Source organism: Arthrobacter sp. Ms25, from assembly GCF_059090365.1.
Window position 1 is genome coordinate 283,031 of the sequence record NZ_JBNHFP010000004.1, and the last position, 112,262, is coordinate 395,292.

Annotated in this window: 105 protein-coding genes, 1 tRNA gene and 2 pseudogenes (2 of these 108 running past the window's edge); 66 read left to right on the plus strand and 42 right to left on the minus strand. The window is 67.3% G+C overall.

The genetic code is table 11. The features are described from left to right. Together AC5RT8_RS12870 and AC5RT8_RS12875 are read left to right on the plus strand one after the other, a co-directional pair. Positions 1-278, plus strand: partial view of an AAA family ATPase gene (locus AC5RT8_RS12870; RefSeq protein ID WP_494096094.1) — the 3' end only. The gene continues 3,565 nt to the left of window position 1, outside the view; the window shows 278 of its 3,843 coding nt (coding positions 3,566-3,843); its start codon lies beyond the left edge, outside the window; the stop codon is at positions 276-278. Positions 279-281: 3 nt separating this feature from the next. Next, entirely contained in the window at positions 282-572 is a 291-nt protein-coding gene (locus tag AC5RT8_RS12875) for a hypothetical protein (RefSeq protein ID WP_494096095.1), read from the plus strand. Positions 573-670: 98 nt separating this feature from the next. Here AC5RT8_RS12875 and AC5RT8_RS12880 read toward each other — a convergent pair whose 3' ends face one another. From AC5RT8_RS12880 to AC5RT8_RS12890, 3 genes are all read right to left on the minus strand, one after another. Next, complete coding sequence (locus tag AC5RT8_RS12880) at positions 671-1,399, minus strand: SAF domain-containing protein (RefSeq protein ID WP_494096096.1); 729 nt, start codon at positions 1,397-1,399, stop codon at positions 671-673. 151 nt (positions 1,400-1,550) lie between these two features. Beyond that, entirely contained in the window at positions 1,551-1,850 is a 300-nt protein-coding gene (locus tag AC5RT8_RS12885; protein WP_494096097.1) for an FmdB family zinc ribbon protein, read from the minus strand. Between the two features lie 53 nt (positions 1,851-1,903). Continuing rightward, positions 1,904-2,521, minus strand: a complete 618-nt coding sequence (locus tag AC5RT8_RS12890; protein ID WP_494096098.1) for a 5-formyltetrahydrofolate cyclo-ligase — start codon at positions 2,519-2,521, stop codon at positions 1,904-1,906. A gap of 67 nt (positions 2,522-2,588) precedes the next feature. Between AC5RT8_RS12890 and galU the strand changes: the two genes are divergently transcribed. The 4 genes from galU to AC5RT8_RS12910 all read left to right on the plus strand — a co-directional run bounded on the left by galU (position 2,589) and on the right by AC5RT8_RS12910 (position 6,467). Further along, the gene (galU, locus tag AC5RT8_RS12895; protein ID WP_494096099.1) at positions 2,589-3,494 is read left to right on the plus strand and encodes a UTP--glucose-1-phosphate uridylyltransferase GalU; all 906 of its coding nucleotides are present in this window, start codon (positions 2,589-2,591) and stop codon (positions 3,492-3,494) included. A 6-nt stretch (positions 3,495-3,500) separates the two neighbouring features. Further along, entirely contained in the window at positions 3,501-4,121 is a 621-nt protein-coding gene (locus tag AC5RT8_RS12900) for a GNAT family N-acetyltransferase (RefSeq protein ID WP_494096100.1), read from the plus strand. 309 nt (positions 4,122-4,430) lie between these two features. Further along, positions 4,431-5,204: a hypothetical protein gene (locus tag AC5RT8_RS12905; protein ID WP_494096101.1), complete on the plus strand. Its 774-nt coding sequence runs from the start codon at positions 4,431-4,433 to the stop codon at positions 5,202-5,204. Between the two features lie 21 nt (positions 5,205-5,225). Continuing rightward, complete coding sequence (locus tag AC5RT8_RS12910) at positions 5,226-6,467, plus strand: phosphotransferase (protein ID WP_494096102.1); 1,242 nt, start codon at positions 5,226-5,228, stop codon at positions 6,465-6,467. Positions 6,468-6,493: 26 nt separating this feature from the next. Here AC5RT8_RS12910 and AC5RT8_RS12915 read toward each other — a convergent pair whose 3' ends face one another. Beyond that, entirely contained in the window at positions 6,494-6,970 is a 477-nt protein-coding gene (locus AC5RT8_RS12915; protein WP_494096103.1) for an Lrp/AsnC family transcriptional regulator, read from the minus strand. Between the two features lie 133 nt (positions 6,971-7,103). Here AC5RT8_RS12915 and AC5RT8_RS12920 point away from each other — a divergent pair, with 133 nt between their 5' ends. From AC5RT8_RS12920 to AC5RT8_RS12955, 8 genes are all read left to right on the plus strand, one after another. Further along, positions 7,104-8,351 (plus strand): MFS transporter, encoded by a 1,248-nt coding sequence (locus tag AC5RT8_RS12920; RefSeq protein WP_494096104.1) that lies wholly within the window; start codon positions 7,104-7,106, stop codon positions 8,349-8,351. Between the two features lie 36 nt (positions 8,352-8,387). Continuing rightward, positions 8,388-9,344, plus strand: a complete 957-nt coding sequence (locus tag AC5RT8_RS12925; RefSeq protein WP_494096105.1) for an N-acetylglucosamine kinase — start codon at positions 8,388-8,390, stop codon at positions 9,342-9,344. Then, positions 9,334-9,852 (plus strand): NUDIX hydrolase, encoded by a 519-nt coding sequence (locus AC5RT8_RS12930; RefSeq protein WP_494096106.1) that lies wholly within the window; start codon positions 9,334-9,336, stop codon positions 9,850-9,852. Before AC5RT8_RS12925 ends, AC5RT8_RS12930 begins: the two co-directional genes overlap by 11 nt. A gap of 206 nt (positions 9,853-10,058) precedes the next feature. Continuing rightward, positions 10,059-11,159: an ABC transporter ATP-binding protein gene (locus AC5RT8_RS12935; RefSeq protein WP_494096413.1), complete on the plus strand. Its 1,101-nt coding sequence runs from the start codon at positions 10,059-10,061 to the stop codon at positions 11,157-11,159. A gap of 1 nt (position 11,160) precedes the next feature. Beyond that, the gene (locus AC5RT8_RS12940) at positions 11,161-11,919 is read left to right on the plus strand and encodes an ABC transporter permease (protein WP_494096107.1); all 759 of its coding nucleotides are present in this window, start codon (positions 11,161-11,163) and stop codon (positions 11,917-11,919) included. Positions 11,920-11,921: 2 nt separating this feature from the next. Next, positions 11,922-12,683, plus strand: coding sequence for an ABC transporter permease (locus tag AC5RT8_RS12945; protein WP_494096108.1), 762 nt, complete (start codon positions 11,922-11,924; stop codon positions 12,681-12,683). Further along, positions 12,683-13,633: an ABC transporter substrate-binding protein gene (locus AC5RT8_RS12950; protein ID WP_494096414.1), complete on the plus strand. Its 951-nt coding sequence runs from the start codon at positions 12,683-12,685 to the stop codon at positions 13,631-13,633. Before AC5RT8_RS12945 ends, AC5RT8_RS12950 begins: the two co-directional genes overlap by 1 nt. A gap of 80 nt (positions 13,634-13,713) precedes the next feature. Continuing rightward, entirely contained in the window at positions 13,714-14,931 is a 1,218-nt protein-coding gene (locus tag AC5RT8_RS12955) for a pyridoxal phosphate-dependent aminotransferase (RefSeq protein WP_494096109.1), read from the plus strand. Positions 14,932-14,937: 6 nt separating this feature from the next. Here the strand turns inward: AC5RT8_RS12955 and AC5RT8_RS12960 are convergent, their stop codons facing one another. Both AC5RT8_RS12960 and xseA read right to left on the minus strand, forming a co-directional pair. Further along, positions 14,938-15,174, minus strand: coding sequence for an exodeoxyribonuclease VII small subunit (locus AC5RT8_RS12960; RefSeq protein ID WP_494096110.1), 237 nt, complete (start codon positions 15,172-15,174; stop codon positions 14,938-14,940). Positions 15,175-15,227: 53 nt separating this feature from the next. After that, the gene (gene xseA / locus AC5RT8_RS12965) at positions 15,228-16,496 is read right to left on the minus strand and encodes an exodeoxyribonuclease VII large subunit (protein ID WP_494096111.1); all 1,269 of its coding nucleotides are present in this window, start codon (positions 16,494-16,496) and stop codon (positions 15,228-15,230) included. A 145-nt stretch (positions 16,497-16,641) separates the two neighbouring features. Here xseA and AC5RT8_RS12970 point away from each other — a divergent pair, with 145 nt between their 5' ends. From AC5RT8_RS12970 to AC5RT8_RS12990, 5 genes are all read left to right on the plus strand, one after another. Then, positions 16,642-17,469 (plus strand): hypothetical protein, encoded by an 828-nt coding sequence (locus AC5RT8_RS12970; RefSeq protein WP_494096112.1) that lies wholly within the window; start codon positions 16,642-16,644, stop codon positions 17,467-17,469. 67 nt (positions 17,470-17,536) lie between these two features. After that, on the plus strand, positions 17,537-18,622 hold the full coding sequence (locus AC5RT8_RS12975) for a 4-hydroxy-3-methylbut-2-enyl diphosphate reductase (RefSeq protein WP_494096113.1): 1,086 nt from the start codon (positions 17,537-17,539) through the stop codon (positions 18,620-18,622). Between the two features lie 21 nt (positions 18,623-18,643). Further along, on the plus strand, positions 18,644-19,729 hold the full coding sequence (gene ychF, locus AC5RT8_RS12980; RefSeq protein ID WP_494096114.1) for a redox-regulated ATPase YchF: 1,086 nt from the start codon (positions 18,644-18,646) through the stop codon (positions 19,727-19,729). Positions 19,730-20,055: 326 nt separating this feature from the next. Further along, positions 20,056-20,583: a hypothetical protein gene (locus AC5RT8_RS12985; RefSeq protein WP_494096115.1), complete on the plus strand. Its 528-nt coding sequence runs from the start codon at positions 20,056-20,058 to the stop codon at positions 20,581-20,583. Between the two features lie 137 nt (positions 20,584-20,720). Continuing rightward, positions 20,721-21,278, plus strand: a complete 558-nt coding sequence (locus tag AC5RT8_RS12990; protein WP_494096116.1) for a dihydrofolate reductase family protein — start codon at positions 20,721-20,723, stop codon at positions 21,276-21,278. Between the two features lie 83 nt (positions 21,279-21,361). Here the strand turns inward: AC5RT8_RS12990 and AC5RT8_RS12995 are convergent, their stop codons facing one another. Continuing rightward, positions 21,362-23,293, minus strand: a complete 1,932-nt coding sequence (locus AC5RT8_RS12995) for an MFS transporter (RefSeq protein WP_494096117.1) — start codon at positions 23,291-23,293, stop codon at positions 21,362-21,364. 577 nt (positions 23,294-23,870) lie between these two features. Between AC5RT8_RS12995 and AC5RT8_RS13000 the strand changes: the two genes are divergently transcribed. The 6 genes from AC5RT8_RS13000 (at position 23,871) to AC5RT8_RS13025 (ending at position 31,913) form a co-directional block, all read left to right on the plus strand. Beyond that, entirely contained in the window at positions 23,871-25,520 is a 1,650-nt protein-coding gene (locus AC5RT8_RS13000) for a peptide ABC transporter substrate-binding protein (protein WP_494096118.1), read from the plus strand. Between the two features lie 132 nt (positions 25,521-25,652). Then, positions 25,653-26,579, plus strand: a complete 927-nt coding sequence (locus AC5RT8_RS13005; RefSeq protein ID WP_494096119.1) for an ABC transporter permease — start codon at positions 25,653-25,655, stop codon at positions 26,577-26,579. Further along, positions 26,572-27,525 carry an ABC transporter permease gene (locus AC5RT8_RS13010; protein ID WP_494096120.1) on the plus strand — a complete coding sequence of 318 codons (954 nt, stop codon included), beginning with the start codon at positions 26,572-26,574 and terminating at the stop codon, positions 27,523-27,525. Before AC5RT8_RS13005 ends, AC5RT8_RS13010 begins: the two co-directional genes overlap by 8 nt. Beyond that, on the plus strand, positions 27,522-29,216 hold the full coding sequence (locus AC5RT8_RS13015) for an ABC transporter ATP-binding protein (protein ID WP_494096121.1): 1,695 nt from the start codon (positions 27,522-27,524) through the stop codon (positions 29,214-29,216). The genes AC5RT8_RS13010 and AC5RT8_RS13015 overlap by 4 nt, the downstream gene beginning before the upstream one ends. 326 nt (positions 29,217-29,542) lie before the next feature. Continuing rightward, on the plus strand, positions 29,543-31,465 hold the full coding sequence (gene typA / locus AC5RT8_RS13020) for a translational GTPase TypA (protein ID WP_494096122.1): 1,923 nt from the start codon (positions 29,543-29,545) through the stop codon (positions 31,463-31,465). Beyond that, positions 31,452-31,913 carry an AzlD domain-containing protein gene (locus AC5RT8_RS13025; RefSeq protein ID WP_494096123.1) on the plus strand — a complete coding sequence of 154 codons (462 nt, stop codon included), beginning with the start codon at positions 31,452-31,454 and terminating at the stop codon, positions 31,911-31,913. The genes typA and AC5RT8_RS13025 overlap by 14 nt, the downstream gene beginning before the upstream one ends. Before the next feature lie 81 nt (positions 31,914-31,994). Here the strand turns inward: AC5RT8_RS13025 and AC5RT8_RS13030 are convergent, their stop codons facing one another. Further along, positions 31,995-32,234, minus strand: a complete 240-nt coding sequence (locus AC5RT8_RS13030; RefSeq protein WP_494096124.1) for a putative acetyltransferase — start codon at positions 32,232-32,234, stop codon at positions 31,995-31,997. Between the two features lie 139 nt (positions 32,235-32,373). Between AC5RT8_RS13030 and fdxA the strand changes: the two genes are divergently transcribed. The 3 genes from fdxA (at position 32,374) to AC5RT8_RS13045 (ending at position 35,363) form a co-directional block, all read left to right on the plus strand. Beyond that, on the plus strand, positions 32,374-32,697 hold the full coding sequence (fdxA, locus tag AC5RT8_RS13035; protein WP_494096125.1) for a ferredoxin: 324 nt from the start codon (positions 32,374-32,376) through the stop codon (positions 32,695-32,697). Then, positions 32,694-33,869, plus strand: coding sequence for a succinyldiaminopimelate transaminase (gene dapC, locus AC5RT8_RS13040; protein ID WP_494096126.1), 1,176 nt, complete (start codon positions 32,694-32,696; stop codon positions 33,867-33,869). Before fdxA ends, dapC begins: the two co-directional genes overlap by 4 nt. Before the next feature lie 201 nt (positions 33,870-34,070). Next, on the plus strand, positions 34,071-35,363 hold the full coding sequence (locus AC5RT8_RS13045; protein ID WP_494096127.1) for a citrate synthase: 1,293 nt from the start codon (positions 34,071-34,073) through the stop codon (positions 35,361-35,363). Positions 35,364-35,436: 73 nt separating this feature from the next. On the opposite strand, the gene galE is transcribed toward AC5RT8_RS13045, so the two are convergent. From galE to dapD, 3 genes are all read right to left on the minus strand, one after another. Then, entirely contained in the window at positions 35,437-36,453 is a 1,017-nt protein-coding gene (gene galE, locus AC5RT8_RS13050; protein ID WP_494096128.1) for a UDP-glucose 4-epimerase GalE, read from the minus strand. Positions 36,454-36,516: 63 nt separating this feature from the next. Further along, entirely contained in the window at positions 36,517-37,386 is an 870-nt protein-coding gene (locus AC5RT8_RS13055; protein WP_494096129.1) for a transglycosylase SLT domain-containing protein, read from the minus strand. Positions 37,387-37,399: 13 nt separating this feature from the next. Further along, positions 37,400-38,371 (minus strand): 2,3,4,5-tetrahydropyridine-2,6-dicarboxylate N-succinyltransferase, encoded by a 972-nt coding sequence (dapD, locus tag AC5RT8_RS13060; protein ID WP_494096130.1) that lies wholly within the window; start codon positions 38,369-38,371, stop codon positions 37,400-37,402. Positions 38,372-38,404: 33 nt separating this feature from the next. Between dapD and dapE the strand changes: the two genes are divergently transcribed. Then, positions 38,405-39,496 (plus strand): succinyl-diaminopimelate desuccinylase, encoded by a 1,092-nt coding sequence (dapE, locus tag AC5RT8_RS13065; protein WP_494096131.1) that lies wholly within the window; start codon positions 38,405-38,407, stop codon positions 39,494-39,496. A gap of 107 nt (positions 39,497-39,603) precedes the next feature. Here dapE and AC5RT8_RS13070 read toward each other — a convergent pair whose 3' ends face one another. From AC5RT8_RS13070 to AC5RT8_RS13085, 4 genes are all read right to left on the minus strand, one after another. Continuing rightward, positions 39,604-40,509 carry an amino acid ABC transporter permease gene (locus AC5RT8_RS13070; protein ID WP_494096132.1) on the minus strand — a complete coding sequence of 302 codons (906 nt, stop codon included), beginning with the start codon at positions 40,507-40,509 and terminating at the stop codon, positions 39,604-39,606. Further along, positions 40,506-41,183, minus strand: a complete 678-nt coding sequence (locus tag AC5RT8_RS13075; RefSeq protein WP_494096133.1) for an amino acid ABC transporter permease — start codon at positions 41,181-41,183, stop codon at positions 40,506-40,508. The genes AC5RT8_RS13070 and AC5RT8_RS13075 overlap by 4 nt, the downstream gene beginning before the upstream one ends. A 100-nt stretch (positions 41,184-41,283) precedes the next feature. Beyond that, on the minus strand, positions 41,284-42,135 hold the full coding sequence (locus AC5RT8_RS13080) for a glutamate ABC transporter substrate-binding protein (RefSeq protein ID WP_494096134.1): 852 nt from the start codon (positions 42,133-42,135) through the stop codon (positions 41,284-41,286). A gap of 106 nt (positions 42,136-42,241) precedes the next feature. Next, the gene (locus AC5RT8_RS13085; RefSeq protein ID WP_494096135.1) at positions 42,242-43,021 is read right to left on the minus strand and encodes an amino acid ABC transporter ATP-binding protein; all 780 of its coding nucleotides are present in this window, start codon (positions 43,019-43,021) and stop codon (positions 42,242-42,244) included. Positions 43,022-43,169: 148 nt separating this feature from the next. Between AC5RT8_RS13085 and AC5RT8_RS13090 the strand changes: the two genes are divergently transcribed. From AC5RT8_RS13090 to AC5RT8_RS13115, 6 genes are all read left to right on the plus strand, one after another. After that, positions 43,170-43,940, plus strand: a complete 771-nt coding sequence (locus AC5RT8_RS13090; protein WP_494096136.1) for an LOG family protein — start codon at positions 43,170-43,172, stop codon at positions 43,938-43,940. Positions 43,941-43,986: 46 nt separating this feature from the next. After that, positions 43,987-44,328: a DivIVA domain-containing protein gene (locus tag AC5RT8_RS13095; protein ID WP_494096137.1), complete on the plus strand. Its 342-nt coding sequence runs from the start codon at positions 43,987-43,989 to the stop codon at positions 44,326-44,328. Continuing rightward, a complete protein-coding gene (locus AC5RT8_RS13100) occupies positions 44,325-44,903 on the plus strand; it encodes a DNA-3-methyladenine glycosylase I (RefSeq protein WP_494096138.1) in 579 nt (192 codons plus the stop codon). The genes AC5RT8_RS13095 and AC5RT8_RS13100 overlap by 4 nt, the downstream gene beginning before the upstream one ends. After that, entirely contained in the window at positions 44,893-46,125 is a 1,233-nt protein-coding gene (locus AC5RT8_RS13105) for a hypothetical protein (protein WP_494096139.1), read from the plus strand. The genes AC5RT8_RS13100 and AC5RT8_RS13105 overlap by 11 nt, the downstream gene beginning before the upstream one ends. 145 nt (positions 46,126-46,270) lie before the next feature. Continuing rightward, positions 46,271-46,438, plus strand: coding sequence for a DUF3117 domain-containing protein (locus AC5RT8_RS13110; protein WP_146361313.1), 168 nt, complete (start codon positions 46,271-46,273; stop codon positions 46,436-46,438). A gap of 9 nt (positions 46,439-46,447) precedes the next feature. Next, on the plus strand, positions 46,448-48,091 hold the full coding sequence (locus AC5RT8_RS13115) for a leucyl aminopeptidase family protein (RefSeq protein WP_494096140.1): 1,644 nt from the start codon (positions 46,448-46,450) through the stop codon (positions 48,089-48,091). A 9-nt stretch (positions 48,092-48,100) separates the two neighbouring features. Here the strand turns inward: AC5RT8_RS13115 and map are convergent, their stop codons facing one another. Then, positions 48,101-48,889 carry a type I methionyl aminopeptidase gene (gene map, locus AC5RT8_RS13120; RefSeq protein ID WP_494096141.1) on the minus strand — a complete coding sequence of 263 codons (789 nt, stop codon included), beginning with the start codon at positions 48,887-48,889 and terminating at the stop codon, positions 48,101-48,103. Positions 48,890-48,939: 50 nt separating this feature from the next. Further along, the gene (locus tag AC5RT8_RS13125; protein ID WP_494096142.1) at positions 48,940-49,575 is read right to left on the minus strand and encodes an O-methyltransferase; all 636 of its coding nucleotides are present in this window, start codon (positions 49,573-49,575) and stop codon (positions 48,940-48,942) included. A gap of 291 nt (positions 49,576-49,866) precedes the next feature. Here AC5RT8_RS13125 and sigE point away from each other — a divergent pair, with 291 nt between their 5' ends. From sigE to AC5RT8_RS13145, 4 genes and pseudogenes are all read left to right on the plus strand, one after another. Next, positions 49,867-50,472, plus strand: coding sequence for an RNA polymerase sigma factor SigE (sigE, locus tag AC5RT8_RS13130; protein WP_494096143.1), 606 nt, complete (start codon positions 49,867-49,869; stop codon positions 50,470-50,472). 3 nt (positions 50,473-50,475) lie between these two features. Then, positions 50,476-50,568, plus strand: a pseudogene (locus tag AC5RT8_RS13135) (zf-HC2 domain-containing protein); the annotation flags it as partial. Between the two features lie 18 nt (positions 50,569-50,586). Further along, the gene (locus AC5RT8_RS13140) at positions 50,587-51,414 is read left to right on the plus strand and encodes a hypothetical protein (protein WP_494096426.1); all 828 of its coding nucleotides are present in this window, start codon (positions 50,587-50,589) and stop codon (positions 51,412-51,414) included. A 48-nt stretch (positions 51,415-51,462) separates the two neighbouring features. Beyond that, positions 51,463-51,909, plus strand: coding sequence for a twin-arginine translocase TatA/TatE family subunit (locus AC5RT8_RS13145; protein ID WP_494096144.1), 447 nt, complete (start codon positions 51,463-51,465; stop codon positions 51,907-51,909). Between the two features lie 27 nt (positions 51,910-51,936). Here AC5RT8_RS13145 and AC5RT8_RS13150 read toward each other — a convergent pair whose 3' ends face one another. The 3 genes from AC5RT8_RS13150 to AC5RT8_RS13160 are packed head-to-tail and all read right to left on the minus strand — an operon-like array spanning position 51,937 to position 54,992. Next, positions 51,937-53,124 carry an Mrp/NBP35 family ATP-binding protein gene (locus AC5RT8_RS13150; protein ID WP_494096145.1) on the minus strand — a complete coding sequence of 396 codons (1,188 nt, stop codon included), beginning with the start codon at positions 53,122-53,124 and terminating at the stop codon, positions 51,937-51,939. 4 nt (positions 53,125-53,128) lie between these two features. Continuing rightward, the gene (locus tag AC5RT8_RS13155; RefSeq protein ID WP_494096146.1) at positions 53,129-53,713 is read right to left on the minus strand and encodes a DUF1003 domain-containing protein; all 585 of its coding nucleotides are present in this window, start codon (positions 53,711-53,713) and stop codon (positions 53,129-53,131) included. Then, positions 53,706-54,992, minus strand: coding sequence for a magnesium transporter (locus tag AC5RT8_RS13160; protein WP_494096147.1), 1,287 nt, complete (start codon positions 54,990-54,992; stop codon positions 53,706-53,708). Before AC5RT8_RS13160 ends, AC5RT8_RS13155 begins: the two co-directional genes overlap by 8 nt. 119 nt (positions 54,993-55,111) lie before the next feature. Here AC5RT8_RS13160 and AC5RT8_RS13165 point away from each other — a divergent pair, with 119 nt between their 5' ends. Next, positions 55,112-55,981, plus strand: a complete 870-nt coding sequence (locus AC5RT8_RS13165; RefSeq protein ID WP_494096148.1) for a YflT domain-containing protein — start codon at positions 55,112-55,114, stop codon at positions 55,979-55,981. Positions 55,982-56,266: 285 nt separating this feature from the next. Here AC5RT8_RS13165 and AC5RT8_RS13170 read toward each other — a convergent pair whose 3' ends face one another. Beyond that, the gene (locus AC5RT8_RS13170) at positions 56,267-57,850 is read right to left on the minus strand and encodes an aminopeptidase P family protein (protein ID WP_494096149.1); all 1,584 of its coding nucleotides are present in this window, start codon (positions 57,848-57,850) and stop codon (positions 56,267-56,269) included. A gap of 112 nt (positions 57,851-57,962) precedes the next feature. Between AC5RT8_RS13170 and AC5RT8_RS13175 the strand changes: the two genes are divergently transcribed. Then, positions 57,963-58,817: a PHP domain-containing protein gene (locus AC5RT8_RS13175; RefSeq protein WP_494096150.1), complete on the plus strand. Its 855-nt coding sequence runs from the start codon at positions 57,963-57,965 to the stop codon at positions 58,815-58,817. On the opposite strand, the gene AC5RT8_RS13180 is transcribed toward AC5RT8_RS13175, so the two are convergent. Next, positions 58,814-59,710, minus strand: a complete 897-nt coding sequence (locus AC5RT8_RS13180) for a DNA-methyltransferase (protein ID WP_494096151.1) — start codon at positions 59,708-59,710, stop codon at positions 58,814-58,816. The two genes, AC5RT8_RS13175 and AC5RT8_RS13180, sit on opposite strands and share 4 nt — an antisense overlap. Before the next feature lie 17 nt (positions 59,711-59,727). After that, positions 59,728-61,365: a DEAD/DEAH box helicase gene (locus AC5RT8_RS13185; RefSeq protein ID WP_494096415.1), complete on the minus strand. Its 1,638-nt coding sequence runs from the start codon at positions 61,363-61,365 to the stop codon at positions 59,728-59,730. Between the two features lie 420 nt (positions 61,366-61,785). Between AC5RT8_RS13185 and AC5RT8_RS13190 the strand changes: the two genes are divergently transcribed. Together AC5RT8_RS13190 and AC5RT8_RS13195 are read left to right on the plus strand one after the other, a co-directional pair. Next, entirely contained in the window at positions 61,786-62,499 is a 714-nt protein-coding gene (locus AC5RT8_RS13190) for a ferritin-like fold-containing protein (RefSeq protein WP_494096152.1), read from the plus strand. A 67-nt stretch (positions 62,500-62,566) separates the two neighbouring features. After that, positions 62,567-63,418: an SGNH/GDSL hydrolase family protein gene (locus AC5RT8_RS13195; protein WP_494096153.1), complete on the plus strand. Its 852-nt coding sequence runs from the start codon at positions 62,567-62,569 to the stop codon at positions 63,416-63,418. A gap of 134 nt (positions 63,419-63,552) precedes the next feature. On the opposite strand, the gene AC5RT8_RS13200 is transcribed toward AC5RT8_RS13195, so the two are convergent. The 3 genes from AC5RT8_RS13200 to AC5RT8_RS13210 are packed head-to-tail and all read right to left on the minus strand — an operon-like array spanning position 63,553 to position 64,747. Next, positions 63,553-63,852, minus strand: coding sequence for a hypothetical protein (locus AC5RT8_RS13200; protein WP_494096154.1), 300 nt, complete (start codon positions 63,850-63,852; stop codon positions 63,553-63,555). 8 nt (positions 63,853-63,860) lie between these two features. Next, positions 63,861-64,085 carry a DUF3107 domain-containing protein gene (locus AC5RT8_RS13205; protein ID WP_229950337.1) on the minus strand — a complete coding sequence of 75 codons (225 nt, stop codon included), beginning with the start codon at positions 64,083-64,085 and terminating at the stop codon, positions 63,861-63,863. 47 nt (positions 64,086-64,132) lie between these two features. After that, a complete protein-coding gene (locus AC5RT8_RS13210) occupies positions 64,133-64,747 on the minus strand; it encodes a TetR/AcrR family transcriptional regulator (protein WP_494096155.1) in 615 nt (204 codons plus the stop codon). 118 nt (positions 64,748-64,865) lie between these two features. Here AC5RT8_RS13210 and moeB point away from each other — a divergent pair, with 118 nt between their 5' ends. Then, a complete protein-coding gene (gene moeB / locus AC5RT8_RS13215; protein WP_494096156.1) occupies positions 64,866-66,056 on the plus strand; it encodes a molybdopterin-synthase adenylyltransferase MoeB in 1,191 nt (396 codons plus the stop codon). 6 nt (positions 66,057-66,062) lie between these two features. Here the strand turns inward: moeB and AC5RT8_RS13220 are convergent, their stop codons facing one another. Next, the gene (locus AC5RT8_RS13220) at positions 66,063-67,409 is read right to left on the minus strand and encodes a glutamyl-tRNA reductase (RefSeq protein ID WP_494096157.1); all 1,347 of its coding nucleotides are present in this window, start codon (positions 67,407-67,409) and stop codon (positions 66,063-66,065) included. 143 nt (positions 67,410-67,552) lie between these two features. Here AC5RT8_RS13220 and hemE point away from each other — a divergent pair, with 143 nt between their 5' ends. From hemE to hemL, 8 genes are all read left to right on the plus strand, one after another. Beyond that, a complete protein-coding gene (gene hemE, locus AC5RT8_RS13225) occupies positions 67,553-68,614 on the plus strand; it encodes a uroporphyrinogen decarboxylase (RefSeq protein WP_494096158.1) in 1,062 nt (353 codons plus the stop codon). Between the two features lie 2 nt (positions 68,615-68,616). Next, positions 68,617-70,128, plus strand: coding sequence for a protoporphyrinogen oxidase (gene hemG, locus AC5RT8_RS13230; RefSeq protein WP_494096159.1), 1,512 nt, complete (start codon positions 68,617-68,619; stop codon positions 70,126-70,128). A gap of 74 nt (positions 70,129-70,202) precedes the next feature. Continuing rightward, entirely contained in the window at positions 70,203-70,910 is a 708-nt protein-coding gene (hemQ, locus tag AC5RT8_RS13235) for a hydrogen peroxide-dependent heme synthase (protein WP_494096160.1), read from the plus strand. Then, a complete protein-coding gene (locus tag AC5RT8_RS13240) occupies positions 70,907-72,100 on the plus strand; it encodes a ferrochelatase (RefSeq protein ID WP_494096161.1) in 1,194 nt (397 codons plus the stop codon). Before hemQ ends, AC5RT8_RS13240 begins: the two co-directional genes overlap by 4 nt. Then, entirely contained in the window at positions 72,100-73,059 is a 960-nt protein-coding gene (hemC, locus tag AC5RT8_RS13245) for a hydroxymethylbilane synthase (RefSeq protein ID WP_494096162.1), read from the plus strand. Before AC5RT8_RS13240 ends, hemC begins: the two co-directional genes overlap by 1 nt. Before the next feature lie 24 nt (positions 73,060-73,083). After that, entirely contained in the window at positions 73,084-73,947 is an 864-nt protein-coding gene (locus AC5RT8_RS13250; protein WP_494096163.1) for a uroporphyrinogen-III synthase, read from the plus strand. Between the two features lie 34 nt (positions 73,948-73,981). After that, the gene (gene hemB / locus AC5RT8_RS13255; RefSeq protein ID WP_494096164.1) at positions 73,982-74,965 is read left to right on the plus strand and encodes a porphobilinogen synthase; all 984 of its coding nucleotides are present in this window, start codon (positions 73,982-73,984) and stop codon (positions 74,963-74,965) included. Beyond that, positions 74,965-76,290, plus strand: a complete 1,326-nt coding sequence (hemL, locus tag AC5RT8_RS13260; protein ID WP_494096165.1) for a glutamate-1-semialdehyde 2,1-aminomutase — start codon at positions 74,965-74,967, stop codon at positions 76,288-76,290. Before hemB ends, hemL begins: the two co-directional genes overlap by 1 nt. A 74-nt stretch (positions 76,291-76,364) precedes the next feature. Here the strand turns inward: hemL and AC5RT8_RS13265 are convergent, their stop codons facing one another. The 7 genes and pseudogenes from AC5RT8_RS13265 to AC5RT8_RS13295 form a co-directional block, all read right to left on the minus strand. Further along, positions 76,365-77,174, minus strand: coding sequence for an ABC transporter permease subunit (locus AC5RT8_RS13265; protein ID WP_494096166.1), 810 nt, complete (start codon positions 77,172-77,174; stop codon positions 76,365-76,367). Further along, positions 77,171-77,632 (minus strand): hypothetical protein, encoded by a 462-nt coding sequence (locus AC5RT8_RS13270; protein WP_494096167.1) that lies wholly within the window; start codon positions 77,630-77,632, stop codon positions 77,171-77,173. Before AC5RT8_RS13270 ends, AC5RT8_RS13265 begins: the two co-directional genes overlap by 4 nt. Further along, positions 77,575-78,144, minus strand: a complete 570-nt coding sequence (locus AC5RT8_RS13275) for an ABC transporter ATP-binding protein (protein WP_494096168.1) — start codon at positions 78,142-78,144, stop codon at positions 77,575-77,577. The genes AC5RT8_RS13270 and AC5RT8_RS13275 overlap by 58 nt, the downstream gene beginning before the upstream one ends. Positions 78,145-78,278: 134 nt before the next feature. After that, positions 78,279-79,118: a MetQ/NlpA family ABC transporter substrate-binding protein gene (locus AC5RT8_RS13280; protein ID WP_494096169.1), complete on the minus strand. Its 840-nt coding sequence runs from the start codon at positions 79,116-79,118 to the stop codon at positions 78,279-78,281. A gap of 240 nt (positions 79,119-79,358) precedes the next feature. Continuing rightward, a pseudogene (locus AC5RT8_RS13285) lies at positions 79,359-80,036 on the minus strand (methionine ABC transporter permease); the annotation flags it as partial. Continuing rightward, positions 80,033-81,013, minus strand: coding sequence for a methionine ABC transporter ATP-binding protein (locus AC5RT8_RS13290; RefSeq protein WP_494096170.1), 981 nt, complete (start codon positions 81,011-81,013; stop codon positions 80,033-80,035). The gene AC5RT8_RS13290 and the pseudogene AC5RT8_RS13285, both read right to left, overlap by 4 nt. 259 nt (positions 81,014-81,272) lie before the next feature. Then, positions 81,273-81,995 carry a 3'-5' exonuclease gene (locus AC5RT8_RS13295; RefSeq protein WP_494096171.1) on the minus strand — a complete coding sequence of 241 codons (723 nt, stop codon included), beginning with the start codon at positions 81,993-81,995 and terminating at the stop codon, positions 81,273-81,275. 75 nt (positions 81,996-82,070) lie between these two features. Here AC5RT8_RS13295 and AC5RT8_RS13300 point away from each other — a divergent pair, with 75 nt between their 5' ends. Genes AC5RT8_RS13300 through AC5RT8_RS13310 form a run of 3 tightly spaced genes read left to right on the plus strand, consistent with a single transcriptional unit; the run spans position 82,071 to position 89,319 of the window. Continuing rightward, entirely contained in the window at positions 82,071-82,532 is a 462-nt protein-coding gene (locus AC5RT8_RS13300; protein WP_494096172.1) for an MGMT family protein, read from the plus strand. Beyond that, on the plus strand, positions 82,529-85,810 hold the full coding sequence (locus AC5RT8_RS13305) for an ATP-dependent helicase (protein WP_494096173.1): 3,282 nt from the start codon (positions 82,529-82,531) through the stop codon (positions 85,808-85,810). The genes AC5RT8_RS13300 and AC5RT8_RS13305 overlap by 4 nt, the downstream gene beginning before the upstream one ends. Then, entirely contained in the window at positions 85,807-89,319 is a 3,513-nt protein-coding gene (locus tag AC5RT8_RS13310) for an ATP-dependent helicase (RefSeq protein WP_494096174.1), read from the plus strand. The genes AC5RT8_RS13305 and AC5RT8_RS13310 overlap by 4 nt, the downstream gene beginning before the upstream one ends. Before the next feature lie 42 nt (positions 89,320-89,361). Here AC5RT8_RS13310 and AC5RT8_RS13315 read toward each other — a convergent pair whose 3' ends face one another. The 4 genes from AC5RT8_RS13315 to AC5RT8_RS13330 form a co-directional block, all read right to left on the minus strand. Beyond that, positions 89,362-90,051 (minus strand): hypothetical protein, encoded by a 690-nt coding sequence (locus tag AC5RT8_RS13315; protein ID WP_494096175.1) that lies wholly within the window; start codon positions 90,049-90,051, stop codon positions 89,362-89,364. Beyond that, on the minus strand, positions 90,048-90,986 hold the full coding sequence (locus tag AC5RT8_RS13320) for an ABC transporter ATP-binding protein (protein WP_494096176.1): 939 nt from the start codon (positions 90,984-90,986) through the stop codon (positions 90,048-90,050). Before AC5RT8_RS13320 ends, AC5RT8_RS13315 begins: the two co-directional genes overlap by 4 nt. Further along, positions 90,983-91,363 (minus strand): GntR family transcriptional regulator, encoded by a 381-nt coding sequence (locus AC5RT8_RS13325; protein ID WP_494096177.1) that lies wholly within the window; start codon positions 91,361-91,363, stop codon positions 90,983-90,985. Before AC5RT8_RS13325 ends, AC5RT8_RS13320 begins: the two co-directional genes overlap by 4 nt. A gap of 169 nt (positions 91,364-91,532) precedes the next feature. Continuing rightward, positions 91,533-92,885, minus strand: a complete 1,353-nt coding sequence (locus AC5RT8_RS13330; protein ID WP_494096178.1) for a phosphotransferase — start codon at positions 92,883-92,885, stop codon at positions 91,533-91,535. A gap of 157 nt (positions 92,886-93,042) precedes the next feature. Here AC5RT8_RS13330 and nudC point away from each other — a divergent pair, with 157 nt between their 5' ends. Next, positions 93,043-94,005, plus strand: a complete 963-nt coding sequence (gene nudC, locus AC5RT8_RS13335; RefSeq protein ID WP_494096179.1) for an NAD(+) diphosphatase — start codon at positions 93,043-93,045, stop codon at positions 94,003-94,005. Then, entirely contained in the window at positions 94,002-96,128 is a 2,127-nt protein-coding gene (locus AC5RT8_RS13340; RefSeq protein ID WP_494096180.1) for an ATP-dependent DNA helicase UvrD2, read from the plus strand. Before nudC ends, AC5RT8_RS13340 begins: the two co-directional genes overlap by 4 nt. Positions 96,129-96,147: 19 nt before the next feature. Here the strand turns inward: AC5RT8_RS13340 and AC5RT8_RS13345 are convergent, their stop codons facing one another. Continuing rightward, positions 96,148-97,230 carry a ThiF family adenylyltransferase gene (locus AC5RT8_RS13345; protein WP_494096181.1) on the minus strand — a complete coding sequence of 361 codons (1,083 nt, stop codon included), beginning with the start codon at positions 97,228-97,230 and terminating at the stop codon, positions 96,148-96,150. 157 nt (positions 97,231-97,387) lie between these two features. Here AC5RT8_RS13345 and AC5RT8_RS13350 point away from each other — a divergent pair, with 157 nt between their 5' ends. After that, positions 97,388-97,972, plus strand: a complete 585-nt coding sequence (locus tag AC5RT8_RS13350) for a M48 metallopeptidase family protein (protein WP_494096182.1) — start codon at positions 97,388-97,390, stop codon at positions 97,970-97,972. A 72-nt stretch (positions 97,973-98,044) separates the two neighbouring features. Here AC5RT8_RS13350 and AC5RT8_RS13355 read toward each other — a convergent pair whose 3' ends face one another. Continuing rightward, the gene (locus AC5RT8_RS13355) at positions 98,045-99,499 is read right to left on the minus strand and encodes a zinc-dependent metalloprotease (protein WP_494096183.1); all 1,455 of its coding nucleotides are present in this window, start codon (positions 99,497-99,499) and stop codon (positions 98,045-98,047) included. Positions 99,500-99,806: 307 nt separating this feature from the next. Between AC5RT8_RS13355 and AC5RT8_RS13360 the strand changes: the two genes are divergently transcribed. From AC5RT8_RS13360 to AC5RT8_RS13375, 4 genes are all read left to right on the plus strand, one after another. Continuing rightward, positions 99,807-101,015, plus strand: coding sequence for a YlbL family protein (locus AC5RT8_RS13360; protein ID WP_494096184.1), 1,209 nt, complete (start codon positions 99,807-99,809; stop codon positions 101,013-101,015). A gap of 212 nt (positions 101,016-101,227) precedes the next feature. Further along, entirely contained in the window at positions 101,228-104,224 is a 2,997-nt protein-coding gene (locus tag AC5RT8_RS13365) for a UPF0182 family membrane protein (protein ID WP_494096185.1), read from the plus strand. Positions 104,225-104,336: 112 nt separating this feature from the next. Continuing rightward, positions 104,337-104,413 (plus strand) — tRNA-Met (locus AC5RT8_RS13370). Between the two features lie 79 nt (positions 104,414-104,492). Continuing rightward, positions 104,493-105,041 (plus strand): DUF6328 family protein, encoded by a 549-nt coding sequence (locus AC5RT8_RS13375; protein WP_494096186.1) that lies wholly within the window; start codon positions 104,493-104,495, stop codon positions 105,039-105,041. Between the two features lie 56 nt (positions 105,042-105,097). On the opposite strand, the gene AC5RT8_RS13380 is transcribed toward AC5RT8_RS13375, so the two are convergent. Beyond that, positions 105,098-105,835 (minus strand): PspA/IM30 family protein, encoded by a 738-nt coding sequence (locus tag AC5RT8_RS13380; protein WP_494096187.1) that lies wholly within the window; start codon positions 105,833-105,835, stop codon positions 105,098-105,100. Positions 105,836-105,937: 102 nt separating this feature from the next. Continuing rightward, positions 105,938-108,034, minus strand: a complete 2,097-nt coding sequence (locus tag AC5RT8_RS13385; RefSeq protein WP_494096188.1) for a TPM domain-containing protein — start codon at positions 108,032-108,034, stop codon at positions 105,938-105,940. Between the two features lie 325 nt (positions 108,035-108,359). On the opposite strand from AC5RT8_RS13385, the gene AC5RT8_RS13390 reads away from it, so the two are divergent. The 4 genes from AC5RT8_RS13390 to AC5RT8_RS13405 form a co-directional block, all read left to right on the plus strand. Then, positions 108,360-109,829, plus strand: coding sequence for a S1C family serine protease (locus tag AC5RT8_RS13390; protein WP_494096189.1), 1,470 nt, complete (start codon positions 108,360-108,362; stop codon positions 109,827-109,829). A 224-nt stretch (positions 109,830-110,053) separates the two neighbouring features. Then, the gene (locus AC5RT8_RS13395) at positions 110,054-110,893 is read left to right on the plus strand and encodes an electron transfer flavoprotein subunit beta/FixA family protein (protein WP_494096190.1); all 840 of its coding nucleotides are present in this window, start codon (positions 110,054-110,056) and stop codon (positions 110,891-110,893) included. Positions 110,894-110,958: 65 nt separating this feature from the next. Continuing rightward, positions 110,959-111,906, plus strand: coding sequence for an electron transfer flavoprotein subunit alpha/FixB family protein (locus tag AC5RT8_RS13400; protein ID WP_494096191.1), 948 nt, complete (start codon positions 110,959-110,961; stop codon positions 111,904-111,906). Between the two features lies 1 nt (position 111,907). Continuing rightward, on the plus strand, positions 111,908-112,262 hold the beginning of the coding sequence (locus tag AC5RT8_RS13405; RefSeq protein WP_494096192.1) for a PIG-L deacetylase family protein. It continues 389 nt past the right edge of the window; the window shows 355 of its 744 coding nt (coding positions 1-355); the start codon lies at positions 111,908-111,910; its stop codon lies beyond the right edge, outside the window.

Sequence of the window (112,262 nt, forward strand, 5' to 3'; positions counted from 1 at the left end):
GGCCGCAGCTGCTGGAACGCCGCGGCTGGCGGTACATGCCGCTGTGGACCATCGAGGTCTTCAGCGACCCGTCCGCCTGTGCGGATCTCGTCAGCCGATACCTCGAGCTGCCGGATCCGCCCGTGGGGCAGAAGCCGGTGCCGCGCAGTGCGGACGCGGCCGAAAGCGGTGCAGCAGCAGCCGGGGAATCCGAGCGCGTGGTGGTGACCCCGCATGGAAGCAGCAGGGTACGTGAACGCCGATCGGCACCTCACCCGGAGGACACTGCAGGAGAGTGACCGATGACTGAAGAACCGGTGGCCGGGAAGGCTGCGGCGGAAAAACCCGCCGCAGCCGGGGAATCCGCCGGCACGGCGGCGGGGGAGCACGGGTCCGCGGACAGTAATTCCGCCGTCGACACCCGGCGAAGCCCCCGGCGGCGGGGCAATCGCAGGGCTGTTTCCGCCGGTCGGGGCGGTGCGGCCGGGCTCCTGCCGGTGACCGCCAAGGAGGACGATCCCCGGGCCTGGGGTGACAGCCCCGACGATACCGAGGCCTGGCTGCGGGAACAGCGGCCCCCGCACTGGGGCTAGGCCGCCCGGACTCCACACAGGCCGGACTCCACGAACACTGGACTCCACGCACAGGCCGGGACCTGCGAACAGACCGGGACCTATGCACAGGCCGGGACCTAGCCGTCCGTCAGGACCAGATAGACCCCGGCGGCCCCGGACGCCGCAGTGAGGCGTGCGGCGTCGTCCTCGCCGGCAGCCACCACCACCAAGCCTTCGCCGCCCCCGTTGGCGGGCCAGCCGCTGCCCGGGTCGCCGCCGGATACCCACAGCACCGGCACCGAGGCGGCCAGGACACCCGCACCGCTTCCGTCCACTTCCGAAGGTCCTGCAGGGGTGCCGCCCCACGTGCTGTCTGCACCCGCGACAACGGTAACCAGCTGCCCCGGTCCGAGCAGGTCGAGGACGGAAGCATCCGCCGGACGCAGGGGCACGGCGACGGTACCCGGAGGAGAACCCGCCAGGAGTCCGGTGCCGGCCAGCGAGACCTCCGTGACCGGGCTGCCCCTCAGCAGCGGGGTAGCAAGACGCCGGCCCGTAAGGGCTTCCGGCTGTTCGTGCGCACCCGGTGGAATGGCCTCGGCGGGCAGGCGGACCGTCTCCAGGGAGGCGGCATCAAGTACCGCGCCGGCGGGCAGGTCGCGGGCGGCGCGGACCATGACGGACCGTTCGGCGGTCTCCGGGACCAACGCCTCGACGGCGGATCCGGCGGCGGCGCAGCACGCCAGGGCTGCCAGCAGGCGGCGATGGCGCACTGCAAAGCGGCGGAGCCTTGAGGCGGTGTCCGCAAAAACGGAGCGCCTGCCCTGATGGGCGAATTGCCGGGCGGCGAAGCGGGGGAAAGGCATGCCGTCACGCTAGCCGCGGATGCCTCCGCGGCAGTGGCTGCGGTTCAGGAATCCGTTCAGGCGTCAGCCGCGCGCAGCGGGAAACGCCGGTGTGGAGGCAAGGTGGCCAGAGCAGTGAGCGGGCTCCGGGAGGAACTGCCGGTGCCTGGACTCAGGACTGTGCGGTGCCGGAACCGGCGGCAGGAGCAGGGGAAGGCGTAGAAGCAGACGATCCGGCCGGCGCAGCGGCGGAGCCGTCCGTTTTGGCAGGAGCAGCCGGGACGGTGGAGGAGGAGTCGCGGGAGTCGGTGCGGTAGAAACCGGAGCCCTTGAAGACCACTCCGACGCTGTTGAACTTCTTCCGCAGGCGGCCGCCGCACTCCGGGCAGACCGTCAGGGAATCTTCACTGAAGGACTGCTGGATATCGAACGAATGGGAGCAGTCCTTGCAGGCATAGGCATACGTGGGCACTCTGGTGATCCTCCTTGGCACTCTCTCAGGCTGGCACTCTCAAGCCTCGAGTGCTAAGTATACATGGGGTCCAGGGGCACCTGCCGCCAGGCCGAGGGTGTGAGGACGGCGTCCACTGCCGCATCGAGGGGAGTGGTTTCAAAGGTGCCGGCCGGTACGAATTCGTGGTCAAAGACCACTGCGGCAGCGGGCGCGGGATTGCCGTCCGCACGCAGCTGCGCCAGGAACCGGTCGTAGTAGCCGCCGCCCTTGCCCATCCGGCCTCCGCCGGAATCCGCTGCCAGCGCCGGAACCAATATGAGGCCGAGTGCGGGCAGCTCGGCGGCGGCGTAGCGGGGTCCTGCCGGTTCCCGGAGGGAGCCGTACATTCCCGGCACCAGCGCGGTTTCGGGTGTCCAGTCAGCCCATGACAGCCTGTAATCCGGTTCGCAGACCGGAACCACAACGCGGTAGCCGGCGCTGCACAGGCCCGCCAGCAATGCTTCGGTTCCCGGTTCGGTCCCCACGGACAGGTACCCGGCAACGGTGCCGCCCGGTGCCGCCAGTTCCGGAACCCTGGCCAGTCCGGTGCGGGCAAGTGCGCTGGATGCTTCCGCTCTTTCGGCCGCCGTCATTTCCCGGCGCAGGCGCAGGAAATCCTTTCTGGCCTGATCCTTGTTTAGTGCACGCATACGCCCATTGTCCCTATAAGAATGCTTATTTGGTGCAATCTGAGACCTCTTAGGTACGCTTACGACTATGACGACCTCACGCCCCTCCATAACCAAAGCCGTAATTCCCGCCGCCGGCCTGGGTACGCGCTTCCTCCCCGCCACCAAGGCCATGCCGAAGGAAATGCTGCCGGTGGTGGACAAGCCCGCCATCCAGTACGTGGTGGAAGAGGCCGTTAACGCGGGCATGCCGGACATTCTTATGATCACCGGGCGGAACAAGCGTTCCCTCGAGGACCACTTCGACCGGGTTCCCTTCATCGAAAAGACCCTGGAGGACAAGGGAGACCTGGAAAAGCTCGCGATGGTGCGGGCTGCCTCGGAGCTGGGCGAAATCCACTACCTCCGCCAGGGCGACCCCAAGGGCCTGGGCCATGCCGTGCTCCGGGCGAAGCTGCACGTCGGCGACGAACCCTTTGCGGTCCTGCTCGGCGACGACCTGATCGATGCCCGTGACGATCTGCTGGAGGAAATGGTCGCGGTCCAGGCAAAGACCGGCGGTTCGGTCGTTGCCCTGATCGAGGTTGATCCGGAACAGATCAGTGCCTACGGCTGTGCGGATATCTCCGTGGTTGAGGGCGAGGACTACGTCCGCGTCAACAAGCTGGTGGAAAAGCCCGACGTCGCCGACGCGCCTTCCAACCTGGCCGTGATCGGACGCTACGTCCTCCACCCGTCGGTCTTCGGCGTCCTCGAGGAAACCGGTCCGGGCAGGGGCGGGGAAATCCAGCTCACGGATGCGCTGCAGACGCTGGCTGCCGGCGAGGGTGAAGGCTCCGGCGTCTACGGCGTGGTCTTCCGCGGCCGCCGCTACGACACCGGCGACAAGCTGAGCTACCTGAAGGCAGTGGTTTCGCTGGCATCCGAGCGCGAAGATCTTGGTCCGGCCCTGCGCGACTGGCTCAAGGACTTCACCGGGACGCTCGAAGACTGACTCCTGATGCGCGAATCGGTGGGGTGGCCGGTGGTCCTGGAGAGTGACGACGTCATCCTCCGGCCGATCCGGCACCGGGACCGGCGGGAATGGACGGAAGTCCGTTCCCGCAACGCCGCCTGGGTGGGGCCGTGGGAAGCCAGTAATCCTGTGTCCGGCGCTGAACCGCCGACGTACGGCGAGATGGTCCGCAGCCTCAACCGCCAGGCACGGCAGGATTCCGCTCTCCCGTTCCTCATCACGGAGCGGCAGGATCCGTCCAGGCCGCCGGCGATTGTGGGACAGCTGACCGTCTCCACGATTGTCTGGGGATCGGCCCGGATGGCGACGCTGGGCTACTGGGTGGACCAGGGCAGGGCGGGCCGCGGAATCGTGCCCACGGCGGTGGCATTGGCCACCGACCACTGCTTCTCCGCCCTGGCCCTGCACCGGATGGAAATCAACATCCGGCCGGAGAACGCACCCAGTCTGCGGGTGGTGGAAAAGCTTGGATTCCGGGATGAAGGCGTACGGGAGCGGTACCTGCATATCAACGGCCAATGGGCCGACCACCGCAGCTTTGCGCTCACCGCGGAGGAGGTCCCGGAGGGCCTGTTGAACCGGTGGAAATCCCGCCGCGAAGCCTAGCCGACGATTTTCCCGCCGGACACGCCGACACACCGGACCCAATGCCGGTACCGGCGGCCCGGAGCTTCTACCGTCGTAGGTGTGGACTTCCCTATTTTCAGCTCGCTCAACAGCTCGCTTGTGCTGGCGCTTGCCGTTGCGCTGTGGCTGGTCTGGGTAGGTCCGTTTTTCCTCCGACGGCCAACACCTTCCGCAGCACGGAAAGCATCACGGACGCCGCCCGCAGCCGCACCGCCCGCGGCAGATCAGCTGTCCGCCACTACCATCCGCCCGCCCGCCTCACCGGACAAGGGGTCCCAGAGGATCATCATGAACAACATCAGCAACACACCCAGCGGGGGCGGGTCTATGCACGTCTACGGTCAGCACCCTGCACCCCCGGCACAGCCGGCACCGGCCTTCCGCATCCGGACCGGGCGTACCGTCCTGGCAGCTGCCGGTCTGGCCGCCGTCCTGGCGGTTGTCATTGGTACGTTCCTGGCAGCCTTCACGTCGGTGTCCTGGTTCGTCCCCGCCGTCGGCCTGCTGGCAGCGGCCGCGGTTGTCGCGGCGCTCCGTTCCCTGGCCCTCCGTGACCGCCGGCGCCGAGTGGACAACGCGTTCCGCGCCGCCATGGGCCCGGACCCCCGCGAGGAGGAGGACGGCGCCACCGCCGAAGTACCGGCTGAGATGCCCGTTGACAACGCGCCGGTTACCAGACAGCAGCCCGAAACGGTTCTTTTCGACCGTGAGTCCGCGCCTGTACCGGAGGAAACCGTTGCTGCGGCGGGCGCGGTTCCGGCCCGCATCCCGGCGGCGGAACCGGAGGAGAAAAACGTGAACGCCACGGCACCCGCCGTCCGCCTTCCCGCCCGGCCCAGCACCACCCCGTGGCAGCCGGTGGAGCTGCCCAAGCCGGTGTACGTCGATGCGCCCAAGGCCGAACGGCCTGCACCGGAGCCGATTATTCTGCCCGAAGCCCCGCGGCCCCTGGCGAAGACTCCGCTGCGTCCATCTGCTGCACCGGCTGCGCCGGTGCAGCAGGAACGTCCCGAGACCGGCAAGATTAACCTCGACGACGTCCTGCAGCGCCGGCGGGCGTAGGCGATACCAAAGGCAGGGTCCGTGCCAACCCGGTTTCCGGGCCGCCCCCGGCCTGCAGCCGACGCGGTGTCCGTCCTCGGCAGCGCCGGGATGCGGGGACCCCTGCAGGATGTGCTCCGTTCCCGCGGGCTGAAGCTTGAGCACTGGGAACACCTGCGCAGCCACCACCGGCCCGGAGGGGCAGTCTCCGCCCTGTACCGCGTCCGGTGCCGCCGGCCCGGGAGGAGCAGCGGAGGCCGGAGCGATGCGGACCTCACCCTGCATCTGGGTGCCACTACTGCGGACGGCACTGTTCCCGCCGGTTCCGGAACCTCCGCCGCACGGATAGCCGGGCTGCAGCTGCACCTATGGGTCCACCCCCATGACCCGGTGCTTGAATCCCTGCCCTGGGCAACGGACGGCACCGCCGTGGCCAGGGACGTCTTTGGTGCAGACGACCCGGTACGGCTTTCCCTCGTTGCCTACCGGCCCCTGCGCCGGGCCGTGCTCCGCGCCGAACATCCCGGCCGCACGGTGTATCTGAAGCTTCTCCCCCCGGCGCTGCTGCCCGCCCTGCGGCGGCGCCACCGGCTGCTGGAGGACAGCAGGGTTCCGGCCCCGCAGCTGCTGCCGGGTTCCGCAGCCCGCGGGGCTGCCATCCTCAGCGCACTGCCCGGCACCTCACTGTTCCGGCTACTGGCCGGCGACGGACCCGCACCGGTCCGGCCGGAAGCCCTGCTGGACCTGCTCGATGCCTTGCCGCAGGGCGCCTTGGACCTGCCGCTGCGCCGGTCCTGGGCGGACCGCGCCGAGGACTATGCCGCGGCCGCCGCAGCGGTCCTCCCCGGGCAGGCGGCAGCCGTTTTCGACCTTGGCCGCAGCATCCGGGAAGCAGTGGAATCCGCTCCGGCGGGACCGCTGGTACCGGTCCACGGCGACTTCCACGAGGGCAACGTGCTGCTAAGCGACGGAACGGTCAGCGGGATGCTGGACGTTGACGGCCTGGGACCGGGACGGCGGGTGGATGATCTGGCCTGCCTGGTGGGGCATCTGGCCGTCCTTGCCGCAGCCAATCCGGGCAAGGCCCAGTTCGCCCGTGCCCTGGCGGACTACCGCCGGGTCTTTGAGGACGCCGTGGACCCGGCGGCCCTGAACGCGCGGGCGGCCGGCGTCGTACTCACCCTGGTGGCCGGTGCACGCGCCGGGAACGGTGGAAGCCGGACCCGGAACGCCGCGCTCCGGCTGAAGACGGCGCAGCGGCTGCTGCGCGACGCCGGAGGGTAACCGGCGGCAGGCCGTCCCCGGCAGGATCAGGCCGTGGGCGGGACCAGTTTCCCCAGCAGGGGTTCGGTACGGTACGGGATGTGTTCATGCAGGGCCAGGACCGTTTCCGTCCGGATCACTCCTTTGATCCTCAGGACCGAGCGCAGGGTCTGCTGCAGCTGCTGGGTATCCGTGGCAGTGAGCCGGCACCAGACATCGCCGCGTCCGGAAATCTCGTGCACTTCAAGCACCTGGGGGAGGGTCCGCAGCCCGGAAATCACGCCGTCGAGTTCCCGGTGGTTCACTTCGATGGTGACGAACGCCTGGACGTCGTAGCCGAGCTGGGCCAGGTCAACGTCCCGGCCGTTGTTCCGGATCACCCCGCTGCGCATCAGATGACGTACGTGGCTCTGGGCAGTGTTGCGGGCAACACCGAGTTTCTCGCTCAGGTCGCTGATCTGGGCGCGGGGGTCCCGAACCAGTTCCAGCAGCAACCGGCGGTCCAGCGAATCCAGATTGGCCATCTAGCGCAGCTCCTGTCAGCAACTGAGGACTTTATTGAGCGAATCAGTCAAAAGAACACCTAAAGTGTGCGGCACTGCTCGCCGATACTTCATCCTATAGGGGCATTAGCTACAAATAGGATGGATGTGCCCCGTGACAGTGCTCAGTGAGCTGCGTATGCAGCCCGCCGCCCGCACAAGGCGGAAGGAGTGGGACGCCGCTATCCGGCCCCGGCTGGTCCTCACGATTGCCGTCATGGGCACGCTGCTGATCGGTGCCAACCTCGCGACCCCGCTGTATCCGCTGCTGGGCCAATCGCTGGGCCTGTCGTACTTCGGCGTCACCCTGGCATTCACCTCCTATGTGCTGGTGCTGGTTGCCGGCCTGCTGCTGGTGGGGCACTGGTCCGACTACATCGGCCGCCGCGCGGCGCTGGTAGTGGCCGGCGTCGTTTCCCTCGCCGGAGGGCTGATCTTCGGCACCGCCACCGGAGTGGGTGCCCTGATGCTCGGCCGCGCCCTCCAGGGAGCCTCGGTGGCCCTGGCCACCGGTGCCAGTTCGGCTGCCCTGCGCGAACTGCTGCCGCATAAACCCGAATGGGCCACCCGGTTCACGCTGCTCGTCTCGGCCGGCGGCGTGGCGGCCGGTCCCGTGATCGGCGGGCTCTTGTCGCTGCTGCCCGCGCCGACCTTGACGCCGTTCCTCATCCACTCGGCCGTTCTGGCGGCACTGCTGATTCCGCTGTGCCTGCTGAAGGCCCGCCCGGCGATTTCCCTGCCGGAAGGCCGGCCGCTGGCCATGCTGCGTCCGCGCAAACCCGCTGTCTCGCATCGTGCCCGTTCCCAGTTCTGGATCGCTTCCACCACCGGGTTCCTCAGCTTCGCGGCTTTCGGGTTCTGCCTGTCCCTGGCGCCCACCTACTTTTCCTCCATCGCCGGCACCACGTGGCGGCCCGCCATCGGGCTGCTGGCAGCCCTGGCGCTGGGTGCCTCGGCCGTCAGCCAACTGACCGGCATCCGCGGCCGCTACACGGCACCTGTAGGACTTGCCGCAATGGGCACGGGCATCGCCCTGATTCCGGTGGCAGGTGCCACCGGAAGCCTCGTGCTCCTGGCCGTTGCCTGCCTGATGGCCGGCTTCGGGCAAGGCATGGCGTTCCGGGTGGTGTTCAACGAAGTTGCCGCCGCCGTGGAGGCGGCCGAGCACGCCCGGATCATCAGCACGGTCTACGTCATCACCTACCTCGGCAGCGCCATCCCGGTACTGGGCCTCGGTGCAGCCGGCGGCATCTGGGGGCTGGATGTTGCGGTGGCCTGGTTCTCAGGGCTGATCACGGCAGCGTGCCTGGCCCTGGCCGTGCTGAGCCTGCGGCGGAACCGGCGCCGGACCTTCGCGGGTTAGGTTCGTCCTGCGCCTGCCGGAACGTAGGGTGGACACATGCATGCATCGCCTCCCGGTACCGCCGGTCCGGACACCATCGGCCTCGACATCGGCGGAACCAAGACCCACGGCATCCGGCTGCACCGCGGCACCGCCGCGGCCGAGTTCATTGCCGGGAGCGCCAACGTACAGAACGTCCCGGTTGCGGCGGCACGCGAATCGCTCGCGGCAGTTTTCGCGGCGCTGGGAACCGACGGCGTCGGCCGGGTGATCGCCGGCTCCGGGGGAGTGGACACAGCGCAGGACGAGGACGCACTGCGCGGCCTGATCGCCGAACAGGTACCCGGCGCCGTCGTCGACGTCGTCCACGACACCCGCCTCATCCTCGCGGCCGGCCAGGCCTCGGAAGGCATCGCCGTCATTGCCGGCACGGGGTCCGTGGCCTGGGGCATCGACGGTTCCGGCCGGCAGGCCCGCTCGGGCGGCTGGGGCTACCTGCTCGGTGACGAAGGCAGCGCGTACTGGATCGGGCGCGAAGCCGTCCGCCACACGCTCCGCCGCAGCAACCTGGAACTGGAACCGGATGCGCTTGGCCAGGCCCTCCTGCACGAGTGCGGCGCGGCTGCCCCCGAGTCGCTGATCGGCCTGTTCCACGGCCGCCCCGACCGCCGGTACTGGGCGGCCAAGGCCGGGCTGGTCTTTGCCGCGGCGGAGCACGGGAACCAGTCCGCCGCAGCTATCGTGGCCGAGGCAGCCGGTCACCTGGCCGGACTCATCCTGGACGTGGCGGGACTGCTCCGGGTCACGGGACCCGTGGTGATAGGCGGGGGACTGGGCATGCACCAGCCCCAGCTGCAGGACCTGCTGCGGGAGAGCCTCTCCGCGGCAGGGCTGAGGGATATCCGTTTCCTGACCGCCGATCCCGTGTACGGGGTTGCCTATCTGCTCGGCGCCGGGGCACCGGTTTCCGCCTCACCGGGCAGCGAACCGATCGGCGGCGGCAATGGCCGCTGACTTCGACGTCCGGGTCGGGGCGTATGCAGTAATTGTCCGCGAGGGGAAGCTGGTCCTGGCGCACTGGAACCAACATGGCAACTCCCGCTGGACGCTGCCCGGCGGCGGATTGGAACGGGGCGAGGACGCTCCTGCCGCCGCCCTGCGCGAAGTGCTGGAGGAGACCGGCTACGACGCCCGGCTCGAGGAGCTGCTGGGAGTGGACAGCATTTTCATTCCCCCGCAGAAGCGCATGCGGGGCGAACCCCGGATGCTGCATGCCCTGCGCATCATTTACCGGGCCACGCTTACCGGCGGCGCCCTGCGCAACGAGCAGGGCGGCAGCACCGATGAGGCCGCCTGGGTACCCCTGGACGAGGTTCCGGCACTGGACCGGACCGAGCTGGTGGATACGGGGCTGCGCCTGCTCGCATCCGGTGCCGGCAGCCTTCCCGGAGCGGGGAACGGATCCGACGCCGGCCAATCCCCGGATCTCCCGGCTGCGCAGCACGGACACCGGGTACCCTGAGACACCACCGCGTCCTGTTCCTATCCATTCCGGACCTCCGGGACGCTGGACTAGCGTTGCACGTGTGAAATACCGTGAGGCTTCACGGCACGTCACGAGCTGCCCGGCACCCCGGCACCCCCCCCCACGGAAGGCATGCACCAATGACTCCGCCGCCAGAAACCGCTTCGCCCGACGCCCTCTCCGGTGCCCCTGCAGGACAACCGATGATCCGGTTCCGGGCAGTGACCAAGACCTACGGTGATGCAGCGCCCGCGGTCCGGAACCTGGACCTGGACATCGCGCGCGGCTCCATCACCGTCTTCGTTGGTCCCTCCGGGTGCGGAAAAACCACCTCACTGCGGATGATCAACCGGATGGTGGAACCGACGCTGGGCAGCATCGAAGTCGACGGCCGGGACATCTCCACCGTCAAGGCCGCGGAGCTGCGGCGTTCCATGGGCTACGTCATGCAGTCCTCCGGCCTGCTGCCGCACCGCACCGTCCTGGACAACGTGGCAACGGTCCCGCGCCTGAACGGCACCCCGCGGCGTGAGGCACGGCGCCGGGCCGCGGAGCTGCTCGACGTCGTCGGGCTGGCATCCGCCCTGGGGGACAGATATCCGGCCCAGCTTTCCGGCGGCCAGCAGCAGCGCGTGGGTGTTGCGCGTGCCCTGGCCGCGGACCCGCCGGTGCTGCTGATGGACGAACCCTTCAGCGCCGTGGATCCCGTGGTGCGGGCCGAGCTGCAGGAAGAGCTGCTGCGCCTGCAGCAGGAACTGTCCAAGACCATCGTGTTCGTCACCCACGACATAGACGAAGCAACCATTCTCGGGGACAAGGTGGCCGTCTTCGCCACCGGCGGACGGCTCGCCCAGTACGCGGCTCCCGAGGAGATCCTCCGGGCACCGGTTGATGACTTCGTGGCCGGATTTGTGGGGCGTGACCGCGGCTTCCGGCACCTGTCCTTCCAGGACGGCACCGCGGTGCCCCTGCATCCGGTGCAGCTCATCGCGGCCGACCGGCTGCCGGACCCCTCCGCAACCGTCGACGGCGGCTGGGCCCTGTGCGTGGATTCCGACGGCGCACCGCTGGGCTGGGTGCCGGCGGAGCGCAGGGACTCCATCACCGGCACCGCGGACCTGGTCCCCGGCGGGTCCCTCTATCCCGAAGGGACGAGCCTGCGCCGGGCCCTTGACGCGGCACTCTCCTCTCCGGCGGGGCTGGGAGTGGCCGTGGACGACGCCGGCCGGGTGACCGGCGTCGTCAAGCCGGGGGAGATCCTGGCGCTGATCGAAGCCGCACGCCTGCAGCGGGCCGGGAGCTGACATGGAATGGTTCCTTGCGCACACCGATGATGTCCTCCGCCTCAGCGGGCTGCACCTCTACCAGTCGGTGCTGCCCCTGGTCATCGGTGTCCTGATCGCCCTTCCGCTGGCGCAGCTGGTGCGCGGCCGCCGGAAAATCCGCGGCTTCGTGCTGTCCGCCGGCTCCCTGCTGTACACCATTCCCTCGCTGGCCCTGTTCGTCACCCTGCCCGCCATTCTCGGGACCCGCATCCTGGACCTCGCGAACATCATTGTGGCCCTGACCATCTATGCCGTGGCCCTGATGCTCCGGGTGGGCATCGACGCCTTCGATTCCGTGGACGACGGCGTCCGGCAGGCCGCCGTGGCCATGGGCTACCGGCCGCTGCGCCGGTTCCTCACGGTGGACCTGCCGCTGTCCGTTCCGGTCCTCATCGCCGGGCTGCGGGTGGTCTCGGTCAGCAACATCTCCATGGTCAGCGTCGGCGCCCTGATCGGGGTGGAGAACCTGGGGTTCTTCTTCAGCGACGGGCTGCGCCGCTATTTCCTGACCGAGATCGTGGTCGGAATCATCGCCACCCTGGTCCTGGCCTTCCTCATGGACCTGCTGCTGGTCCTGGTCCAGCGGCTGCTCACGCCCTGGACCCGCGCGGGCGAGTCCGGCCGGGCTGCGCGGGGCAGCGCCAAGCGCAGCGGCGGCACGGACGGCGGAGGCCCGGCACCGGCCGTCCGGCCTGCTCCGGTGGCAGCCGCCCCCGACGTCGCACTGAAGGGGGCGTAGGCATGGTGGGTATTCCGCGCACCGACTACACCAGCACCAACGCCCTCGGCCAGGGACGCGAATGGTTGATGGACCCCGCCAACTGGAGCGGACCGGCGGGCATCCCGGTCCGGACCCTGGAGCACCTGCAGTACACCGGGCTCGCCCTGCTGATCGCTGCCGTCATTGCCGTGCCGCTGGGCCTGTTCATCGGGCACACCGGCCGCGGCCAGGTGGCGGTGGTGGCGGTCTCCGGGCTGCTGCGGGCACTGCCCACCCTGGGCATGCTCACCCTGTTTGTCCTCCTGGCCGGGCTGGGGCTGATGCCGCCCATCTGGTCGCTGGTCCTGTTGGCCGTTCCGCCGCTGCTGGCCGGCACGTACGCGGGAGTGGCGTCGGTGGACCGCAGCGTGGTGGACGCGGCCCGCAGCCTGGGCATGAACGAGCCGCAGATACTGTTCCGGGTGGAGGTGCCCAACGGCATGCGGGTCCTCCTGGGCGGGCTGCGCGGCGCCGCCCTGCAGGTGGTGGCGACGGCGGCCGTCGTGGCCACGATCAACCTCGGCGGGCTGGGCCGCTACCTGATCGACGGGCTGGCGGTGGGGGACTACGGGCGGGTCTTTGGCGGAGCAGTGATCATTGCGCTGCTGGCGCTCGCCGTGGATGCCGTGATTGCGTTGGGATCACGCTTTCTGATTCCGTCAGGACTTGGCCGCCTCGGCGCGGCCGGTAAATCGACCGGCGGCGGAGTACCCGCTGCCGGCGCACAAGGAGGAAAACAATGATGCAGCACCCGCGCCCCAATGCACGGCGGAGGGCCCTGGCGGCCCTGGCCGGTGGAATGGCCCTAGCCCTGGCCGGCTGCAGCGGAGGTGGGGATCCGCTGGAGAATGAAGCCACCCCTGAAGCTTCCGGCAGCAGCACCTCACAGGCGCTGGTTGTGGGATCGGCCGATTTCCCGGAGAGCAGCACCATTGCCGAGATCTATGCCGGTGCCCTCAATGCGGCCGGCATCGAGGCGGAGACCCGGCTGGGCATCGGCTCCCGCGAGGTCTACGTTCCCGCACTCGAAGACGGCTCCATCGACGTGATTCCCGAGTACACCGGAGCGCTCCTGGTCTACGTGGATCCGGAAACCGACCTGGTGGACGCCGGCGAGATCGTGGATTCCCTCAGCGAAAACCTGCCCGAAAACCTGGTGGTCCTCGAGCCCTCCGAGGCCGAGGACAAGGACGCCATGGTGGTCACGGCCGCCACTGCGGAAAAGTACCAGCTCGAAAGCATCGAGGACCTGGCGGAGGTCTGCGGGGAACTGACCCTCGGAGCACCGGCGGAATTCGCCGAGCGGACCCAGGGCGTGCCGGGCCTGCAGGAGAAGTACGGCTGCACGTTCCAGGAATTCACGGCGATCGGTGACAGCGGCGGCCCGCTGACCGTTGACGCCCTGCTGAACGACGACGTCCAGGTGGCCGACATTTACACCACCAGCCCCGCCATCGAGGAAAACGGGCTTGTGGTCCTGGAGGACCCGAAGCAGAACTGGCCGGCCCAGCAGGTCATCCCGCTGATCGCCGAAGACCGCGTGGACACTGAGGCCCGGGACGTGCTGGACGAGGTGTCCGCCCAGCTGACCACTGAGGACCTCATTGCCCTGAACCAGGCCGTCAGCGGCGACCAGAAGCTCGACCCGGCTGAAGCGGCGCAGGACTGGCTGGAGGAAAAGGGCCTGGCCTGACCTTGCCGCAGTGCTGCAGGCGGTGTCCGGGGGAGCGAAACATGCGCTGTTCCGGACGCCGCCTGTGGCATCCTAAGAAAATGGCAGAATTCAAGCAGTCGCACAAACTCCACAACGTCCTGTATGACATTCGTGGACCGTTGCTCGAACACGCGCAGCGGATGGAAGCAGCAGGCCACCGGATCCTGAAGCTGAATATCGGCAATCCCGCCCCGTTCGGCTTTGAAGCGCCCGAAGCCATCCTGGTCGACATGATGCGGCACCTGCCCAAGGCCCAGGGCTACAGCGATTCCCGCGGTATCTTCTCCGCCCGCACCGCGGTGGTGCAGTACTACCAGGGCCGGGGCATCAACAACATCGACGTCGACGACGTGTACCTGGGCAACGGGGTCAGCGAACTGATTACCCTGTCCATGCAGGCGCTGCTGAACAACGGGGACGAAATCCTCGTCCCCGCCCCCGACTACCCGCTGTGGACCGCTTCGGTGTCCCTGGCCGGCGGCACTGCAGTGCACTACCTCTGCGACGAATCCGAGCACTGGTGGCCGGACGTGGAGGACCTTGCCTCGAAGATCACCGACCGCACCAAGGGCATTGTCCTGATCAACCCGAACAACCCGACCGGCGCGGTGTACCCCGAGCACGTGGTGAAGTCGATCGTGGACCTGGCGCGCAAACACGGCCTGATCATCTTTTCGGACGAAATCTACGAGAAGATCCTCTATGACGACGCCGTGCACGTGAACTCCGCCGCGGTGACCGGCGACGACGTGCTCTGCCTGACCTTCAGCGGCCTGTCCAAGGCCTACCGGATAGCTGGCTACCGCAGCGGCTGGATGGCCATCTCCGGCCCCAAGCGCGAGGCAGCGGACTACATCGAGGGCATCAACCTGCTGGCCAACATGCGCTTGTGCGCGAACGTTCCCGCGCAGCACGCCATCCAGACCGCGCTCGGCGGCTACCAGAGCATCAATGACCTGATCCTGCCCGGCGGGCGGCTGCGGGCGCAGCGCGACAAGGCGCACCAGATGCTCAACGACATTCCCGGAGTCACGTGTGAACTGGCACAGGGCGCCCTCTACCTGTTCCCGCGCCTGGACCCGGACGTGTATCCGATCAAGGACGACGAACAGTTCGCCATGGACCTGCTCAAGCAGCAAAAGATCCTGGTGTCGGTGGGGACGGCGTTCAACTGGGTGCGCCCGGACCACTTCCGGATGGTGACCCTGCCCAATGTGGAGGACATCGAGGACGCCATGACCCGGCTTGGCGAGTTCCTGGCCAGCTACAAGCCGTAGGGGGCACTACTCGCCCGCGGCCTGCCCGCGGGCAGCGTCCAGGCGCCGGCGGGCACCTTCGAGCCAGGATTCACAGCGGTTGCTCAGGTGCTCGCCGCGCTCCCAGAGGGCCAGGGATTCCTCCAGGCTGGCGCCCCCGGTTTCGAGCCGGCCGACCACGGCCAGGAGCTCGTCGCGGGCCTGCTCGTAGCTCATGGCTTCGATGTCGGCGGGTACTGCCGGTACTGCGGGTGTTTCACTCATGTTCTTGTCCTTACGGTCTGGGGTAATCGTCGGGGTAGGGGAAGCGGGCCGGGCTACCGGGTGCCTTCGACGGCGGTGAGTTCGCCGACGGCGACGCGGATCCGCAGCTGTGCAGCAGCGGGCACGGTGCCGGCGTCGCGCACCACGGAGCCGTCCTCGAGCTGGACGACGGCGTAGCCTCGGTCCAGGGTGTTCTGCGGCGAGAGCGCACGGACCTGGGCGCGCAGGTGCCCGATCCGGTCGGCGTCGCGGCGGAGCTCGGCCCGCACAGCGGACATGGCGCGTGAGCGGAGCCGGGAGATCTCTTCCTCGCGCCGTTCCACCATGGACAGCGGGGCGGCCAGGGCCGGCCGTGACCGGACATGGTTCAGCCGGTCCGTTTCCCGGCCCAGCACCGTGGCGAGGATGCGCCGCAGCTGGGCACGTGACTGCCGGATCCGCGCCAGTTCCTCACCGACATCGGGCACCACGCGCTTCGCGGCATCCGTGGGGGTGGAGGCACGCAGGTCGGCCACGTCGTCGAGCAGGGGGCGGTCCGCTTCGTGGCCGATGGCGCTGACCACCGGTGTTGCGGCGGCCGAGACCGCACGGACCAGGTCCTCGTGGCTGAAGGCCAGCAGGTCTTCCAGCGATCCGCCGCCGCGGGCAATGATGATCACGTCCACTTCGGGCATGGCGTCCAGTTCCGCTAGGGCCCGGGTCACTTCGGCAACCGCGTTGACGCCCTGGACCGCCACTTCGCGGACTTCGAACTCAACGGCGGGCCAGCGGAGCGCGGCGTTGCGCATCACGTCCTTCATGGCGTCGGAGTTCCGGCCGGTAATCAGTCCGATCCTGCCCGGCAGCAGCGGGAGCGGGAGCTTGCGGTCCTCGCGGAAGAGGCCTTCAGCGGCCAGGGCATGCCGGAGCCGTTCAATCCGGGCAAGCAGGTCACCCAGCCCCACCGGCCGGATGTCGCGGGTCTGCATGGACAGGCGCCCCGTCTTGACCCAGAAATCCGGTTTCACCAGCGCCACCACCCGGGCGCCGCGTTCCAGCGGAAGTTCCAGCCGGTTCATGACCGTGCTCCACGCCGTCAGGGAGAGCGAGACTTCGGCATCGACGTCGCGCAGGGTGATGTAGGAGGCGTTGGCGCGGCGGTTCAGCTCGATCACCTGGCCCTCCACCCAGGTGGCCGGGGCACGGTCAATGTAGCTCTTGAGGTTCTTCGAAAGCAGGGCAAGGGGCCACGGGTTCTCCGGCGACGTCTGCGCGGCAGTGGCGGGCAGGGTGGTCTGCTCCGGGGTATTCTCGGGACTCAACGGTCCGCTGTCGTCTTGCATCTGAATGCTCCCGCGGTGGATTGGCACTGGCTTCCGGTCCGGTGGAGGAACCGGCCTTGAGCTTAATGTCTATCAGGTGCTTCCCCCGGTCCGGCTCTCCGGCCCTCCAGCGGCAGGCAGAACCCGACGAAACTAGGAACTTTCCATGCGCACAATCACCTCAGCCGTCTTTGGCCTGCTGGCCGTCCTGCTTACCGCTGCAGCATTCTGCGGGGCGTGGCTGAACGCGAACGTGGTGTCGGAAAGCGGCTTTGCCGCCCTGGGCGAACCGCTGGCCCGGGACGAAGCCTTCCAGCGCGACGTGGCCGTGTCCCTGTCCGCGCAGGTTGCTGAGTCGGTCGAGGTACCGGCACCGCTGGACGGATTTGTGGAGCCCGTGATCGCCTCGGCCGTGGAACGCGTCCAGGCCCTGCCGGAGTATCCGCAGGCCTGGAACGAGACACTGCACCGCTCGCACGCGCTCACCTTCGGCAACGCCGAAGGGGAGGCCGGCTCGGCGGTGACGCTGGACGTCGCGCCGCTGGTGGCGCTGGTCACCGACACAGTGGGGAACGAACTGGGAGTATCCGTGCCGGCGCCCGGGCAGGTTGCCGTGGGAATCGGCGGGACGGGACATGCGGAGCTGATCCGGAACGTGGAACGGGCCGGAGAGTCGTGGCCGGTGGCTGCGCTCGCAGCCGCGGCGGCCGGCATCCTTGCCCTGTTCACCGCTCGACGCCGGTCCGCCACCCTGGCGCTGATGGGCCTTGGTGCGGCGCTGGTGGGAGCAGTGCTGTGGCTGACGGCCGGAATGCTCCCGAACCTGGTATCCGCCCGTCTGACGGATACCCCGGTGGCTTTCGGCTTCGCCGACGCCTTCACGTCACGGGCCGCTGATTGCCTGCAGGCGTGGACCATCGGCCTGATGCTCGTCGGGGCCGCGGTGCTGGTGGCCGGACTGGTGGCACGCAGTGCGAGGGGCAACCGGCGGTAGCTCTGCTGTGAGCGTACCCATAGCCCGCGGGGACGGGATCGCAGGACCCACCCGATAGCATAGGGACATGACCAGCACAGTTATCTCCGTGCCTATGCCCACCGTGCCCCGGCGGCGCCGCACTCCTGAGGACGTGGCGGCTGCCGCTCCCGTTTTCGGTCCGCGGCGCGTACTGCTCGCGGCACCGCGCGGCTACTGCGCCGGAGTGGACCGGGCGGTCATCGCCGTCGAAAAGGCGCTGGAAGCCTACGGTCCGCCGGTCTACGTCCGCAAGCAGATTGTCCATAACCTCCACGTGGTCTCCACGCTGGAGGAAAAGGGTGCCATCTTCGTGGACGAGACCGATGAGGTGCCCGAGGGCGCCCGACTGATCTTCTCCGCGCACGGCGTTTCCCCCGCCGTCGTCCAGTCCGCGAAGGACCGGAACCTGCAGACCATTGACGCCACCTGCCCGCTGGTCACCAAGGTGCACCGCGAGGCCGTCCGGTTTGCCCGCGACGATTTCGACATCCTGCTGATCGGGCACGAGGGCCACGAAGAGGTCGAGGGCACCTACGGCGAGGCGCCGGAGCACATGCAGATTGTCAACGGCCCCGAAGACGTGGACAAGGTCACCGTAAGGGATCCGGACAAGGTCATCTGGCTGTCCCAGACCACGCTCAGCGTGGATGAAGCCATGCACACCGTGAACCTGCTGCGCGAACGTTTCCCCACCCTGCAGGATCCGCCCAGCGACGACATTTGCTATGCCACGTCCAACCGCCAGGCCGCCATCAAGAAGATCGCCCCCGAAGCGGACCTGGTGCTCGTGGTCGGTTCGGCGAACTCCTCGAACTCCGTCCGGCTGGTGGAGGTGGCGCTGGAATACGGTGCCAAGGCGTCCTACCGCGTGGACTTCGCCAACGAGGTGGACGAGAGCTGGTTCGAGGGCGTGGCCACCGTTGGAGTGACCTCCGGCGCCTCCGTCCCGGAAAACCTGGTCCAGGACGTGCTGAACCTGCTGTCCCAGTACGGCTACGGCGACGTCGAAGAGGTAGTGACCGCCGAAGAAGACATCATCTTCTCGCTGCCCAAGGAGATCCGCGCGACGCTGAAGGCCATGGGGGACTCTTCCCGCGGCCTGGGCGGCCGCCGCCGTGCCGACGAGTCCTAGCGCCCGGTATCATTTACTAACGTGGCTCTTACTATTGGCATCGTCGGACTGCCCAACGTCGGCAAATCAACCCTTTTCAATGCGCTGACCCGCAACAACGTGCTGGCGGCGAACTATCCGTTCGCCACCATCGAACCGAATGTCGGCGTCGTGTCCCTTCCGGACCCGCGGCTGGCCAAGCTGGCTGAAATCCACGGTTCGGCGCGCATCCTTCCGGCCACGGTGTCCTTCGTGGACATCGCCGGGATCGTCAAGGGCGCCTCCGAGGGTGAAGGCCTGGGCAACCAGTTCCTGGCCAACATCCGTGAGGCCGAGGCCATTGCCCAGGTTATCCGCGTGTTCGATGACCCCGACGTCATCCACGTGGACGGCAAGGTCGATCCGCGTTCGGACATGGAGACCATCAACACCGAGCTGATCCTGGCCGACCTGCAGACGCTGGAAAAGGCGATTCCGCGGGTGGAGAAGGAAGTCAAGATCAAGAAGCGCGACGCCGCGCAGCTGGCTGCCATGCAGGCCGCGCAGGCTGTGCTGGAGCGCGGCGATACGATCTTCTCCTCGGTGGAGAAGGACAAGCTGGACATGGAGCACCTGCGCGAGCTGAGCCTGCTCACCGCCAAGCCGTTCATCTACGTGTTCAACGTGGACGACGCCGTCCTGGGCAACCCGGAGCGCCAGGCCGAGCTGCGCGAACTCGTGGCTCCTGCCGACTGCATCTTCCTGGACGCCAAGCTCGAAGCCGACCTGGTGGAGCTGGACGAAGAAGAAGCCCGCGAGATGCTGGAAATGAACGGCCAGGAAGAATCCGGCCTGGACCAGCTGGCCCGTGTCGGCTTCCACACCCTGGGCCTGCAGACCTACTTGACGGCCGGCCCGAAGGAAACCCGCGCCTGGACCATCAAGCAGGGCGACACCGCGCCGCAGGCTGCCGGCGTCATCCACTCCGATTTCCAGCGTGGCTTCATCAAGGCCGAAGTGGTCTCCTTCGACGACCTCGTGGAGGCCGGGTCCATGGCTGAGGCCAAGTCCCGCGGCAAGGTCCGGATCGAAGGCAAGGACTACGTCATGGCCGACGGCGACGTGGTTGAGTTTAGGTTTAATGTCTAGGTTTATCGCCTGAAACAATCAGAATGCCGCCCTCGCCGGAAACGCTGAGGGCGGCATTTCTTGTAACCGGGGTCGATAGGTTTACGCTGACCTATCCGGGCAGAACTCCTTGGTCCAGAAGTGCGTTGGGCAGGCCGGATACTTGGACAAGAGAACAGAATCCCTCAAAGACACAGCCTGGGCGATCATGGGACTACCGGAGAAGAGCACCGAGTATGCCCCGTTGGGGCCAGCTGAGCTGCAGAAGGCCTTACTGGAAGGAATGAACAGTGCCCGCCTTTAGGACACATATGAGGATGTTCACGGCCGCGGCTGCTGTGCTCCTAGTGGGAACGACACTAACCGCGTGCGCCGAGAAGGATCCCACTACGACAATCAGTGCCAGGGAAGGGCGGGACCGGGTGGTGGAACTCGTGTTCACTACCGCCGAACAGCTCGACGTCACCGGGTGGTGGCCCCGCAACGGGTCAGCGTGGGCGCAGGAGTGCACCCCCGAAAGCGGCCATGGACGGGGGGACGCCACCGCCAGTTACAGCTACGACCGCTGGGCCCCTCAAGGAACGGACCATGTTGAGGACGCCCAGCGCGTCGCCGAGTATTGGGAGTCCCTTGGCATGACCGTACGCACCATAAACCCGACAAAAGACCCGGTCGTGTTTGGCGAGGGTGGTCCCGTCCTCCGGGCTGAATTCGATACTGATGCACCTGAACAGTCGTACAGTATCGGGGCTACTGCCCCCTGCTCGCCGGGCGACGCGTTTACGTTGAATGAGGAGGACAGTGCCGAGCGCGATCAGGGCAAAGTCCTCCCGGGAGACGAAGGCCTCGTCCTTCAGGAAGAGCCCCCGCACTAACTCCACGAAGCAATCCCAGCCTGCCCCGGCACATCGCGGCGCCGTCGGTCCTTCATTCATGCCGACATCGCGATGCTCCAGGCTCCAGACGGTCAAACCCATTGCAGACAGGCCCCGCCGAATCGGAGAATCGCCGTATGGGCCTTCTGACTTTCAGCATCAACGTCACCCTGGACGGCTGCATCGACCACCAGGAGGGTATTGCCGACGACGAGACGCACGCCTACTTCACCGCCCTTCTGGACGAGGCCGGCGCCATGCTCTGGGGGCGGACCACGTACGAGATGATGGAGAGCGCCTGGCCGGCGGTTGCCCGAGGCGAGGTCGAAGCGCCTGAGGCGCTGCGGGGGTGGGCGCTCACGCTGGAGGCAAAACCCAAGTACGTCGTGTCAGCGACACGCAGCGACTTCCCGTGGAACAACAGCCACCGCATCGAAGGGGACCTGCGCACCGCGGTGCAGGAGCTCAAGGACCGGACCCCGGACGGGGTGCTCGTCGGCAGCGGGAAACTGGCGGCAGGGCTGGACCGGCTGGACCTGATCGACGAGTACAGGTTCCTCGTCCACCCTAGGATCACCGGCCACGGCCCGACTCTGTACCAGGGTCTTCTCGACAGCACGCGCCGCCTCGAACTCGTCTCGGCGGAACCGATGCGCAACGGTGCAATCTCCGTACAATACCGGCGGGCTGACTGAGGTCCACCGGGGGAAATAAAAGCAGGCCGTACCCAACGGGCCCGGCCTGCTTCTACTAACAACTTTCGTGCCTATTCGGCGGATTACACCGTGCTGCCTTCAGACTGCAGGGCTTCACCGCGGGAGCGCAGGTAGGTCGCGATCGCCAGGCGGTTGATTGCGGACCGGCTGACGATGCCGACGGGACGGGAATCGTTGCCAGCGACCACCGGTACCTTCTTCAGGCGTGCGTCCGACAACGCCGCCACTGCGTCACTGATCGATGCGCCGGCGTCGAGAGTGACGACGTCGTGCGTTGCGAGCCGCATGACGTTTAGGTTCGCGAGATCGGACATGGCCTGGTCCAGGTCGTCCCCAGCCCCGATGGCATAGGAATAGATCGACGTCGAGGACGGATGGGTGGCAGACAGATAGCGCAGGACGTCGCCGTCGGACAGGAAGCCCGCCAGCGTGCCGTCGGCGTTGAGGACCGGTGCGCCCGAGATGCCGCGCTCAGCGAAGGTCCGGAGGGCGTCCAGCACCGTGGAGTCCGAGGACAGGGCATACACGTCGGACTTCATGATTGCTTGGACACTGTCCGCCGGAAGCTGGACGCTTTCAGCGGGGCGGCGCGAGCGTACCGAACGGTAGGCCAGGAAAGCGAGCAGAATGCCGATAATCGAGGTGACAACCACCAGGGCAACGGAACCGTGGAAGCCCGCAAGCAGCGAATCGGTTTCGCCGCGCCCGGCACCGGCGTTCGCCGCAATGACGGCGCCGTAGATACCGGTGGCGAGCGAAGTGCCCACGCAGCCGGCGATCTGGAAGCTGGTGGAGACCACCGTAACGCCGTGCGGGCTGGTCTCACGGTCGAGGTTGGACAGCGCGAACGTCTGTGCAGGCCCGACGACGAAGGCCGTAGCGAGCACTGCCGGAACGTAGAGCAGCCCGAAGATCCAGACCGAGGAATGTCCGGCGGCAACGCCGACGAGCGTGACGAAGACGGCCATAACGAGGAACCCGAGCGGGATGGACCAGCGTCCGCCGTGCCGGTCGAACAGGCGGCCGGCGATCGGCCCCATCCCCACGGTCAGCAGGATGCCGGGCGCGAGGGTGAGCGAAGCACCCAGCGGCGGCATGTCGAGCGCGCCCTGGAGGAACAGCGGGATGGTGACGTTCATGGCGAACACGAAGACCAGGCCCAGCATCGTCATCAGCACACCGAACACGAAAGGTGCGTTGGAGAACGGCCGCAGATCGAGCAGGGGGTGCTCGATACGGCGCTGGCGGACGACGAACAGCCACATTGCCAACAGTCCGACGACGCCGGCGATACCTGCGTAAAGGGCCGATCCCTCGAACGCGCTAGAGACGCCATAGAGGATACCGACCAGCCCGACAGCTACGAGAATGAACGACAGGATGTCGAGAACCGGACGGCCCAGTTCAGCAACGTTCCGCAGGATGACCGCGCCGGCAAGCAGCACGGCGAGGGTGAGGGCACCGAAGACCCACATCAGGGTGGTCCAGGGAGCAACGGTCAGAATGACGCCGGACAGGACGATCGCCAGTGACGGGCCCAGCGTGGTCATTGCCGCCATGATGCCCATATTGAGCCCCAGCTTTTCCCGCGGAGAGACGGCAAGGGTGATGTTCATGCCGATGGGGGTGAGCAGGCCGGTTCCGATGGCCTGCAGCAAACGGGCGATAAGCAGTACTTCGAAGCTAGGGGCGAGGGCTCCCACCACTGAACCCAGCGTCATGAGCGCGACGACGGCGACGAACAGCGGCCGGGTGGGGAACCGGTGGTACAGCACGTTCGCGACAGGCACGAAGACTGCTGCGACGAGCAGGTAACCGGTGGTGAGCCACTGCACGGTACCCACATTGACGCCGAAGTCCTGCATGATCGGCGTGAAGGCTACGTTGAGAAACGTTTCGTTGAACGTGGCAAGGAACGCGGCGGCTGCCGCGACCGCGATCATTCCACCTGCACGTCCCTTGACATCGGGACGGGAATTTTGAGGGGGCGCCATGGAATCTCCTGACAGTCGGCGGTGTGGAGGCTATCGACCGTGCCGTGTCAGAAGGTTCTTGTATGGACCTCGCGTGTCGTGTCATCGATGCCGGGGTGGCCAAAGGCCGTCAACGATTCTAGCAGAATAGGGGCCCGGGCCCCGGGTACCAGCAGCGCAGGCCGCCCGCACCGCGTCGAGGGGCCGGCCTTTTGCTTCGGCACGGGAACGGCAACACCGGCCAGTCTCCTGCCCTTCTTCGGGCGGCTTCTCGGCGTCGCGCTCACGGAGCCCTGGCGCGCGGGGGAGGAGCATCCATCCCATACAACCCCTCAATGTGACATGCGATCGCATGTATTACGCGGCCGGGTTACCAAATTGTTACCCGGTGGCTTCATGGGCTGTAAACGCACGTGAGAAGCGGCTTTTGAGCCTGCCCGGCAGCATGCCGGAACCGCCGAAGCTGCGTGCTTCCGGTGATTGTTACCTGGGGGCAACAAAGTGGGCTTATGCTGTTGGCTTTGTGAGTCGGTTCACCATTTGGCAGAGCCGCAGCGCCGGGGTGAGCACCGGCATCGAAACAGAACTAGGAGGCGGAATGCGCGTCACACGCACTTCCAAAATGCTGAGCGTAGCGGCCGTAGCCGTTCTTGCGCTGAGCGCCTGCGGCGGAGGATCCGACGAGTCGGCCGAAGGTTCAGGTGAGAACGCGGACAACAGCACCGCGATCATCACCGCCAACGGCACCGAACCGCAGAACCCGCTGATGCCGGTCAACACCAACGAAGTTGGCGGCGGACGCATCATGGACCTGATCTTCGAGGGCCTCGTCAGCTATGACGTCGACGGCGGCACGGTCAACGAACTCGCCGAGTCCATCGAGACCGAAGATTCCCAGACCTACACCATCAAGGTGAAGGCTGACCAGAAGTTCACCAACGGCGAGGCCGTCACGGCCAAGTCCTTCGTTGATGCCTGGAACTTTGGCGCAGCCGCCAAGAACGCCCAGCTCAACTCGTACTTCTTCGAGAGCATCGAAGGCTACGACGAGGTTAGTGCCGAAGGCGCAACCGTCGAGACCATGAGCGGCCTGGCCGTTGTGGATGACAACACGTTCACCGTCAAGCTCAGCCAGCCGGAATCCGACTTCCCGCAGCGTCTCGGCTACACGGCCTTCTTCCCGCTTCCCGCCGAGGCCCTTGAGGACCCGGCAGCGTTCGGCGAGAACCCGATCGGTAACGGCCCGTACATGCTCGACGGCGAGGATGCCTGGGAGCATGAGGTCAAGATCGATCTGGTCGCGAACCCGGATTACACCGGCACGCGCGTACCGCAGAACGGTGGAGTGACCTTCACGTTCTACAACTCCTTCGACGCTGCCTACTCGGACCTGCAGGCAGACAACCTGGACATCCTGGACACCATGCCGCCCAGCGCGCTGAAGACGTTCAAGACGGACCTGGGCGAAGGCCGCTACTCCGAAAAGGCGTACGCGGGCAACCAGACCATCACCATCCCGGGCTACCTGCCCGAGTTCTCCGGTGAGGCTGGCGAGCTCCGCCGCCAGGCGATCTCCATGAGCATCGACCGGGAAGAAATCACCTCGGTGATCTTCTCCGGCTCCCGTGAACCGGCCACCGAATTCACCGCGCCGGTCATCGAGGGCTACAGCGACAGCATCGAAGGCAACGAGGTGCTCGAGTTCAACCCCGAGAAGGCCAAGGAACTGTGGGAAGAAGCCGAAAAGCTCTCCCCGTGGCCCGCCGACAAGGCCTTCGAGATTGGCTACAACGCCGACGGCGGCCACCAGGAATGGGTGGACGCAGTTGCCAACGGCCTGAAGAACAACCTCGGCATCGAAGCGCAGGGACGTTCCTACGCAACGTTCAAGGAACTGCGTGCAGACGCAACCGCCAAGACCCTGACCGGTGCCATCCGCTCCGGCTGGCAGGCTGACTACCCGTCGCTGGCCAACTTCCTCGGCCCGAACTACGGCACCGGCGGCGGCTCCAACGACGGCGGATACTCCAACGAAGAGTTCGACACCCTCCTGAGCGAAGGCCTTGGTGCCTCCTCGCCCGAGGAAGGTATCGATAAGTTCAACCAGGCACAGGAAATCCTGCTCCAGGATCTTCCCGTTGTCCCGCTGTGGTACCAGGTGGCGCAGTCCGGCTGGAGCACCCAGGTGGACAATGTCGAAACCGGCTGGAACGGCGTTCCCGTGTACTACAACGTAACGGCCAAGTAAGCAGTATCTAGACCGACCAATCCAGGGCCCGGCCACAAGGCCGGGCCCCGGCTTGTTTCGGGTTCTACCAAGAACAGGCATATCAAAAATGCGAGCCCTAAATCCCCCACAGCTGCCGGGAGGCCACTCCTAATGGCCGGCTACGTCCTTCGACGCTTCCTTCAAATGATCCCCGTGTTCTTCGGGGCCACTTTCCTTGTCTACTTCCTGGTGTTCTCCCTTCCCGGAGACCCCATTGCAGCGCTCTTCGGTGACAAGCCCGTCAATGAGGCAGTCGCCGCGCAGCTGCGTGCCCAGTACAACCTGGACCAGCCTTTCCTGGTGCAGTACCTGCTGTACCTGAAGAACCTCGTCACCTTCGACCTCGGCGTCGACTTCTCCGGGCGGGAAGTTTCGGCCGTCCTGGCGCAGGCCTTCCCGGTGACCATCCGGCTTGCGATCCTCGCCTTGCTCTTCGAGGCCGTGTTCGGCATCGTGTTCGGCCTCATCGCCGGTCTGAAGAAGGGCAAAGCCTTCGACAGCACCGTCCTGGTTGTATCCCTGGTGGTCATTGCCATCCCCGTCTTCGTCCTGGGCTTCCTGCTCCAGTTCATCGTGGGCGTGAAGCTCCAATGGACAGCCCCCACCGTGGGCGGCGATGCCGGCTGGACGGACCTGATCCTGCCGGCAATCGTCCTCGGCCTGGCCTCTTTCGCGTACGTGCTGCGGCTGACGCGCACCTCGGTGATCGAGAACATGAACGCCGACTATGTCCGTACCGCCACGGCCAAGGGCCTGTCCCGTCCCCGGGTGGTCACCGTGCACATCCTGCGCAACTCGCTGATTCCCGTGGTGACGTTCCTCGGAGCCGACCTCGGCGCCCTGATGGGCGGCGCGATTGTCACCGAAGGCATCTTCAACGTCCCCGGCGTGGGGCAGCGGCTTTACCAGTCAATCGTCAGGGGAGAGGGAGCCACGATCGTATCGATCGTGAGTGTCCTTGTCCTTGTCTACGTAGTGGCCAACCTGCTCGTAGACCTCTTGTACGCCTGGCTTGATCCGAGGATCCGTTATGAATAAAGACATCAGAAACATCGAGCACTACGTCGCTCCGCTGGAGGAAACCCCTCTGGCCGCGACCGACAGCGTCAAGGAAGACGTCCAGCCGCTGAGCCTCTGGGGCGAGGCCTGGCGCAACCTGCGCAGGCAGCCGCTGTTCATTATCTCGGCACTGCTCATCGTGCTGATCCTCACCGTGGCAGCGTTCCCCGGCCTGTTCACCAACGTGTCTCCGGATGAAGGCTGCACGTTGTCGGATTCCAACGGCGGACCGACGTCGGGCCATCCGCTCGGCTTTACCTTTCAGGGCTGCGACGTCTACGCCCGGCTAATCTACGGAACCCGCGCCTCGGTCCTGGTCGGACTGCTGACCACCCTGGCCGTCGTCGTCATCGGCGGCGTCCTGGGTGCCCTGGCCGGCTACTACGGCGGCTGGCTGGACGCGGTCCTCGCGCGCCTGGGCGATATCTTCTTCGCCCTTCCGCTCATCCTCGGCGCCATCATCATCATGCAGCTGCCGGCCTTCCGTGAGAACCGCACAGTCCTGACAGTGGTGTTTACGCTCCTGGTCTTTGGCTGGCCGCAGGTGGCCCGCATTACCCGCGGTGCGGTGATCTCCGTACGGAATTCGGACTTCGTGGTTGCCTCGCGTTCGCTGGGCCTGTCCAAGTCCAAGGCCCTCATCAAGCACGTGCTGCCCAACGCCATGGCTCCGGTCATCGTCATCGCCACCATTTCGCTGGGAACGTTCATTGTTGCGGAAGCCACGCTGTCCTTCCTGGGCATCGGGCTGCCGCCGAGCGTCATGTCCTGGGGTAACGACATCTCCGACGCGCAGACATCCCTGCGGACCAACCCGTCAACACTGCTCTGGCCCGCAGGCGCCCTGTCCATTACCGTGCTGAGCTTCATCATGCTCGGCGACGCGGTCCGTGATGCTCTTGATCCGAAGGCGCGCAAACGATGACCATTCACACTGAAACAGCGGCTGCCCAGCCGCTGCTCGAAATCCGCGACCTCGCCATCAGCTTCGCCACGGCGAACGGCGAGGTGGAAGCGGTCAAGGACGCACACCTCACGATCATGCCCGGCGAAACCGTGGCCATTGTGGGCGAATCGGGATCCGGCAAGTCGACCACTGCGCTGGCAGCGATCGGCCTGCTGGCCGGCAACGGGCGCGTGAGCGGCGGACAGATCCTCTTCGACGGGGAGGACATTTCCCACGCCAGCGCCAAGCGGATCCAGGAACTGCGCGGTAATTCCATCGGCATGGTTCCCCAGGACCCGATGTCCAACCTGAACCCGGTGTGGAAAATCGGATTCCAGGTCAAGGAAACGCTGCGCGCCAACGGGCTGCCGCATTCCCCGGCGGACATCACCAAGGTGCTGGAACAGGCGGGCCTGCCGGACGCGGAACGCCGTGCCAAGCAGTTCCCGCACGAGTTCTCCGGCGGTATGCGCCAGCGTGCGCTGATCGCCATCGGCCTGTCCTGCCGGCCGCGCCTGCTGATCGCGGATGAGCCGACGTCGGCCCTGGACGTCACTGTCCAGCGGCAGATCCTGGACCACCTGGGCACCCTGACCGACGAGCTAGGCACCGCGGTGCTGCTGATCACGCACGACCTCGGGCTCGCCGCTGAACGCGCCCAGAAGGTCGTGGTGATGTACAAGGGACGCGTGGTGGAATCCGGGCCGGCCCTGGAAATCCTCACCAACCCGCGCCACCCCTACACCCGCAAGCTCGTGGAATCGGCGCCGTCGCTGGCCTCCAAGCGCATCGACTCCGCCAAGAGCCTGGGACTCGAAAGCACGGACCTGCTCACCTCCGAAGACGGCGCCAAGCTGAAGGCCGCGGACAACGTCATCGAGGTAAAGGACCTGAGCAAGGTCTTCAAGCTCCGCAACGGGCTCGGCAAGTCCACCGACTTCACCGCGGTGGACAACGTTTCCTTCAACATCAAGCGCGGCACCACCACCGCCGTCGTCGGGGAGTCCGGTTCGGGCAAGTCCACGGTGGCACGCATGGTACTGAACCTGGAGACGCCCACCAGCGGATCCATCCTGTTCAACGGGGTCGATATGACCACGCTGAACAGCAAGCGCCTGTTTGAGTTCCGGCGCCGGGTACAGCCGATCTTCCAGGATCCGTACGGTTCCCTGGACCCGATGTACAACATCTTCCGCACCATCGAAGAACCCCTTCGGGTGCATAAGATCGGCACGCCCAAGAGCCGGGAAGCCAAGGTGCGCGAGCTCCTTGACCAGGTGGCACTGCCGTCCTCGGTGATGCGCCGCTACCCCAATGAGCTCTCCGGCGGCCAGCGCCAGCGCGTGGCTATTGCACGGGCACTGGCACTGGATCCCGAAGTCGTCATCTGTGACGAAGCAGTATCCGCGCTGGACGTGCTGGTGCAGGCACAGATCCTGAACCTGCTGGCGGACCTGCAGTCGGAACTGGGCCTGAGCTACCTGTTCATTACCCATGACCTGGCGGTGGTCCGGCAGATCGCGGACTTCGTCTGCGTGATGGAGAAGGGCAAGCTGGTGGAGACCGGCACCACCGACGAGGTGTTCGATGCTCCGCAGCAGGCCTACACCCAGGCCCTGCTGGCAGCCATTCCCGGTTCCCGGCTGGAGTTGCCGCCGGAAGTCGCCTAACGGCTTCCGCATCCGCGTACCGCATCCGCCGACGGCGGGGGACCTGACCGGGTTCCCCGCCGTCGGCGTTTGCGCTTCCACGGCGGCCGCATTGTGTGCCGGAACCCGGCGGCGCTGCCGGCGCGGCGGGCCGGCATTAGGGATCGTATGGTATTGCGACTAGAATGTTAGCGTGCCCGCTGACGGCGGGGCCTTCGGTGGATTCTGACTGGTGATTGAGCAAGCGATTGAATCAGCATTCGTACAGAACAGCCGGAAACGCCGGAACCAATCCGGCCGATAAGATACACCCCCGAACTGATCTCCTATGAATTGAGTCCTCACGCATGTCAGAAACCAACACGGCCGTAAATACCGCAGTACGGAGCGATCTCCGCAACGTTGCGATTGTGGCCCACGTTGACCACGGTAAGACGACCCTCGTCGACGCCATGCTGAAGCAGACGAACTCGTTTGCCGCCCACGGAGACGTGGAAGAACGCGTGATGGACTCCGGTGACCTGGAGCGCGAAAAGGGCATCACCATCCTGGCCAAGAACACCACCGTGTTCTACAACGGCCCGGCTGCCAAGGGTGAAACCATCACCATCAACGTCATCGACACCCCCGGCCACGCCGACTTCGGCGGCGAGGTCGAGCGCGGCCTGTCCATGGTCGACGGTGTCGTCCTGCTGGTCGACGCTTCCGAAGGCCCGCTGCCCCAGACCCGTTTCGTGCTGCGCAAGGCGCTGGCCGCGAAGCTTCCGGTGGTCCTTCTCGTCAACAAGACCGACCGTCCCGATGCCCGGATCGACGAGGTAGTCAGCGAGTCCATGGACCTGCTGCTGGGCCTGGCCTCCGACCTCGCGGACGAAGTTCCCGACCTTGACCTTGACCTGGTCCTGAACGTTCCAGTGGTCTACGCCGCCGCCCGCGTCGGTGCAGCGTCCCTGGAGCAGCCCGCTGACGGCGAGGCCCCCGCGAATGACAACCTGGAACCGCTGTTCCAGACGATCATCGACCACATCCCGGCCCCCACGTACGATCCCGAGGGTGTCCTCCAGGCGCACGTCACCAACCTGGACGCCTCCCCGTTCCTGGGCCGCCTCGCCCTGCTGCGCATCTTCAACGGCACCCTGCGCAAGGGCCAGCAGGTCGCCTGGGCCCGTGCCGACGGCACCATGAAGACCGTGAAGATCACCGAGCTGCTCGCCACCAAGGCACTCGAGCGTGTTCCCGCCGAATCGGCAGGCCCCGGCGAGATCGTCGCCGTCGCCGGCATCGAGGACATCACCATCGGCGAAACCCTGACCGACGTCGACAACCCCAAGCCGCTGCCGCTGATCACCGTGGACGATCCCGCGATCTCCATGACCATCGGTATCAACACCTCGCCGCTGGCCGGCAAGGTCAAGGGCGCCAAGGTCACCGCCCGCCAGGTCAAGGACCGCCTCGACAAGGAACTTATCGGCAACGTTTCGCTCAAGGTCCTTCCGACCGAGCGTCCGGATGCCTGGGAAGTCCAGGGCCGCGGCGAGCTCGCCCTGGCCATCCTCGTGGAGCAGATGCGCCGCGAAGGCTTCGAACTGACCGTGGGCAAGCCGCAGGTTGTCACCAAGCTGGTCGACGGCAAGGTGCACGAGCCGATGGAACACATGACCATCGACGTGCCCGAGGAATACCTCGGCGCCGTGACCCAGCTGATGGCTGCTCGCAAGGGCCGCATGACGAACATGGCCAACCACGGCACCGGCTGGGTCCGGATGGAATTCATTGTTCCCGCCCGCGGCCTGATCGGTTTCCGTACCCGGTTCCTCACGGAAACCCGCGGCGCCGGCATCTCCGCATCCATCGCTGAAGGCTACGAGCCGTGGGCCGGCCCCATCGAATACCGCACCAACGGTTCGATGATCGCCGACCGCGCCGGTGTGGTCACCCCGTTCGCCATGATCAACCTGCAGGAACGCGGCTCCTTCTTCGTGGAGCCCACCTCCGAGGTCTACGAAGGCATGATCGTGGGCGAGAACTCCCGCGCCGATGACATGGACGTGAACATCACGAAGGAAAAGAAGCTCACCAACATGCGTGCCGCTTCCTCCGATACCTTCGAAAACCTCACCCCGCCGCGGAAGCTCACCCTGGAAGAGTCCCTCGAATTCGCCCGCGAGGACGAGTGCGTCGAGGTCACGCCGGAATCCATCCGTATCCGCAAGCTGATCCTGGACGCCAACGAGCGCGCCAAGGCCAACCGCGCCCGTGCCAAGGCCTAGTCCGATTTCCGCTTCGGCAGATAACCGCAAGAGGTCCCCGCGCTGGCGGGGGCCTCTTGCGGCCGTGGCCGGCGGCATCCTGGCGGCCGTGCTGGGCACCTCCCTGCACGGCCACATCGTGTATGCCGGTGACAACGGACTGCCCGTCGGCGCCTTGCTGGCCGTCGTGTTCAGCGGCGCCGTCGCGCTCCTGATCGGCCTCTGGCAGCGCAGCGCGCTGCTGAGCACCGTCACCGGCGTCGTCACGTACCTGGTGCTGGGACTCTTCTCACTGGACCTCGTCAGCGAGGTCCCGCTGATCGTGACCGGCTCCTCGGCACCGGAGCAGCCGCCCGTAGTCACCGCAGGACTGGTGTGGCTCTTCGGGCAGGCGGTTGCCACTGTGGCAGCCGTACTGCTCTGCGCGCGCATACTGGGACGGGACCGGGCAGAAGGCGCCGTCGCCTAGGCATCTGCCGAACTTTTCGGGCACGTAAAAGGGCCGCCGGAACACCGTTCCGGCGGCCCTTCTGCATTAAATTCCAGTGGTCTACTGCGGGCGCATCCGCGCAGGGCGGCGCGGGGGAGCGGGCGGAACGGTTTTGGCCGCCGTCACCAGAGGATACGGAATGACGACGTCGCCGCGCCGGGTAGCGACCGTGCACCCGTCGGCACCGACGTCGCTGAGCGTGCCGAGGGCATCGGTGAAGCCGCCGTCGATCCGGTAGCGGACCACCACCCGCACGCCGGGCGGCAGTGCGCGCAGCAGTGCGGCGGCGTCGGAGGTCATGCCTCCATCCTACGGCGGGGTCGTAGTCACCGGGACGCTCCGGCTGGGAGATAATGGACAAGGCTACTAACGTGGAACCAACACCCAGCGATCCGCCGTCCTATCGGCCGACGGCCCGCAGATCAGGAAGGCAAGGGACGTGACGTACGTAATTGCGCAGCCATGCGTGGATGTCAAAGACAAGGCATGTATTGAAGAGTGCCCCGTGGACTGCATCTATGAAGGCGAACGCTCCCTCTATATCCACCCGGACGAATGCGTCGACTGCGGCGCCTGTGAGCCGGTCTGCCCGGTGGAAGCCATTTACTACGAGGACGACACTCCCGAGGAATGGGCGGACTACTACAAGGCCAACGTCGAGTTCTTCGACGATCTCGGTTCGCCCGGCGGCGCCGCGAAGGTAGGCAACACGCACAAGGACCACCCGATCATCGCGGCCCTGCCCCCGCAGAACCAGTCATGAGCACTGCAGGACCCCGGGCCTTCGGCCTGGACCTGCCCGAATACCCCTGGGACGCCATGGCGCCCTACCAGCGCCGGGCAGCGGAACACCCGGACGGGGCCGTGAACCTGTCGATCGGTACCCCTGTGGACCCGACGCCCGCCGTCGTCCGTGACGCGCTGGCAGCAGCCTCCGATGCCCCCGGCTATCCCACCACCCACGGCACCGCCGACCTTCGTACTGCCGTCACGGAGTGGTTTGCCCGGCGCCGGAACGTTCCCGGACTGGATCCGGCCGCTGTGCTGCCGACCGTCGGTTCCAAGGAACTCGTCGCCTGGCTGCCGCTGCTGCTCGGACTGGGGGAGGGCGACGTCGTCGTCCGCCCGGTGGTGGCCTACCCCACCTACGACATGGGAGCGGTTTTCGCCGGCGCGACGGCGGTCGCTGCGGATTCCCTGTCGGACCTGGATGAGCAGACACGTTCGCGCGTGCGGCTCGTCTGGGTGAATTCCCCGGGGAACCCCACCGGCATCGTCCGTTCGGCGCAATCACTGCGCAGGCTCGTGGAGGAGGCCCGCGCCGTAGGTGCCGTGGTCGCTTCCGACGAATGCTACGCCGAGCTTGGCTGGGGGCAGTGGGATCCTGCCCGCGGCGGCGAACCCGTCCCCAGCATCCTGGATCCGCGCATCAGCGGCGGAAACACCGAGTCGCTGCTGGCGGTGTACTCGTTGAGCAAACAGTCGAACATGGCCGGCTACCGTGCCGCGTTCACCGCCGGGGACCCTGCTGTGATTGCGAATCTGGTCAACAGCCGCAAGCACGCCGGAATGATTGTTCCCGCGCCGGTGCAGGCCGCAATGGCCGCCGCACTGCGCGATGACGCGCATGTGGCGGCGCAGAAGGACCTCTACCGCTCCCGTCGGGACCTGCTGGTTCCGGCGCTGGAGGGATTCGGCCTGAAAATCGAGCACTCCGAGGCCGGGCTGTACCTGTGGGCGAGTGCAGGGGAGGACACCTGGGCAACCGTGGCACGCTTCGCGGAGCTCGGCATAGTAGTGGGGCCCGGGGTGTTTTACGGCGACGCCGGTGCCGGCTTTGTGCGGATTGCGCTTACGGGCACCGACGAGGGCATCGCAGCCGCTGCCGGGCGGCTGCAGGCAGCATCGACGTCCGACAGCGCCCGCCTGAGGTAGCACCGGGAGGGACGAGGAACGTGCACCGCGCCGCAGTACCTCACCCCGCCATGTTGCGCTTGTACAACAGTGCCCGCCCCGATTAGTGGTAAGGGCACTGAAACCGGTAGCGTTTTAGCGAAATAGTTTAGTGGAATGCACTATGTCCGCCGGAAGCGGATGTACATAGCGGCGGTTTCGAAAACTCCTAAAGGAGAATTAATGACTGAGCAACCAAGTGCCAAGCTCCAGTACGGGCCAAATCCCGAAGATGAGCTTGTACTGCCCCGCGTTGCCGCAGCGGAGGGAAACAACGGATTCGACGTTTCCAAGCTGCTGAAGCAGACCGGCACCGTCACTTTTGACCCCGGCTTCATGAACACGGCGGCCACCACGTCCGCGATTACCTACATCGACGGCGACCAGGGCATCCTGCGTTACCGCGGCTATCCGATCGAGCAGCTGGCGAAGCACTCGAGCTTCCTCGAGACCTCCTACCTGCTGATTTACGGGGAACTGCCCACCCCCACCGAGCTGGAGAATTTCGACCAGCGGATCCGCCGCCACACCCTGCTCCACGAAGACCTCAAGGGCTTCTTCGGCGGATTCCCCCGCGATGCGCACCCCATGCCCGTGCTCTCCTCGGCGGTCAGCGCGCTCTCCACCTTCTACCAGGACTCCCTGGACCCGTTCGACGAAGAACAGGTGGAGCTCTCTACGGTCCGCCTGATGGCCAAGCTGCCCGTCATCGCCGCCTACGCCCACAAGAAGAGCATCGGCCAGCCGATGCTCTACCCGGACAACTCCATGAACCTGGTGGAGAACTTCATGCGGCTGTCCTTCGGCCTGCCGGCCGAGCCGTACGAAATCGACCCGGACCTGGTCAAGGCCCTGGACCTGCTGCTGATCCTGCACGCAGACCACGAGCAGAACTGCTCCACCTCCACGGTGCGCCTGGTCGGCAGCTCCAACGCCAACATGTTCGCCTCCGTCTCGGCGGGCATCAGCGCCCTCTTCGGCCCGCTGCACGGCGGCGCCAACGAAGCGGTCCTGAACATGCTGCGCGACATCAAGGCCACCGGCATGGCCCCGGAAACCTTCATGGAAAAGGTCAAGAACAAGGAAGACGGCGTGAAGCTCATGGGCTTCGGGCACCGCGTCTACAAGAACTACGATCCGCGTGCCAAGATCGTCAAGGCGACCGCCCATGACATCCTGGCCAAGCTCGGCGGCAACGACGAGCTGCTGGATATCGCCATGCGCCTCGAAGAGAAGGCACTCGCCGACGATTACTTCATCGAGCGCAAGCTGTACCCGAACGTGGACTTCTACACCGGCCTGATCTACAAGGCCATGGGCTTCCCGGAAAAGATGTTCACCGTCCTGTTCGCCATCGGCCGCCTGCCGGGCTGGATTGCCCAGTGGCGCGAAATGATGCAGGACCCGCAGACGAAGATCGGCCGCCCGCGCCAGCTCTACACGGGCGCACCGGAGCGGGACTACCCGCAGCGCTGATCTGCTTTGTATGGAAAAGGGAAGGTCCCCGGAGAAATCCGGGGACCTTCCCTTTTAACGTCTGCCCTGGGAGTTACGGGGCGGCGTAACCCTCGGGGTTGTTCTTCTGCCAGCGCCAGTGATCCTCACACATGCTTGCCAGGCTGCGTTCTGCGCGCCAGCCCAGGTCGGCGTGCGCAGCGGCGGGGTCGGCGTAGCTGACGGCGGCATCCCCGGGACGCCGGTCAGTGAACTCGTAGGGGATTTCCCGGCCGGCGGCAGCGGAGAAAGCCGACAGGACCTCCAGGACGGAGGAGCCGTTGCCCGTGCCCAGGTTCCAGCGGTGGACGCCGGGGGTTTCGCCCAGGTAGTTGAGGGCAGCCAGGTGGCCGGCGGCCAGGTCCACGACATGGATGTAGTCGCGGACACCGGTGCCGTCCGGCGTGGGGTAGTCATTGCCGAAGACCATCACCTTGTCCCGGCGGCCCACGGCAACCTGCGCCACGAAGGGCAGCAGATTGTTGGGGATCCCCGTGGGGTCCTCGCCGATGCGGCCGGACTCGTGTGCCCCGGCGGGGTTGAAGTAGCGCAGCAGGGCAATCTTCCAGCGGCTGTCCGCTGCCCCCAGGTCACTGAGGATGTCTTCGATCTGCTCCTTGGTGCGCCCGTACGGGTTTACCGCGTCCATGGGGGAGTCCTCGGTGAGGGGAACCTCCTCGGACGCCCCGTAGACGGTGGCTGAGGAGCTGAAGACGATGGTCCGCACGTCGTGGCGGTCCATGGCGTGCAGCAGGTTGATGGTGCCGACGACGTTGTTGGTGTAGTAGTACAGCGGCTTGGCCACGGATTCACCCACGGCCTTCAGCCCGGCGAAGTGGATGACGGCGTCAATAGACCTGCCCTCGAAGGCCGCGTCGAGCGCTGCCTGGTCCAGCAGGTCCGCCTCAATGAACTCAGCCTCACGGCCCGTCAGTTCCTGGACCCGCCGGAGCGATTCCTTGCTTGAGTTCAGGAGGTTGTCCACGACCACCACGTCATGGCCCGCTTCGAGGAGGGCAAGTGTGGTGTGGGATCCGATATAGCCGGTGCCACCGGTGACAAGAATGCGCATGGTCCTAAGCCTAAACGTTCCTGCTGCGGGATCCGCAGCGGAAACCGCCGGGGGACGGGCAGCCTATTCGGCGGGCAGGCTGAAGAACGTGACCGCGACCTGGCCTGCAGCGGCGTCTGATTCTTCCCAGACAGCGGAGCCGCGGTGCCAGGTCCTGCCCTCATAGGCCACCGATTCGATGCCCAGGGCTTTGGCGTTTGCCACGAACCACTGGGACGCGGACCAGCCGAAGGCGCCCTCAACCGTGGCGACGTACAGGGGGCCCATGACGGAGCCGTTGAGCGGCCCGTAGATTGCCTCCGCGGCCGCAGCGCCCTGCGCGGGGTCAGCGGTTGCCGTCGGGGCGTGAAGGGTGCAGGAAAGCGCTGCAGGGGTCTGACCGGTGAGGGCGGAGGCGAAGGCGCGGGCAGGGCCTTCATGCTTGGCATAGGCGTCGGGGAAGGCGCTGCGCTGGACGGTCTGCGCCGCCTCCGTGATCGGAAGGTCCGCGTAGCCAGGGACCTGCTCCAGCCCGTTGTAGAAGGCGTTCGCGGCGTACACGGGGTCCATGACCTGTTCGGTGCTGCCCCAGCCCTGGGACGGACGCTGCTGGAAGAGGCCCCGGGAGTCCGGGCCGGCGTCGTCACCGTAGTCCAGGTTGCGCAGGCCGGACTCCTGCAGGGCCGTGGCCAGTGCAATGGAGACGGCGCGTGGCGGCAGCCCGCGGGCCACCGCCACGCCGGAGATAGTGGACGCGTTTGCCGCCTGTTCCGGCGTGAGCCGGTATTCGGCACCGCCCGCGACGGCGACGCAGCGTTCAGCGATCACCGGTGCCGGCTTCTTACCGGTAAGCGCGGATATAGCAAAGAGTGCGGCGAATGCAACCACGCAAAGCGCCAGCAGCAGGAGCAGCACCCGAAAGCTGCGCGTCTCATGCTGCCGGACCAGTTGCATGGCGTCCGGGCCGCTAGTTCGCGTGCAGCGCGGAGTTCAGCTCCACGGTGCGTCCGTTGCGGGGGAGGGCCTCCACGGCGCCGGTTGCCGAGTTGCGGCGGAACAGCAGGTTCGGGACGCCGGAGAGCTCGGCGGCCTTCACCAGCCGGGGTTCGTCGCCGTCCAGCACGCTGACGCGGGTTCCGGCAGTGACGTAGAGCCCGGCCTCCACCACGCTGTCATCACCGATGCTGATGCCGACGCCGGAATTGGCGCCGAGGAGCACACGCTCACCGAGGGTGATCTTTTCCTTGCCGCCGCCGGAGAGGGTGCCCATGATGGAGGCGCCGCCGCCGACGTCGGTTCCGTCGCCGACCACCACGCCGGCGGAGATGCGGCCCTCAACCATCGAGGTGCCCAGGGTCCCGGCGTTGAAGTTGACGAAGCCCTCGTGCATCACGGTGGTGCCTTCGGCGAGGTGGGCGCCGAGGCGGACCCGTCCGGCGTCAGCAATGCGTACGCCGGAGGGCAGGACGTAATCGGCCATGCGGGGGAACTTGTCCACACCGTAGACGGTTACGGTGCCGCGGCTGCGCAGCCGCAGCCGGACGGCCTCGAAGTCGGCGACGGCGCAGGGGCCGTGGTTGGTCCAGACCACGTTGGGCAGGACCGCGAAAATGCCGTCGAGGTTGATGGTATTCGGCTGGACCAGGCGCGCCGAGAGCAGGTGCAGCCGGAGGTAGGCATCGGCTGTGTCGGCGGGGGCGGCGTCGAGGTCGATCTCGGTGGCCAGGACTTCGCCGTGGGTGCCGCGGATACCGTCGATCATGGCTTCAGCGGCGGCATCGAGGTCGCCCTGGAGTTCCGAATCGGGAACGGCGGCGCCAAGCAGCGGGCGGGGGAACCAGACATCCAGCACAACGCCGTCGGAAGTGACGGTGGCCAGGCCAAGGCCAGAGGCAGTGCGGCCGGTGTCGGCGGGGGCAGGGGTAGAGCGTGAAGTCATGGTCCTCAGTCTACCGAGCGGTACTGTGGGACGGTGACTGATGCACCTGTGACTACCCTGGACCTGACCGGCGACGTGGCAGAGCTCACCGCCGTCCTGATGGATATCGAGAGCGTTTCCGGTAACGAAACCGCCCTCGCCGACGCCGTCGAGGCCGCCCTCCGCGGCTACCCGCACCTAGAAGTCTCCCGGGACGGCGACTCCGTCGTAGCCCGAACCCGGCTGGGCCGGGCCGAGCGCGTCATCCTGGCCGGGCACCTGGACACCGTCCCGCTGCCGACGGTGCCGGGATCGCGCGGAACCGTACCCTCCACCTGGCACGGCGAGGTCCTGTACGGCCGCGGCGCCACCGATATGAAGGGCGGAGTGGCGGTCCAGCTGGCGCTGGCGGCCTCGCTCACCGACCCGGCCCGGGACGTGACCTACGTTTTCTACGACCACGAAGAAGTGGAAGCCTCCCTGAGCGGACTCGGACGGTTGGAGCGCAGCCATCCGGACTGGCTGCAGGCGGACTTCGCCGTCCTCCTCGAGCCGACGAACGGGACCGTGGAAGGCGGCTGCAACGGCACCATGCGCTTCCACGCCACCACCACCGGCCGCGCCGCACACTCCGCGAGGGCCTGGATGGGGGAGAACGCCATCCACGCTGCGGCGGACATCCTGGTGCGGCTGCGCGACCACTCACCGGCCACGGTGAACGTGGAGGGACTGGACTTCCGTGAATCCCTCAACGCCGTCCGGATCTGGGGCGGAACGGCCGGCAACGTGATCCCGGATTCGGCCACGGTGGAAATCAACTACCGCTTCGCCCCGGACAAGGGCATTGAAGAAGCCGAAGCCTACGTCCGGGAACTGTTGGCCGGCTTCGACGTCGTCCGCACCGACGCAGCGGCCGGCGCCCGGCCGGGACTGACCCTGCCCGCTGCCGCATCCTTCGTGGCCGCCGTGGGCGCCGAACCGAAACCGAAATACGGCTGGACCGACGTCGCCCGGTTCAGCGCCCTGGGGATCCCCGCGGTGAACTTCGGACCCGGGGACGCGCTGCTGGCCCATACCGATAACGAACACGTCACCGCCGCAGCCATCCGGGACTGCCTCGCAGCCCTGCGGTCCTGGCTCGGCTAGGACGGCAGCGCTCCGCCGGGGACGGCGGACCCGGAACGTTGCCGGGGAGAAACTCAAAAAGGAGGGGACCGGCGGTGCCGGTCCCCTCCTTTTGATGCAGCCTTGAGCTATGCGGCCCCGCCCCTGCCGGGGGCGGCCGCCGGTGCCGGAGCTTCGGCACCCTCGGGTTCGATCGTGTCTTCGATCTTCATGACCTTGCCCGCACGTGCACCCAGGCGCCGGGAAAGGCGCTGGGCAGCGAAGGTGAGCAGCATGTTCAGGAGAATGAAGATTGCCGCCGTGACCAGCAGCGCCGGCAGGATGTTGCCTTCACCGCTGGCGAGGCGGCGGGCGTACTCGAGCAGCTCGGTGTAACCGATGAAGGTACCCAGGGCCGAGTCCTTCAGGATCACCACGAACTGGCTCAGCAACGCCGGAAGCATGGCCACCAGGGCCTGGGGCATCTCGATGCTGCGCAGGGACTGTCCGGGAGTCAGGCCGATGGCCAGCCCGGCCTCCCGCTGGCCCTTGGGCAGGCCGAAGACGCCGGAACGCACCAGTTCAGCAATAACCGAACCGTTGTACAGGGTCAGGGCAATCACTACTGCCCAAAACGGAACCTGTGCAGGATCCACTGACGTGGACTTGGACAGGAACTGGTAGAAGAACACCATCATCAGCAGCACCGGAACCGCACGGAAGAATTCCACCACGATCCCGCAGACCCAGCTGATCGGCTTAAAGGCAGACAACCGGCCGATGCCGAAGAGCAGGCCGAAGGCAATGGAAGTCACCACGGCAAGCGCGGCAGCCTTCAGGGTGGAGAGCAGGCCGGGAAGGATGTAGAACTCCCAGGTGCTCCATTCCAGGAACGGCGTCCACTTGGCTGCCTCGAACTGGCCCTTCTCGGCCAGCCCGGATACGGCCACCCAGAGTAGTGCCAGGACCAGCAGGACGCCCAGGATGTTGCCGATTCTGATGTTCCGGCGGGCCTTGGGTCCGGGGGCGTCAAACAGGACGTTCTGTGCGCTCATCGTGCGACCGCCAGTTTCTTCGAGGCCCAGGTGGTGAGCAGGCCGATGGGGATGACGATGATGACGTAGCCGATGGCGAAGGTCAGGAAGATCTGGGTCATCAGGTTCGGGTAGAACTCGATCATGGTCTTCATGGTGCTGGAGGTTTCCACTGCAACCCCGGCCGTGGCGGCCACGGTGGTGTTCTTGACCAGGGCGATCAGCACATTGCCCATAGGCGCGATGGCGCCGCGGAAGGCCTGCGGCATGATGATGATCCGGGCCGCCGGAAGGAAGCCCAGGCCGATGGCCCGGGCCGCTTCGGCCTGTCCCAGCGGAACCGTATTGACGCCGCTGCGGATCGCTTCACAGACGAAGGCCGCGTGGTAGACGCTCAGCGAGAGCACCGCCAGGCGGAAGAAGTTGGTGTTGAAGTCCGAGGACAGGCTGACGTTCAGCTGCGACCAGAGGGCGAGTGAACCGAACACCATAATGATGGTCAGCGGCGTGTTCCGGAAAATATTCACGTAGGCGGCACCGAACCACTGCAGGCTGGGGATCGGAGAGATCCGCATCAGCGCCAGGACGGTACCGAGTATCAGCGACCAGAGAGCCGCCCAGAACGCCAGCTGGATGTTGACCCAGAAAGCGCCGACGACGTCGTACTGCTCGAAGAGGGCAGTAAAACCCTCCATGTTTCACCTCTTTATGGTGGACGAAGCCCGGGCCGGGAGAGCGGGTAGCTCTCCCGGCCGCGGGGTGGAACGGACGGTGCCGAAGCACCGGTGGTACTGGCTAGGCGCAGGCGTCCGTCTTCGGCGGGTTCAGCTCTGCATTGAAGGTGTAGTCCACGCCTTCGGTGTTCTTCGTGATGGCTTCTTCCCAGGCGCCGTCTTCAACCATCTGGGTGATCGCTGCGTTGATGTCCTCGCACTTGACCAACCCTTCTTCCTTCGGCAGGCCGACACCGTAGCGTTCCTCCGAGAAGGTGTTGCCGACAACCTTGAACTTGCCCTTGTTGGCGTCCGTGGAAGCCAGGCCGGCAAGGATGATGTCATCGGTGGTGACGGCGTCAATGGAACCGCCCTGCATGGCGGTCACGCACTCGGCGTAGCTGGGCTGCTCCAGCAGGTTCACTCCGGCGGCGTAGTTGTCCTTGATCTTCTGCGCGGAGGTGGAGCTGGTCACCGAGCAAAGGTTCTTGCCGTCCAGTTCCTCGGGGCCGGCGATGTCGCTGTCGGAGGGGACCAGCAGGTCCTGGCCGGCGACGAAGTACGGTCCGGCGAAGGCAATCTTTTCCTTGCGCGTGTCCGTGATGGAGTAGCTCGCGAAGATCATGTCCACCTGGTCGTTTTCCAGCATGTTTTCGCGCTGGGCGGACGGCGTCGAGATGAACTCGATATCGTCCTCGGAGTAGCCGAGCTCATTGGCCACGTACTTGGCAACGTCGACGTCGAAGCCGGTGTATTCGCTGCCGTCCTTGAAGCCCACGCCCGGCTGGTCGAACTTGATGCCGATGCGGATCTTCTCGCCGGCGCCTTCCGTGCTGCCGGAGCCCGACTCGGAACCGGAATCGCCGCCGCAGGCGGACAGGGTCAGTGCTGCCACGGCGGCGATGGCCGCTGCGGCGTAACGGGTCTTGCGCATGTTTTCTCCTTGCATTGCGGTCCTCCGGCAACCGGAGTTCCTAGCCTCATAAGGGTTGCTGCCTACTGCTGCAACCGCGGTACTGCTGGTGGTGCTGGAAACAGAGCTAGTGGGACAGGATCTTGCCCAGGAAGTCCTTGGCGCGGTCACTCTTCGGGTTCGTGAAGAACTCCTCGGGAGTGGCCTGCTCGACGATCTGGCCGTCGGCCATGAAGATCACCCGGTCCGCGGCCTTGCGGGCGAAGCCCATCTCATGCGTGACCACCACCATGGTCATGCCGTCCTTCGCCAGGGCCACCATGGTGTCCAGGACCTCGTTGATCATTTCCGGGTCCAGGGCTGAGGTGGGCTCGTCGAAGAGCATGACCTTCGGCTTCATCGCCAGCGCACGGGCAATCGCCACGCGCTGCTGCTGGCCGCCCGAGAGCTGAGCCGGAAGCTTGTTGGCCTGGTTGGCTACTCCCACGCGCTCCAGCAGCGACATGGCGAGCTTCTTCGCCTCGGCCGGCTTGGACTTGCGGACCTTGACCGGGCCCAGGGAGACGTTGTCCACGATGGACTTGTGGGCAAACAGGTTGAACGACTGGAAAACCATGCCGACGTCGGCGCGCAGCTTCGCCAGGGCCCTGCCTTCGGACGGCAGGACGGCGCCGTCAACGGTGATTTCGCCGTCGTCGATGGTTTCGAGGCGGTTGATGGCACGGCACAGGGTCGACTTACCGGACCCGGAAGGCCCGATCACCACCACTACCTCGCCGCGGGCAATGTCGAGGTTGATGTTCTGCAGGACATGGAGGTCCCCGAAATGCTTGTTCACGTTCTTCAGTGAAACAAGCGGTGCAGCTGATTCAGGCACGGATGTACCTGGGGATGTGTCACTGGTCATAAGGAAAATCTAACCATTGATTATTGCCGGCGTGTGTCATGGGCCACCCGGGCAGCTAATTGTGACATAAGCGCAACCTGTGCCCTGTGGCCCCTCGCCGGGCAGCCGGCCACGTTGCCACCAGCGTCATCACGGCTAGCCTAGAGGCATGCCTATCAGCGATGACCCCCGTCCCACGCCCGCCGACCTTCCGCGGAAGCGGGGTCCGGTGGAGCTGCGCCGGGGCGCTGCCCTGACACCGCAGTCGGACCGGTTCCTGCTGGACTCTGCGGGTGCCGCCCATTTCACGCATACCGACCCCTGGCGGGTCCTGCGGATCCAGAGCGAGTTCGTGGAGGGTTTCGGGACCCTTTCCGAACTGGGTCCGGCAGTAAGCGTGTTCGGCTCCGCCCGCAGCGTCCCCGGATCGCGCTACTACAAGCTCGGGGAAGAGGTGGGCCGCCTGCTGGCCGAAGCGGGCCTGGCCGTCATCACCGGCGGAGGCCCGGGATCCATGGAAGCGGCGAACAAGGGGGCCGTGGGAGCCGACGGACTGTCCGTGGGCCTCGGCATTGAACTTCCCTTCGAGACCGGCTTGAACGAATGGGTGGATCTCGGGGTCAATTTCCGGTACTTCTTCGTCCGCAAGACCATGTTCGTCAAGTACGCCCAGGGGTTCATTGTGCTGCCGGGCGGGTTCGGAACCCTGGATGAGCTCTTCGAAGCCATGACGCTGGTGCAGACGCAGAAGGTCACGTCCTTCCCGATCGTGCTGATCGGCACCGAATTCTGGAACCCGCTGCTGGGATGGATCCGTGAAACCCTTCTCGCCGAAGGCATGGTGGGGGAAGCGGACCTCAAGCTGCTGCATGTGGTGGATGATCCGGCCGAGGCGGTGCGGCTGATGGTCGCGGACAGCGCGGGACACGTATCCCCGTAGGAACCGCCGCCGGACCCGGAAGCGGCGCGTCTGGCACCATTGTCCTGTGACACTCCTCCTGGTTTTCCTCGCCATTGCCGTGCTGGGCCTGGCCACGGTGGTCGGCATCGGCCGGCTGCGTCCGGCGTCCTCCGACACCACAGTCCTGACCGCGGTGCAGGGCCTGGCGGAGCCGGATCCCCGGCTGCCGCCCGTGCTGCTGCCCGAGCACCCGTCAGCAGGCGACGTTGCCCGACTCCGGTTCCCGGTGGCCTTCCGCGGCTACCGGATGGATCAGGTGGACGCCGTGCTGGACCGGTTGGCAGAAGTGCTCGCAGAGCGCGATGCACGGATCCGCGACCTCGAAGCCGCGGGCGGGGACACCCTGCCCGGCGGGAGCGGGAAATGAGTGCTGTGCCCGGCGCCGACGGCCGGCTGCGCTGCGGCTGGGCACTGGCCAGTGAGGACTACCAGCATTATCACGACACCGAATGGGGGCGTCCCGTAGAGGGCGAGGACGCACTCTTCGAACGGCTGAGCCTGGAGGCCTTCCAATCCGGCCTCAGCTGGATCACCATCCTGCGCAAGCGCGAAGCCTTCCGTGCAGCATTTGCCGGGTTCGACCCGCAGGCAGTGGCGGCGTTTGGCGACGCCGACCGTACGCGGCTCCTGGCCGACGCCGGTATTGTGCGCAACGCAGCGAAAATCGATGCCGTGATCGGCAACGCCCGCGCACTCCTGGCCCTGCCGGAGGGTGAAAGCCTTGGCAGCCTGCTGGAGCGGTACCGGGCACCCGCGGACCGGCCCGCACCGCAGGCCCTGGACGACGTCCCGGCAGCTACCCCCGGATCCACGGCGCTGGCCAAGGACCTGAAAAAACGCGGGTTCCGGTTCGTGGGTCCGGTCACCGCGTATGCGATGCTGCAGGCGACCGGCTACGTCAATGACCACCTCGCCGGCTGCTGGGTCCGCCGTGGAAACTGAAGCACCCCGGCGCGCGTCCGCAGGCCTGGCGCAGGCCGCGGTGCAGCGCGCCCGCACAGCGGTCCGGGGCTGGCCCTGGTACGTCCAGGTCCTGGCCCTGTGGCTGGCTGCACGGCTCTTTTCCTATGCGGTGCTGGCCGCCACGGGCAGGTTCCAGCCCGCAGGTCCGTGGGGCGGGGCGTCTCCGTCCTACGGGGAATTCATCAACACCTGGGACGCCGAGTGGTATTTCCGGATCTTTGCCGACGGGTACCCCGACAGCGTGCCGCGGGACACGGCAGGCAATGCCCGGGAAAACGAATGGGCCTTCTACGCGCTGTTCCCGCTGCTGGTGCGCGGGCTCGACGCCGTGACGGGCCTGGGCTGGGCCGTCCTGGCCCCGGCGGTTGCCACGGTTGCAGGCTTCGCCGCCTCGCTTGTCCTCTACCGGCTCTTCCGGCTGCGCGCCGGGCAGGGCACAGCGATGTGGGCCGTGGCCTTCGTGGCAGTCTTCCCCGTGTCACCGATCCTGCAGATCCCGTACGCAGAGTCGCTGAACCTGCTTCTGCTGGCAGGGGCGCTGTATCTGTTTGTTGCCGGCCGCTACCTCGCCGCCATCCCGGTGGTTGCCCTGATGTGCCTCTCCCGGCCCGTGGGGGTTCCCTTTGCGCTCACCGTAGGCGTAGTGCTGGCCGTGAGGTTCCTGCGCCGGCACCGGGTGCCGTTCCCCGCCGGGGATGCGTGGCAGCTCACCGGCCTGGCCGCGGCCGCCGGAGTCTCCGCGCTGGCCTGGCCGGTGATCGCCTGGGTTTCGACGGGGGACCTGCGTGCTTACACGGATACTGAAAGCGCCTGGCGTTTCGGCGACCTGGTCCCGTTTGTGCCTTGGGTAAGCATGTCCGAATACCTCTTCGGACCGCTGTTCGGTCCGGTGGCGCTGGTGGTGCTGCTTGGGGCCGCTGCGCTTTACCTCACGTCCGCGCCGGCCCGGAAACTGGGGCTGGAACTGCAGTTGTGGTGCGCGGCGTACCTGCTGTATCTGCTGGTCTTCCTCAATCCGCAGACCAGCACGTTCCGGCTCCTGCTGCCGCTGTTTCCCCTGGCGCTTTCCACGGCGTGGCTCAGCCGCTCCAGGGCGTACCGGGGAACCGTCATTGCGGCGTTTGCGGTGCTGCAGATTGTCTGGGTGGTCTGGCTCTGGCGGTGGACGGAATTACCGGGCGGAGGGGATTACCCACCCTGATTGTGGCGCGCGACACACGGAATTTCGTTTGCCCGGTACTTGTGCGGAATAATGACAGCAATTGCCGGGCGGATATTTTACTTTCGCAGGCAGCGGATTACAGGTGATCCGGGTAAACCGGGCGCTGTGAAAGGGGAATCTCGAAATGGCTGCGATGAAACCACGTACGGGCGACGGTCCAATGGAGGTTACAAAGGAGGGGCGCAGCCTCATTTTGCGGGTGCCGATAGACGGCGGCGGCCGCCTGGTGGTTGAGCTGAATGTGGAGGAAGCCGGCAAGCTCAAGGACTGCCTTCTGGGCGTCACGGGCTAGCCTTAATCCATGCAGCTGCCTCCAAAGCCACCAGTCCGGGCCGGATCCGCTCCGGCATCGCCCTTCGCCACCTCAGCACTGCCGGGAGTCACTGCCCTGGCCGCGCTGAATCCGCGGACCGGAACGGCTGAGTCCGGCAGCGGACTGCAGCCGGCCCCGGAGGAAGGCGTGGATGTCCTCGCCGTGGCCATGGCGCCTGCCCCGGCCGGTACGGACCGGGAGGACGCGGACGAGACAGCGCATCCCGTTCCGCAGCCGCGCCGCGGCGCCGTGGAAGCAGCAGTACGCTACGGAGCCGACGTCGCCGCCCGCGCCCGCACTGCCAAAGTGACGGGCAAGGCAGGCGAGATCCTCGTCATCGAGCCGCCCCGTGATGCTGCCGACCTGCCCGGAAAACTGATCTATGTGGGTGCCGGGGATGAGTCGGCAGCGGCGCTTCGGCGTGCCGGAGCCGCCCTTGCCCGCGCAACCATGGGAGCCCGGCGGGTCCGCGGCAGCGTGGTGGACGGACTGGAACCGGACCGGCAGGAGGCCTTCCTTGAAGGCTTCCTGCTGGGCGGTTACCGTCCGCCCAGGGCCGGCCTCACCGACCCGCCGGCACCCATTGCCGCGCACCTTGAACTGACCGGACTCGACGCCGGTGCGGCCGCCCGCGCCACGGTGACCGCCCGCGCCGTGTGGACGGCCCGCGACCTCACCAACATTCCTGCGGAAACGGCAACCCCGGACTGGATCGCCGGACAGGCCCGGGCCATCGCCGGGAACAGCGGACTCACGGTCCGGGTCCGCGGCGAAGAGGAGCTCCGTGCAGAGGGGTTCGGCGGGCTGCTTGCCGTGGGCTCCGGCTCCGAGCATCCGCCGCGGCTCGTTGAGGTCTACTACGAGCCCGACGGCGCAAATCTGCCCCACGTGGTCCTCGTGGGCAAGGGCATCACCTTTGACTCGGGCGGGATCTCGCTCAAGCCGCGGGACGCCATGATGACCATGAAGACGGACATGGCGGGTGCCGCCGCCGTCCTGGCGGTGGCCGAGGCCGCGGCTGCACTGAAGCTTCCCGTACGGGTCACGGCGGTGCTGGCTTTGGCGGAAAACGCCATCGGCGGCGCCTCGTACCGGCCCGCGGACGTCGTGACCACGTATGACGGAACCACCGTGGAAGTCGGCAACACCGATGCGGAGGGCCGGATGGTCCTCGCCGATGCCCTGGCGTACGCCGCCGCCGAGCTCGCCCCGGATGTGCTCGTGGACGTGGCCACCCTGACCGGCGCGGCGGCCCTAGGGCTGGGAATGCACCACGCGGCCCTCTTCGGCAACGCCCAGGAACTGCTGGCCCGGCTGGAAGAGGCAGGACGGGACTCGGGCGACGCCGTGTGGCAGCTGCCGATGGTGGCCGACTACGGCTTTGTGCTGGACTCCGACATTGCCGACGTTTCCCACATCGCCCCCGTCCGGGAGAAGTTCGGGGCCGGGGCCATTGTTGCCGCCCTGTTCCTGGAGAGATTCACCGGCGGCGTCCCGTGGGCGCATGTCGACATTGCCGGGCCTTCCCTTGCGTCCAAGGACAGCCGCGAGCTGACCAAGGGTGCCACCGGGTTCGGCGTACGCCTGCTGCTGTCCTATCTTGCCGGGCTGGGCCGGACCGGGGACCGCTAGGCCGGATGCCTATCCGCGCGCCGGGGCGGTCTTCGGCAGGGTGAGGATTTCATTTCCGTCGGCCGTGACGGCGATCGTGTGCTCGGTGTGAGCTGTCCGGCTGCCTGTGGCGCTGCGGAGGGTCCACCCGTCGGCGTCGGTGACCAAGGTGGCGGTATCCGCCATGACCCACGGTTCCAGGGCCAGCAGCAGCCCCGGGCGCAGCTTATAGCCGCGTCCCGGCCGGCCGTTATTGGCGATGTGGGGATCCTGGTGCATGGTGGAGCCGACGCCGTGCCCGCCGAACTCGGTATTCACCGGATAGCCTGCGGCAGCGAGGACCGAGCCGATGGCAAATGAAATATCCCCGACGCGGGCGCCGGGACGGGCTGCGGCTATGCCTGCGGCCAGGGCGCGTTCGGTGGCGTCGATCATGGCCGCGTCGGCCGGGGAAGGCGCGCCGCCGACGGCGAACGTGACGGCGGAATCGGCGACGATTCCGCGGAGCGAGACGGCCAGGTCCAGCGTCAGCAGGTCGCCGTCGGCCAGCACGTAGTCGTGCGGGAGGCCGTGCAGAACGGCATCGTTCACGGACGTGCAGATGTAGTGGCCAAACGGTCCGCGTCCGAACGACGGCGCGTAGTCGACGTAGCAGGACTTTGCGCCGGCCTCGAGGATCATGGTCCGCGCCCACCGGTCGATATCCAGCAGATTGGTCCCTGCAGTGGTGCGGGCCTTGATCGTCTGCAGGATATGGGCGACCAGGGCGCCGGTTTCCCGTGCCCGGGACAGTTCGGCTGGAGTGAGGATCTCGATCATGTGGTGCCTTTCCTGGTGGCCCTGTACGTGGGGATGTTCAGTGGAGCGGACTAGGCCGTTTTGACGGCCAGAAGAAGGCCGTCACCCGTGGGAAGCAGGGCCGAGGCAAGGTCTTCGTTTTCCCGGATCGCCTTGCCTACCTTGCGCATGGTGTTGGTGGTGGCTTCACGGACAGCAGGATCCGCGACCTTGCCGTGATCGAGCGCGTCATTGACCACCAGCAGCCCGCCGCGCTTGAGCAGGCGCACCCCCTGGTTGACATAGAGCGGGAACGAAGGCTTGTCGGCGTCGATGAAGACCATGTCGTAGGCGGCATCCGTCAGGCGGGGGAGGACTTCGGCGGCCCGGCCGGAAATGGTGCGGGTCCGGTTGCCCGGAATGCCCGCCTCCGCGTAGGCCTCACGGGCGGCCCGGAGATGGTCGACGTCTGAGTCAATGGTGGTCAGGACGGCGTTGCGGCCCAGACCGCGCAGCAGGCACACACCGGAAACGCCGGCGCCGGTGCCCACCTCCACGACGGTGGTGGCCTTGCTCGCCGCGGCCAGGACCGTCAGTGCCGCGCCCACTCCGCTGGAGACGGCGCTGACCCCGAGTTCATAGGAGCGTTCACGCGCGCGGAGCAGCACCTCATCCTCGGTAGGCAGGGCCTCCGTGTAGGACCAACTGGTCTGCTTGTCGGCGCGCATGGGTGGTTTCACTTTCGGTCCGGAGGAATTCCTGCTCAGACAAGCTTAAGGCCAAGCAGCACCGAACCGGGTACGCACTGCCGGGTTGGCTTGTCCCGATATTGAATGCGTGCTAACAGACAACTCCCAGATTGATGCGGAAACATTGATAGTGCATATCCGCCGTCGCGGGAGACCGCCACGGGATCCGGACCGCCCAGCCAGCACGCCGGGCCGGCGTCCCCGTGTGCCGTCATGAAGGAAACCGCCGGAGGGGGACCGGTGAGCAGGATGGAAGGAAGGAGGAAGACTATGGCAACGACGCCGGACACAGCAGCGGACATGGCCGCGGAATGGGTGCGTCCCACGTGGGAGGAAGTGGTCCAGGCTCACTCGGCCAAGGTATACCGGCTCGCTTATCGGCTGACGGGGAACAAGCACGATGCCGAGGACCTGACCCAGGAAGTCTTCGTCCGGGTCTTCCGTTCGCTCGCCAACTTCCAGCCCGGCACCCTCGACGGCTGGCTGCACCGCATCACGACCAACCTCTTCCTGGACCAGGCCCGGCGCCGCAGCCGGATCCGTTTTGACGGCATGACCGAGGAAACCTCCAGCAAGCTGCCAAGCAACGGACCCGGGCCGGAACGAAGCTTCGAATTCAATAACCTTGACGTAGACATTGCCCGGGCACTGGAGGAACTCCCGCCCGACTTCCGTGCCGCCGTCGTCCTGTGTGACCTGGAGGGCCTGTCCTACGACGAAGTTGCCCGGGTCCTGGACGTCAAGCTGGGCACCGTGCGTTCCCGGATCCACCGCGGCCGCGCCATGCTGAAGGAAAAGCTTTCCCACCGGGACCCGCAGCTGCGCCCGGCTGCCCGTCCGCGGCTGAAACTGCCCCGAGTCGCGGGAGCAAGCTGAAGCGTGCGACACCCCACCCGGTATCTCAGGAGTTATCTCGACGGCGAAACGACTGCCCGGCGTCGGGAGGCCATCAAGGAACATCTTTCCCGCTGTGCCTCCTGCCGTGCTGCCATGGCAGAAGAGCGCAGGCTGCGCAGCCGGCTGCGGTGCCTGAAGGTGCCCGAGGCCGGGCCGGAGTTCGCTGCCCAAATCGCGGGAAGGCTGCCCGAAGCGGCGACCGCCCGCCCGGAATCCGGCCGGCAGCACCCTGCCCGGGAGGGATCCCTGCTCGACCGCCGCAGCCATGCCTTCGCGGCTGCCGGAGCGGTGGCGGCAGCGGGCGCAGTGCTGCTTGGCGGTGCCTATTTCGCCGGGAGCCTCCTGGAGGTGCCCGCGCAGACAGGCACGGGGGCCGCAGGCGCTGCCCTGGCCGCCGGATGGGACGAGGTGGCGGGAGATGAAGCCCTTACAGCCGATCAGCTGCAGCTGCTGCGTGCGCACGGCTGGACCTGTCCGGAACTGGAGGACCTGGGGATGAAGCTGGAGTCCGCCCGTTCCCTCCAGGTCCAGGGACGTCCCGCCGTCGCGATGACCTTCACCGGGGACGGTGAACGGCTGCTGCTCATAGAACAGCATCCGCGCCACGACGAGGAGGTCCAGCCCGTCATAAACGCGGCCACCGGCCGCCCCGTCGCGGCCGACGGATTCTCGGCGGCAGGGTCGAAGGCAGGGCCGGCAGTCTTCGGGTCGGACGAGCATCCCGGGCAGAAGGTGGTGGCGGCAGGCAGCGTCACCTACACCTTCGAATCCAGCCTGCCGGTGAAATCGCTTCCCCGCGCCGTGGAGGAGCTTTCCCTGCTGGAATCGGCCCGGCTTGCGCGCGCCGCTGCCGATCCCGAACCCATGGAACGCATTGTCCGAGGCCTTGCCCTGTTCACGCGCAGCGGCTGGAGCCTCTAGCATGCCTGTAAGTGGCTCCGCCCTCCCGGGAAAAGGTACTCTTCAAGAGTGGTAGGAATCAACGGTTACGAGTTCATCCTTCTGGCAATAATCGCCGTGGTGATACTGGGTCCCGAACGCCTGCCCGAATACGCTTCCCAGCTGGCCCGGCTGGTGCGGGAAGTCCGCCGCATGGCCTCGGGCGCACGCGAACAGCTGCGCGAAGAAGTGGGTCCCGAGATCGACGAGGTGGACTGGCGAAAGCTGGACCCGCGGCAGTACGATCCCCGGCGCATCATCAAGGAAGCGCTGATGGATGATTTCGACGACGCCGCCAGCGCGGTCAGCGGACGGCCGGCGCCGGCCCCGTCCGCCGGGCGCCCTGCAGCTGCGTCTGCCGCGGCCGGGGCTTCTGCCCCGGCCGCCGCGGCAGAAGCGAGCCGGCCGCCCGCGGTGAAACCCCTGGAACGACTAGGCGCGGGCGAGCCTGCGCCGTTCGACATCGAAGCCACGTAGGCCTGGCCGCTGCACCTCGCCCGCAGGCTAGGCGGGGCTGACGCCGAGGCTGCGCCCGGCCAACCCGCGCGGCCGGTGGGCCAGTTCCCCCGCGATCCGGCGCAGCTCGGCTGCGGCAGTCTCTTCACCGGCGCCGCCGCCATCGGGGACCGTCCCGGCTGCCGGGGCGCCTGCGTCGGCCAGGACGACAGGCAGGCCGCCGTCGCCGCCCTCGCGCAGGGCAACATCGAGGGGAATGCTTCCCAGCAGCGGAACGGGATAGCCCAGGGCGTCGCCGAGCCGGCCGGAGACCGCGGCACCGCCGCCGGAACCGAAGACTTCCAGGCGTTCACCGCCGGGCAGCGCCAGCCAGGACATATTCTCGATGACTCCGGCGACCTTCTGCCCGGTCTGTCGTGCCACGCTGCCCGCGCGTTCGGCGACGTCCGCCGCGGCGCTTTGCGGGGTGGTGACCAGCAGGATTTCGGATCCGGGAAGGAGCTGGCCTACGGAAATGGCGATATCCCCGGTGCCCGGGGGAAGGTCAAGGAACAGGACATCCAGGTCCCCGAAGTACACGTCGGTGAGGAACTGCTCCAGCGCCCGGTGCAGCATGGGGCCGCGCCAGGCCACCGGCTGGTTGCCGTCCACGAACATTCCGATGGAAATGGTTTTGATGCCGTAGGCCACCGGGGGGAGGATCATCTCATCCACCCGGGTGGGCGGACGGGTGATTCCGAGCAGGCCGGGAACGGAGAACCCGTGCACGTCGGCGTCGACAATTCCCACCCTCAGTCCCAGCGAGGCCATGGCCGCGGCGAGGTTGACCGTGACGCTGGACTTCCCCACGCCTCCCTTGCCGCTGGCCACGGCATACACGCGGGTCAGCGAATCGGGGCGGTTGAAGGGGATGGTCCGCACCGGGTCGCCGCCGCGCAGCCGATCCTTGAGCGCATTGCGCTGCTCCGGGGTCATCACGTCGAGGTTCACGCTCACGGCGGTCACTCCCGGTACGGCGGCAAGCGCACGTTCGACGTCGGCCGTAATGGTGCCGCGCAGCGGGCAGCCGGCAATGGTCAGCAGCACGTCCACGGCCACCGCGCCGGAGGCATCGACGGCCACGTCCTTGAGCATCCCCAGTTCGGTGATGGGCCGGCGCAGTTCCGGGTCCTGGACGGTGTCCAGCGCGCGGCGGACCTGGGCCTCCAATGCGGAAGCGGATTCGGATACTGGCACGGTTTTAGCGTTCCCTCCCGCCGGGATTCAATTTGGGCATGCTCTCTGCGCCGTCCGGACTGCGGCGGCGCCGCCTCGTCCCGCCGTCTTCATCATTGGCCTCGAGGAGTTCCTCCAGCAGTCCGCGGATTTCCGACCGGACGTAGTCGCGGGTGGCAACCTCACGGAGGGCAATGCGCAGTTCGGCAATTTCCCGGGTGAGGTATTCGGTATCCATCAGGTTCCGCTCGGCACGTTCGCGGTCCTGCCGGACCGAGACGCGGTCCCGGTCATCCTGCCGGTTCTGCGCCAGCAGCAGCAGGGGAGCGGCGTAGGAGGCCTGCAGGGAGAGCATGAGCGTGAGGACGGTGAAGCCCAGTGCGGCGCTGTCGAAGCGGGCAGACTCCGGCCCCCACGTATTCCAAATCAGCCAGACGGCGCAGAACACGGTCATATAGACGAGGAACTGCGGGGTGCCCATGAACCGGGCGAAGTTCTCCGTAGCGTGGCCGAAGGCGTCGGGGTTCGGGGAGAGCCGCGGCAGCCATCGGGTCCGTGCAGTGCGGGGAGTGTCGAGGCCGGTGGTTGTTGACTTGATCTTTTCAGCCATGTGTCCTTCCCTGCTGCGTTATCGGGCCGGTTTCGTCGGAGATGCGCCAGTCGTCCGGCAGGAGGTGGTCCAGTACGTCGTCCACCGTGACCGCACCCACCAGGCGTCCGGCGTCGTTGATGACCGGCAGTGAGTTCAAGTTGTAGGTGGCCAGCATCCGCGATACCTCGCTGATGGTGGCGTAGTCGCGGACCGGTTCCAGGTCCGTGTCCAGGATGTTGCCCAGGGCTTCGGGCGGCGCCGAGCGCAGCAGCTGCTGGATGTGCACAACGCCGAGGTATTTCCCCGTGGGGGTTTCCAGCGGCGGCCGGCAGACGTAAATGGACGAGGCAAGGGCAGGGGTGAGCTCTTCGCGGCGCACGTGGGCCAGAGCCTCGGCCACGGTGGCCTCCGGCGGAAGGATGACCGGCACCGGTGTCATCAGCGACCCTGCGGTGTCCTCCTCGTAGGTGAGCAGGCGCCGGACGTCGCGGGCGTCTTCGGGCTCCATCAGGGCCAGGAGCTCTTCCTTCTGCTCCTCGGGCAGCTCGTTGAGCAGGTCCGCGGCGTCGTCGGGGTCCATTTCCTCGAGCACGTCGGCGGCCCGTTCCACGTCCAGGGACTGCAGGATCTGGACCTGGTCGTCGTCGGGAAGCTCCTGCAGGACGTCTGCGAGGCGTTCGTCCTGCAGTTCGCTGGCCACTTCGATCCGGCGCTTGCCGCTCATTTCGTGCAGCGCGTCGGCGAAGTCCGCTGCTTTGAGATCGTCGTTCTGGGCGACGAAGGACGTGGCGGCCTGCGGGCCGGTGGCGTCCCAGTGGGCAATGTCCTTCCAGTCGAGGATGATCTGTTCCCCGCGCCGGCGCAGGGAACGCAGGCGGGAGGGGGAACCGCCGCGGCGGACGAAGAGGCTGGAAACATGCCAGTCTCCGGCACGGTTCTGCTCAATGGCAATGTCTTCAATGGTGGCTTCGCCGCTGCCGTCCCGCAGCTGGACGCGGCGGTCAAAGAGTTCCGCGACCACCAGCATCTCGGCTCCGCGCTGTTCGAAGCGGCGCAGGTTGACCAGCCCGGTGCAGATGATCTGGCTTGGGTCCATGGAGGTGATGCGGGTGAGGGGGACGAAGACGCGCTTCTTGCCGGGGACCTCCACGACGATGCCCACGGCCTGCGGCGGGCGGCCGGGTCCGCGGTCAAGCACGACCGCATCACGCAGCCGGCCGAGACGGTCGCCCAGCGGGTCGAAGACGTCAAGGCCGAGCAGGCGCGCTATAAAGACTCGGGTAGGATTTGTGCTCACATTCTTAGGCTACTTTGTGCCTGCTGCTAACGCCGTATTAAGGAGTAGACAGGGGGCCGGCCCGTTCACTGCCAGCGATACGTTCGCCGTCCGGGTCCGGGATGCGCGAGAATGGAACAATGTCGAACCTATTTGGTGCCACCCCTCCGCGAGACACGGGCCGCAGCCTGCCCCAGGGTGAAACGGTGGGCCGGTACACGGCCTACCTCGACGCCCAGAAGGCAGTGGACTACCTGGCTGACAGCAAGTTCCCGGTCCAACTGGTCTCGATTGTCGGCAACGAACTGAAGTCCGTGGAACGTGTGACGGGCCGCCTGACCTACCCCCGCGTTGCGCTTTCCAGCGCCGCCACCGGTGCGTGGTTCGGACTCTTTGTCGGGCTTGCCCTGATGCTGTTCGGCGGCAGCGCCGCGGCGATCTCCCTCATCCCGTCGATGGCCCTTGGTGCAGTGTTCTGGGTGCTCTTCGGGGTCCTGGCCTATGCGCTGCAGCGCGGGCGCAGGGACTTCACCTCCACCAGCCAGGTCATCGCCACCAGCTACGACGTTATTGTGGCACGCGAAGCCGCCAACGACGCCCGTCAGCTGCTGCACCGGCTGCCCATGGTCGGCCAGGCCGGCCATCCGCAGGCGCCGGGATCCGGAGCGCCCGGCAACGTGCTGCGCCCGCCGGCCGACGGCACACAGGCACCGGAACGGCCCTCAAGCTGGGCAAACCCCTACGGTGGCCCCGCCCCGGAGGCCGATCCGGCCGGACAGGGCGCACAGGTTCCCGCCGGACAGGACGAACCAAGGGCAAAGGGAACGACGCCGCGCGGCCAGTTCCCTGACCTGCCCGACGGCCGGCCGCAGTACGGTGTCCGCCGTCCGGCGCAACCGGCCCAGCCGGGAGCAGGGCAGCCGGGACCGGGCCAGGCCCCCGGGGCGTCCGGCAGCCACGGCGTGCAGGCGGGCAGTGATGATGCCCGCGACGAGAAGCCCCGTCAGTAAGCTTTCAACGGCTCCGGCCGGTCGGAGGCCCGCACCCTTTCGTAAGGGTGCGGGCCTTTTGCGTTCCCCGGGGAAGCGACCCGGGGACGGTGCGGATGCCGGCGCGGTTTGTGCCGTTTCCCGCGTGGCGCGGAGCGGGGATCCGGACAAAGTGGAGGGAGTCGGACATGCCGCGGGGGATCAGGCACCAGAGATGCTGCCGGAGCTGACCGGCAGGCCGGGGCAAAAAGCACGAAGGTCCGCATCCCTTGCAGGAATGCGGACCTTCAACTGCCGGGCCGGAGGTTACTCCGCAGCGTAGATTCCGGCCATCCAATCCTCGACGTCGCCCGGGTTGCGCGGCAGCGCATCGCTGAGGTTCACGGGACCGTCGGCGGTGATCAGGATGTCATCCTCGATCCGGACGCCGATGCCCCGGTATTCCTCGGGCACGGCCAGGTCGGTGTCCTTGAAGTAGAGACCGGGTTCGATGGTGAACACCATGCCCTCGGTGATGGTGCCGTCCAGGTACAGCTCGGCGCGGGCCTGGGCGCAGTCGTGCACGTCCATGCCCAGGTGGTGGCTGACGCCGTGCGGCATCCAGCGGCGGTGCTGCTGGCCCTCGGGGGACAGGGCTTCCTCCAGCGGCACGGGCAGCAGGCCCCAGGCATCCAGGTTCTCGGCCAGCACCTTCACGGCCGCGGCGTGCACGTCGCGGAACTTTGCGCCCGGTTTGGCGGCTTCGAAGCCGGCGTCGGCGGCGTCGAGCACCGCCTGGTACACCCGGCGCTGGACTTCCGTGTAGGTGCCGTTGACTGGGAGCGTGCGGGTGATGTCCGCGGTGTAGAGGCTTTCGGCCTCCACGCCGCCGTCGAGGAGCAGCAGGTCACCGGCATGGACGGCGCCGTTGTTGCGGATCCAGTGCAGGACGGTGGCGTTGTTGCCGGACGCGGCGATGGTGTCGTAGCCCAGGTCATTGCCCTCTTCCCGGGCACGGGCAAAGAAGGCACCTTCGACGACGCGTTCGCCGCGCGGGTGGGAGATGGCGCGGGGGAGTTCCCGAACCACTTCGGTGAAGCCGTTGACCGTGGCGGCGACGGCCGACTTCATCTGCTCAATCTCCCACTCGTCCTTGACCAGACGGAGTTCGGACAGGGCCTCGGTCAGTTCCCCGTCGAGGGCGTCCAGGGCACTGAGATCGGCGTTCTCCGGGTCCAGGGCGGTGTTGTAGCGGACGGTGTCCACCAGGGCGTCGACCATTTCATCAACGCCGCGCAGCAGCCGGACGGAAATGCCGCCGAACTGCGGGTCGCCCACGTTGTTGGTGATGGCGGTTTCCGCCTCATCCAGGTGCCGGGCGGGCAGGCTGATCAGCGCACTGATCTCCGCGAGGCCGAGCCGGTCCCCGATCCAGAACGAGCCGTAGCGGGCATTGGAGTAGAACTCGTCGCTGTCAGTACCCGCCAGCGGGCGGAAGTACAGGACGGCAGTGTGGTTGCCGCCGTCGTCACCGGCACCGGGCTCGGTGGGTTCCATCACCAGCACGGCATCCGGCTCACGGTCCACGCCCAGGCCGGTCAGGTGGGCGAAGCCGGAGTGCGCGCGGAAGCGGTAGTCGGTGTCATTGGAGCGGACCTTCAGCGGGCCGGCCGGGATGACCAGCCGTTCGCCGGGGAAGCGCTCGGAGAGGGCACGGCGGCGCCGCGCGGCGAACGGCGCCACGGCATCGGGTTCGGGCAGCTCACCGGATTCCGCGGCCCAGCCGGAAGACATGAACTTCTTGAAGGCTTCGGAGGAGGGGCGCTGGGACCGGTTGTTGACCCGGTCTTCGAGCGGCTGGCCCTCGGAGGGCTCGGGCAGGGATGTCGTCGAATTCGCTTCAGTAGTCACTCCTCCATCGTCTCACTGCCCCCCGGGCGGGCAAAACACCCCGGAAGACCCGCGGGTGCCCCCGCACCGGGGTGGAACGGGACACCGCGCCGGGGGGGCGTAGATTGATAGCGTGAAAATCGACCTGCACACCCACTCCAGTGTGTCCGACGGCACTGAGCCGCCGGCGGACGTGATCGCCTCCGCCGCGGCGACCGGCCTGGATGCCATAGCCCTCACCGACCACGACACGACGGCCGGCTGGGACGACGCCGCTGCCGCCGCACGGGAACTCGGGATCACATTTGTGCCGGGGATGGAGGTCTCCTGCCGCAGCGCCGAGGGGATCAGCGTCCACGTGCTGTCCTACCTGCATGATCCGGCCCACCCGGGCCTGCTGGAGGAAATTGCCCGGTCGCGCGCAGCCCGCGTCTCCCGGGCCGAACTCATGGTGCAGCGGCTGGCGGAGGATTTCCCCATCGACTGGGCGTCCGTGCAGGAACAGGTGGCCCCGGGAGCCACCATCGGCCGGCCGCACATTGCCGACGCCCTGGTGGCTGCCGGCGTCGTGCCGGACCGTTCGGCGGCCTTTAGCGGCATCCTGACCGCACGCTCGCCGTATTTCGTGGCGCACTACGCACCGGATCCGGCCCGGGCCGTGGCATTGATCCGGGAAGCAGGCGGAGTGCCGGTCTTCGCGCACCCCGTCGCGTCCTCGCGCGGACGCGTGGTGGGCGAGGCCACCTTTGCCGAAATGATCGACGCCGGGCTGCTGGGCGTTGAAGTCAACCACCGGGACAATCCCGAGCAGGGCAGGGAATGGCTCCGCCGGCTGGCCAAGGAGAATGACCTGCTGGTCACCGGCTCCAGCGACTACCACGGCGCCGGAAAACCGAACCTCCTGGGCGAATTCACCACGGAGCCGGCAGTGCTGGAGCATATTGCCGCGCTGGGAACCGGCAGTTCCGTCGTCGTCGGGTCCGCCTAGAGTCCGGCAGCCGGCAGCTGCGAATCCTCCGCGGCGGACACCACCGTTGCGGCCGAACCCAGCCGCCGGGCCATGACGTCGATCGCCTGGGGGTTGGCGTCCACGCAGACGAACTTCCGGCCCAGCTTGGCCGCAACGGCGCCCAGCGTGCCGGACCCGGCAAAGAAGTCCAGCACCCAGTCGCCCTCGCGGCTGCTGGCAGCGACCGCACGGCGCAGCAGCCCCTCGGGTTTCTGCGTGGGGTAACCGGTTTTTTCCCGTCCGGTGGGGGACACGATGGTGTGCCACCAGACGTCGGTGGGCAGCTTGCCCAGGGCCACCTTTTCGGGTGTCACCAGGCCGGGGGCCATGTACGGTTCCCGGTCCACCTCGGCGTTGTCGAAGTGGTACTTATCCGGGTTCTTGACATAGACCAGGATGTTGTCGTGCTTGGCCGGCCACCGGTTCTTGGCCCGTCCGCCGTAGTCATACGCCCAGATGATCTCGTTCAGGAAACAGTCCCGGCCGAACAGTGCGTCCAGCATGACCTTCGCGTAGTGCACCTCGCGGTAATCCAGGTGCACGTACAGGGTGCCGTCGTCGGCCAGCAGCCGCCAGGCCTGCGCGAGCCGGGGCTCCAGGAACGCCCAGTAATCCTCGAACGCGTCGTCGTAGCTGGAGAGCAGGCCCTTGACCGTGCTGTAGCTGCGGCCCTTGAAGCCGATCCGGTCGCCGCTGCCGTCGGCGCTGCGAACCATGGTGGTCTGCTGCCGCCGTTGGGACCGCCCGGTGTTGAAGGGCGGGTCCACGTAAATCATGGTGAAGGAGCCGTCCGGCAGGGTCGGGAGGTACTCCGCGTTATCCGCGTGTACCACCAGCGACCCGCCGTCCGGCGTCCACAAAGGGGTGCTCATGCAGGCCTGCGCCGCTGCTATTCGGCGGCCGGGCCGGTCTTGGGCACAACCTCGCCGTTGCGGCGGCGGGTCCGGCTGCGGCGCGGGCGGTCCGCGGCTGCACCGTCAGCTGCCGGGGTCCGGGTTCCGGCCGCACGGGTTTCGGCGGGACGGTCTGCTGTCCGGGACTCCCCGGTTCCGGCCTCGCTGCGCCGGGATCCGTCGCGCTGTCCGCTGCGGGCACGGTCGGAAGTCCGCCCTGAGCCGCGGCCGGATCCGCTGCGTTCCGGACGCCCGGAACGGGAGCGGCCGCCGTCGCGGGAGGAGGAGGCGCCCCGTCCGCCGGACTTGCCGGTCTCGCCCAGGTCCTCGATCTTTTCGGCATCGATGCCGGCGTGCGTGCGCTTGCTGCGCGGCAGGCGGCCCTTGGTGCCCTCGGGGATATCCAGGTCCGTGTACAGGTGCGGCGAGGAGGAGTAGGTTTCCACCGGCTCGGCCTGGTCCATGCCCAGGGCCTTGTTGATCAGGCCCCAGCGGGGAACATCGTCCCAGTCCACGAACGTCACTGCAGTGCCCTTGTTCCCGGCCCGGCCGGTGCGGCCGACGCGGTGCAGGTAGGTCTTCTCGTCTTCGGGGCACTGGTAGTTGATCACGTGCGTGACGTCGTCGACGTCGATGCCGCGGGCGGCGACGTCGGTGGCCACCAGCACGTCCACCTTCTCATTGCGGAAGGCGCGCATGGCCTGTTCGCGGGCGCCCTGGCCCAGGTCGCCGTGCATGGCGGCGACCGCGAAACCGCGGTCCACGAGTTCCTCGGACAGCTTCGCGGCGGTGCGCTTGGTCTTGGTGAAGATGATGGTCCGGCCGCGGCCGCGGGCCTGCAGGATGCGGGCGACGACCTCTGCCTTGTCCAGGTTGTGCGCCCGGTAGACCACCTGGCGGATGTCCTTCTTGGTCAGGCCTTCATCGTCGGGGTCCGCGGCCCGGATGTGGGTGGGCTTGGTCATGTAGCGGCGGGCCATGGACACGACGGCGCCCGGCATGGTCGCCGAGAACAGCAGGGTCTGGCGCACGGCAGGCGTGGCCGCCATCAGTGTTTCGACGTCGGGCAGGAAGCCGAGGTCCAGCATCTCGTCTGCTTCGTCGAGGACCACAATCCGCACGTTCTTCAGCGAGAGCTGCTTCTTGTTGTACAGGTCGATCAGGCGCCCAGGGGTGCCGACCACGATTTCGACGCCGGCGGCCAGCGCCTCCGTCTGCGGCTCGTAGGCACGGCCGCCGTAGATCGTCACGATGCGGGCGCCGCGCCGGCGGGCAGCGGTGGTGAGGTCACCCGCCACCTGGACCGCCAGTTCACGGGTGGGCACCACGATCAGGGCCTGCGGGGCGCCGGGGACGGCGAGCTCGGCGTAGCCCTTGTCCTCGGGGCCCACCACCCGCTGAAGTGCGGGAATGCCGAAGCCGAGGGTCTTGCCGGTACCGGTCTTCGCCTGGCCGATGATGTCGTGGCCGCTGAGCGCAACGGGCAGGGTCATTGACTGGATGGGGAAGGGGTGAGTGATCCCCGCGTCGGCGAGGGACTCGACGATGTCGGCCCTGACGCCGAAGTCGGCGAAGGTCATTTCGGGGATTTCCTGGGCCTGGGCCTGGGTGGCCAGGGTATCCGCAACGGTCAGTTCTTCGGAGCTGTCATCAGCAGTGAGATGACGATCGTCATCAACCTGGGAAAGTTCAGTGTTCAATTAAATACCGTTCAGTTTAGGCAGCGCGGGGGTACCAGGCTCGACGAGTGGCTGTTACAGCCCATTACGGAGCGGATGGCACGCACGCGGTGCGTCCAGCGGAAGCCGATCGCGGGCTAACAACTGCGGGCCGCCTGTGCTCCATTGGCCACGGCGGCGGCCGAAAATTCAAGATCGCGTAGGGTTTTGCGGGTCTGGTCAATACAACATAAATGGCACAACACAGAACAATTCGTACGACAGACGACCGGGCATCCAATTACTACTGTCCCAGTCTACCCGCCAGCCGCTGATCACCGCGCATCCGGCCGCGGGGCGCGGCCCGCGGCGCTGCCGGCGGGTACGCTGGCGGGTATGACTAACGGGCACCATTCCGATCATCCGGCTGCTTCCGGTCCGGCCGCGCAGCACTTCGGCGAGACCTACCACCGGTTCCTTACGGACCTTTTCGGAGCCACCGCCTACGGCGAGCTGTCAGCGTTCGAACGCATGTCTTCCGATGCCCGTTTTTCCCCGACACTGCATGACCGGGCGACCCTGGGGCGCCTTGCGGTGCATGAATATGCCCATTTTGAACTGATCTGTACCCGGCTCAGCAGCATGGGTGTTGACCCGGAAGAAGCCATGCGGCCTTTCCAGCCCTCGGTGGACGCATTTCACGACCGCACGCGGCCTGCGGACTGGTACGAGTCGCTGATGAAGTTCTACGTCACGGACGCGATTTCCGACGATTTCTACTCTGCGGTGGCGTCCCGGCTGGATGCCGAAACGAACAGCCTCTTCCAAAGCCTCAAGGCCACGGAACAGCCCGGCGAAATCCTGCTCGGACGGCTGAAGGAAGCCCTCGCGGACGATCCGCGGCTGGCCTCGCGGCTGGCGCTCTGGGGCAGGCGGCTGGTGGGCGAAGCCCTGACCCAGGCCCAGCGGGTCCTGATCGAACGGGCTTTCCTCGGCGGGCTGTTCGGCGACGGCAGCGAGGCCGACGTCGATGCCGAAATCAAGCTGCTCACGGCGCAGCTGACACGAAACCACTCAAAACGCATGAGTCTTCTCGGCCTGACGGCCTAGCTGCAGGTTACGCTTCCCCGTAGGGCGGCGCCGACGGGGAGCCGGCGCGTACCTGAGGGGGCCTCTAATGCGGTGGAAAGCAAGGGCAGTGCGTTCCGTGGTGCCCACCGTCCTGGCGTGCGCGGTGTTGGCCGGAGCGCAGCCTGTTCCCGGAGAAACCGGACCCGGCGGCATCGCGGCAGCGCTAGCGCCGGGCAGCGCCGCCCACGGCAAGGCCCTGCCGCCGGCCCAGCGTCCTGCCCTGCCGGCCAACGCCATCATCGGTCCCCTCGTCCCGGGCGCCGGCTCACTGGTGTACATGCCGCAGACCGGCCGGATGGTCTCCGTGGTTCCGGGAGTTGAGGACTCTGCCCTGGTAATCGGCGATTCGCAGGCCGGTCCGCAGACCTGGGTGGGGCAGGGGCTGGAACAGGCCGGCTACCGCGTGATTATCCGGGGTGCGGGCGGCACAGGCTATGTCCAGGGAAACGGCTCGGTCTCGGGATATGCCCGGGCGCTGGAATCCCAGCAATGGCTGCTCCCGTGGGGTAGGCCCCGGTTGATTGTGCTACAGGGCGGCGGCAACGACACCGCCTATCCCGCGTCCGTTATCCGTGCCGGGGCGCTGCGGCTGATCGGGGACCTGCGGCAAAGCTTTCCGTCCGCCCGGATGGTCATGGTGGGCGTCATCGGAGACGGCACGGGCCCGCGCAGCGAGGTGGACCGGGTGCTCGCCGCCGTGGCCCGGGAGCAGGGCATCGACTTCCTGACGCCGGGGGACTGGTGGGCCCGGTACGGACTGAACGGAGGGCTGCGTCCGGACGGGAAGCATCTGAGCCCGGAAGGACACCGGCTGGCGGCAGGCGTGTTTGCGCGTGAACTGATCCGGATGGTACCGCCCGCACTCCCGCAGAAACCTGCCCGCCATGCGGTGCCGTAACACCGCAGGGAACGGCGGCGGCCGGGCCTGAAACGCGGCAAGGGCGGTGCCTGCAACGCAGCAAGGGCGGTGCCGAAGCACCGCCCTTGCCGCGTCTGCGGCGGATCCGGGTACCGGATGTTCCGCCGAACCGCCTAGAGGCGCAGGATGCGCTCTGTCTGTGCAGCATCAGTCCTTGCGCGGCTGCGCCGGATCGGAACCGCTGCCGCAATCGGCGCCAGCACGGACACGGCAACCGGAACTGCCCAGCCGATCCAGTCCGCTTCATAGGAAGCGGCTCCTGCCGCGCGCAGTGCCAGCCAGGTAAGCAGCGCAGCACACACGGCAATGCCGGGCAGCAGCAGTGCCCCGTAGAGGGCGCGGCGCCGGTCCGCGGCCCACACCGCGAAACCGGCCGCAACGGCGGTCAGAGTGACCAGGATCAGACTGAGCATGGGTCCGGCTAGAGTGCCCCGAAGCCGACCCGGCGGACTTCCTCGGCACCGATTTCGACGTAGCCGATGGACGCACCGGGGACAACGATCAGCCGACCCTTGATGTCCTTGAGCCGCAGGAGTGCGCCGCTGGCCAGGGACTGCTCCACCGCGTCGGCAACTTCATCGGCGCTCTGGCCGGATTCGAAGACAATCTCGCGGGCTACATTCTGAATGCCGATTTTTACTTCCACCGTGGTGCCTCCTGATTAACGAATGACGAACTTCTCGAAAATCTACTCTAGATTTCTTTGGGGAACCGGCTGATTCCGCGCCAAGCTAAACGGTAGACCAGCTCGCTGGCCGCATCGATGTCCAAATCGCCGTCCGTTTCCAGCCAGTAGCGCGCACTGACCTGCGCCATTCCGGCCAGGGCCCGGCCCAGCAGGGTCGCTTCAAGGTGGGAAAGCTTGGTGTCTTCGGCAATGACCCCGGCAATGCTGTTGGCGAAGCGGGCGTTGAATTCCTCGATGCGGGCGCTGACCTCGGCATCATTGGTGAGGTCGGATTCAAACACCATCCGGTGGCCCTGGCTGTCCTGCGCCACAAAGCGGAAATACGCCCGCATTGTCTCCCGGACCCGAAGCTTGTTGTCCGTAGTGGAGTTCAGGGCGGTTCGCAGGAATTCCGTGAGGGTGTTCAAGTGGTTGTCCAGCAGCGCCATGTACAGCTCGCGCTTGCCCGGGAAGTGCTGGTACAGGACGGGTTTGCTGACGTGCGCCGCCTCGGCGATTTCGTCCATGGCCGCACCGTGGAAGCCGTTGCTGACAAACACTTCCTGCGCTGCACTGAGCAGCTGCCGGCGGCGTTCCTCCCGCGGGAGTCGAACCGGTTTGCCGGCTGCCTGGTTACTCACTGATGGACCTCTCAACAGTTCCGGAGCATGAAGCTGCACGGACAATGACCCTTAGTTTACCCGCGGGTATTCGAAGCGACAGGGCCAACCACCATACCCGTGGCTTAGATTGGACTTCATGACCATAGCAAGTGCATCCGTCCCTTCCGGTGAACTACCCGCCCTGGTGGCGCCCGGCGAGGACCTGACCCGCGACGAGACCGAACGCTACTCCCGGCACCTGATCATCCCCGGCTTCGGCGCTGAGGCCCAGCGCCGGCTGAAGAACGCCCGGGTACTGGTGGTGGGCGCCGGCGGGCTCGGATCTCCGGTGCTGCTGTACCTGGCGGCCGCGGGAGTGGGCACGCTGGGCATTGTCGACGACGACGACGTGGACGTTTCGAACCTGCAGCGCCAGATCATCCACGGCGTCTCCGACGTCGGCACTCCGAAGGCGGAGTCCGCAGCCCGTTCCGTGGCGGAGCTGAACCCGCTGGTCCGCGTGATCCTGCACCGGGAACGGCTGGACAATTCCAACGTCCTGGACATCTTCTCCGGCTATGACCTGATAGTGGACGGGACCGACAATTTCGCCACCCGGTACCTGGTCAATGATGCGGCTGAAATCCTGGGCAAGCCCTATGTCTGGGGCTCCATCCTGCGGTACGACGGGCAGGTCAGCGTGTTCTGGGGTGAGCACGGCCCCACCTACCGCGACCTGTTCCCGGAGGCGCCCCCGGCGGGGTCGGTTCCTTCCTGTGCGGAAGGGGGAGTGCTGGGGGTGCTGTGCGCACAGATCGGCTCGATCATGGTCAATGAGGCCATCAAACTCATCACCGGAACGGGGCGGACCCTGCTCGGCCGGGTCCTGGTATTCAATGCACTCGAGATGAGCTGGCGCGAACTCCGGGTCCGGCGGGATCCGCAGGCAGTGCCGGTGCGCGAACTGGGCGACTACCAGGCGTTCTGCGGGATTGCACCCGCGGAGCCGGCCCCGGCCGGAGCGGAAATCGAAGTGACCCGGCTGCGGGACCTGCTGGCGGAACGTTCGGCAGGAGCGCTGGACTTTGAGCTGCTGGACGTCCGCGAGCCGGGGGAACACGGAATCGTCAGGATTGACGGCGCCAGGCTGGTGCCGCGGGCCGAGGTGCTGGCGGGGGAGTACCGGCCGGACCGGGAACGGCCGGTGTACGTGCACTGCAAATCCGGTGTGCGGTCCGCGGAGGTCGCGGCCTACCTGCGCCGCGAGGGCTACCCGGAGGTCTACAACGTCGCCGGCGGGATCCTGGAGTGGGTCCGCCGGGTGGAGCCGCAGAAGCCGGTCTACTGAGGTCCGCTACGCGGATTTCGGTTCGGCGGCGCCGTCGCCTGGTTCGGCGTCGCCGTCCGCAGCCGGGCGTGGGCCCTTGGCGGGGGCAGCGGTCTCGCCGCGGTCCACGGTGATGCCGTACAGGGCTTCCAGGCCCCGGATGTAGTCCTCCTGCTGGCCGCTGGCGGCCAGTTCCCGGGCACGGACGGTGGGGACGTGGAGCAGCTGCTTGACCATGCGGCGCATGGCGAACTCCACTTCCTGGGCGGCGCCGGTGCAGCCGTGCTGCGAGCGGACCTTCTCCAGTTCCGTTTCGAGCACGTCGAGGGTGTGCCGGCGCAGGGCCACGATTGCGGAGTCCATTTCGCGGCTGAGCTGCTGCTTGGAGAAGTTCTTTGCTGCGTCGGCGACGATGGTGCTCGCCTGCTTCAGCGATTCGGCCTGCTCGGCCGGGGCAGCCAGGCGCACGGATTCCAGGGTGATCAGTTCGACGCCGTCGATTTCGCGGACCGCAGGATCGAAGTCGTGGGTCAGGGCAAGGTCAATGATGATCAGCGGCTTTCCGGCATCGGCGCGGACGCGGCGGACATCTTCGGCGCTGACCTGGCTGTCGCTGCCGCTGCAGCCGATGACGACGTCGGCACGGGTCAGGGCGGCGGGCAGGGACGCGCGGGTCAGCGGCTTTCCGCCGCGGGACGCTGCGAAAGACTCCGCGCGGTTGGAGGAGGAATAGACGCTGATGTCGGTGCAGCCGCGCTCCTTGAGCAGGGCCATGGTGGCTCCGGCGTAGGCACCCGTACCGAAAACCACCACGGACTTGCCCGACCAGTCTCGGTTTTCGGAAAGATCGGTTGCCAGGCCCAGGGCAACGGAAACAATGGAAAGCCCCCGTTTGCCGAGGGCTGTCAGGGCGCCAACGTCCTTGGCGGTGCGGGATGCGGTTTGGAATAATCGGGTGAGGCCGCCGCTGGCGGTGCCCTTTTCCTGCGCTTCGATCAGGGCCCGGCGCACCTGGCCGGCGATTTCACGTTCGCCCACGACGGCGGAGTCCAGTCCGGCGCCGACGGCAAACAGGTGCTGGGGAACGGATTCACCGGTATTCGTGGCAAAGGAGCGGGATACCAGGTCTTCGCTCATACCGGAATTCCGGCTGATCTCGGCAACCACGGCGGAGCGGGCAGCTTCAATATCGGCATCCGAGCCGGTTTCGCAATACACCTCCAGCCGGTTGCAGGTAGCGAGGACCACGGAGCCCGAGACGGCGCTTCCGGAATCGACCAGCGAAGACGAGACCTCGGATGCGCCGGCACTGAGCCGGGCGACAGTCTCCAGGTCTACGTCGGTGTGCGTAGCAATGAGGGAAAGTAGAACCACAGTAGGTCAATACTAGCCACGCCCGGGAGGATACCTTCAATCGGGTGCCCCGATTTTCCGCTTCAGGGGTGTGAGAAGGGCCACTGCGGCCGCACGGGGCGGCCCGGTTATCGCTTGCCCCGGATTTTGGAGAGAATCAAGGTATGACTCTTAGCGCCACTCACCCGCTGCTGGATGGCCGCACGGCCGATTCCCCCCTGATCACCGCCTACCGCGGCGGGACTCCCGCCCGCCGTCCGGTGTGGTTCATGCGTCAGGCCGGCCGCTCCCTGCCCGAATACCTGAAAGCCAGGCAGGGGACCGGCATGCTGGAATCCTGCCTGCGCCCGGAGCTGGCGGCGGAGATCACCCTGCAGCCGGTGCGCCGGCACGATGTCGATGCGGGCATCTTCTTCTCCGACATCGTGATTCCGCTGAAGCTGGCCGGCGTGGATGTGGACATTGTTCCCGGCGTCGGCCCCGTGCTGGGCAGCCCGGTGCGGACCGCCGCCGACGTCGCCGCCCTGCCCCGCCTGACCGAAGAGGCGCTGGAACCCATCCGCGAGGCTGTCCGCCTGACCGTGGCGGAGCTCGGCACCAAGCCGCTGATCGGGTTCGCGGGTGCACCGTTCACCCTGGCCGCCTACATGGTGGAGGGCAAGCCGTCCCGGGACCACCTCGGCCCGCGCACCATGATGCACGCCGATCCCGATGCCTGGCAGGCCCTGACGGCCTGGGCCGCCGACGCTTCCGGCATGTTCCTGCGGGCTCAGCTCGAAGCCGGCGCCAGCGCGGGACAGCTCTTTGACTCCTGGGCCGGTTCCCTGGGCCTGGCCGACTACGTTCGGCACGTGGCGCCCGCCTCGGCCCGCGCCCTGGACCATGTGCGCGGCCTCGGCGCCCCGCTCGTGCATTTCGGTACCGGCACCTCCGAACTGCTGGTGGCCATGCGCGACGTCGGCGTGGACGTGGTCGGCGTGGACTACCGGCTGCCGCTGGACGAGGCCAACCGCCGCCTCGGCGGAACGACGCCGCTGCAGGGCAATATCGATCCGGCGCTGCTCAGCGCCCCGTGGGAGATCCTGGAAGCCCACGTCCGTGAGGTGCTGGCCGCCGGTGCGTCCGCCCCGGGCCATGTCGTCAACCTGGGCCACGGCGTGCCGCCGGACACCGACGCCGCCGTGCTCACGCGGGTGGTTGAACTGATCCATTCGGTGGAGCCGTAACCATGGCCCACCGTTTCCTCGCCAAGCAGGAGAGAGCCGCCAAGGCAGACGCGCCCGGCGGGCAGCAGCCGGCCCGGGTGCAGGCCGGTCCCTCCGCCGTCGTCGTCGGCGGCGGCATCTCGGGGCTGATCGCCGCACGCGACCTGCAGCGTGCCGGGCTGAACGTCACCGTGCTGGAGGCATCGAACCGGTTCGGCGGCTGCGTCGGCCGGCACGAGGTGGCAGGCATCGCACTGGACAGCGGCGCCGAATCCTTCGCTACCCGCTCCCCGGCGGTACCGGAACTGCTGGCGGAACTGGGGCTGACGGATGCGGTGGTCCTGCCGAACCCGGCCGGATCATGGCTGCAGCTGGCAGCGGAAGACCTGTCCTCGGGGGCCCAGCAGATGCCGGCCAGCGGGCTGCTCGGCATCCCCGCCGACCCGCGGCATCCGGACATCGTCCGGGCCCTGGGCCGTGCGGGCGCGGCACGTGCGGCAATGGACAAGGTCCTGCCGGTTGGCTCCCTGGGCCGGCGCGGCTCCATGAGCCTCGGCGAGCTGGTGCGGACCCGGATGGGCGATGCGGTGCTTCGGCGCCTGGTCACCCCCGTGGTCGGCGGCGTGTATTCCGCCGACCCCGACATGCTTGACGTCGATTCCGTTGCGCCGGGGCTGCGTGCTGCCGTTACCCGGCACGGCTCCCTGGCCGCAGCTGTCGGAGCAATGCGTGCCGCAGCCCCCGCCGGATCCGCAGTGGCCGGACTTGAGGGTGGGATGGGCCGGCTGACCGAGGCCCTGGTCGCCGATCTGGAGTCCTCCGGTGCACGCCTGCGGACCGGTGTCCGTGCCGAATCACTGGTCCGGCGCGACGCCGGGTGGCGGATCGGCTGCAGCGACGGCGGGGAACTCGCCGCCGACGCCGTGGTGGTCGCCGCGGAAGGTCCGGCTGCCGTGGAGCTGATGGCTACCGCACTGCCCGAGGTTGAGGCCTACCGGCCGCAGCCGGGACCGGGGGTCGCCCTGGTGACACTGGTGGTGGACCTGCCGGAACTGGACGCCATGCCGCGCGGCACCGGCGTCCTCGTGTCCCGGGATGTGGAGGGCATCGACGCGAAGGCCATGACCCATGCCACCGCCAAATGGCAGTGGCTGGCGGATTCCACCGGCCCCGGAACCCATGTGCTTCGCCTGTCCTACGGCCGGGCGCTCTCGCCGGAGGACGCAGCAGGCGAGCCCGCACATGTCGACCGAACCGACGATGACCTCTTCCGGCAGGCCGTGGCCGACGCGTCCGGCCTGCTCCAGGTGCACATCAACTCCGACGATGTTGTGGGCTGGGACGTTGTCCGGTGGGTCGGGGCCTTGCCTTCCGCCGCCGTCGGGCACCGGGACCGGGTGGCCGCTGTCCGCGCAGCCGTGGCCGAGTCGCCCGGGCTGGAAGCGGTGGGGGCGTGGCTGGCCGGTACCGGCCTGGCCGCGGTGACCGCCGATACGCGCACCCGGATGGCAGCACTCTCGAACGCAGTGCTGTGAGCTTAAGCACTTTCTACGCTTTGTAGAACTGTGTTGTTTCGACTTACCTATAGGCAAAGGGCAGACTGGTAATCATGAGTGAGACGATGGACCGCAGCGCCGCCGAAGCGGCCGGCAACGAAGAGCAGTTCTTTACCCTTTGGACCGTTTTCAAGCGGTCCGCCACGCCCAAGGCGCCCGTCGCCGACGGTGCCGTTGAGGCCTTCGAGGCGCTCACCAAGGACCTGACCGCCGACAACGTCACCGTGCGCGGCCTCTACGACGTCTCCGCGATGCGGGTGGACGCCGACGTCATGGTCTGGTTGCACGGCAGCAAGCCGGAGGCACTGCAGGCAGCACTGCGGCAGATCCGCCGCACGGAGCTTTTTGCCGGCACCGAGATCGCCTGGTCCGCCATGGGCGTGCACCGCGATGCGGAGTTCTCCAAGAACCACTGGCCGTCCTTCGCCCGCGGCATCGACCCCGAGGCCTGGATCTGCGTCTACCCGTTTGTCCGCTCCTACGAGTGGTACCTGCTGCCCGCCGAGGAACGCGGCAAGATGCTGCGCGACCACGGCATGCTCGGCCGTGAATTCCCCCAGGTCCTGGCCAACACCGTGGCCTCCTTCGCCCTCGGCGACTGGGAATGGATCCTGGGCCTTGAAGCTCCGAACCTGGTTGACCTGGTCGACATGATGCGCCACCTGCGCTCCACTGAAGCCCGTAACCACGTCCGAGAAGAAGTTCCGTTCTATACCGGCCGGCGTATCCCGGCCGCCGAAGTTGCCGAGGTACTGAAATGACATCCGCTGTTTCCAACGAGCCCGCCTTCGATCCGTTCGAGGGAGTTGACGAAAACGGCCGCATGGCGCCGAAGCATTACGACGCCATCCTGCTGGCCTCCTTCGGCGGACCGGAAGGGCAGGAAGACGTGATCCCCTTCCTGCGCAACGTCACCGCGGGCCGCGGCATCCCCGATGAACGGCTGGAGGAAGTGGCCACCCACTACCGCGCCAACGGCGGAATCAGCCCGATCAACGAGCAGAACCGCGCGCTCAAGGCGGCCCTGGAAGCAGAGCTGGCACGCCGCGGCGTCGAACTCCCCGTCCTCTGGGGCAACCGGAACTGGGCGCCGTACATCAAGGACGTCCTCCAGGACGCCTACGACACCGGCTACCGGCGCATCCTGATGGTCACCACCAGTGTCTACTCCTCGTACTCGAGCTGCCGCCAGTACCGCGAAGACCTGGGCATGAACCTGCTCAAGACGGGCCTGGACAAGAAGCTGCAGGTGGACAAGGTCCGCCAGTACTTTGACCACCCGGGCTTCGTGGAACCCTTCGTCGAAGGCGTGCGCGAGTCCGTGGCGAAGGTCCGTGAGCAGCTGGCGGCCAAGGGCGTGGACAACGGGAAGATCGAAATCCTCTTCTCCACCCACTCCATCCCCACCGCCGACGCCGAAGCCTCCGGACCCCGCGACCGGGAGTTCGAAGAAGGCAGCGCCTACGTGGCCCAGCACCTGGCCAACGCCCGTGCCATCATGGACCGCGTCCCCGAAGCGGCCGGTATGGACTGGCAGCTGGTGTACCAGTCCCGCTCCGGTGCCCCGCACATTCCCTGGCTGGAGCCGGACATCAACGACGCGATTGCCGAACTGCCCGCCAAGGGCGTCGACGGCGTGGTGATTGTTCCGCTGGGCTTCGTCAGCGACCACATGGAAGTCCTCTGGGACCTGGACACCGAGGCCATGGACACCTGCCGGGAACTGGGGCTGGCGGCTGACCGCACGCCGACCCCGGGCATCCACGAGACCTTCGTGTCCGGCCTGGTGGACCTGCTGCAGGAACGCACGCTGGAGAACAACATCGCCATCCGTCCGGCCATGACCGAACTCGGCCCGTGGTACGACGTCTGCCGCCCCGGCTGCTGCGCCAACCTGCGCGGCGAAAAGCCGACCATCGCGGGCGCCGACTCCACCGTGGGCGTCGAGTAGTGGCGCACTCGCCTGTCCTGATCGGCACCCGAGGCAGCGCGCTCGCTGTCACCCAGACCACCACGGTGGCGCAGGCCCTGTCCGGGCTGGGCGGTTTCGACGTCGAACTGGTCCGCGTGCGTACCGAAGGTGACGTCAACCGCGCCGCCCTGTCGCAGATCGGCGGCACGGGTGTGTTCGTGGCCGCCCTGCGGGAGTCGCTGCTGCGCGGAGACTGCGACGTTGCCGTGCATTCACTGAAGGACCTGCCCACCTCCCCGGCGGACGGCCTGGTCCTGGGCGCAATCCCGGAACGCGTGGACGTCCGCGACGTCCTGTGCGCCCGGGACGGACTGACCCTGGCCGGCCTTCCCGCCGGCGCGAAGATCGGCACCGGTTCGCCGCGCCGGGCCGCCCAGCTGCGGGCCGCCCGCCCGGACCTTGAGATCGTGGATATCCGCGGCAACGTGGACACCCGCCTCGGCCGGGTTGCCGGTCTGGTGGAAGGTGCACCCGGAGACCTCGACGCCGTGGTGCTGGCCGCCGCCGGACTGGCCCGGCTGGGCCGCCTGAACATGGTGACCGAGTACATCGATCCCGCAGTGATGCTTCCCGCCCCGGGGCAGGGAGCACTCGCCGTGGAATGCCGCGCCGCCGACGCAGCCGACGAAGGCGGGCTCGCCAAGGCCCTGGCCGCCTACGACCACACCGACAGCCGCCTCACCGTTGCCGCGGAGCGGGCCATGCTGGGCCGTCTCGAGGCCGGCTGCACGGCTCCCGTGGGCGCGCTGGCCCGTGTCGGCGCCGACGGCATCACGCTCGAGGCTGTGGTCTGCAGTGACGACGGCACGCGCCTGATGCGCCGCACCGCCGTCACCGGTGAACGCACCGAAGACGCTGCCCGTGCCCTGGGTGTCGAGGTGGCCGAAGAGCTGCTGGCGGCCGGCGCCGGACAGCTCACGGACCTGCCCGCCAGCTGATGGCCGGCACCCGGAGCTGCTGAGATGGCGGCCACAGACGATGGTCCGGACCTCGCCGGACTGAACGTTGTCCTTGCACGCACCCCGGACCGCGCTTCGGCGATGGTCCGGGTGCTGCAGGACTGCGGGGCGTCGGTGACATTGATGCCCCTGATCGACTTCCAGTTCCCCGCGGACACCGCCGTGCTGGACCGCGCCCTGAATACCCTGAAGGCCGGGCGTTTCGCCTGGGTGGTGTTCACCAGTGTCACCACCGTGCGCGCCGTGACCCGCCGCTGCGTAGCCCTGGGCATCCGACCCGACACCCTGGTGCCGGCGGATACCCGGATCGCGGCGGTCGGCACGGGAACCCGGCAGGCATTGGAGGAGATCGGCTTCGATATCGATTTCCTGCCGGACACCGACCAGTCGGCCCGGGGCCTGGCGGCCTCCTGGCCGGATCCCTCCGGCACTGATCCGGAAGGCGGCGACCTGCGGGTGCTGCTGCCGCAGGCAGATATCGCCGACCCCTCCCTGTATGAGGCACTGACCTCCCAGGGGTGGGAAGTCCGCGCGGTAACCGCGTACTGCACCGTCGACTACCCGGCGACCGGCCTGCGCTTCACCCCGGAGGTTACCGGGGGAGGGCTGCTGGATCCGGAAACGTTTGTCGCATCGGCACCCGCGGGACGCCGCGCCGTCGTCCTCACATCCCCCAGCATCGCCCGCAGGTTCATCCGGCGCTGCACGCCGCTCCCATCCGGAACGCTGCTGGTGGCGATCGGAGACAGCACGGCGGCGCGGATGCACGAGCTGGGTGCGGGACCGGACGCCGTGGCGAAGCAGCCAACCCCGGAGGGAATAGCGCAGGCACTCGCCGTTGCTATGTCTACGGGTCCTACTTCCTAGTTCCCCATTTTTACCGGAAGGCAGAATTACCTCCATGAGCTTCCCCCAGCACCGCCCCCGCCGCCTCCGCACCACCCCCGCCATGCGGCGGCTTACCGCAGAGTTCCGCCTGGATCCCGCCGAGCTGATCCTTCCGGCCTTTGTCCGCGAGGGCATCACCGAGCCCAACCCGCTCACCTCCATGCCCGGCGTCGTCCAGCACACCATGGACAGCCTGAAGAAGGCGGCCGCTGAAGCGGCCGAGCTGGGTATCGGGGGCATTATGCTCTTCGGCATTCCCGCCGAGCGTGATGCCGTGGGCAGCGCCGGCACCGACCCCAACGGCATCCTCAACCGCGGCATCGCAGCGGTCCGCGAGGAGGTGGGGGACGAGCTCGTCATCATGAGCGACGTCTGCCTGGACGAATTCACCGACCACGGCCACTGCGGTGTCCTGGATGACAACGGCGTCGTGGACAATGACGCCACGCTGGAAATCTATGGCCGGATGGCCGTGGAGCAGGCCCGTGCCGGCGCCCACGTGCTGGGCCCGTCCGGCATGATGGACGGGCAGATCGCCGTCATCCGCCACGCCCTCGACACTGCCGGGTTCACCGACGTGTCCCTGTTCGCCTACGCGGCGAAGTACGCCTCGGCGTTCTACGGCCCCTTCCGCGAAGCCGTGGACTCGCAGCTGAAGGGCGACCGCAGGACCTACCAGATGGACGCCTCGAACCGCCGCGAGGCACTCCTCGAGGTCGAACTGGACCTCGAAGAAGGTGCGGACATGGTGATGGTCAAGCCGGCCATGAGCTACCTGGACGTGCTGGCCGACGTTGCGGCCATGTCCCCGGTGCCGGTGGGCGCTTACCAGATCTCCGGTGAGTACGCGATGATTGAAGCTGCCGCCGCCAACGGCTGGATTGACCGACGCCGGGCCATCGAAGAGTCCGTGCTGGGCATCAAGCGGGCCGGCGCGAACATGATTCTCACCTACTGGGCCACCGAGCTGGCGGCCTGGCTGAAGGAAAGCAAGTAATGTCCTCACCTGTCTCACCGTCTTCCAACGAAGCACTCTTTGACCGCGCGCGGGCCCTGATGCCCGGCGGCGTGAACTCCCCGGTCCGGGCCTTCGGCTCCGTCGGCGGCACGCCGAAGTTCATGGTCTCCGCCAAGGGCCCGTACATCACGGACTCCGAGGGCCGCGACTACGTGGACCTGGTCTGCTCCTGGGGGCCGGCCCTGGTGGGCCACTCCCACCCGGACGTCCTCGCCGCCGTGCACGCTGCCGTGGACAACGGGTTGTCCTTCGGTGCCTCCACCCCGGCCGAAGCCGAGCTGGCACAGCTGGTGATGGACCGCGTGTCCGGCGTGAAGCGCCTGCGCATGGTCTCCACCGGCACCGAAGCCACCATGACCGCCATCCGGCTGGCCCGCGGCTTCACCGGACGGAACCTGGTCATCAAGTTCGCCGGCTGCTACCACGGCCACCTGGACGGGCTGCTGGCCTCCGCCGGCTCAGGCCTGGCCACCCTGGCCCTGCCCGGCTCGGCCGGCGTCACCGAAGCGACCGCCGCCGAAACCCTGGTGCTGCCGTACAACGACATTGCCGCCGTGGAAAAGGCGTTCGCCGAACACGGTGCGAACATTGCCGCGGTCATCACCGAGGCCGCACCGGCCAACATGGGCGTAGTGACCCCGGACGAGGGCTTCAACGCCGCCCTGTCCCGGATCACCGCCTCGCATGGTGCCCTGCTGATCCTCGACGAGGTGCTCACCGGGTTCCGCACCGGCCCTGCCGGCTACTGGGGGCTGACCGGTGCCAAGGAAGGCTGGACGCCGGATCTGTTCACCTTCGGAAAGGTCATCGGCGGGGGCATGCCCGTAGCCGCGCTTGGCGGCCGCGCGGACGTGATGGATTACCTGGCGCCGCTGGGCCCGGTCTACCAGGCCGGAACGCTCTCCGGTAACCCCATCGCCATGGCCGCCGGGGTGGCTACGCTGAAGGCTGCCACCGCCGAGGTCTACGCCACCATCGACGCACGTTCGGCCGAGCTCTCCGCCGCCGTGTCCGCTGAACTGGAGAACGCCGGCGTGGACCACAGCATCCAGCGCGCCGGCAGCCTGTTCAGCGTCGCGTTCGGCACCTCCGCTACCGGCGTGCACAACTACGAGCAGGCCCAGGCGCAGGAAGCCTTCCGCTACAAGCCGTTCTTCCACTCCATGCTGGAGGCCGGCGTGTACTTGCCGCCGTCGGTCTTCGAAGCCTGGTTCCTCTCCGGCGCGCACGATGACGCCGCGATGAACCGGATCTACGAGGCGCTGCCGGCGGCTGCGAAGGCCGCCGCCGCGGCCCAGCCGTAACGGCAGTGCCCTAACGGCAGTGCCAGCGGCCGGGTTCCCGAACGGGACCCGGCCGCTGCTGCATTTGGGGGTCCTCAGCCCAGGATGTCGCGGCGGCGGAGGGAAAAGAGCGCAACGAACGTAAAGACCAGGCCCGTCCCGGCCAGCAGGGCCAGGCCGGTCCAGTCCGCTCCCTGCACCAGGGGCGTGTGCCGGTAGGCCCAGGAGTAGGGCGAGATGTTCCGCAGCCAGCCCAGATCAGCGTCCTGGTTAGCCAGGGCGTTAAGCACGAACCCGTACGCGGCCACTGCCGCACCGGCACCCAGGGCGGCGGTACGCCGCCCGGTCAGCGCGCCTGCAGCCAGGCTGGCGGCACCGGTAAGGAAGCCCAGGCCCAGCCATGCTGCCTCCTCAGCGGCTACGTTTCCCGGGTCCAGACCCAGGCGGGACGGGCCATTGAGCAGCAGGATCAGGAACCCCGTAAAGACCGCGAGCCAGAGCAGCCGGGCGAATAGCCCCAGGGCAGATTCCAGGACGTACTGCCCCCGGCCCACCCCGCGGGACAGGACCATCTCCAGGCGGCCGGATTCCTCGGCGCCGCCGATGGCCGCCGAACCCCAGGAAACGGCCGCCACCGTCATGAACACGAAACCGAGCAGGCCGAAAAAGGTGGCCTGGACATAGCCGGGACCGGAAGCGATGTCGGCATAGCCCAGTTCGGGCGGCAGGCCGTTGATCAGGCTGCGCATGTTTTCACTGCTCATCGACCGGTACAGCGGAAGGTAGAGGAACAGTGCGGCGGCGAGTACCAGGCTCCACCCCGCGGTGGAGCGCCAGCTGTCCACCACGGCCCGGCGGAAGACCGGTGCCGGACGGGGATGGATAACGGCGGCCGCGGCGGTCATTGCAGTACTCCCTGTCCGACGGCGGCACGGGTGCCGCCGGCCCGGCCGCCCGGCGTTTCCGGTGCCTTGTGCGGGGCGCTGTACAGGCTCAGCACGGATTCCTCCAGGTCGGGTTCCTCCGCGATGAGGTCCGCGACGGAATAGGCTGCCAGCACCTTCACGAACGGATTGATGGCGCCTTCGACGGTGCCGTCCAGGTGCACGGTTCCGGACTGCGCGGCCACGGAGCCACGAAAACCGGTGCGTTCCAGCTCACCCTGCAGCCGGGCAGGGTCGGCACCGGTGACGGAAGCCTGGATTCTGCGGATGCGGTTGATCCGCAGGGAGGCGACATCCCCTTCCGCTACGACCCGGCCCTGCGACAGGACGGCCACCATGTCCGCTGCCTGCTGGATTTCGCTCAGGACGTGGGAGCTGAGCAGGACTGTCCGCCCTTCATCCCGGGCCTCGCGCACCATCGCCAGGAATTCGCGCTGGACCAGCGGTCCAGGCCGCTGGTCGGCTCATCGAGGATCAGCAGTTCAGGCTCATGCATAAACGCCAGGATCAGTCCGAGCTTCTGCCGGTTTCCCTTGGAGAGGCTCCTGGCCGGGCGGGACAGGTCAACGGCCAGCCGTTCGGCGAGGGACATGATCCGTGCTTTGGGCACCGGCGCGCCGATATCGGCGAAGTGCTGCAGCAGCGTGGTTCCGCGGGTCCGGTCGCCAAGCCGCAGGTCGCCCGGCACATAGCCGATGCGGCGGCGCAGCTCCGGCCCGCCGTCCCGCGGCGTGCTCCCAAGGACCACCGCGGAGCCGGACGTCGGGCGGATAATGTCCAGCAGCATCCGCAGGGTGGTGGTCTTTCCGGAGCCGTTGGGCCCGATCAGCCCGTAGACGGTTCCCGTTTCGACCGTCAGGTCCAACGACTGGACAGCCGATACGGAACCGTACCGTTTCGTGAGTTTTTGGGTGTGGACTGCTGCAGTCATCTTCCCGGCCCCTTCCTGACCGTACCGCTTCCCGACCGCAGAATGGTACCGCTCCGGAGAGGGGGCGGACCCGGTCCGGGATGATAAAAAACAAGCCCCGCACCTGCGAAGGTGCGGGGCTTGTTCCGTTCCGGCTAGAACGCAGCGGTCACATCGCCGTTGGGCCAGGTCTCTTCAATGAAGGCCTTGGTCTCGGGGGAGTGCAGCAGCTCCTCCAGCTTGTCGATCCGGGCGTCCTTGTTGCCGGTCTTCCAGACCAGGAAGTTGGCGTACGGGTTGTCCTCGACGGATTCCACGACCAAAGCGTCGTCGGTGCTCAGCCCGGCTTCGAGGATGTAGTTGCCGTTGATGATGGCCAGGTCAACCGTCGGGTCGCTGAGGTCGTTGACCAGCAGTTCAGGCTGGTTCTCCTGGAAGTCCAGGTTCTTCGGGTTCTGTTCGTCCGTGAGGGTGAGGACCGAGGAATCGTCGGCGATGTCCTTCACGAGGCCTTCGCCTTCGAGCATCTTCAGGGCACGGGCCTGGTTCGACGGGTCGTTGGTGACCATCACCCGTGCGCCGTCCTGGATGGAGGAGACGTCGTCGTGCTTTTCGGAGAACGCGGCGTAGGGCTCCACGTGGATGCCGGCACCGTGCTCGAAGTCGTAGCCCTGGGACTCCATCTGGGACTCCAAGTACGGCAGGTGCTGGTAGTAGTTAACGTCGCTGTCGCCGTCGTTCAGGGAAATGTTCGGCGTGACATAGTCGTCGAACTCCTGGATCTCGAGCGTCAGACCGGCGTCCTCGGCGAGGTTGTCGCGGACGAACTCGAGGATCCGGGCGTGCGGGGTGGGGCTCGCGCCCACGGTCAGGGTTACCGGGGCTGCGGGGTCAAGGCTCTCCACGGCGCTGGGGGTGGAATCGGATCCACCACAAGCCGTCAGCGCCAGAGCCGTGGCCACACCGGTGGCAACGAGGGTAAGTGCTTTACGCATCGAATGCGTTCCTTTCGGGTAACCCGAGGCGGAACTCCGCTGGTCGGGTGGGGTGCAGCTAGCGGCTACTGGCTGCAGGTCCGGCGGGGGGCAGGCCCCGGCGCCGGAAAACTGGAGTTAGACCGTGGCATCGTCCCGTTCGGCGGGGCGGGCGGACGGCGCGGCGGAGGGTCCGGCTGCAGCGGCGGTCTCCGCGGCTGCCGCGGCCGGGCGGCGCCGGCGGCCGCTGCCGGCGGCGGACCGGTGGTCGACGCGGCGGGACGCGAAGTCGCCCACGAGCTGGATGATCTGCACCAGTGCCACAATGATCACGATCGTGACCACCATGACCTGGGTGTCAAAGCGCTGCACGCCGTAGTTGTAGGCCAGCCGGCCCAGGCCGCCGCCGCCGATGATGCCGGCCATGGCGGAGTAGCCCACCAGGGTGACCAGCGTGGTGGTCAGCGCGGCCACCAGGCCGGGCATGGCTTCGCGCAGCAGGACCTTGGTGACCACCTGCATCTTGGTGGAGCCCATCACCAGCGCGGCGTCGATCTTGCCGCCGGAAACGTCCCGGAGCGCGTTTTCGACCAGGCGGGCGAAGAACGGGATGGTCGCGATGCTCAGGGACACCGAGGCGGCCACCGGGCCGATGGACGTCCCGGTGATGATCCGGGCCAGCGGGATCAGGGTGACGGCCAGGATGGCGAAGGGCACCGACCGGGTGATGTTGACGATGATGTCGCTGACAATCCGGTTGGTCACGCGCAGCGGGCGCAGCCCGCCGGGTGCACTGGTGTGCAGGAAGATTCCCAGCGGGAGGCCGATCAGCAGGGTGAAGAAGCCGGAAATGCCGACCATCTGGAGGGTTTCCACCACGGCCTCGGGAAGGGCCTTGGTGATCCCGGGGTTGTCGAAGAGTCCGGTCAGGAAATTCATGCTGCCACCTCCACGGTGACGCCCTGGAGGGCGAGGTATTCATGGACGGCGGTCATGTCGGTGTGCGTGTCCAACTGGATGCGCAGCCGTCCGAAGCGGGTGCCGGCCAGCAGTTCGACACTGCCGGCGAGGACGTTGACGTCGGTGTTGAACCGGCGGGTGAGGGCGGAAAGCACCGGGTCGGACGTGGTCTGGCCGGTGAACAGCAGTTCCAGGACCGGTCCGCCGGGCGACGGCGGCGTGGCGGGCAGCGGGATCAGCTGTTTGGCCAGCCGGCCGCGCAGGTCCGAGGCCACCTCGCGCAGGGGACCGTGTTCCACCACCCGTCCGGCTTCCAGCAGGGACACCGAATCGCAGATCCGCTTCACCACGTTCATCTCATGCGTGATGATCAGGACGGTCAGGTCCAGGCGGCGGGTGAGATCGGAGATCAGGTCCAGGATGTCGTCCGTGGTGCCGGGGTCCAGGGCCGAGGTGGGTTCATCGCACAGCAGCACGTCGGGGTCCGTTGCCAGTGCCCGGGCGATGCCCACGCGCTGCTTCTGTCCGCCGGAAAGCTGGGCCGGGTAGGCTCCGGCGCTGCCCTCGAGGCCCACGAGGGCCAGCAGTTCCTTCACCCGGGCCTCGATGACGCTCTTCTTGGTACCGACCAGTTCCAGCGGATGCGCAATGTTGGCAGCCGCAGTTCGCGAGTCCATGAGGTTCGCGTGCTGGAACACCATGCCGATCCGGCGCCGGGCGGCACGGATTTCAGAGTCCTTGACGGCGGTGAGTTCACGGCCGTCGATGGTGACCGAGCCCGACGTCGGCCGGTCCAGCAGGGTCAGGCAGCGGACCAGGGTGGACTTTCCGGCACCGGAGTGGCCGATGATTCCGTGGATGGACCCCTTGGGCACGCTGAGGCTGACGCCGTCCAGTGCAGTGACCGTGCGGTCGCCCTGCCGGTAGACCTTGCGAAGGTCGGTAACTGTGATCATTCGTCCTCGTCATATGCGTTGAATGGCCGGACCGGGGCATGGGAAACGGGGCACGGTTCAGTGCCGTGCCGGGACGCCGGCCGTACGGAGGGTGCCTGCCAATCTCGTGGCGCGAGACGTCACGCGCGTTCACTGCGCGCGGGTACGCCTGGGGCGCCATCAGCGCCAAACACAGTTACCAGTATCGCATGGCGGCCGCGGCGCCCCGGCCAAAGTGACAGCCTGTGAAGGAGGAACGCGGCCGGAGCCCGGGAAGGCCTCAGGCAGGATCCAGGACGGATCCGGGCTGGCGGTCCGGCGCGGCACGGAACGGCCAGCTGCCGTCAATGACGGCCTCCGGGTCCCGGCGCCGGAGGTATTCCTGGAAGCTGGCGGCCTGGGCGGCGGCCCAGCTGACCTGGGAGTCGTGCAGGGTACGGGCATCGCACTGCAGTTCGGGATACTTTTCCGCCATGACTGCTGCCACGTCCAGGGTGGCCGCGACGTCGGCGGCCGACGTGTGCGCGTTCTCGAAGCCGACGCCGTAATGCTCGGCCATGGCGGTAAGGGTGCGCTTGCCGCGGCGGTACCGGTCCACCTGCTTATCCAGGATGTACGGATCGATCACGGGTACCGGGTGGGGAACCGCCAGGCCGAAGCGCTCGCATTCGCGGGCCAGCACCGTGAAGTCATAGCAGGCGTTGAACGCCAGGACGGGAATGCCTGCGGCGAACATGCCGGCCAGGACCTCGGCCACCTCGGCAGTGACGGCGGCCGGATCCCCTCCTTCTGCCTGGGCGCGTTCATTGCTGATGCCGTGGATGGCTGCCGCCTCGTCGGGGATCGGGATTTCCGGGCAGGCCAGCCATTCATGGTGCTGCAGGGTTTCGCCCCGGCCGTTGACCAGGATGATGGATGCGGTGACGATCCGAGCGGTCTGCGGATCCCGTCCCGTGGTTTCCAGATCAAAGGCCGCCCGGGGAAGTTGATGCCAGCTGTTCATGCAACAAACCTATCCGCGGGCGGTGACAATCCCGGGATTGGCGGGCGGGCCCGCGGCGTCGGTACCCTGCTGGATATGCGCAGGGACTACGCCGACGCGGTACTGGCTGTGGCCGATCTCATACCTTCCGGACGCGTGCTCGCTTACGGCGACATTGCCGAACTGCTCGACGCCGGCGGTCCGCGCCAGGTGGGTGCGGTGCTGTCCGCCCGCGGCTCCGAGGTGTGCTGGTGGCGGGTCCTGCGGTCCTCGGGGCAGCCTCCCCGCTGCCACGAGGGGCAGGCCTGGAAACACTACCGCCTCGAGGGCACGCCGGTGCGCGGGACGGCGGACGACGACGGCGCAGGCTACCGGGTGCTGATGGAAGCGGCGCGGTGGCAGCCCGACGAGGCGGACTGGTGCCGTCTGGACAGCCTGCGCGATGAGTTGCGGGACTCCCTGCGGCAGGCCCGTAATCCGCCGGGGCCACGGAACGGCAACCGCGTGCCGGGGCCGATATCAGGAATGTCAGAGGGACATGATGAAGTGGAACCATGAGCGTTGAACTCCAACTCGTAGGACCGGCCGCCGGCGCCTCGTCCGCGCCCCGGCTCAGCCCGGACCAGCAGGCCGTGGTGGACCTGCCCACGGGCAGCGGTCCCGTCCTCGTCCTCGGAGCTCCCGGAACCGGCAAGTCGACCGTCCTGGTGGAAGCCGCCGTCGCGCGCATTGAACGCGACGGTCTGGATCCGTCCCACCTGCTGATGCTGGCCCCTTCGCGGCTGGCCGCCGCGGGCCTGCGTGACGCGCTCTCGGCACGGCTGCAGGGAACCCTCAGCACCGCGCCCGCCCGCACTTGGGCCTCCTACGCCTTCGACCTCATCCGGCGCGCCAAGACCGAAGGCCGCCTGCCCTACCTCACGCGGGCACCCAAATTGCTCTCCGGCGCCGAACAGGACGTCATCATCAAGGAGCTGCTGGCCGGGCACGGCCAGCAGGGGGTGCCGGAACTGCCCTGGCCGGACAGCCTGGGCCTGGCCCTGGGCACCCGCGGCTTCCGGCAGGAAATCCGCCAGCTCTTCGACCGCGTCATTGAATACGGCATCTCCGCCGAGGAACTGCGGGACCTGGGACAGCGGCACGGCCGCCCGGACTGGGCGGCCGCAGCAGATCTCTACGCCGAATACCGGGACGTCCTGGACCTGCGCATGCCCGAGTCCTTCGACCCGGCAGGCATCATCACCTCGGCACTGAACATCCTGCACTCGGATCCGGAGTTCCTGGCCGCCGAACGGGAACGCCAGCAACTGGTGCTGGTGGACGACCTGCAGGAAGCCAACCCGGCCATCCACAGCCTGTACGCACTGCTGGCCGGCACCGGGGACTCCATCGCCGCCGCCTGCCCCGACACCGTGGTGCAGGGCTTCCGCGGAGCCCGCCCGGACCTGGTGGGCCGGCTGGGCGGGCATTTTGACGGCCGCTTCCAGACCCGCGTCCTGACCACCTCGCATCGGCTGTCCGGTTCGCTGGCCGGAGCCTGGACCCGGACGGCCTCACGGATTTCCGTGGTCGCCTCGCTCCCGTCCTACCGCACGGCCGTGGCCGATGCCCGGTTCATCGGACGGGCCCCGGCAGACGGTACGGCACCGGAGACGGACCCCGAGGCCCCCGACGCTCCGGAGGCAGCGGGCACGGCCGAGGCCCACGTTGTGGACACCCCCATGCATGAGCAGCGGTATGTGGCCCAGCGGATCCTGGAAGCCCAGCTGCTTCAGGGCCGTTCGCTCGAGGATATTGCAGTCATCGTCCGGACCGGCGCGCAGCTGGCTTCCCTCCAGCGATACCTCACCGGGCAGGGGATCGAGGTCAAGGTCCCCGTCGCCGAGCGGGCGGTCCGCGATGAAGCCGCGGTCCGCCCCCTGCTGGACGCGTTCGCCGTCGTGCTGGACCCGGCCCTGCTGACTCCCGAGCTGGCCGTGTCCCTGCTGACCTCCCGCATCGGCGGCGCGAGCACGCTGGAACTGCGCCGGCTGCGGCAGGCACTGCGACGGGAAGAGCTCAGTGCCGGCGGCGGACGCACCAGTGACGCACTGCTGGTGGAATCGCTGCTGGATCCCGAGTCGGAGTCCGGGAGGGCGCTGGCTGGCCTGAGCTGGGACGCGCGCCCGGCCGCCCAGCGCATCTCCGCCATGCTCGCCGCCGGCCGGGCCGCTGCCCGGGAGCCCGGTGCCACGGCGGAGACGGTCCTGTGGGCCCTGTGGTCGGTCTCCGGCTGGTCCAAGCGGTGGGCGGAGACGGCCCTCGCCGGCGGTCCGGGTGCCTCCCGCGCGGACCGGGACCTGGACGCGATCATGGCCCTTTTCCAGACCGCCGAACGGTACGTCGATCAGCTGCCCGGCTCCACCCCGGCGCAGTTCCTGGACTACCTGACCAGTTCCGAACTGCCCATGGATACCCTGGCCGCGCGTGCCCAGCGCCGCGAGGCAGTGGAGCTGCTCACCCCGGCCAGCGCCGCCGGCCGCGAGTGGCCGATGGTCATCGTTGCCGGCATCCAGCAGGATGTGTGGCCCAACCTGCGCCTGCGCGGTGAGCTGCTGGGCAGCGGCGAGCTGGTCGCGGCAGTGGAGCACGGGGACAATTTCCGGGCCCACCGCAGCCCGTTGACCTTGATGCAGTCCATCCGTTTCGACGAGCTGCGCAGCTTCTCCACGGCCATCTCCCGGGCCCGCGAAGTGCTGATCTGCACGGCTGTTTCCTCCGAAGACGAACAGCCCTCGGCCTTCCTGGACCTGGTGGATCCGCTGGAGCCCGGGGCGGAAAAACGCCAGCGAACCGAGGTGCTGCGTCCGCACACACTGCGCTCGCTGGTGGCGGAACTGCGGCGTTATGCCCAGCAGCCGGGGGAAGACCCCGAGCTGGCTGCCGAAGCCGTCCACCACCTGGGCACCATGGTGAACCATCCGGTTCCGGTCCCGGGAGCCCACCCGGCACAGTGGTGGGGGCTTGCTCCGCTGTCCACCACCGCTCCCATCCTGCCCCCGGATGCGCGGATCCCGGTGTCGCCCTCCAAGGTCGACGCCGTGCTGAAGTCGCCCCTGAGCTGGTTCGTCTCCGCTGCGGGCGGGGAGCAGGCCACTGACTTCGCCCGGTCGCTGGGCACGCTGGTGCATGCCATTGCGCAGGACATGCCCGACGCCGCCGGCAGCGAGTACGTGCAGGAACTGCAGAAACGCTGGCCGTCCCTGGGCATGAAGGACAACTGGGAGGGGCAGATGGACTACCAGCGGGCCGAAACCATGGTCCGCAAGCTGGCCGAATACGTCATCACCATGCGCCGCAGCGGCCGGTCCCTCGTGGCGGTCGAAAAGGACTTCGAGGTGGAGCTGCCGGTGGAAATCGACGGCGCCGTCCGCACCGCCCTGCTGCGCGGACAGATCGACCGGCTGGAAATCGACGCGGACGGCCGGCTGTTCATCGTGGACTTGAAGACCGGCAAGTCCGCACCGAAGAAGGATGACCTGCAGGGACATCCGCAGCTCGCCGCCTACCAGGAGGCCGTGCGTGAAGGCGCACTGCCGGACGCCAAGCCAATACCCGGCGGAGCCGCCCTGGTGCAGCTGGGCACCACGAATAAGGGTGTTTCCGTCCAGGAACAGCCAGCGCTGGATCCCGGGGACACCACGGCGCGGGACATGGTCCGCGACGCGGCCGCCCTGATGTCTGCCGCGTTCTTCGAGACGGTCCACGACCCGGGCCGCAGCGGTTTCGGCGGCAACGGCTGCCGGCTGCCCGAAATCTGTCCCATTTGTGCTGAAGGAAAGCAGGTCACCGAGTGAGTGCGCCCGTCACGGTACCGGGGGAGCTGCCCGAACCGGCGCCCGTCCCGAAGTACTCCGCCCGGGAACTGGCGGAACTGCTGCACACCGATCCCCATACTCCGGTGCAGTACCCCACCGATGACCAGGCCGGGATCATCGAAGGTCCCCTCGAACCCCTGCTGGTCATTGCCGGTGCCGGGTCGGGTAAGACCAAGACCATGGCGGACCGGGTGGTCTGGCTGGTGGCCAACGAACTGGTCCGGCCGGAACAGATCCTCGGGGTCACCTTCACCCGGAAGGCAGCCGGGGAACTGGCCTCCCGCATCCGCGCGCGGCTGAATCTCCTGTACTCCCAGCTCGACGCCGGACCCGGCGGAACGGCGGACGCGGACACCGCCGTCGGCGGGGAACGGATGGAACCGAGTGTTTCCACCTACCATTCCTACGCCAACGGGATCGTCAACGACTACGGCCTGCGCATCGGCGTCGAACGCGATTCCGTGATGCTCGGCGGCGCGCAGTCCTGGCAGCTGGCCAACGAAGTGGTGGAGGCCTATTCCGGGGACTACGAACACTTCACCGCAGCGAAATCCACTCTGGTCGGGGCGGTGCTGCAGATGGCCGGCGAGTGCTCCGAGCACCTGCGGACCCCCGCCGAAGTACGCGCCGAGCTCGAAACCCAGGTGGCCGCCGTCTCGGCGCTGCCGTACCAGTTCGGCAAACCGAAGGAACCCACCCAGGCCGCGCGGAAGCTGATCAACCGGCTGCGGACGCGCATCTCCGTGACCGAACTGGTGGAAGCCTACCGGCAGGCCAAGGCCGAGCGCCGGCAGCTGGACTTCGGCGACCTCGTGGAACTGGCTGCCCGGATTGCCGCCACCATCCCCGAAGCCGTGGAAATGGAACGCGCCAAGTACAAGGTGGTGCTCCTGGACGAGTTCCAGGACACCTCCCACGCCCAAATGGTGCTCTTTTCCAACCTGTTCGGCGACGGCCGCTCCGTTACCGCCGTGGGTGACCCGCACCAGTCCATCTACGGATTCCGGGGGGCCTCGGCGGGCCAGCTGGGCACGTTCCGGGAGAAATTCCCGCTCTTCACCGACACCGGCCGGGAGCTGGCGCCGCTGGCCAACCTGTCCGTGGCCTGGCGGAATTCCACCTCCGTCCTGGCAGCGGCCAACACCGTCTCAAGGCCGCTGAACGGGGCGGCCCCGTGGCTCAAGCACCAGCGCCTGCCGCACGTGCCCGCCCTGCAGGCCAAACCCCAGGCCCCCGTGGGCGAGGTGTACCTGGGCCGGTACCTGTGCGACGTCTCGGTGGAAGCCGGCAAAGGCACCCCGGAACGGATCCTCGGGGAAGCCGAGGCCGTCGCCGAGCAGATCGCCTTCCACCGGAGCCGCGCTTTCGAACGCGATGAGCGTAACCAGCCCGTGCGGCCCACCGTGGCCGTCCTGTGCCGGGGGCGCAAGCAGTTCGAAGCCATCCGCAAGGAACTGGAGCTGCGCGGAATTCCGGTCCAGATTGTCGGGCTGGGCGGACTGCTGTCCACCCCGGAAGTGGTGGACCTGCTTGCCGTCCTGCGTGTCCTCGGTGACCCCGGGCGTTCCGATTCGATGCTGCGGATCCTGGCAGGAGCACGCTGGCGGATTGGGCCGGCGGACCTCATGGCGCTTGCGGACTGGTCCCGGCACCTGGTCCGTGTCCGTGAACGGGCCGTCCGGGTTGCCGACGCAGCTGATATCCACGGCCCGGACGAAGGCCCGGACCTGGTGGTGGAGGCGGACCTGGTGGAGGCAGGCAGCCTCGTGGAGGCCGTGGACTCCCTGCCGCGTCCCGGCTGGGTGTCCAACGCAGGCCGGTCCCTCTCCGAGGAAGGCCTGCGGCGCCTGACCCAGCTGCGGAACGAGCTGCGGGACCTGCGCGGTTTCGTCGGGGAGGACCTGACCACCCTGATCGGGGAAGTGGAACGCCGGATCCTGCTCGACATCGAGGTTGCCGCCAAACCCGGCGTCACCCTGCATGAGTCCCGGCGGAACCTGGACGCCTTTATCGACGCCGCAGCCACCTTCAGCTCGTCGGCCGAACGGGTGGATCTGGCCGCATTCCTCGCCTGGCTGGAAGCTGCCAATGCCGAGGAAAACGGGCTGCCGGTGACACCCCTGGAGCCGAGCCGGGAAGCCGTCCAGCTCCTGACGGTCCACGCCTCCAAAGGCCTGGAATGGGACATCGTGGCGGTGCCGGGCCTGAACGAAGCCTCCTTCCCGAGCGACAAGGATTCCCGCTGGAGCAGCGGAGACGCCGCCATCCCGTGGACCCTTCGCGGCGACAGCCTGGATCTGCCGCAATGGGACTGGGAACAAGTGGATCAGAAGTCCTGGCTGGAGAGTGAAAAACTCTTCAGTGAAGATGCCAAGGGCCACGCGGAACGCGAGGAACGCCGGCTCGCGTATGTGGCGTTTACCCGGGCGAAGTCCGTGCTGGTCTGCACCTCCTCCGCCTGGGGCGGGGGACGGTCCAAGCCGCTGGCAGTGTCGCGCTACCTGCAGGACCTCTACGACCTGGAGCAGTCGGGGGCTTCGGGCTACCGGCTCCTGCACTGGGTGCTGCCCGAAGACGAGGGAACCGAGAACCCGGCCAACGCCGAAGCGGAGCGGGCACTCTGGCCGGTCGATCCGCTCGGACCGCGCCGGCAGGCCATGGAGGCTGCAGCGGAAGCCGTGCTGGAATCGGCCGGCAGCCGGGCGGCCAAGGCCCGGACCCAGGGAGGAACCGGGGAGGATGCGCCGGATCCGGAACGCGAGGACCTGGGCCCTGCCCCGGACACGGAGACGGACCCGGCATCCGGGCGCTGGAGCCGTGAAACGGAACTGGTGCTGGCCCGGCACCGTCCGCCGAACGAAGTGGTGCAGGTGGAACTGCCCGCCCACATTTCGGCGTCCATGCTGGTGGATCTGAAGGACAACCCGGCGGAAGTCACCCGGCAGCTCCGCCGACCCGTGCCGCGGCAGCCGGGCATGGCCGCCCGCAAGGGCACCGCCTTCCACGCCTGGGTCGAGGAATTCTTCGGGTCCAGCGGCATGCTGGACATCGATGAATACCCCGGGGCCGCGGACGCCTATGTGGATGAGGCCTATCAGCTGGAGGACATGATTGCCACGTTCGAGGCCTCTGACTGGGCCCAGCGGACGCCGGCCTTCATCGAGGTGCCGGTGGAAACAAAGGTGGACACCGTCGTCGTCCGTGGCCGCATTGACGCCGTGTTCCAGGACGCGGACGGCACCTGGGACCTTATCGACTGGAAGACGGGCGCCCCGCCGTCCTCGCAGAAGCTGGATGTGCGGTCCGTGCAGCTCGCCGTCTACCGGCTGGCATGGGCCCGGCTCAAAGGGGTGCCGCTGGAGCAGGTGCGGGCTGCCTTCTATTACGTGGCGGCCGACAAACTGGTCCGGCCGTTCAACCTGGCCGGCGAAGACGAACTCGAGGAGATCATCCGGGAGGCAGCAAAAACCCCGTCCGCCGGCTACTGATGCGGTGGACGGGGTTCGGCTGGCTGAACCGGCCGGGGAAGATCAGGGAACGGCACGCCGCAGGGTGGCGTAGGACGTGAGGGCAAGCAGCGCGCCGGCGGCAAGCACCCAGCCGGCCAGCGACAGCGGCGTGAGCTCCACCAGCCACGCGCCGACGGAGGGCCAGGCATCCCGCCAGGTGATCATTGCGATGACCCCCAGGAGTACCGCGCCGATACCTACCAGTGCCGCCGTCAGCCCGACCGTGCGCCACCGCTTGTAAATGGTCGAACTCCAGAAGCCCAGCAGGAACAGCAGGATGGTGACGGAGAAGTAGAAGAGAATCTGGGTGTACCAGGCTCCCTCGGCAATCCACGGGATGGCGAAGATGGCGCCCTTCATGCCCCAGCCGTCGGTCGCCTGTTCCACCAGGCCCAGCACCCAATAGAGGACCGCGAGGGCCAGGGCGACCAAGGAGAACAACCCGATGGTGCCGATGTAGAAAGCACGCCGGCTGACGCTGAGGGCCTGCGAGAAGGGGAAGAGCAGGGTCATGGCCTGGATTCCCAGGGCGAAGAAGTACCACATGACGGCCTGCCCGGAACCCGAAATGATGTTCGAGGCGTCACCTGGGATCAGGGCGAAGATTGCCAGTGATACCAGCGTGGAGAAGACCAGGATGATCAGCGGAATCCACAGGTAGATCCATTTATTGGTCAGTTGCATTCTCGCGACGGCTATTGCACGGTTCATCGGAACGCCTCCAGGCCCTCTGTTGCTGCAGCACCGGACGGCTTCTTTACGCCGTCAGTATGCAGCGTCTTGCGGACAATGAATTGCTGCAGGGATACAGGTGCCACCTGCAGCCCAAGCTCGGCGGCTTCCCGTCGCCCGGCGTCGTCCAGCCGGTACTCCACAGTGACCGAGGCCAGGGACCCCAGGGATTCGCGGTGCAGCACCGGATAGCCGGCGACGAAGGCCTCGACGACGTCCGCAGCGCCGGTGACGGTGATGGCACTGCCCCTGATGTTCTCTGCGTCGTCATCCAGGACAATCCTGCCGTTATCAATCACGATCACATGCTCCAGGAGAAGGGCGACCTCGTCGATCAGATGCGAGGAAAGCACGATGGTGCGCGGATGCTCTGCAAAGTCTTCGACCAGCCGGTCATAGAAAATCTGCCGCGCCACGGCGTCGAGCCCCAGGTAGGGCTCGTCAAAGAAGGTTATTTCCGCCCGCGATGCCAGTCCGAGAACCACTCCGACGGCGGAAAGCTGGCCGCGGGAAAGCTTCTTCAACCGCCGATTGACCGGGAGATGGAATTCCTCCGCCAGCGAGGCCGCGAAGCCGGCATCCCAGTTCGGATAGAGGAGTCCGGCCGAGGCGAAGGCGTTGGCAGCGGTGAAATCATCCGGGTACTTCTGCGATTCGCGGACAAAGCACATCCGGCTCAGCACCCGGTCATTCTCGAAGGGGTGTTCCCCGAAGACCCGCACCTCCCCGGAAGACTCAAAGCCCTGGGCCGTGAGGATGGACATCAGGGTTGTCTTGCCTGCCCCGTTGCGTCCGAGCAGCCCGTAAATGCGGCCGCCGGCGATGTCCAGGGTCACGTTGTCGAGCGCTAGCTGGTCCCGGTAACGGCGCGTGAGGTTCCGGGTTTCTATCACGTTCGTGGTGCCGGCAGTCATGGCGCCATGCTCCCTTCGGTGTCGACGGTGCTGCGCTGAATCAATCCGGCGAGCTGGGTGCCGTCAATACCCAGCTTCCGTGCTTCGATTGTCAGCGGACGGACGTACTGCTCGTAGAACTGTTCCCGCCTCTTCTTGAGGACGGCTTCCCTGGCCCCGGGTGCCACGAACATGCCGATGCCCCTGCGCTTATAGAGGATTCCCTCATCTACGAGGACGTTGATGCCCTTGGCCGCCGTTGCCGGGTTGATCCGGTAGAAGGCTGCGAACTCATTGGTGGAAGGCACCTGGCTTTCCTCCTTGAGGGTTTCGTCAAGGATGTCGCCTTCGACGCGTTCGGCGATCTGCTGGAAGATCGGCCTGCTGTCATCTATCAAAGGGGCTCCTATGGCTTTCCCCGGGGGCCGGGGTTCCGGTTCGCTACTTCCTTGGTTAATTACTGATGTAACTAACCTAAGGGGGAATGGGGGGTCGGCGCAATAGCTGCCAAAAGAAAAGTGCCCCGCCGATAAAATCGGCGGGGCACTGGAGTGTGCCGGAGGGCGGCTACTTGTCCGGGACCGGAGCCAGCGGGAGGGCGGTCGTCGCGGTATCCGGCTGACTCTTGTCGGGTTGTCCGTCGTCGCCGTCCGCGGTTCCGGAAGCACTGTCCCTGTCAGGTTCAGTGCCGGTTTCCGGATGGTTCCCGGCGTCAGCCTCCGGGTCCGCGGCTTCGGCTTCACCCGGTTCGGTTCCTGTTTTCCCGCCGGGTTCATCGGTGCCGGTTGCCGTGGAGGTGCCGGTATCGGCTTCCTTGTCCGGCTCTGCATCGGTACCGGCCACACTGGCGCCGTCGGTGTCCGGGGCGGAGTCGTCGTTTGCGCCCGCCGCGGGCGCCTTGTCCGGAGCGATCGGCACAACGGTAACCTTGGCGGCAGTGGCGCCGGCCGGCTCGGCTGCGGAAGCGGCCGTAACCCTGGCCTCGGCGGCGCGCGCCAGGCCTTCACTCCGGTCGGATGCCTCCTGTGCCCGGACATCCTCCTCGAGGGTGGCGAGCATCTCCACGGCTTCGTCCACCATGGTGGAGTTCCCGGCGGCAACACCGCGGACGAGCCACTGCGCGAGGGCGAATTCCGCGGACAGTGCTGCGCGGCGGATCAGGTGCGGGTCTTCGGGATCCTTGCTGGCGGCCAGGTAGGCACCGTGCACGGTCTCGGTGAAGCGGGGATCGTTGGCGGCGATCAGCCAGGCAAAATCATCCGCAGGGTCACCGACCCGGAGATCGGTCCAGCCGGTGACCGCGCTGACCCGTTCGCCGGTGAGGAGAATGTTGTCTTCGTGCAGGTCGCCGTGGACCACGGTGGGCTTGAACCGCCAGAGCGAAACGTCCTCGAGCGCGTGTTCCCAGCGCCGCAGCAGGACGGAGGGGATCTTGCCGGTGGTGGCTGCCTGGTCCAGTTCGTTCAGGCGCCGCTGACGGAACTCGTTCGCGCTGTAGCTGGGCAGGTCCGCGGAAGTCACCAGTTCGCGGGGGATGGCGTGGATCGCGGCCATCGCCCGTCCGATCTCCGCAGCCACGGAACTTCCGGCAGTCACCAGCGCGTCAATGCTGCGGGTGGCGCCGGGCAGGTGCGAGTAGACAAAGGTGCACAGGTCGCCCTGGCGGACCGTGCCTGCCACATACGGGAGGGCGAACGGCAGTTCGGCCCGGACCGCAGGCACGAAAGTGCGCAGGACCAGCAGCTCTGTCTCCAGGCGCATGCTGGCCTCGAGGTGTTTGGGGGACCGGACGCGCCACCTGCGGCCAGCGTCGTCAATCAGCAGCGCCGCGTCAAAATCCGCGGCGTCGTCCGGGGAACCGGCAACGCCGGTAGGGGTCAGCCCTGGGACGGCAGCGCTGGCCATTGCAGCCAATTCCATGGGGGTCCTTTTCACATCTTCAACCGTATGGGCTGATGTGCTCCGAATAACCATTGCCGGGCGGCGAGTCGCCTAAACCGTGAGGAAAACCTCAGGCCGGACGCGGGGCAGGGGGCCAACTACAGTTTGGGGGGAGGGAGTCAGTACGGTAGGTGGTATGAGTATTCCGGCACCGGCAGCAGAAGTATCTCCCCTGGGTTTATTACCGCTGGCCCGGACGGCCGTGGACCGGGGGTCCGACCGCCGCGTGGCCCCCGATATTTTCGACACCATCCGCGCCGACGCCGGAACCCGCGTGATGTACCTGGCCGGCGGCCGGGCGCTGGTCCGTGACGGTGTCCTGGTGCTCCCGGACCCGCCGGCGGCGGGTTTCGGCGATGTTCCCGTCTATCTGGGCCGGACCCTTGAAGATGCGCAGGTGCCGCAGGGAACCGACGTCGTGCTGGTGACCTTGCCGGAACCCGATCCGGCGCTCGCCGTCGACGGCGCCGCCTGGGTGAGCCTGCGGGAGTCGGCCACGCACCTGGGCGCACTGGATGCCGGACTGTTTGTCGAGGCGGCCGCGATAGCCAACTGGCATGCCGTGCATACCCACTGCCCGCGCTGCGGGGCACGGACCGTGCCGGAACAGGGGGGATGGGTCCGCCGCTGCCCCGAGGACGGCAGCTCCCACTTTCCGCGCACGGATCCGGCCATCATCGTCGCCGTTGTGGACGAGGAGGACCGCATCCTGCTCGGTTCGGCCGCTGCGTGGGAGGGAAACAGGTATTCCACCCTCGCCGGCTTCGTTGAACCCGGCGAGTCGCTCGAGGCCGCTGTCATCCGCGAAGTGGCCGAGGAATCGGGGGTGGTTGTCCACAACCCGCAGTACCTCGGTTCACAGCCGTGGCCCTTCCCCTGTTCGCTCATGCTGGGCTACACGGCCCGGGCAGTGAATGCCGAGGCCCGCGCCGACGGCGTGGAAATGTCCGACGTCCGCTGGTTCAGCCGCGCCGAGCTTGCCGATGCCGTTTCGAGCGGCGAGATCACCATTGCAGGGCCCATCTCCATCGCCCGGAACCTGATCGAGCGCTGGTACGGCGGACCCATTATCGAACCGGAGGCCAACGCCCGCGCATGAGCAGTGAATCACCCGAAGCACGAATCCTGGCCGGGCTCGACGACGAGCAGCGCGCAGTAGCCACCACCCTCACCGGCCCGCTCTGCGTCCTGGCGGGAGCCGGTACCGGCAAGACCCGGGCCATCACGCACCGGATGGCCTACGGGGTGGCAACCGGCGTCTACAAGCCGCAGCAGGTGCTGGCGGTGACGTTTACGGCACGGGCGGCAGCGGAAATGCGGACCCGGCTGCGGGACCTCGGCTCCGGCGGCGTGCAGGCGAAGACCTTCCACGCCGCCGCGTTGAAGCAGCTCCAGTACTTCTGGCCGCACACGGTGGGCGGAGCCATGCCCGGACTGCTGGACCATAAGGCGCAGCTGATTGCCGAAGCGGCACGCCGGCTCCGGCTGTCGACGGACCGGGCTGCCATCCGCGACGTCGCCGCTGAAATAGAGTGGGCAAAAGTGTCCATGCTGACCCCGGACAGCTACGCGAAGGCAGCGGCCGACCGCGAGCCCCCGGCGGGTTTCGACCTGACTGCCGTTACGCGGATCTTCCAGTCCTACGAGGACGTGAAGGTGGACCGCAACATCATCGACTTCGAGGATGTCCTGCTGATCATGGTGGGCATCCTGCAGGAAGATGAGCGGGTGGCCGCCATGGTGCGGGACCAGTACCGCCACTTTGTGGTGGACGAGTACCAGGACGTGTCGCCGCTGCAGCAGCGGCTCCTGGACCTGTGGCTGGGGTCCCGCGACGAACTGTGCGTGGTGGGCGATTCCAGCCAGACCATTTACTCCTTCACCGGCGCCACGCCGCGGCACCTGCTCGAGTTCACCAAACGGTTCCCGAACGCCGACGTCGTCAAGCTGGTCCGCGACTACCGTTCCACCCCGCAGGTGGTCGGCCTGGCGAACCGGATCCTTGCCGCCCGTACCGCTGAAGGGGAACGGAACCGGATGGCACCGGCATGGCCGGCCCCGCTGGAACTGGTGGCCCAGCGGCCCGCGGGTCCGGAGCCGACCTTCACGGAGTGCGCCGACGACGAAGCGGAAGCCGCACACGTGGCGTCCTCCATCAAGGCCCTGATGGAACAGGGCGTGCAGGCCAGCGAGATTGCCGTCCTGTTCCGCACCAACGGGCAGTCGCAGGCCTACGAGCAGGCACTGGCCTCGGCCGGTATCGGCTACCAGCTGCGCGGCGGCGAACGGTTCTTCGCCCGGCGTGAAGTCCGGGACGCAGTGCTGCAGCTGCGCGCCGCGTCCCGCTCCGTGGGCAACGAACCCGTGCCGCAGCTGGTCCGGGACATTCTGGCCTCGCTGGGCTACACCGCTGAGGCACCGGCCGGCGGCGGGGCCACCCGCGAACGGTGGGAATCCCTGGCCGCGCTTGTGGCCCTGGCCGAAGAACTGCAGGTGACCCGGACCCGGGACCCGGACAGCATCTTCACCATGCAGGACTTCGTAGCCGAACTGGAAGAACGGGCGGCCGCCCAGCATGCCCCCCGGGTCCAGGGAGTCACCCTCGCGTCCCTGCACTCGGCGAAAGGCCTGGAGTGGGATGCCGTGTTCCTGGTGGGGCTGAGTGAAGGCCTTATGCCCATCTCCTTCGCCGACACCCCCGAAGCCGTCGATGAGGAACGACGGCTGCTGTACGTCGGCATTACCCGTGCCCGGGAGCACCTCGCCCTGTCCTGGTCCACGGCCCGGACACCCGGCGGGCGGGCCAACCGGAAACCGTCACGGTTCCTGGACGGACTGCGCCCCCGGACCGAGCGGGATGCCGGACGGACAGCAGGACCGGCCCGGCAGACCCGGCGCAAGGTTACCGGGCCGGCCAAATGCCGCAGCTGCGGTGCCCTGCTCAATACCGGTGCCGAACGCAAGATGGGACGCTGCGGAGACTGTCCGGTCACGTATGAGGAAGCCACCTTTGAGGCCCTGCGCGAATGGCGCCGGGAAGCGGCCTCCGAAGCCGGCATTCCCGCCTTCGTGGTGTTCACCGATGCCACCCTCGTTGCCATTGCCGAAGACCGGCCGCCGTCCCTGAACCGGCTGGCCACCCTCCCCGGGGTAGGGCCGTCCAAGCTGGAACGCTACGGCGAGGCGGTCCTGAAGGTGCTGGCCGAGAGCACCGGGGCGTAGCTCCGGGCTCTCGCGTCCGCTAGGCCACCCGGTTGCCCCTGCGCTGCAGCCTGCAGCCGCAGGCGGGGTGGTAGTCCAGCTTCCTCAGCTGCGGGTAGCCATCCGAGGCCCGCAGCCTCAGGACCGCGGAGATCACGGCCGGCTGATGAATCCCGTCGAGAAAGACCAGCGCCGCCATGGCTGCGGCGCCGGCTGCAAGTACCGATCCGGCGGTTTCCTCGCCGTCGGGACCAGGCGGGATTCCGGCAGGGAACTCCTCCCCGCCTTTTGCGAGGGCCCCGGCTGCGGCGTACCATCCCGGATCGGAGTCTGCGCGGTGGCGGTCGAGGCATTCCAGGCACGGAGTGAGTCCGGGGACCACCAACGGACCAATGTCCCATCCGCCTTCCTGGGCGGTCAGCACCAGCCGGGGAACACTGCCGTCACCGGGGTCCGGCTGCCGGTCCGGGGCCCAGGGAACGGCGCCCACCGTACGAACGGTGACCGCGAGGTCCACCGCCGCCGGCACCTGCCGTCCGCGGCCGGCGGACATCTCCAGCACCTGGACAGTAGGGTCCACCCGGAACAGGTGCCTTTTGACGGCGGCCGCCCGGTTCATTCCGATATCGGTCATGGCGTAGGCTGCCCCGACATCTGCCGGGGACACCACTGCCGGGTCCGTCAGCAAGAGGGTTCCGATACCCGCGGAGGCAAGGGTCCGGGCCAGCAGGGCCCCGGCACGTCCCAGCCCGTCAACGGACACGGCGGCAGCCGCCCGCCGGCGGATCGATTCTTCGCCGTTGGCCCGGTAAGCGGACGAAAGGCGCTGCGCATCGGGCAGCAGCCGCTCGGACCGGAGGGAAGGAACGGGGTCTGTCGTTACGTCATGCGGTACAAGCAGCGGCCCCAGCACCTGGAGCAGCGAGGCTGCGCGGTCCGGAGGCAGGGACAGTCCTGCTGCCGCTTCGGGTTCGGCCCCGTCCGGAATGCCCTGGCGCAGCGCCGCCAGGAAAGCGACGTCGGCATCCTGGAGATTCCTCAGCAGCAGCGACCCCGGGCCGATGCCCAGCTGCCGGGCCCCCGGTGCAACTTCGAGAACGTGAATTCCAGGATTGATCCGCATGGTCTGCTCCCGTGGTCTGGTTCTTCCCTCCCGTCCGAAGCGTGCCGTTCGGAGCGGCAGCTCTGCGGGCTGGAGACCATGCTGGCACGGCCGGGGCAACGGGGCGGTGTTATCCACAGGCTGCGGAACTGTCGGGAGGGGCGGCTACGCTTGCAATATGCCTTCCCCGCACCAAACCGCTGATCCTTCCATTCCGGCCGTCACCAGCACCGGGATACCCATTCAGGTACGGCGGTCGGCGCGGCGGAAGCGGACCGTCAATGCCGTCTTCCGGGACGGGGTGGCCCTGATCTCGATTCCGGCACATTTCTCCGCAGCACAGGAGGCCGAATGGGTGCGCAAAATGGCGGCGAGGCTTGAAGACCGGGTAGCGGCAGGACCGGATCCGGACGCCGGCGAGGGGGACCTGATGCAGCGTGCCGCGGAGCTGTCCCGGACCTATCTCTCCGGCCGGGCCCGGCCCGCGTCCGTCCGCTGGGTCAGCAACCAGAATTCCCGCTGGGGCTCGGCCACTCCCGCCCGGGGAACCATCCGGCTGTCCGACAAACTGCAGGGCATGCCCCAATGGGTGGTCGACTACGTGCTGCTTCACGAGCTCGCCCATCTGCTTGTACCCTCACACGGACCGGCCTTCTGGCGCCTGCTGGAAGGCTATCCGCAGACGGAGACGGCCAAGGCGTTCCTCTCCGGTGCTGCCTTCGCCAGTGCCCGCGGCCTGAAAGGGGAGATGGGGGAGGACTGACCTGTCCTTAACGCAGCTACTCCAGAGGCTGCTGCCTCTGGAGTAGCTGTGCGGAGCGGTCGGGTCCGGGTCTCAGTTGGCGCCGGGCCTGCCGTCCCCGCCGGTTCCGTTGCCGGTGTCGCCTTCGTCGCTTCCCTCGTCCGCGCCGGTGCTTCCGGCCTCGGGAGCGGATTCCTCCGATCCCTCCGCAGGGGTATCGAAGCCGCCCTCGAGCAGCCGCTGCAGGGCGGCATCAACATCGGAGTCCGCAGCTTCGAGCAGTTCGCGCCGCCGGCTGAAGCCCTGCGGATCGTCCAGGTCCTCGGAGGTGGGCATCAGGTCAGGGTGCTCCCAAATGGCGTCGCGGCCTTCGATACCGCGTTCCTCCGTAAGGTGTGCCCACAGCGCAGCGGCATCACGCAGCCGGCGGGGACGGAGTTCCAGTCCCACCAAGGAGGCGAAGGTGTGCTCCGCCGGACCACCGCTGGCACGGCGGCGGCGGATCATTTCACGCAGGGCGCCCGCCGAGGGAAGGTTCGCGGTGGCCGCTGCGGTGACTTCGTCCACCCAGCCTTCGACCAGGGCAAGCGCGTTCTCGAGCCGTTCGAGGGCGGCGTCCTGCGCGGGCGTGCGCTGGGGCTGGAAGACCCCGCCGGAGAGGGCGGACTGGATGGACTCAGGATTCGACGGGTCGATCTCCCGGGCCGCTTCCTCGATCTTGGACACATCGATGTGGATGCCGCGGGCGTAGCTTTCGATGGTGCCGAACAGATGCGACGCGAGCCACGGGGCCCGCGCGAAGAGGCGTGCGTGCGCAGCTTCGCGGACCGCGAGGTAGAGGCGGATCTCGGCCTCCGGGACATCCAAACCTTCACCGAAGGCGGCCACGTTGGCCGGCAGCAGGGCCATGGTTCCTTCGGCCAGCGGCAGGCCGATATCGGTGGAGCTGACGACTTCCTTGGACAGTGCTCCCACTGCCTGGCCAAGCTGGATCCCGAACATGGCCCCGCCCATGTTGGCGAGCATGGAAGACGCCCCGCCCATCATGGACTTCATTTCCTCGGGCATCTGCGCGGTGATGGCGTTGGACAGTGCTTCCGAGATGCTCACGGCCACGGGCTCGGTCAGGCGGCGCCAGGAGTCCATGGTGGCTTCCACCCATTCCGCCCGTGACCAGGCACGGCCGAGGCCCGCAGTGGAGGCGAAATCAGTGGCGGGATCCAGCCACAGCTCGGCCAGATGCAGGGCTTCGTCAACCTCGCGGGCCTGGGCCGGGCTGGTGGACGGGTCGCTGCCGGTGGCCGCTACCCGCCGGGCGTTGTCCTTGGCCAGCTGCCAGTTCACCGGGCCGTCCGAGGAGGAGCTGAACATGGCCTGGACCTGCTGGAAGATCATCGCCATCGCGTTGGGGTCCGAGGGCAGTCCGGCCGCCTTTGCCAGCTCGGAAGGGTCCATGCCGCCCGCTCCGCCGGCGCCGAACAGGCGCGCGAGCATTTCGGACAGCGGATCCTGCGGGTCGTCCCCGCGGTCGGATGGATTGGAGCTCATGGGATAACCACCGGTCCTGTGGAAGAAGATAAAGCGGAAAATACTGCGTTAGCGTCGATGCCCGGCACCGCCGAGCATATTCCCACCACGTTACCGGCAGCGGCCAAGCAATGTCCCGCACGGCCTGTTTTCGTTCGCTGTAGGCAAAGCCTGCCCTGCACGCCCGGAACGGGCGCCGGGCGTAGGCTTGCAGGGTTGGCAGCCCCACAGCGGGCACCGGCTTCATGCAGCACCGGCTTCATGCAGCACACGAGTTTCATTCAGCACACGAGTACACAGCACACGAGCGCAGGAAAAGGTTGGTCAGTTGCGCCCCTCTCATGACGACAGCAGGACCGCGGCGCAGGGTGTGCCGGGCACTTCCGCATCCGGGGAGCCTCCCGTCCCGGCCCCGCAGCCGGACGGCAGCTACTCCGTGTACCCCTACCAGGGTCTGGGGCCCGGCCGCCCCGCGCCGGCGAAACGCACCGCCCGCTCCCGCGCGATCATCGTCTCCGGAGCGCTCGCCGTCGTCCTCGGCGCCGCCGGCCTGCTGCTGCCCGCGCAGTACGTCGTCGAGTCACCCGGGCCGACGTTCAACACGCTGGGAAGCACCGGGGACGCCGAAATCATCGAGATCGAGGGGCGCCAGAGCTATCCCACGGACGGCGAGCTGGACCTGACCACGGTCTACGTGTCCGGCGGGCCCAGCACCAATATCAGCATCTTCCAGGCCGTGGGCGGCTGGGCGGACAACGACGACGTTGTCTATCCCACCGAGTTCCTCTATGCCCCGGGGACCACCAGCGAAGAGGTGGACGAGGAAAACGCCGCCGCCATGACGTCGTCGCAGGAGTCGGCGGTGGCCGCCGCCCTGACGCAGCTGGACATCGGCTTTACCCAGGAACTTACCGTCGCAGCGGTGGTTGAGGGTTCGCCGGCCGAGGGGGCGCTGCAGGTCGGAGACACCGTGACCGCGGTGGGGGACACCCCCATCGAGGGCATCGACAGCCTGCGCTCGGTACTGAACGACGGCGCCGGCTCGGCCGCGGAGGTCACGGTACGGCGGGACGGAAACGACGTCACGGAAACCGTGACGCCCCGGCGGTCCGACTCGGGCGTCTACCAGCTGGGCATTGAACTGGCGACGTCCTTTGAGTTCCCCTTCGACGTCAGCATCGGCGCAGGAATGGAACAGGTGGGCGGCCCCTCTGCCGGAATGATGTTTGCCCTGGGGATCGTGGACCGCCTCACCCCGGAACCGCTGACGGGCGGACGGCACTTTGCCGGCACCGGGACCATCGATGCGGCAGGCAACGTCGGTCCCATCGGCGGGATCCGGCAGAAACTCATCGGCGCCTCCGACGCCGGTGCGGAGTATTTCCTCGCACCCGCGGATAACTGCGGCGAAGTTGTCGGGCATATCCCCGACGGTCTGGACGTGGTGCGGGTGTCCACCCTGGACGAGGCTGTCCAGGCGGTCGAAAAGCTTGCCGCCGGCACAAGCGCGGCGGACCTGCCTCAGTGCACCCCCTAGTGGTGGATGGCCCGGCCTAGTTACGATCGGGACAAGGTTGTTTACGGCACCGGGTGGAAGTGGCAGCCAAAGAGCAATCCAAGGCAGAATGGCTTATGGACGGCTTTCCGGCCATCCAGCGGGAACACAGGGCGGAAGACGCGGCCCGGCAAGGCTCCCGCCGGTGCATCCCGGGAAGGCCGCGAGCCGACGCATCGAACGATGAGGTAACTGTGACTTCCGGACCAAACGGCCCATTTTCCCGACCCGGTACGGCCACGGCCGTCGGCAGGCGACGGCGGCGCAGCCCGCTGGTCGCGACGCTGATTGTCGTTGCCGTACTGGTTATTGGCTTTGTGTATTTCTCCCAGGTCTACGCAGATGTCCTCTGGTATGACCAGCTGGGCTACCTGGAAGTCTTCATCAAGGAGAACCTGACCCGGATCTCCATGTTCCTGGCCGCCTTCCTGGTGATGGCCGCCGGAGTGTTCGCCAGCATCCGCGTGGCTTACACCTCGAGGCCGATCTACGCGCCCGACAGCGCACTGCAGGACAACCTGAACCGCTACCAGGCCCAGCTGGAACCGATCCGCAAGCTGCTGATGATCGGCATCCCGGTCGTCGTGGGCGGCTTTGCCGGCACGGCTGCCATGTCCATGTGGCAGCAGACGCTGCTCTTCTTCAACCGGCGTGACTTCGGGCAGACCGATCCGCAGTTCAACATGGACTACAGCTTCTACCTGAATACGCTGCCGTTTATCGGGTTCCTCGTAAGCTTCCTGATCAGCGTGGTCGTCATCGCCGGGATTGCCGGCCTGCTGACCCACTACCTTTACGGCGGCATCCGGCTGGAGGAGAAGGGCGTGTTCGTGAGCCGCCCCGCCCGCCTCCATGTGGCCGTCATTGCCGCAGCGTTCCTCATCCTGCAGGGCGTCAACTTCTGGCTTGACCGCTACGACACTCTGCTGAGCACGTCCGGAAAATGGACCGGCGCCCTTTACACGGACGTTGAAGCCGTCATCCCGACGAAGGCCATCCTGGCTGTCGCCTCGGTGATCGTTGCCATTCTCTTTATTCTCTCCGCAGTGATCGGCCGCTGGCGGCTGCCCATCATCGGCACCGCCATGCTGATCATCACGGCCATTGTGGCGGGCGGCGTCTATCCCTGGATTGTCCAGCGTTACCAGGTGGAGCCGTCGGAGCTGAGCCTTGAACGCGAATACATCCAGCGCAACATCGACCTCACGCGGGAGGCCTACGGCCTGACCGAAACCGAGGTCATCCCCTACGACGCCACGGTGAATGCCAATGCCGGAGCCCTCGCGCAGGACGCCGGTACCACCGCGAATATCCGCCTCCTGGACCCGAACGTCGTCTCCGACGCGTTCGGCCAGCTGCAGCAGTTCCGCCAGTACTACCAGTTCCCCCAGACGCTGAACGTGGACCGGTACGAGATCGACGGCGAGGTGCAGGACACGGTCATCGCCGTCCGTGAACTCAATGTCGGCGGCGTGCCCTCCGGCTGGGTCAATGAACACATTCTCTACACCCACGGCTACGGCGTGGTGGCAGCGCGCGGTTCGACGGTCGGTGCGGACGGAAAGCCGAGCTTCATGGAGTCCGGCATCCCCTCCACCGGTGTCCTTACCGACGGCGGCGAGTACGAACCGCGGATCTACTTCGGCGAAAACTCGCCGCAGTACTCGGTGGTCGGCGCACCGGAGGGCACCGCCCCGGTGGAAATCGACCGTCCGCAGACGGGCAACTCGGAAGAGGAATCCCAGACCACCTTCACCGGCGACGGCGGACCCAGTGTTGGAAACTTCTTCAACCAGCTGGTCTACGCCATCAAGTTCCAGTCCACCGAGATGCTCCTCGCGGATACGATCAACGAGGAATCGCAGATCCTCTACGACCGCGACCCCCGCGAACGCGTGGAAAAGGTTGCCCCGTACCTGACTGTTGACTCCAATGCCTACCCTGCCGTCATCGACGGCCGGGTGAAGTGGATCGTGGACGGATACACCACCAGCAAGTACTTCCCGTACTCCACCCAGCAGGAGCTGCAGGACGCGACGACCGACTCGCTGACCCCCGGTGCCGCGGCGCTGCCGCAGGAGCAGGTGAACTACATCCGCAACGCGGTCAAGGCCACGGTCGACGCCTACGACGGCTCGGTCGAGTTGTACGCCTGGGATGACGAGGATCCGCTGCTGAAGTCCTGGCAGAGCGTCTTCCCCTCCACCCTGAAAAAGTACAGCGACATGTCCGCGGATCTGATGGCCCACGTCCGTTACCCCGAAGACCAGTTCAAGGTGCAGCGTGAGCTGCTCGGCAAGTACCACGTGACCGATCCGGATTCCTTCTACCAGAACGACGACGCGTGGAGTGTTCCGGCCGATCCTACGGGCGGCAACGGCAACATCAAGCAGCCGCCGTACTACCTGTCGCTGCAGATGCCCGGCCAGGACGAAGCAACCTTCTCCCTGACCACGCCGTTTATTCCGTTCGTGAACGAAGGCGGGGATCCGCGCAACGTCCTGTACGGCTTCCTGTCGGCGGAAGCGGATGCAGGCACGGGCGAGCAGGGGGTCAAGAGTGAGGACTACGGCAAGCTGCGGCTGCTGTCCCTGCCCACGGATACGGCCGTTCCCGGCCCGGGCCAGGCACAGAACACGTTCAACTCCGACCCCACCGTTTCCAACGCGTTGAACCTGCTTCGCCAGGGTGCCTCGGAAGTCATCAACGGCAACCTGCTGACGCTGCCGGTCGGCGACGGCATCCTGTATGTCCAGCCGGTCTATGTCCAGTCCTCCGGTGAGGCATCGTATCCGACGCTGCAGCGGGTGCTGGTGAATTTCGGCGAGAAGGTCGGCTTCGCGCCGACCCTGGACGAAGCGCTGAACCAGATCTTCGGCGGCGACTCCGGTGCGGACACCGGGGACGCGGGCAATGTCGGAGCCACACCGCCGGCTCCGGAGGGCGGGGCGGACGCCACGGCCCAGTCGGATCTGGCAACAGCGCTTTCCGACGCCGGACAGGCCATCCAGGACGGCCAGGCCGCCTTGGGGCGCGGTGACTTCGCGGCGTACGGCGAGGCGCAGAACCGGCTCCAGGACGCCATTGCACGCGCCACCGAGGCCCAGGAGCAGATGGAGGGTGCAGCGGGCGGAGATAACGCCGAAGCACCGGAGTCCACTGAGCCGGCGGAGGACGGCGAAGGCAGCTAACGGCCCGCGGCGGAGCGCACCTGCGCTCCGCCGCCTGGCCGGCTCCACGATAGAAGCACAGGAGAGCCGGTTTGCGTCCTTGTCCTGCAGCGGGTAGAGTTAAATATCGCGCCGCGGGGTGGAGCAGTTCGGTAGCTCGCTGGGCTCATAACCCAGAGGTCGCAAGTTCAAATCTTGCCCCCGCAACCAAAGGAAGTCCCCCGAGGATCCGTCAGGAACCTCGGGGGACTTCTGTTTTGTCTGCCGGAGGGCACACTAGACTCCCCGTATGCGCGATACCCCGGCGCAGCGGGACCCGGACCGCGGGGAAACCCCGCTGCAGAAACAGGACCGGAACTGGACGGACCTGCTGCAGGAACTGCGGGTGCTCCAGACAGGAATCCAGATCCTGACCGGGTTCCTGCTGACGCTGCCGTTCCAGCAGCGCTTCACGGAGTTGAACCCGGTCCAGGTGGGGGTGTACCTGTCCCTGGTGGTGCTGTCGGTAGTTGTCACCGCGCTGCTGCTGTCCACGGTGGTGATGCACCGGACCTTCTTCCACCGGCGGATCAAGCGGAACCTGGTGGACAGCGCTGACCTGCTGCTGCGTGTCACCCTGGCCCTGGTCGGCCTGATTCTGGTCGGCACCATCGGCCTCGTGTTCGATATCGTGCTCTCCGGTGCCGCCGGCGCCGTAGCTGCTGCAGTAGTCGCCGTGCTCGTGGCGATGCTCTGGCTGCTGCTTCCTCTCCTGCTGCGAAGCCGTGCGCTGCGAAGCCGCGCCCGGCAGCAGCGTAACGGTCGGCACCGGACCGGACCGCAGGAGCAGGAGAGGTAGGCCGGACAGCCGAAGGGCGGGCACCGCTGCCGGTGCCCGCCCTTCGGCTGTGTCTATCAGTCCTCGATGGCGGACTGCTTCGAGCCCGACGACTTCAGGGCCGCCAGACGGGCTTCCACCTCGGTCTGCTCGCCGAGATCCTCGAGGGACTCGAACTGTGCATCAAGGCTGGAGGCGGCGAGCTCGTTGGCTCCGCGGACGCGGGCTTCCTCGCGGCGGATCTTCTCTTCGAAACGGCCAACCTCGGACGTGGAATCCATGACATCGATGCTCTTCATCGCCTCGTGCATCTGTGTCTGGGCCGAGGCGTTGCGGGCGCGTGCGATCAATTCATCGCGCTTGCTGGTGAGCTGATCCAGCTTGCCCTTCATCTGGTTCAGCCCGGCCTTGAGACGTTCAACGATTTCTTCCTGGGAAGCGATCGTCGGCTGGGCGCCCTTGGCTTCATTCTCGGAGGCGATCTGGCGCTGAAGGGCCACCTTGGCGAGGTTGTCGAATTTCTCGGCGTCAGCGGTGTTGCCGGCGGCACGGAATTCATCGGCCTTGCGGGACGCTGCCAGAGCCTTGTTGCCCCAGTTCTGGGCGTTCTGGATGTCCTCGTTGTAGTCGTCCTGAAGCATCCGCAGGTTGCCGATTGTCTGCGCGACGGCGCTCTCGGCTTCGGCGATGTTGTTGCTGTAATCGCGCACCATCTGGTCGAGCATCTTCTGCGGATCCTCGGCCTGGTCGAGGATGGCGTTGATGTTGGCCTTGGCCAACTGGGTAATACGTCCGAAAATCGACTGCTTAACCACGGTGTCTGCCTTTCAATCTGCTGTGTTCGGAAAAATCCCGCCTCCGCCCGGGGGCGTTACGGGTACATCTTGGTGTACTTTCGCGTCTTTGGCCCGTACCGGCTAGAAGTTTCCGCCGGATGAGCCGAACCCGCCGCCGTCAAACCCTCCACCGCCGCCGAACCCGCCGCCCCCGAAGCCGCCAAACCCGCCGCCGCCCCAACCGCCGCCGTGCGAACCGCCGCGCAGAATGGAATCAATGAGGATGCCTCCTAGGATGGCGCCGCCCAGCCCGTTGCCCCCGCCGCCGAACCCGCCGCCGCCGTAGCCGCCGCCGAACCCGTCAACGTCCTGCTGCGCCATGTCCGCTGCCTGCGCGGCCAGCGCATTGGCCTGCTGGGCATAGGCGAGTGCACTGACGGGATCGCCGGCCTGCATGGCGACCGCCTGCTGGAGATTGCGTTCAGCCTCCGCCAGCCGGGTCCGTGCCTCGCTGCCGACCCCGCCCCGGCGTGCGCGGATGTAGTCCGAGGTGCCGGAAATCTGGGCCTGCGCGGCCATGATGGCGTGCTGCAGGGAATCCCGTGCCCGCCGCTCCTGGTCCTGGCGGTCCCGGATTCCCTCCAGGGCGGCATCAAGCTGGCTGTTGGCCGTCTCCAGGCGGCGGAGCAGGTCCACCGGGTCGAAGGGACCGGCCTGCATCGACTGGTTGACGGCATCGAGGGCAGCCCGGACCCCTGCTGCCGGCCCGGCGAGACCGGGTGCGGTTCCGCCTGCGGCAATGGCACCGGCGGAGGCCAGATCCTGGTTGGCGTCGGCCACGGCGCGCTGGAGCTCCTGGCGCGCGGCATCGAGTTCCCGGCTGCGCTTGTCGATGGCGTCCAGCAGCACGTTGGCCTGGTGGACGGACTCCTCAGCCGCCCGGACGGAAACCACTGCCGAAGACGTGTCCCCTTCGGCCAGTTTTTCATTCGCCGTTGCGGCCGCATTGGATACGAACGCCAGGCGCTCATGGGCCTGGTCGATGTTGTCGCTGACCTGGTTGACCGCGGAGGCGGCATAGCGGGAACGCAGCGAATCCAGGGTCGCCGCCGCGGCGCTCAGGCGGGAGGCGGTCTGGTCAGCGGCAGCCTGGGCTGCCGCCAAAGCGGCAGGGGCGTTCTTCTCGAGCTCTCGAAGGGAGTCGAACTCTTCCTTGTGTGCCTGCAGCGATTCGTTTACCGCCTCGCAGCGGCGGATGATGTCCTTCAGCCAGGTGCGCTGCTGCTGTTCAGTGTCCGGAATATGGTCGTCGAGCTGCTGCTGCAGTTTGAAGGACTCGCCCATGTGGGCGCGGGCAGCGGCCAGGTCCTGGGAGAACGTGGTGACGGCGTCTTCGCCGTAGGCGGCCATGGCGAAGCCGAGTTCCTGCTCGCTGGACTTAATCGCGTCGTCAGCTGCCACGAGCAGGCTGCCGGCGCGCTTGCGCAGGTCCGGAACGCTCAGGGTGTCCAGGGGGTCCGCGGGTGCCGCCGGGCCCTGCCGTTGGACAGGTGCGGCTGCAGCGGACTTGCGGCGCCGGCTGCGGATCAGGAGCGCTGTTCCCAGTCCGCCGGCCACCACGACGCCGCCGACCAGCAGGGGCGCTATGTCGGCTCCGCCGGATTCTTCCGCGGCCGCAACTTCTCCGTTTCCGCCGCGGGCAATATCTTCCAGCGACTCGGCAGCGTTCACTGCGCTGTTGGCCCACTGGGCGGAGGAAATGTCCTGGGAGCCCAGCAGGGGATCGGTGGCCGCTGCCAGAATGGCATTGCGGCGTGCCTGGTTCAGGACGCTCTGGTCGCCGGTGGCAACCTCGATTTTCCGATCCTCGGTGGCAATGCTCAGGAGCGCTTCCCGGGCACCCATGCCTTTGCCCCGGACCACCTGTTCCGACCAGGCGGCAGGATCCGAGGGGGAGGTGAAGGAGTCGACATAGACAACGTAGAGCGTGTATCCGGTGTTTCGCTGCACCTCCGATATGGCATCTTCCACGTCGGACGCATCGCTGCCCAGCACATCGGCAGGGTCAACGACGTATTCGCCCGGCGGTATCCGTACCGGGGATTCGAACGGAATGCGGACAGCCGGTGCGGCTGTGACCTGGGAAGGGCCGGCAGACCCGGCAAACGCAGCGGCGGGAACCAGGACCGTCACCGTGCTCAGGCCGAGTACGGCCGCCAACCTGTTCCGTGACCGCATAAAACATCCTTCGGTTTATTTCTGCTCGGCGTTGGCCGTGGAGGCAGCATGTGCGGCCGTGGACCTTGGTACCGATTCTAGGGGCCGCCCTATGCTGCGTCCACCGGGCCGCAGGTCGGAGAACGGGCCTCCGGTGTCGGCCACGGCCGCCTGACCTGCACCTTTGCCGCTGCGTTCCCGGCAGGATGCCCGTAGCCGATATTCGGGATGTTCACAGCAGATGTCCAGCAACTGTCCTCGTATGTCCCAGCTTGCACTGTCATAGTGGTTACAACAACGATGTGGCTAGACCATGGGTAAACCGAATGGTGAAAGGACAACCCACATGACTGAGCAAAACGGGGGAACAGGCGAGCGTCCGCTGCCTCCCCGGCCGCCCGCACCGCCGTCGTTCCCGAGCACGGCGCAGGGGGACCAGACCTCCCCTTCCGGTGAACCGGTTAATCCGTCGGCGGACTCCGGGCAAGCGCACGGACAAGCGGCGGGCGGTCCCGGCACCTACGGTCCCGTTCACGGTTCTTCACCGTATGCATCCGCTGGCCAGGGCACGGCATTTTCCGCTCCGGCCGGAACCGCGCCGGCGGGCGGATCCCGGACGAGGAAGTTCGGGGCCGGAACGCTGGTGGCCGGCATGGTGCTGGCCGGACTGCTGGGCGGCGGCGTTGCCGTGGGCGCCAACACCCTCATGGAGGACAGCAGTACGGCGGGCTCGGCCAGCCAGCCGCAGACCGTCGTGGTGAACGATAAAGACAGCGTCAACGCAGTCACCGCGGCAGCAGTGAAAGCCGCGCCGAGCGTCGTGACCATTGAGGTGGCAGCCTCGGGCAGCACCGGCACCGGGTCCGGGATCATCCTTGACGATGACGGCCACATCCTGACGAACACGCACGTGGTGACGCTCGGAGGAACCGCCGCGGACCCCGCGGTCGAAGTCCAGACCTCCGATGGGCGGGTACTCACCGCGACCATCGTCGGCACGGATCCCGTGTCGGACCTGGCAGTGATCAAGGTGGACGCCGATGACCTCACGCCCGCGTCCCTGGGGGATTCCGGGAAGCTGAACGTCGGGGACACCGTGATTGCCATCGGCGCTCCGCTTGGCCTGTCCGGGACCGTCACGGACGGCATCGTCTCCACCCTGAACCGCACCATCAGCGTGCAGTCCTCAGCCGCACCGGAGGAATCGGAGAATTCCGATGAGCCCGAGGACAACGGTTTCGGCTTCCGTTTCGCTCCGCCGGACGGATCGTCGCAGGACCAGAGCACTGCAGAGAGCTCGATCTTCCTTAACGTCATCCAGACCGATGCCGCCATCAACCACGGCAACTCCGGTGGCGCGCTGGTGAACAGCGAGGGCGAAGTGATCGGCGTCAACGTGGCTATTGCCTCCGCGGCTTCGGGTTCGGCGGGTGAGGACAGCGGCAACATCGGCGTCGGCTTCGCCGTTCCCATGAGCTACGCAGAACGGGTCGCTGACGAAATCATCGACAACGGTTCGGCTACGCACGGCTACCTCGGCGTGTCGGTCACCCCGGCAACCGCGTCCGACTCGGCGTCGACGTTCACCGTGGGGGCCGAAGTTGCCGAGGTTGTGCCGGGTTCGCCCGGTGAGAAGGCAGGCCTGCGCCAGGGGGACGTAGTCACATCGGTGAACGGCATCCCCGTGACCGATGCCCAGTCGCTCACCGCCGCGATCCGCATGCAGCCGGCCGGCGGCAAGGCGACCATCGATTACACCCGCGGGGGCAAAGCGGACAGTGCCGACGTCACGCTCGGCAATTCGGCGGATCAATAGCAGCACGCCCGGGCTAATCGAAGCTGCGGGCAGCACGGCGGGAAGGGCCGTCTCCGGGAAGATCCCGGGGCGGCCCTTCTCCTGTGTCCGGGCCTTCCCTCCGCGTCGAGGGGAAAGCCCGGCCAGGGTGTGATTAGCTTTAAACGCACCGTTCCTGAGCGGTGCGCGTCGGCGGGAGCATTTCTTTGCCGCCGGAACCGAATTTCCTACCGGAAAGGCGCCGCATGCAGGAGTCAGCCACCCGTCCGCTGAACATTGTTGTTCTGGTCAAGCATGTCCCCGACGCGCAGTTCGACCGGCATCTGACCGGTCCCGGGCACACCCTCGACCGCAGCGAGAGCATTCTTTCCGAGCTGGACGAGTACGCCCTCGAAGCTGCGCTGCAGCTGGCCGAGGCCCGCGGAGGGGAGGCAGCCGGGAACCGGGTGACCGCCTTGGCGATGGGTCCGGCCGCAGCCGTGAACGCGGTGAAGAAATCCCTGCAGATCGGCGCCTATGCCGGCGTGCATTTGGCGGACGACGCCCTCGCCGGTTCCGATGCGGCCGGTACCTCACTCGCCCTTGCCGCGGCCGTGCGTGCCGTGGAGCAGATCCAGGGGCCGGTGGACCTGGTCATCACGGGGATGGCGTCCACGGACGGTGAAACCTCGCTGGTTCCCGCCCAGCTCGCCGAACGTCTGCAGGTGGCCCAGGTGACCTTTGCCTCTGAACTGGAAGTGGCCGACGTCGACGGCGTTCCGGTGGTGACGGCCCGCCGGGACGGCGATTCCTTCACCCAGACCGTGGAAGCACCCCTGCCGGCCCTCGTTTCGGTGACCGACCAGGCCAACAGCCCGCGCTACCCGAACTTCAAGGGGATCATGGCGGCCAAGAAGAAGCCCGTCACGGTGCTCACGCTCGCCGAGATCGGAGTGGATCCGGCGCAGGTCGGGTTCGACGGCGCCTGGACGGCAGTCGCCGCATCCGCTCCGCGGCCGCCGCGCTCGCAGGGAACCATCGTCACCGACGACGGCACCGCCGGCGTGCAGCTGGTGGACTACCTCGCCGCACAGAAACTGATCTAAGCCTTCTCCCTGCTCGAAACCGGCGCTCCGCAGGCGCCGCCGCCTACGTCCCGAAGGAGCGCATCATGGCGTCCGTCCTGGTTTTTCTTGATGTCCCCGCACTGCCCCTGCCGCGGGCTGCCCGCGAACTGCTGACCCTTGCCGGCACCGTGGGCGAACCGGTGGTCGCCGCCGCGCACAGTGCGGATCCGGCCATGCTCGAGGCCCTGGCCTCCCACGGCGCCGTGAAGGTCTACGAACCGGCAGGGGAACTGGACAGCGTCCTGGTGGCTGCCAAGGCAGCCTTCCTGGCGGACGCTGCCCGGCTCGAACAGCCCGCCGCGGTCCTGCTGGGCAATTCCTTCGAAGACCGGGAGATCGCCGCCCGCACCGGGATCAAGCTGGGCTCCGGAGTCATTACCGATGCCGTTGCCGTGGCTCCCGACCTTGCGGTCACCAAGTCGGTGCTGGCCGGGTCCTACACGTCGACCTGCCGGGTACGGACGGGAATCCCGGTCATCACCGTCAAGGCCAACAGCGTTGAGCCCGCGGCGGCGGATCCGGCTGCCCCCGCTCCGCAGCGCGTGGAGGTGCCGCTTACCGACGCCGGCCCGGCGGCACGGATCACCGGACGCTCCGGCAAGCGCGTGAGCGGGCGCCCGGAACTGGCCGAGGCACGGGTGATCGTGGCCGGCGGCCGCGGCATGGACGGGGACTTCGGTCCCGTGGAGGAACTGGCGGACCTGCTTGGCGGAGCGGTGGGCGCTTCGCGTGCAGCGACGGATGCCGGGTGGATCGAACATTCCGCGCAGGTGGGCCAGACCGGCAAGACCGTCTCCCCGCAGTTGTACATTTCCGCCGGCATTTCCGGTGCCATCCAGCAGAAGGCCGGCATGCAGACCGCCAAGGTGATTGTCGCCGTCAATAAGGACGCCGACGCTCCGGTGTTCGAGATCGCGGACTTCGGCATTGTCGGCGACGTGTTCTCCGTACTGCCCCAGGCCGCCGAAGAGATCCGCAAGCGCAGGGCCTGAAATGGATGCGCAGCAGATACCTGCCCGGGTCCTGGCCTTCGCGGCCCATCCGGACGACATCGATTTCGGCGCGGCCGGCACCTTGGCCCGCTGGGCCCGCGAGGGTACCGAGATCACCTACTGCATCATGACCTCCGGCGATGCCGGTGGCTTTGATCCGTCCGACCGGGACGGCGTCAGCGAACTCCGAAGCGGGGAACAGCGGGAAGCCGCCCGGCAGGTGGGGGTCCGGGACATTGTGTTTTTGGGGGAGCGGGACGGCTACCTGGAGGTTAACCACTCGGTGATCGCCCGGGTAGTGGAACAGATCCGCCGGGTACGGCCCGACGTCGTGCTGTCCATGCACCCGGAGCGGA

What these genes read in the sequence shown, in the direction of transcription:
- AC5RT8_RS12875 (WP_494096095.1), top strand. Translation starts at nt 282, where the DNA reads ATGACTGAAGAACCGGTGGCCGGGAAGGCTGCGGCGGAAAAACCCGCC.
- AC5RT8_RS12880 (WP_494096096.1), bottom strand. Translation starts at nt 1,399, where the DNA reads ATGCCTTTCCCCCGCTTCGCCGCCCGGCAATTCGCCCATCAGGGCAGG.
- AC5RT8_RS12890 (WP_494096098.1), bottom strand. Translation starts at nt 2,521, where the DNA reads ATGCGTGCACTAAACAAGGATCAGGCCAGAAAGGATTTCCTGCGCCTG.
- galU (WP_494096099.1), top strand. Translation starts at nt 2,589, where the DNA reads ATGACGACCTCACGCCCCTCCATAACCAAAGCCGTAATTCCCGCCGCC.
- AC5RT8_RS12900 (WP_494096100.1), top strand. Translation starts at nt 3,501, where the DNA reads ATGCGCGAATCGGTGGGGTGGCCGGTGGTCCTGGAGAGTGACGACGTC.
- AC5RT8_RS12905 (WP_494096101.1), top strand. Translation starts at nt 4,431, where the DNA reads ATGAACAACATCAGCAACACACCCAGCGGGGGCGGGTCTATGCACGTC.
- AC5RT8_RS12915 (WP_494096103.1), bottom strand. Translation starts at nt 6,970, where the DNA reads ATGGCCAATCTGGATTCGCTGGACCGCCGGTTGCTGCTGGAACTGGTT.
- AC5RT8_RS12925 (WP_494096105.1), top strand. Translation starts at nt 8,388, where the DNA reads ATGCATGCATCGCCTCCCGGTACCGCCGGTCCGGACACCATCGGCCTC.
- AC5RT8_RS12930 (WP_494096106.1), top strand. Translation starts at nt 9,334, where the DNA reads ATGGCCGCTGACTTCGACGTCCGGGTCGGGGCGTATGCAGTAATTGTC.
- AC5RT8_RS12935 (WP_494096413.1), top strand. Translation starts at nt 10,059, where the DNA reads ATGATCCGGTTCCGGGCAGTGACCAAGACCTACGGTGATGCAGCGCCC.
- AC5RT8_RS12940 (WP_494096107.1), top strand. Translation starts at nt 11,161, where the DNA reads ATGGAATGGTTCCTTGCGCACACCGATGATGTCCTCCGCCTCAGCGGG.
- AC5RT8_RS12945 (WP_494096108.1), top strand. Translation starts at nt 11,922, where the DNA reads ATGGTGGGTATTCCGCGCACCGACTACACCAGCACCAACGCCCTCGGC.
- AC5RT8_RS12950 (WP_494096414.1), top strand. Translation starts at nt 12,683, where the DNA reads ATGCAGCACCCGCGCCCCAATGCACGGCGGAGGGCCCTGGCGGCCCTG.
- AC5RT8_RS12955 (WP_494096109.1), top strand. Translation starts at nt 13,714, where the DNA reads ATGGCAGAATTCAAGCAGTCGCACAAACTCCACAACGTCCTGTATGAC.
- AC5RT8_RS12960 (WP_494096110.1), bottom strand. Translation starts at nt 15,174, where the DNA reads ATGAGTGAAACACCCGCAGTACCGGCAGTACCCGCCGACATCGAAGCC.
- xseA (WP_494096111.1), bottom strand. Translation starts at nt 16,496, where the DNA reads ATGCAAGACGACAGCGGACCGTTGAGTCCCGAGAATACCCCGGAGCAG.
- AC5RT8_RS12970 (WP_494096112.1), top strand. Translation starts at nt 16,642, where the DNA reads ATGCGCACAATCACCTCAGCCGTCTTTGGCCTGCTGGCCGTCCTGCTT.
- AC5RT8_RS12975 (WP_494096113.1), top strand. Translation starts at nt 17,537, where the DNA reads ATGACCAGCACAGTTATCTCCGTGCCTATGCCCACCGTGCCCCGGCGG.
- AC5RT8_RS12990 (WP_494096116.1), top strand. Translation starts at nt 20,721, where the DNA reads ATGGGCCTTCTGACTTTCAGCATCAACGTCACCCTGGACGGCTGCATC.
- AC5RT8_RS12995 (WP_494096117.1), bottom strand. Translation starts at nt 23,293, where the DNA reads ATGGCGCCCCCTCAAAATTCCCGTCCCGATGTCAAGGGACGTGCAGGT.
- AC5RT8_RS13000 (WP_494096118.1), top strand. Translation starts at nt 23,871, where the DNA reads ATGCGCGTCACACGCACTTCCAAAATGCTGAGCGTAGCGGCCGTAGCC.
- AC5RT8_RS13005 (WP_494096119.1), top strand. Translation starts at nt 25,653, where the DNA reads ATGGCCGGCTACGTCCTTCGACGCTTCCTTCAAATGATCCCCGTGTTC.
- AC5RT8_RS13010 (WP_494096120.1), top strand. Translation starts at nt 26,572, where the DNA reads ATGAATAAAGACATCAGAAACATCGAGCACTACGTCGCTCCGCTGGAG.
- AC5RT8_RS13015 (WP_494096121.1), top strand. Translation starts at nt 27,522, where the DNA reads ATGACCATTCACACTGAAACAGCGGCTGCCCAGCCGCTGCTCGAAATC.
- typA (WP_494096122.1), top strand. Translation starts at nt 29,543, where the DNA reads ATGTCAGAAACCAACACGGCCGTAAATACCGCAGTACGGAGCGATCTC.
- AC5RT8_RS13030 (WP_494096124.1), bottom strand. Translation starts at nt 32,234, where the DNA reads ATGACCTCCGACGCCGCCGCACTGCTGCGCGCACTGCCGCCCGGCGTG.
- dapC (WP_494096126.1), top strand. Translation starts at nt 32,694, where the DNA reads ATGAGCACTGCAGGACCCCGGGCCTTCGGCCTGGACCTGCCCGAATAC.
- AC5RT8_RS13045 (WP_494096127.1), top strand. Translation starts at nt 34,071, where the DNA reads ATGACTGAGCAACCAAGTGCCAAGCTCCAGTACGGGCCAAATCCCGAA.
- galE (WP_494096128.1), bottom strand. Translation starts at nt 36,453, where the DNA reads ATGCGCATTCTTGTCACCGGTGGCACCGGCTATATCGGATCCCACACC.
- AC5RT8_RS13055 (WP_494096129.1), bottom strand. Translation starts at nt 37,386, where the DNA reads ATGCAACTGGTCCGGCAGCATGAGACGCGCAGCTTTCGGGTGCTGCTC.
- dapD (WP_494096130.1), bottom strand. Translation starts at nt 38,371, where the DNA reads ATGACTTCACGCTCTACCCCTGCCCCCGCCGACACCGGCCGCACTGCC.
- AC5RT8_RS13070 (WP_494096132.1), bottom strand. Translation starts at nt 40,509, where the DNA reads ATGAGCGCACAGAACGTCCTGTTTGACGCCCCCGGACCCAAGGCCCGC.
- AC5RT8_RS13075 (WP_494096133.1), bottom strand. Translation starts at nt 41,183, where the DNA reads ATGGAGGGTTTTACTGCCCTCTTCGAGCAGTACGACGTCGTCGGCGCT.
- AC5RT8_RS13080 (WP_494096134.1), bottom strand. Translation starts at nt 42,135, where the DNA reads ATGCGCAAGACCCGTTACGCCGCAGCGGCCATCGCCGCCGTGGCAGCA.
- AC5RT8_RS13085 (WP_494096135.1), bottom strand. Translation starts at nt 43,021, where the DNA reads ATGACCAGTGACACATCCCCAGGTACATCCGTGCCTGAATCAGCTGCA.
- AC5RT8_RS13090 (WP_494096136.1), top strand. Translation starts at nt 43,170, where the DNA reads ATGCCTATCAGCGATGACCCCCGTCCCACGCCCGCCGACCTTCCGCGG.
- AC5RT8_RS13100 (WP_494096138.1), top strand. Translation starts at nt 44,325, where the DNA reads ATGAGTGCTGTGCCCGGCGCCGACGGCCGGCTGCGCTGCGGCTGGGCA.
- AC5RT8_RS13110 (WP_146361313.1), top strand. Translation starts at nt 46,271, where the DNA reads ATGGCTGCGATGAAACCACGTACGGGCGACGGTCCAATGGAGGTTACA.
- AC5RT8_RS13115 (WP_494096140.1), top strand. Translation starts at nt 46,448, where the DNA reads ATGCAGCTGCCTCCAAAGCCACCAGTCCGGGCCGGATCCGCTCCGGCA.
- map (WP_494096141.1), bottom strand. Translation starts at nt 48,889, where the DNA reads ATGATCGAGATCCTCACTCCAGCCGAACTGTCCCGGGCACGGGAAACC.
- AC5RT8_RS13125 (WP_494096142.1), bottom strand. Translation starts at nt 49,575, where the DNA reads ATGCGCGCCGACAAGCAGACCAGTTGGTCCTACACGGAGGCCCTGCCT.
- sigE (WP_494096143.1), top strand. Translation starts at nt 49,867, where the DNA reads ATGGCAACGACGCCGGACACAGCAGCGGACATGGCCGCGGAATGGGTG.
- AC5RT8_RS13140 (WP_494096426.1), top strand. Translation starts at nt 50,587, where the DNA reads ATGGCAGAAGAGCGCAGGCTGCGCAGCCGGCTGCGGTGCCTGAAGGTG.
- AC5RT8_RS13155 (WP_494096146.1), bottom strand. Translation starts at nt 53,713, where the DNA reads ATGGCTGAAAAGATCAAGTCAACAACCACCGGCCTCGACACTCCCCGC.
- AC5RT8_RS13165 (WP_494096148.1), top strand. Translation starts at nt 55,112, where the DNA reads ATGTCGAACCTATTTGGTGCCACCCCTCCGCGAGACACGGGCCGCAGC.
- AC5RT8_RS13180 (WP_494096151.1), bottom strand. Translation starts at nt 59,710, where the DNA reads ATGAGCACCCCTTTGTGGACGCCGGACGGCGGGTCGCTGGTGGTACAC.
- AC5RT8_RS13190 (WP_494096152.1), top strand. Translation starts at nt 61,786, where the DNA reads ATGACTAACGGGCACCATTCCGATCATCCGGCTGCTTCCGGTCCGGCC.
- AC5RT8_RS13195 (WP_494096153.1), top strand. Translation starts at nt 62,567, where the DNA reads ATGCGGTGGAAAGCAAGGGCAGTGCGTTCCGTGGTGCCCACCGTCCTG.
- AC5RT8_RS13200 (WP_494096154.1), bottom strand. Translation starts at nt 63,852, where the DNA reads ATGCTCAGTCTGATCCTGGTCACTCTGACCGCCGTTGCGGCCGGTTTC.
- moeB (WP_494096156.1), top strand. Translation starts at nt 64,866, where the DNA reads ATGACCATAGCAAGTGCATCCGTCCCTTCCGGTGAACTACCCGCCCTG.
- hemE (WP_494096158.1), top strand. Translation starts at nt 67,553, where the DNA reads ATGACTCTTAGCGCCACTCACCCGCTGCTGGATGGCCGCACGGCCGAT.
- hemG (WP_494096159.1), top strand. Translation starts at nt 68,617, where the DNA reads ATGGCCCACCGTTTCCTCGCCAAGCAGGAGAGAGCCGCCAAGGCAGAC.
- hemQ (WP_494096160.1), top strand. Translation starts at nt 70,203, where the DNA reads ATGAGTGAGACGATGGACCGCAGCGCCGCCGAAGCGGCCGGCAACGAA.
- AC5RT8_RS13240 (WP_494096161.1), top strand. Translation starts at nt 70,907, where the DNA reads ATGACATCCGCTGTTTCCAACGAGCCCGCCTTCGATCCGTTCGAGGGA.
- AC5RT8_RS13250 (WP_494096163.1), top strand. Translation starts at nt 73,084, where the DNA reads ATGGCGGCCACAGACGATGGTCCGGACCTCGCCGGACTGAACGTTGTC.
- hemB (WP_494096164.1), top strand. Translation starts at nt 73,982, where the DNA reads ATGAGCTTCCCCCAGCACCGCCCCCGCCGCCTCCGCACCACCCCCGCC.
- hemL (WP_494096165.1), top strand. Translation starts at nt 74,965, where the DNA reads ATGTCCTCACCTGTCTCACCGTCTTCCAACGAAGCACTCTTTGACCGC.
- AC5RT8_RS13265 (WP_494096166.1), bottom strand. Translation starts at nt 77,174, where the DNA reads ATGACCGCCGCGGCCGCCGTTATCCATCCCCGTCCGGCACCGGTCTTC.
- AC5RT8_RS13270 (WP_494096167.1), bottom strand. Translation starts at nt 77,632, where the DNA reads ATGGTGCGCGAGGCCCGGGATGAAGGGCGGACAGTCCTGCTCAGCTCC.
- AC5RT8_RS13275 (WP_494096168.1), bottom strand. Translation starts at nt 78,144, where the DNA reads ATGACTGCAGCAGTCCACACCCAAAAACTCACGAAACGGTACGGTTCC.
- AC5RT8_RS13280 (WP_494096169.1), bottom strand. Translation starts at nt 79,118, where the DNA reads ATGCGTAAAGCACTTACCCTCGTTGCCACCGGTGTGGCCACGGCTCTG.
- AC5RT8_RS13290 (WP_494096170.1), bottom strand. Translation starts at nt 81,013, where the DNA reads ATGATCACAGTTACCGACCTTCGCAAGGTCTACCGGCAGGGCGACCGC.
- AC5RT8_RS13295 (WP_494096171.1), bottom strand. Translation starts at nt 81,995, where the DNA reads ATGAACAGCTGGCATCAACTTCCCCGGGCGGCCTTTGATCTGGAAACC.
- AC5RT8_RS13300 (WP_494096172.1), top strand. Translation starts at nt 82,071, where the DNA reads ATGCGCAGGGACTACGCCGACGCGGTACTGGCTGTGGCCGATCTCATA.
- AC5RT8_RS13305 (WP_494096173.1), top strand. Translation starts at nt 82,529, where the DNA reads ATGAGCGTTGAACTCCAACTCGTAGGACCGGCCGCCGGCGCCTCGTCC.
- AC5RT8_RS13315 (WP_494096175.1), bottom strand. Translation starts at nt 90,051, where the DNA reads ATGAACCGTGCAATAGCCGTCGCGAGAATGCAACTGACCAATAAATGG.
- AC5RT8_RS13320 (WP_494096176.1), bottom strand. Translation starts at nt 90,986, where the DNA reads ATGACTGCCGGCACCACGAACGTGATAGAAACCCGGAACCTCACGCGC.
- AC5RT8_RS13330 (WP_494096178.1), bottom strand. Translation starts at nt 92,885, where the DNA reads ATGGAATTGGCTGCAATGGCCAGCGCTGCCGTCCCAGGGCTGACCCCT.
- nudC (WP_494096179.1), top strand. Translation starts at nt 93,043, where the DNA reads ATGAGTATTCCGGCACCGGCAGCAGAAGTATCTCCCCTGGGTTTATTA.
- AC5RT8_RS13340 (WP_494096180.1), top strand. Translation starts at nt 94,002, where the DNA reads ATGAGCAGTGAATCACCCGAAGCACGAATCCTGGCCGGGCTCGACGAC.
- AC5RT8_RS13345 (WP_494096181.1), bottom strand. Translation starts at nt 97,230, where the DNA reads ATGCGGATCAATCCTGGAATTCACGTTCTCGAAGTTGCACCGGGGGCC.
- AC5RT8_RS13350 (WP_494096182.1), top strand. Translation starts at nt 97,388, where the DNA reads ATGCCTTCCCCGCACCAAACCGCTGATCCTTCCATTCCGGCCGTCACC.
- AC5RT8_RS13355 (WP_494096183.1), bottom strand. Translation starts at nt 99,499, where the DNA reads ATGAGCTCCAATCCATCCGACCGCGGGGACGACCCGCAGGATCCGCTG.
- AC5RT8_RS13375 (WP_494096186.1), top strand. Translation starts at nt 104,493, where the DNA reads ATGCGCGATACCCCGGCGCAGCGGGACCCGGACCGCGGGGAAACCCCG.
- AC5RT8_RS13385 (WP_494096188.1), bottom strand. Translation starts at nt 108,034, where the DNA reads ATGCGGTCACGGAACAGGTTGGCGGCCGTACTCGGCCTGAGCACGGTG.
- AC5RT8_RS13390 (WP_494096189.1), top strand. Translation starts at nt 108,360, where the DNA reads ATGACTGAGCAAAACGGGGGAACAGGCGAGCGTCCGCTGCCTCCCCGG.
- AC5RT8_RS13395 (WP_494096190.1), top strand. Translation starts at nt 110,054, where the DNA reads ATGCAGGAGTCAGCCACCCGTCCGCTGAACATTGTTGTTCTGGTCAAG.
- AC5RT8_RS13400 (WP_494096191.1), top strand. Translation starts at nt 110,959, where the DNA reads ATGGCGTCCGTCCTGGTTTTTCTTGATGTCCCCGCACTGCCCCTGCCG.